General features: G+C 57.0%; 117 protein-coding genes, 1 tRNA gene and 9 pseudogenes (1 of these 127 only partly in view). 57 read left to right on the forward strand and 70 right to left on the reverse strand.

The window, feature by feature from the left end; translation table 11 throughout:
- From ACFQE9_RS15185 to ACFQE9_RS01170, 7 genes and pseudogenes are all read right to left on the reverse strand, one after another.
- Positions 1–123, reverse strand: a pseudogene (locus tag ACFQE9_RS15185) (hypothetical protein); the annotation flags it as partial.
- Positions 124–260: 137 nt separating this feature from the next.
- Positions 261–1946: a DUF8186 domain-containing protein gene (locus ACFQE9_RS01145; protein ID WP_379739233.1), complete on the reverse strand. Its 1686-nt coding sequence runs from the start codon at positions 1944–1946 to the stop codon at positions 261–263.
- A 22-nt stretch (positions 1947–1968) separates the two neighbouring features.
- Entirely contained in the window at positions 1969–2403 is a 435-nt protein-coding gene (locus ACFQE9_RS01150; protein WP_379739236.1) for a hypothetical protein, read from the reverse strand.
- Between the two features lie 455 nt (positions 2404–2858).
- Positions 2859–3041: an exodeoxyribonuclease VII small subunit gene (gene xseB, locus ACFQE9_RS01155; protein ID WP_135822919.1), complete on the reverse strand. Its 183-nt coding sequence runs from the start codon at positions 3039–3041 to the stop codon at positions 2859–2861.
- Positions 3042–3043: 2 nt separating this feature from the next.
- Positions 3044–4096, reverse strand: coding sequence for an exodeoxyribonuclease VII large subunit (gene xseA, locus ACFQE9_RS01160; protein WP_379739239.1), 1053 nt, complete (start codon positions 4094–4096; stop codon positions 3044–3046).
- Between the two features lie 95 nt (positions 4097–4191).
- On the reverse strand, positions 4192–5436 hold the full coding sequence (locus ACFQE9_RS01165; protein ID WP_379739242.1) for an RNA-guided endonuclease InsQ/TnpB family protein: 1245 nt from the start codon (positions 5434–5436) through the stop codon (positions 4192–4194).
- Positions 5437–5643: 207 nt separating this feature from the next.
- Entirely contained in the window at positions 5644–5811 is a 168-nt protein-coding gene (locus ACFQE9_RS01170) for a DNA-binding protein (protein ID WP_004048632.1), read from the reverse strand.
- Between the two features lie 134 nt (positions 5812–5945).
- Here ACFQE9_RS01170 and ACFQE9_RS01175 point away from each other — a divergent pair, with 134 nt between their 5' ends.
- Together ACFQE9_RS01175 and ACFQE9_RS01180 are read left to right on the forward strand one after the other, a co-directional pair.
- Complete coding sequence (locus tag ACFQE9_RS01175) at positions 5946–6242, forward strand: PadR family transcriptional regulator (RefSeq protein WP_006183479.1); 297 nt, start codon at positions 5946–5948, stop codon at positions 6240–6242.
- Positions 6243–6295: 53 nt separating this feature from the next.
- Entirely contained in the window at positions 6296–7183 is an 888-nt protein-coding gene (locus tag ACFQE9_RS01180; protein WP_379739246.1) for a DUF8172 family protein, read from the forward strand.
- Positions 7184–7504: 321 nt separating this feature from the next.
- Here the strand turns inward: ACFQE9_RS01180 and ACFQE9_RS01185 are convergent, their stop codons facing one another.
- The 5 genes from ACFQE9_RS01185 to ACFQE9_RS01205 all read right to left on the reverse strand — a co-directional run bounded on the left by ACFQE9_RS01185 (position 7505) and on the right by ACFQE9_RS01205 (position 11425).
- Entirely contained in the window at positions 7505–9787 is a 2283-nt protein-coding gene (locus ACFQE9_RS01185; protein WP_379739249.1) for a copper-translocating P-type ATPase, read from the reverse strand.
- Between the two features lie 131 nt (positions 9788–9918).
- Complete coding sequence (locus ACFQE9_RS01190) at positions 9919–10116, reverse strand: heavy-metal-associated domain-containing protein (RefSeq protein ID WP_004594582.1); 198 nt, start codon at positions 10114–10116, stop codon at positions 9919–9921.
- A 146-nt stretch (positions 10117–10262) separates the two neighbouring features.
- Positions 10263–10658 carry a hypothetical protein gene (locus tag ACFQE9_RS01195; protein ID WP_004594583.1) on the reverse strand — a complete coding sequence of 132 codons (396 nt, stop codon included), beginning with the start codon at positions 10656–10658 and terminating at the stop codon, positions 10263–10265.
- A 137-nt stretch (positions 10659–10795) separates the two neighbouring features.
- Entirely contained in the window at positions 10796–11071 is a 276-nt protein-coding gene (locus ACFQE9_RS01200; protein ID WP_379739254.1) for a DUF7521 family protein, read from the reverse strand.
- A 3-nt stretch (positions 11072–11074) separates the two neighbouring features.
- The gene (locus ACFQE9_RS01205) at positions 11075–11425 is read right to left on the reverse strand and encodes an ArsR/SmtB family transcription factor (protein ID WP_004594585.1); all 351 of its coding nucleotides are present in this window, start codon (positions 11423–11425) and stop codon (positions 11075–11077) included.
- A gap of 114 nt (positions 11426–11539) precedes the next feature.
- Between ACFQE9_RS01205 and ACFQE9_RS01210 the strand changes: the two genes are divergently transcribed.
- The gene (locus ACFQE9_RS01210) at positions 11540–12100 is read left to right on the forward strand and encodes a DoxX family protein (protein ID WP_004594586.1); all 561 of its coding nucleotides are present in this window, start codon (positions 11540–11542) and stop codon (positions 12098–12100) included.
- A gap of 30 nt (positions 12101–12130) precedes the next feature.
- Positions 12131–12529: an SHOCT domain-containing protein gene (locus tag ACFQE9_RS01215; protein WP_049909614.1), complete on the forward strand. Its 399-nt coding sequence runs from the start codon at positions 12131–12133 to the stop codon at positions 12527–12529.
- A gap of 11 nt (positions 12530–12540) precedes the next feature.
- Here ACFQE9_RS01215 and ACFQE9_RS01220 read toward each other — a convergent pair.
- The 3 genes and pseudogenes from ACFQE9_RS01220 to ACFQE9_RS01230 all read right to left on the reverse strand — a co-directional run.
- Positions 12541–12713 (reverse strand): annotated as a pseudogene (locus tag ACFQE9_RS01220) (universal stress protein); the annotation flags it as partial.
- Between the two features lie 283 nt (positions 12714–12996).
- Positions 12997–13395 (reverse strand): hypothetical protein, encoded by a 399-nt coding sequence (locus ACFQE9_RS01225; RefSeq protein WP_004594588.1) that lies wholly within the window; start codon positions 13393–13395, stop codon positions 12997–12999.
- 188 nt (positions 13396–13583) lie between these two features.
- Positions 13584–14171, reverse strand: coding sequence for a hypothetical protein (locus ACFQE9_RS01230; protein WP_204365967.1), 588 nt, complete (start codon positions 14169–14171; stop codon positions 13584–13586).
- Between the two features lie 218 nt (positions 14172–14389).
- Here ACFQE9_RS01230 and ACFQE9_RS01235 point away from each other — a divergent pair, with 218 nt between their 5' ends.
- Entirely contained in the window at positions 14390–14890 is a 501-nt protein-coding gene (locus tag ACFQE9_RS01235; protein WP_379739260.1) for a CBS domain-containing protein, read from the forward strand.
- Between the two features lie 68 nt (positions 14891–14958).
- On the opposite strand, the gene acnA is transcribed toward ACFQE9_RS01235, so the two are convergent.
- Both acnA and ACFQE9_RS01245 read right to left on the reverse strand, forming a co-directional pair.
- A complete protein-coding gene (gene acnA, locus ACFQE9_RS01240) occupies positions 14959–17742 on the reverse strand; it encodes an aconitate hydratase AcnA (RefSeq protein ID WP_379739263.1) in 2784 nt (927 codons plus the stop codon).
- Between the two features lie 71 nt (positions 17743–17813).
- Positions 17814–18011, reverse strand: a complete 198-nt coding sequence (locus tag ACFQE9_RS01245) for a heavy-metal-associated domain-containing protein (RefSeq protein WP_049938510.1) — start codon at positions 18009–18011, stop codon at positions 17814–17816.
- Positions 18012–18145: 134 nt separating this feature from the next.
- Here ACFQE9_RS01245 and ACFQE9_RS01250 point away from each other — a divergent pair, with 134 nt between their 5' ends.
- The 5 genes from ACFQE9_RS01250 (at position 18146) to ACFQE9_RS01265 (ending at position 23881) form a co-directional block, all read left to right on the forward strand.
- The gene (locus ACFQE9_RS01250; protein ID WP_148416538.1) at positions 18146–18736 is read left to right on the forward strand and encodes an AsnC family transcriptional regulator; all 591 of its coding nucleotides are present in this window, start codon (positions 18146–18148) and stop codon (positions 18734–18736) included.
- A 94-nt stretch (positions 18737–18830) separates the two neighbouring features.
- Positions 18831–21437, forward strand: coding sequence for a heavy metal translocating P-type ATPase (locus tag ACFQE9_RS01255; RefSeq protein WP_004594598.1), 2607 nt, complete (start codon positions 18831–18833; stop codon positions 21435–21437).
- A gap of 17 nt (positions 21438–21454) precedes the next feature.
- Positions 21455–21679: a DUF7123 family protein gene (locus ACFQE9_RS15190; protein ID WP_004594599.1), complete on the forward strand. Its 225-nt coding sequence runs from the start codon at positions 21455–21457 to the stop codon at positions 21677–21679.
- Positions 21676–22677: a DUF63 family protein gene (locus ACFQE9_RS01260; protein WP_004594600.1), complete on the forward strand. Its 1002-nt coding sequence runs from the start codon at positions 21676–21678 to the stop codon at positions 22675–22677. Before ACFQE9_RS15190 ends, ACFQE9_RS01260 begins: the two co-directional genes overlap by 4 nt.
- A gap of 67 nt (positions 22678–22744) precedes the next feature.
- The gene (locus tag ACFQE9_RS01265; protein WP_379739269.1) at positions 22745–23881 is read left to right on the forward strand and encodes an NAD(P)/FAD-dependent oxidoreductase; all 1137 of its coding nucleotides are present in this window, start codon (positions 22745–22747) and stop codon (positions 23879–23881) included.
- Positions 23882–24037: 156 nt separating this feature from the next.
- Here the strand turns inward: ACFQE9_RS01265 and fni are convergent, their stop codons facing one another.
- Entirely contained in the window at positions 24038–25120 is a 1083-nt protein-coding gene (fni, locus tag ACFQE9_RS01270) for a type 2 isopentenyl-diphosphate Delta-isomerase (protein ID WP_049986204.1), read from the reverse strand.
- Positions 25121–25449: 329 nt separating this feature from the next.
- Positions 25450–25746, reverse strand: coding sequence for a hypothetical protein (locus ACFQE9_RS01275; protein ID WP_049986203.1), 297 nt, complete (start codon positions 25744–25746; stop codon positions 25450–25452).
- Between the two features lie 493 nt (positions 25747–26239).
- On the opposite strand from ACFQE9_RS01275, the gene ACFQE9_RS01280 reads away from it, so the two are divergent.
- Both ACFQE9_RS01280 and ACFQE9_RS01285 read left to right on the forward strand, forming a co-directional pair.
- Positions 26240–26773, forward strand: coding sequence for a DoxX family protein (locus tag ACFQE9_RS01280; RefSeq protein ID WP_049986202.1), 534 nt, complete (start codon positions 26240–26242; stop codon positions 26771–26773).
- A gap of 6 nt (positions 26774–26779) precedes the next feature.
- The gene (locus ACFQE9_RS01285; protein WP_004594603.1) at positions 26780–27067 is read left to right on the forward strand and encodes a hypothetical protein; all 288 of its coding nucleotides are present in this window, start codon (positions 26780–26782) and stop codon (positions 27065–27067) included.
- Positions 27068–27311: 244 nt separating this feature from the next.
- Here ACFQE9_RS01285 and ACFQE9_RS01290 read toward each other — a convergent pair whose 3' ends face one another.
- Both ACFQE9_RS01290 and ACFQE9_RS01295 read right to left on the reverse strand, forming a co-directional pair.
- On the reverse strand, positions 27312–27554 hold the full coding sequence (locus ACFQE9_RS01290; RefSeq protein WP_271968267.1) for an SHOCT domain-containing protein: 243 nt from the start codon (positions 27552–27554) through the stop codon (positions 27312–27314).
- Positions 27555–27773: 219 nt separating this feature from the next.
- Positions 27774–27851 (reverse strand): annotated as a pseudogene (locus ACFQE9_RS01295) (plastocyanin/azurin family copper-binding protein); the annotation flags it as partial.
- 174 nt (positions 27852–28025) lie between these two features.
- Here ACFQE9_RS01295 and ACFQE9_RS01300 point away from each other — a divergent pair.
- On the forward strand, positions 28026–29282 hold the full coding sequence (locus ACFQE9_RS01300; RefSeq protein ID WP_123624177.1) for an RNA-guided endonuclease InsQ/TnpB family protein: 1257 nt from the start codon (positions 28026–28028) through the stop codon (positions 29280–29282).
- Positions 29283–29702: 420 nt separating this feature from the next.
- On the opposite strand, the gene ACFQE9_RS01305 is transcribed toward ACFQE9_RS01300, so the two are convergent.
- From ACFQE9_RS01305 to ACFQE9_RS01335, 7 genes are all read right to left on the reverse strand, one after another.
- Complete coding sequence (locus ACFQE9_RS01305) at positions 29703–30056, reverse strand: SHOCT domain-containing protein (RefSeq protein WP_049983674.1); 354 nt, start codon at positions 30054–30056, stop codon at positions 29703–29705.
- Between the two features lie 6 nt (positions 30057–30062).
- Positions 30063–30479 (reverse strand): DUF302 domain-containing protein, encoded by a 417-nt coding sequence (locus ACFQE9_RS01310; protein WP_004048654.1) that lies wholly within the window; start codon positions 30477–30479, stop codon positions 30063–30065.
- 105 nt (positions 30480–30584) lie between these two features.
- Entirely contained in the window at positions 30585–30932 is a 348-nt protein-coding gene (locus ACFQE9_RS01315; RefSeq protein WP_049986201.1) for an SHOCT domain-containing protein, read from the reverse strand.
- Positions 30933–30995: 63 nt separating this feature from the next.
- Positions 30996–31313, reverse strand: coding sequence for a hypothetical protein (locus tag ACFQE9_RS01320; protein ID WP_004048656.1), 318 nt, complete (start codon positions 31311–31313; stop codon positions 30996–30998).
- 272 nt (positions 31314–31585) lie between these two features.
- Complete coding sequence (locus ACFQE9_RS01325; RefSeq protein ID WP_123624180.1) at positions 31586–32290, reverse strand: DUF7546 family protein; 705 nt, start codon at positions 32288–32290, stop codon at positions 31586–31588.
- Positions 32291–32323: 33 nt separating this feature from the next.
- Positions 32324–32905 carry a helix-turn-helix transcriptional regulator gene (locus tag ACFQE9_RS01330; protein ID WP_004048657.1) on the reverse strand — a complete coding sequence of 194 codons (582 nt, stop codon included), beginning with the start codon at positions 32903–32905 and terminating at the stop codon, positions 32324–32326.
- Between the two features lie 125 nt (positions 32906–33030).
- A complete protein-coding gene (locus tag ACFQE9_RS01335; protein ID WP_049986199.1) occupies positions 33031–34419 on the reverse strand; it encodes a permease in 1389 nt (462 codons plus the stop codon).
- A gap of 328 nt (positions 34420–34747) precedes the next feature.
- Between ACFQE9_RS01335 and ACFQE9_RS01340 the strand changes: the two genes are divergently transcribed.
- A complete protein-coding gene (locus ACFQE9_RS01340) occupies positions 34748–36214 on the forward strand; it encodes an amidohydrolase family protein (protein WP_379739280.1) in 1467 nt (488 codons plus the stop codon).
- A 29-nt stretch (positions 36215–36243) separates the two neighbouring features.
- Here the strand turns inward: ACFQE9_RS01340 and ACFQE9_RS01345 are convergent.
- Positions 36244–36597 (reverse strand): annotated as a pseudogene (locus ACFQE9_RS01345) (ArsR family transcriptional regulator); the annotation flags it as partial.
- Between the two features lie 2 nt (positions 36598–36599).
- Between ACFQE9_RS01345 and ACFQE9_RS01350 the strand changes: the two are divergent.
- From ACFQE9_RS01350 to ACFQE9_RS01360, 3 genes and pseudogenes are all read left to right on the forward strand, one after another.
- Positions 36600–37439, forward strand: a pseudogene (locus tag ACFQE9_RS01350) (DNA polymerase domain-containing protein); the annotation flags it as partial.
- A 312-nt stretch (positions 37440–37751) separates the two neighbouring features.
- Entirely contained in the window at positions 37752–38024 is a 273-nt protein-coding gene (locus tag ACFQE9_RS01355; RefSeq protein ID WP_379739283.1) for a helix-turn-helix transcriptional regulator, read from the forward strand.
- Positions 38025–38968: 944 nt separating this feature from the next.
- Positions 38969–40399: an orc1/cdc6 family replication initiation protein gene (locus ACFQE9_RS01360; RefSeq protein ID WP_379739286.1), complete on the forward strand. Its 1431-nt coding sequence runs from the start codon at positions 38969–38971 to the stop codon at positions 40397–40399.
- Between the two features lie 841 nt (positions 40400–41240).
- On the opposite strand, the gene ACFQE9_RS01365 is transcribed toward ACFQE9_RS01360, so the two are convergent.
- Entirely contained in the window at positions 41241–41564 is a 324-nt protein-coding gene (locus ACFQE9_RS01365; protein WP_379739289.1) for a DUF6788 family protein, read from the reverse strand.
- Positions 41565–42504: 940 nt separating this feature from the next.
- A pseudogene (locus ACFQE9_RS01370) lies at positions 42505–43608 on the reverse strand (HAD-IC family P-type ATPase); the annotation flags it as partial.
- Positions 43609–43811: 203 nt separating this feature from the next.
- Between ACFQE9_RS01370 and ACFQE9_RS01375 the strand changes: the two are divergent.
- The 3 genes from ACFQE9_RS01375 (at position 43812) to ACFQE9_RS01385 (ending at position 45174) form a co-directional block, all read left to right on the forward strand.
- A tRNA-Glu gene (locus ACFQE9_RS01375) sits at positions 43812–43886 on the forward strand.
- Positions 43887–44037: 151 nt separating this feature from the next.
- Positions 44038–44760: a hypothetical protein gene (locus ACFQE9_RS01380; RefSeq protein WP_379739292.1), complete on the forward strand. Its 723-nt coding sequence runs from the start codon at positions 44038–44040 to the stop codon at positions 44758–44760.
- Positions 44761–44865: 105 nt separating this feature from the next.
- Positions 44866–45174 (forward strand): DUF5789 family protein, encoded by a 309-nt coding sequence (locus tag ACFQE9_RS01385; protein WP_235167698.1) that lies wholly within the window; start codon positions 44866–44868, stop codon positions 45172–45174.
- Between the two features lie 3 nt (positions 45175–45177).
- Here ACFQE9_RS01385 and ACFQE9_RS01390 read toward each other — a convergent pair whose 3' ends face one another.
- Entirely contained in the window at positions 45178–46050 is an 873-nt protein-coding gene (locus ACFQE9_RS01390; protein ID WP_304449992.1) for a succinate dehydrogenase/fumarate reductase iron-sulfur subunit, read from the reverse strand.
- A gap of 441 nt (positions 46051–46491) precedes the next feature.
- Here ACFQE9_RS01390 and ACFQE9_RS01395 point away from each other — a divergent pair, with 441 nt between their 5' ends.
- Entirely contained in the window at positions 46492–47667 is a 1176-nt protein-coding gene (locus ACFQE9_RS01395) for a tryptophan--tRNA ligase (RefSeq protein ID WP_304449993.1), read from the forward strand.
- A 119-nt stretch (positions 47668–47786) separates the two neighbouring features.
- On the forward strand, positions 47787–48260 hold the full coding sequence (locus ACFQE9_RS01400; protein ID WP_379739295.1) for a redoxin domain-containing protein: 474 nt from the start codon (positions 47787–47789) through the stop codon (positions 48258–48260).
- A gap of 128 nt (positions 48261–48388) precedes the next feature.
- Here ACFQE9_RS01400 and ACFQE9_RS01405 read toward each other — a convergent pair whose 3' ends face one another.
- The gene (locus ACFQE9_RS01405) at positions 48389–48838 is read right to left on the reverse strand and encodes a universal stress protein (protein ID WP_379739298.1); all 450 of its coding nucleotides are present in this window, start codon (positions 48836–48838) and stop codon (positions 48389–48391) included.
- Between the two features lie 72 nt (positions 48839–48910).
- Complete coding sequence (locus ACFQE9_RS01410) at positions 48911–49213, reverse strand: cupin domain-containing protein (protein ID WP_379739301.1); 303 nt, start codon at positions 49211–49213, stop codon at positions 48911–48913.
- A gap of 175 nt (positions 49214–49388) precedes the next feature.
- Here ACFQE9_RS01410 and ACFQE9_RS01415 point away from each other — a divergent pair, with 175 nt between their 5' ends.
- Entirely contained in the window at positions 49389–49679 is a 291-nt protein-coding gene (locus tag ACFQE9_RS01415) for a hypothetical protein (protein ID WP_379739304.1), read from the forward strand.
- A gap of 89 nt (positions 49680–49768) precedes the next feature.
- Here the strand turns inward: ACFQE9_RS01415 and ACFQE9_RS01420 are convergent, their stop codons facing one another.
- Positions 49769–50101, reverse strand: coding sequence for a CGCGG family putative rSAM-modified RiPP protein (locus ACFQE9_RS01420; RefSeq protein WP_006667245.1), 333 nt, complete (start codon positions 50099–50101; stop codon positions 49769–49771).
- A 105-nt stretch (positions 50102–50206) separates the two neighbouring features.
- Here ACFQE9_RS01420 and ACFQE9_RS01425 point away from each other — a divergent pair, with 105 nt between their 5' ends.
- Positions 50207–51307 carry an enolase-like domain-containing protein gene (locus ACFQE9_RS01425; protein WP_379739307.1) on the forward strand — a complete coding sequence of 367 codons (1101 nt, stop codon included), beginning with the start codon at positions 50207–50209 and terminating at the stop codon, positions 51305–51307.
- A gap of 364 nt (positions 51308–51671) precedes the next feature.
- Here the strand turns inward: ACFQE9_RS01425 and ACFQE9_RS01430 are convergent, their stop codons facing one another.
- The 6 genes from ACFQE9_RS01430 to ACFQE9_RS01455 form a co-directional block, all read right to left on the reverse strand.
- Positions 51672–51917 (reverse strand): ferredoxin, encoded by a 246-nt coding sequence (locus tag ACFQE9_RS01430; protein ID WP_006667243.1) that lies wholly within the window; start codon positions 51915–51917, stop codon positions 51672–51674.
- Between the two features lie 165 nt (positions 51918–52082).
- Entirely contained in the window at positions 52083–52319 is a 237-nt protein-coding gene (locus tag ACFQE9_RS01435) for a DUF2249 domain-containing protein (RefSeq protein ID WP_273739192.1), read from the reverse strand.
- Between the two features lie 169 nt (positions 52320–52488).
- On the reverse strand, positions 52489–54279 hold the full coding sequence (locus ACFQE9_RS01440; RefSeq protein WP_379739310.1) for a ribosome biogenesis/translation initiation ATPase RLI: 1791 nt from the start codon (positions 54277–54279) through the stop codon (positions 52489–52491).
- A 98-nt stretch (positions 54280–54377) separates the two neighbouring features.
- Entirely contained in the window at positions 54378–55313 is a 936-nt protein-coding gene (locus ACFQE9_RS01445) for a thiamine pyrophosphate-dependent enzyme (protein ID WP_379739314.1), read from the reverse strand.
- 5 nt (positions 55314–55318) lie between these two features.
- A complete protein-coding gene (locus ACFQE9_RS01450) occupies positions 55319–57238 on the reverse strand; it encodes a 2-oxoacid:acceptor oxidoreductase subunit alpha (protein WP_379739317.1) in 1920 nt (639 codons plus the stop codon).
- Between the two features lie 87 nt (positions 57239–57325).
- On the reverse strand, positions 57326–57616 hold the full coding sequence (locus tag ACFQE9_RS01455; protein WP_006667238.1) for a DUF5789 family protein: 291 nt from the start codon (positions 57614–57616) through the stop codon (positions 57326–57328).
- A gap of 90 nt (positions 57617–57706) precedes the next feature.
- On the opposite strand from ACFQE9_RS01455, the gene ACFQE9_RS01460 reads away from it, so the two are divergent.
- The gene (locus ACFQE9_RS01460; RefSeq protein ID WP_006667237.1) at positions 57707–58171 is read left to right on the forward strand and encodes a NuoI/complex I 23 kDa subunit family protein; all 465 of its coding nucleotides are present in this window, start codon (positions 57707–57709) and stop codon (positions 58169–58171) included.
- Between the two features lie 239 nt (positions 58172–58410).
- On the opposite strand, the gene ACFQE9_RS01465 is transcribed toward ACFQE9_RS01460, so the two are convergent.
- The 3 genes from ACFQE9_RS01465 to ACFQE9_RS01475 form a co-directional block, all read right to left on the reverse strand.
- Positions 58411–59538, reverse strand: a complete 1128-nt coding sequence (locus ACFQE9_RS01465; protein WP_417447969.1) for a DUF2249 domain-containing protein — start codon at positions 59536–59538, stop codon at positions 58411–58413.
- A 152-nt stretch (positions 59539–59690) separates the two neighbouring features.
- Positions 59691–60665 (reverse strand): hypothetical protein, encoded by a 975-nt coding sequence (locus ACFQE9_RS01470; protein ID WP_379739325.1) that lies wholly within the window; start codon positions 60663–60665, stop codon positions 59691–59693.
- Between the two features lie 37 nt (positions 60666–60702).
- Entirely contained in the window at positions 60703–61017 is a 315-nt protein-coding gene (locus ACFQE9_RS01475) for a CGCGG family putative rSAM-modified RiPP protein (RefSeq protein ID WP_273739186.1), read from the reverse strand.
- A gap of 107 nt (positions 61018–61124) precedes the next feature.
- Here ACFQE9_RS01475 and ACFQE9_RS01480 point away from each other — a divergent pair, with 107 nt between their 5' ends.
- From ACFQE9_RS01480 to ACFQE9_RS01490, 3 genes are all read left to right on the forward strand, one after another.
- On the forward strand, positions 61125–61454 hold the full coding sequence (locus ACFQE9_RS01480) for an antibiotic biosynthesis monooxygenase family protein (RefSeq protein WP_273739185.1): 330 nt from the start codon (positions 61125–61127) through the stop codon (positions 61452–61454).
- 392 nt (positions 61455–61846) lie between these two features.
- Positions 61847–62113, forward strand: a complete 267-nt coding sequence (locus tag ACFQE9_RS01485; protein WP_379739330.1) for a hypothetical protein — start codon at positions 61847–61849, stop codon at positions 62111–62113.
- 155 nt (positions 62114–62268) lie between these two features.
- Entirely contained in the window at positions 62269–62484 is a 216-nt protein-coding gene (locus ACFQE9_RS01490; RefSeq protein ID WP_006667231.1) for a heavy-metal-associated domain-containing protein, read from the forward strand.
- Positions 62485–62497: 13 nt separating this feature from the next.
- Here ACFQE9_RS01490 and ACFQE9_RS15195 read toward each other — a convergent pair whose 3' ends face one another.
- Together ACFQE9_RS15195 and ACFQE9_RS01500 are read right to left on the reverse strand one after the other, a co-directional pair.
- Positions 62498–62815 carry a CGCGG family putative rSAM-modified RiPP protein gene (locus ACFQE9_RS15195; protein ID WP_006667230.1) on the reverse strand — a complete coding sequence of 106 codons (318 nt, stop codon included), beginning with the start codon at positions 62813–62815 and terminating at the stop codon, positions 62498–62500.
- Positions 62816–63086: 271 nt separating this feature from the next.
- Positions 63087–63509, reverse strand: coding sequence for a hypothetical protein (locus ACFQE9_RS01500; protein ID WP_379739337.1), 423 nt, complete (start codon positions 63507–63509; stop codon positions 63087–63089).
- Positions 63510–63637: 128 nt separating this feature from the next.
- Here ACFQE9_RS01500 and ACFQE9_RS01505 point away from each other — a divergent pair, with 128 nt between their 5' ends.
- Complete coding sequence (locus ACFQE9_RS01505; protein ID WP_379739340.1) at positions 63638–64018, forward strand: cupin domain-containing protein; 381 nt, start codon at positions 63638–63640, stop codon at positions 64016–64018.
- A 2-nt stretch (positions 64019–64020) separates the two neighbouring features.
- Positions 64021–64326, forward strand: a complete 306-nt coding sequence (locus tag ACFQE9_RS01510; protein WP_304450010.1) for a cupin domain-containing protein — start codon at positions 64021–64023, stop codon at positions 64324–64326.
- A gap of 54 nt (positions 64327–64380) precedes the next feature.
- Here ACFQE9_RS01510 and ACFQE9_RS01515 read toward each other — a convergent pair whose 3' ends face one another.
- The gene (locus tag ACFQE9_RS01515) at positions 64381–64665 is read right to left on the reverse strand and encodes a sulfurtransferase TusA family protein (protein WP_304450011.1); all 285 of its coding nucleotides are present in this window, start codon (positions 64663–64665) and stop codon (positions 64381–64383) included.
- The gene (locus ACFQE9_RS01520; protein ID WP_304450012.1) at positions 64658–65641 is read right to left on the reverse strand and encodes a hypothetical protein; all 984 of its coding nucleotides are present in this window, start codon (positions 65639–65641) and stop codon (positions 64658–64660) included. The genes ACFQE9_RS01515 and ACFQE9_RS01520 overlap by 8 nt, the downstream gene beginning before the upstream one ends.
- Before the next feature lie 190 nt (positions 65642–65831).
- Here ACFQE9_RS01520 and ACFQE9_RS01525 point away from each other — a divergent pair, with 190 nt between their 5' ends.
- Complete coding sequence (locus tag ACFQE9_RS01525; RefSeq protein WP_304450013.1) at positions 65832–66701, forward strand: hypothetical protein; 870 nt, start codon at positions 65832–65834, stop codon at positions 66699–66701.
- Positions 66702–66744: 43 nt separating this feature from the next.
- On the opposite strand, the gene ACFQE9_RS01530 is transcribed toward ACFQE9_RS01525, so the two are convergent.
- Positions 66745–66981, reverse strand: coding sequence for a DUF2249 domain-containing protein (locus tag ACFQE9_RS01530; RefSeq protein WP_304450014.1), 237 nt, complete (start codon positions 66979–66981; stop codon positions 66745–66747).
- 60 nt (positions 66982–67041) lie between these two features.
- Entirely contained in the window at positions 67042–67500 is a 459-nt protein-coding gene (locus ACFQE9_RS01535) for a metal-dependent transcriptional regulator (RefSeq protein WP_379739343.1), read from the reverse strand.
- Between the two features lie 90 nt (positions 67501–67590).
- Here ACFQE9_RS01535 and ACFQE9_RS01540 point away from each other — a divergent pair, with 90 nt between their 5' ends.
- From ACFQE9_RS01540 to ACFQE9_RS01555, 4 genes are all read left to right on the forward strand, one after another.
- Complete coding sequence (locus ACFQE9_RS01540; RefSeq protein WP_304450016.1) at positions 67591–67977, forward strand: DUF488 domain-containing protein; 387 nt, start codon at positions 67591–67593, stop codon at positions 67975–67977.
- A gap of 9 nt (positions 67978–67986) precedes the next feature.
- On the forward strand, positions 67987–68847 hold the full coding sequence (gene ric, locus ACFQE9_RS01545; protein ID WP_379739346.1) for an iron-sulfur cluster repair di-iron protein: 861 nt from the start codon (positions 67987–67989) through the stop codon (positions 68845–68847).
- 240 nt (positions 68848–69087) lie between these two features.
- On the forward strand, positions 69088–70215 hold the full coding sequence (locus ACFQE9_RS01550; protein WP_379739349.1) for a hypothetical protein: 1128 nt from the start codon (positions 69088–69090) through the stop codon (positions 70213–70215).
- Between the two features lie 107 nt (positions 70216–70322).
- The gene (locus ACFQE9_RS01555; RefSeq protein WP_083873416.1) at positions 70323–71105 is read left to right on the forward strand and encodes a class I SAM-dependent methyltransferase; all 783 of its coding nucleotides are present in this window, start codon (positions 70323–70325) and stop codon (positions 71103–71105) included.
- Positions 71106–71326: 221 nt separating this feature from the next.
- Here the strand turns inward: ACFQE9_RS01555 and ACFQE9_RS01560 are convergent, their stop codons facing one another.
- The 4 genes from ACFQE9_RS01560 to ACFQE9_RS01575 form a co-directional block, all read right to left on the reverse strand.
- Positions 71327–72688 carry a heme-copper oxidase family protein gene (locus ACFQE9_RS01560; RefSeq protein WP_006667217.1) on the reverse strand — a complete coding sequence of 454 codons (1362 nt, stop codon included), beginning with the start codon at positions 72686–72688 and terminating at the stop codon, positions 71327–71329.
- A 184-nt stretch (positions 72689–72872) separates the two neighbouring features.
- The gene (locus ACFQE9_RS01565) at positions 72873–73136 is read right to left on the reverse strand and encodes a hypothetical protein (RefSeq protein WP_273739172.1); all 264 of its coding nucleotides are present in this window, start codon (positions 73134–73136) and stop codon (positions 72873–72875) included.
- 93 nt (positions 73137–73229) lie between these two features.
- Complete coding sequence (locus tag ACFQE9_RS01570) at positions 73230–73850, reverse strand: hypothetical protein (protein WP_006667215.1); 621 nt, start codon at positions 73848–73850, stop codon at positions 73230–73232.
- Positions 73851–73991: 141 nt separating this feature from the next.
- Entirely contained in the window at positions 73992–74312 is a 321-nt protein-coding gene (locus ACFQE9_RS01575) for a CGCGG family putative rSAM-modified RiPP protein (RefSeq protein WP_049904002.1), read from the reverse strand.
- Between the two features lie 149 nt (positions 74313–74461).
- Between ACFQE9_RS01575 and ACFQE9_RS01580 the strand changes: the two genes are divergently transcribed.
- The 6 genes from ACFQE9_RS01580 (at position 74462) to ACFQE9_RS01605 (ending at position 78830) form a co-directional block, all read left to right on the forward strand.
- Entirely contained in the window at positions 74462–74722 is a 261-nt protein-coding gene (locus ACFQE9_RS01580; protein WP_006667213.1) for a DUF2249 domain-containing protein, read from the forward strand.
- Positions 74723–74828: 106 nt separating this feature from the next.
- Positions 74829–75488, forward strand: coding sequence for a helix-turn-helix domain-containing protein (locus ACFQE9_RS01585; protein WP_006667212.1), 660 nt, complete (start codon positions 74829–74831; stop codon positions 75486–75488).
- 123 nt (positions 75489–75611) lie between these two features.
- On the forward strand, positions 75612–76085 hold the full coding sequence (locus ACFQE9_RS01590; protein ID WP_006667211.1) for a redoxin domain-containing protein: 474 nt from the start codon (positions 75612–75614) through the stop codon (positions 76083–76085).
- A gap of 290 nt (positions 76086–76375) precedes the next feature.
- Positions 76376–77224: a bile acid:sodium symporter family protein gene (locus ACFQE9_RS01595; protein WP_006667210.1), complete on the forward strand. Its 849-nt coding sequence runs from the start codon at positions 76376–76378 to the stop codon at positions 77222–77224.
- Between the two features lie 92 nt (positions 77225–77316).
- Entirely contained in the window at positions 77317–78174 is an 858-nt protein-coding gene (locus tag ACFQE9_RS01600) for an MBL fold metallo-hydrolase (protein ID WP_006667209.1), read from the forward strand.
- Between the two features lie 263 nt (positions 78175–78437).
- Positions 78438–78830 carry a hypothetical protein gene (locus ACFQE9_RS01605; RefSeq protein WP_006667208.1) on the forward strand — a complete coding sequence of 131 codons (393 nt, stop codon included), beginning with the start codon at positions 78438–78440 and terminating at the stop codon, positions 78828–78830.
- 247 nt (positions 78831–79077) lie between these two features.
- Here the strand turns inward: ACFQE9_RS01605 and ACFQE9_RS01610 are convergent, their stop codons facing one another.
- The 4 genes from ACFQE9_RS01610 to ACFQE9_RS01625 all read right to left on the reverse strand — a co-directional run bounded on the left by ACFQE9_RS01610 (position 79078) and on the right by ACFQE9_RS01625 (position 82624).
- Positions 79078–80136 carry a CNNM domain-containing protein gene (locus tag ACFQE9_RS01610; RefSeq protein ID WP_006667207.1) on the reverse strand — a complete coding sequence of 353 codons (1059 nt, stop codon included), beginning with the start codon at positions 80134–80136 and terminating at the stop codon, positions 79078–79080.
- Positions 80137–80552: 416 nt separating this feature from the next.
- Positions 80553–81008: a ferritin-like domain-containing protein gene (locus ACFQE9_RS01615; RefSeq protein WP_006667206.1), complete on the reverse strand. Its 456-nt coding sequence runs from the start codon at positions 81006–81008 to the stop codon at positions 80553–80555.
- 116 nt (positions 81009–81124) lie between these two features.
- Positions 81125–81448, reverse strand: coding sequence for a quaternary ammonium compound efflux SMR transporter SugE (gene sugE / locus ACFQE9_RS01620; RefSeq protein ID WP_006667205.1), 324 nt, complete (start codon positions 81446–81448; stop codon positions 81125–81127).
- 354 nt (positions 81449–81802) lie between these two features.
- The gene (locus ACFQE9_RS01625; protein WP_379739359.1) at positions 81803–82624 is read right to left on the reverse strand and encodes an IS5 family transposase; all 822 of its coding nucleotides are present in this window, start codon (positions 82622–82624) and stop codon (positions 81803–81805) included.
- A 303-nt stretch (positions 82625–82927) separates the two neighbouring features.
- On the opposite strand from ACFQE9_RS01625, the gene ACFQE9_RS01630 reads away from it, so the two are divergent.
- Positions 82928–85231, forward strand: coding sequence for a nitric-oxide reductase large subunit (locus tag ACFQE9_RS01630; RefSeq protein WP_006667204.1), 2304 nt, complete (start codon positions 82928–82930; stop codon positions 85229–85231).
- Between the two features lie 104 nt (positions 85232–85335).
- Here the strand turns inward: ACFQE9_RS01630 and ACFQE9_RS01635 are convergent, their stop codons facing one another.
- Positions 85336–85860, reverse strand: a complete 525-nt coding sequence (locus tag ACFQE9_RS01635; RefSeq protein ID WP_006667203.1) for a winged helix-turn-helix domain-containing protein — start codon at positions 85858–85860, stop codon at positions 85336–85338.
- Between the two features lie 197 nt (positions 85861–86057).
- On the opposite strand from ACFQE9_RS01635, the gene ACFQE9_RS01640 reads away from it, so the two are divergent.
- Genes ACFQE9_RS01640 through ACFQE9_RS01650 form a run of 3 tightly spaced genes read left to right on the forward strand, consistent with a single transcriptional unit; the run spans position 86058 to position 88863 of the window.
- Complete coding sequence (locus ACFQE9_RS01640; RefSeq protein ID WP_006667201.1) at positions 86058–86273, forward strand: heavy-metal-associated domain-containing protein; 216 nt, start codon at positions 86058–86060, stop codon at positions 86271–86273.
- A 4-nt stretch (positions 86274–86277) separates the two neighbouring features.
- Entirely contained in the window at positions 86278–88197 is a 1920-nt protein-coding gene (locus ACFQE9_RS01645) for a heavy metal translocating P-type ATPase (RefSeq protein ID WP_379739364.1), read from the forward strand.
- Positions 88198–88209: 12 nt separating this feature from the next.
- Positions 88210–88863, forward strand: coding sequence for a hypothetical protein (locus ACFQE9_RS01650; protein ID WP_379739367.1), 654 nt, complete (start codon positions 88210–88212; stop codon positions 88861–88863).
- A gap of 35 nt (positions 88864–88898) precedes the next feature.
- Here ACFQE9_RS01650 and ACFQE9_RS01655 read toward each other — a convergent pair whose 3' ends face one another.
- Genes ACFQE9_RS01655 through ACFQE9_RS01665 form a run of 3 tightly spaced genes read right to left on the reverse strand, consistent with a single transcriptional unit; the run spans position 88899 to position 91177 of the window.
- Positions 88899–90137, reverse strand: coding sequence for a tyrosine-type recombinase/integrase (locus ACFQE9_RS01655; protein WP_379739370.1), 1239 nt, complete (start codon positions 90135–90137; stop codon positions 88899–88901).
- Positions 90134–90592, reverse strand: a complete 459-nt coding sequence (locus ACFQE9_RS01660; protein ID WP_379739373.1) for a hypothetical protein — start codon at positions 90590–90592, stop codon at positions 90134–90136. Before ACFQE9_RS01660 ends, ACFQE9_RS01655 begins: the two co-directional genes overlap by 4 nt.
- 3 nt (positions 90593–90595) lie before the next feature.
- On the reverse strand, positions 90596–91177 hold the full coding sequence (locus ACFQE9_RS01665) for a DUF7342 family protein (protein WP_379739376.1): 582 nt from the start codon (positions 91175–91177) through the stop codon (positions 90596–90598).
- Positions 91178–91599: 422 nt separating this feature from the next.
- Here ACFQE9_RS01665 and ACFQE9_RS01670 point away from each other — a divergent pair, with 422 nt between their 5' ends.
- The 4 genes from ACFQE9_RS01670 (at position 91600) to ACFQE9_RS01685 (ending at position 93911) form a co-directional block, all read left to right on the forward strand.
- Positions 91600–92040, forward strand: a complete 441-nt coding sequence (locus ACFQE9_RS01670; RefSeq protein WP_379739379.1) for a TRAM domain-containing protein — start codon at positions 91600–91602, stop codon at positions 92038–92040.
- Between the two features lie 250 nt (positions 92041–92290).
- The gene (locus ACFQE9_RS01675; protein WP_379739382.1) at positions 92291–93166 is read left to right on the forward strand and encodes a ParA family protein; all 876 of its coding nucleotides are present in this window, start codon (positions 92291–92293) and stop codon (positions 93164–93166) included.
- Complete coding sequence (locus tag ACFQE9_RS01680) at positions 93163–93570, forward strand: DUF7970 domain-containing protein (RefSeq protein WP_379739385.1); 408 nt, start codon at positions 93163–93165, stop codon at positions 93568–93570. The genes ACFQE9_RS01675 and ACFQE9_RS01680 overlap by 4 nt, the downstream gene beginning before the upstream one ends.
- Before the next feature lie 107 nt (positions 93571–93677).
- Entirely contained in the window at positions 93678–93911 is a 234-nt protein-coding gene (locus ACFQE9_RS01685) for a hypothetical protein (protein WP_379739388.1), read from the forward strand.
- A 104-nt stretch (positions 93912–94015) separates the two neighbouring features.
- On the opposite strand, the gene ACFQE9_RS01690 is transcribed toward ACFQE9_RS01685, so the two are convergent.
- A complete protein-coding gene (locus ACFQE9_RS01690; RefSeq protein ID WP_379739391.1) occupies positions 94016–94300 on the reverse strand; it encodes a PadR family transcriptional regulator in 285 nt (94 codons plus the stop codon).
- Positions 94301–94466: 166 nt separating this feature from the next.
- Here ACFQE9_RS01690 and ACFQE9_RS01695 point away from each other — a divergent pair, with 166 nt between their 5' ends.
- The 3 genes and pseudogenes from ACFQE9_RS01695 (at position 94467) to ACFQE9_RS01705 (ending at position 95930) form a co-directional block, all read left to right on the forward strand.
- Positions 94467–95225 carry a transcriptional regulator TbsP domain-containing protein gene (locus ACFQE9_RS01695; protein ID WP_379739394.1) on the forward strand — a complete coding sequence of 253 codons (759 nt, stop codon included), beginning with the start codon at positions 94467–94469 and terminating at the stop codon, positions 95223–95225.
- An 11-nt stretch (positions 95226–95236) separates the two neighbouring features.
- A pseudogene (locus ACFQE9_RS01700) lies at positions 95237–95425 on the forward strand (DoxX family protein); the annotation flags it as partial.
- A gap of 97 nt (positions 95426–95522) precedes the next feature.
- Complete coding sequence (locus ACFQE9_RS01705; RefSeq protein ID WP_379739397.1) at positions 95523–95930, forward strand: hypothetical protein; 408 nt, start codon at positions 95523–95525, stop codon at positions 95928–95930.
- Positions 95931–95957: 27 nt separating this feature from the next.
- Here the strand turns inward: ACFQE9_RS01705 and ACFQE9_RS01710 are convergent, their stop codons facing one another.
- The 5 genes and pseudogenes from ACFQE9_RS01710 to ACFQE9_RS01730 all read right to left on the reverse strand — a co-directional run bounded on the left by ACFQE9_RS01710 (position 95958) and on the right by ACFQE9_RS01730 (position 102039).
- On the reverse strand, positions 95958–98363 hold the full coding sequence (locus ACFQE9_RS01710) for a DEAD/DEAH box helicase (RefSeq protein ID WP_379739400.1): 2406 nt from the start codon (positions 98361–98363) through the stop codon (positions 95958–95960).
- Between the two features lie 2 nt (positions 98364–98365).
- Positions 98366–99457 (reverse strand): ribonuclease H-like domain-containing protein, encoded by a 1092-nt coding sequence (locus ACFQE9_RS01715; RefSeq protein ID WP_379739403.1) that lies wholly within the window; start codon positions 99455–99457, stop codon positions 98366–98368.
- 622 nt (positions 99458–100079) lie between these two features.
- Entirely contained in the window at positions 100080–101249 is a 1170-nt protein-coding gene (locus ACFQE9_RS01720) for a Fic family protein (RefSeq protein WP_379739406.1), read from the reverse strand.
- A 188-nt stretch (positions 101250–101437) separates the two neighbouring features.
- A pseudogene (locus ACFQE9_RS01725) lies at positions 101438–101704 on the reverse strand (ubiquitin family protein); the annotation flags it as partial.
- Positions 101692–102039, reverse strand: coding sequence for a DUF6788 family protein (locus ACFQE9_RS01730; RefSeq protein ID WP_379739409.1), 348 nt, complete (start codon positions 102037–102039; stop codon positions 101692–101694). The pseudogene ACFQE9_RS01725 and the gene ACFQE9_RS01730, both read right to left, overlap by 13 nt.
- Before the next feature lie 842 nt (positions 102040–102881).
- Between ACFQE9_RS01730 and ACFQE9_RS01735 the strand changes: the two genes are divergently transcribed.
- The 5 genes and pseudogenes from ACFQE9_RS01735 (at position 102882) to ACFQE9_RS01755 (ending at position 107295) form a co-directional block, all read left to right on the forward strand.
- Positions 102882–104138 (forward strand): orc1/cdc6 family replication initiation protein, encoded by a 1257-nt coding sequence (locus ACFQE9_RS01735; protein ID WP_379739412.1) that lies wholly within the window; start codon positions 102882–102884, stop codon positions 104136–104138.
- 214 nt (positions 104139–104352) lie between these two features.
- Positions 104353–104567: pseudogene (locus ACFQE9_RS01740) on the forward strand (helix-turn-helix domain-containing protein); the annotation flags it as partial.
- An 80-nt stretch (positions 104568–104647) separates the two neighbouring features.
- Positions 104648–106039: an ATP-binding protein gene (locus ACFQE9_RS01745; RefSeq protein ID WP_379739415.1), complete on the forward strand. Its 1392-nt coding sequence runs from the start codon at positions 104648–104650 to the stop codon at positions 106037–106039.
- A 283-nt stretch (positions 106040–106322) separates the two neighbouring features.
- The gene (locus tag ACFQE9_RS01750) at positions 106323–106847 is read left to right on the forward strand and encodes a hypothetical protein (RefSeq protein ID WP_379739418.1); all 525 of its coding nucleotides are present in this window, start codon (positions 106323–106325) and stop codon (positions 106845–106847) included.
- Positions 106848–107097: 250 nt separating this feature from the next.
- Complete coding sequence (locus ACFQE9_RS01755; protein WP_379739421.1) at positions 107098–107295, forward strand: helix-hairpin-helix domain-containing protein; 198 nt, start codon at positions 107098–107100, stop codon at positions 107293–107295.
- A 71-nt stretch (positions 107296–107366) separates the two neighbouring features.
- On the opposite strand, the gene ACFQE9_RS01760 is transcribed toward ACFQE9_RS01755, so the two are convergent.
- Positions 107367–110213, reverse strand: coding sequence for a UvrD-helicase domain-containing protein (locus ACFQE9_RS01760; RefSeq protein ID WP_379739424.1), 2847 nt, complete (start codon positions 110211–110213; stop codon positions 107367–107369).
- Positions 110210–111285, reverse strand: partial view of a PD-(D/E)XK nuclease family protein gene (locus ACFQE9_RS01765; protein ID WP_379739427.1) — the 3' portion only. 1510 nt of this gene lie beyond the right edge of the window; only the last 1076 of its 2586 coding nucleotides appear in the window; its start codon lies off the right edge, out of view — the gene reads right to left on this strand; it ends in the stop codon at positions 110210–110212. Before ACFQE9_RS01765 ends, ACFQE9_RS01760 begins: the two co-directional genes overlap by 4 nt.

Consider the following 111285-nt stretch of genomic DNA (forward strand, 5'->3'; position numbering starts at 1 on the left):
AGTGCCGAAGAGCTCCACTGAAAGGGTGTCATATCCGGTGTGGACACCCTCCATAAACACGTCCGTCACCCAATCGACGACGTCCTTGGCGCCCTCCAGAACCACGTCGATTAAATCGACCATGTCTCAAGACCTCCAGTTGGTGTAACCGAAGCGTGACGGAGATATCTCTGTGAGACGACGCAGATCGGCTGCGACACGCTACTAGATAACACTGCACAGTCCGTTTCGTCTGCTGATAGTTTTCTACAAGCCATGGATCACCTGTTGTGCAGTCCAAATTGGCTCAATACCCGATGGCCGGCATAGAACATGACGACGAATGGGAGGAGTTGCCACGTGACCTCGATGAGAAACGCCACGACCCCATCAACGGATGCGAGCGGATGAAACCGCAGGGTCGTCGTCTCGCCCACGTATGCGGGATCGTGCGTGAGCCACGACCCAGGGTGATACCGAATCGTGTGGATTCCGGGATCCTCAACAGTTACGACCACCATCCCTGATTCGTTCGTTTTGACTCGGCGATCGCCGACGGCGACATATCCACTTCGATCGGAGCCACGACCAGCACCGGATCGAGACGTCTCGTGAAGCGCGATTGGCGAACCGGATGATTGCTCAGTAAGTTCGATCTGGACCGTCGTCGCCGTCGCATTGTGACGAAGCGTCGTAACGGAGAGATCGCTCTGCCGGAGTTCCCGATCAGTGTCAAATGCACGTCTCGGAACGAGCGTCGATTCGCCACGAACGAGCCCACGGATTTCGATATGGTCCAGGTCGGAACTGGCCGTTCGCGTCGCGATACTCGTCGAATCCGTGTAGACGCCGTCGACGGCATCGACCGTGATGTTGGGACCGATACTGTTCGGAGAGCCTCTATCGATACCCCACGTGTCGATGATCGTCGGTCCATCTCGAACTGGTTCACTCCGTGGGCCGATCGCCGACGGATACGCATGCACGTAGACGGGATGGGCATCCGACGGGACCTCCTCATGCTGTGACGCCGTCGATCGAACAAGCGTATCCCAGTCCGTATCACGAGCAGTATAGTACCGCCAGACGCCACGCACGTGGCCGGCTGTTCCGGAGAAGTGAACGCCGTGCCATGGTTGCGTCTGGGTGATGACGGCGCCGGAATCCCCATTTGGATAGTGCGCAGCTCGAACCGATGGATCGAGCGTGTACACCTCCACATCGAATGAATCAGAAACGTGGACGGTTTCGTAGTGATAGCTGAACTCGTACTCGTGTAAGGAGCCTTCCGTATCGACGACGGTTTTTCGCAACCGTGTGCGAATCTCGGCGTCGACCGTCAGCGTGCTCGGACCACTCCCGTCGAGTTCATACGCGATCGACGGCGTGTGGGTTCCATCGACGGATGCGACAGTTGCGCCGTCTAATTTCACGCTAACTCGCTCGATATCGTGTGACAGAAGCGTCCAGTAAACGAGCGTATCGCCCCACGAACGCGTTCTGGGGACGTCGATCCGATAATCGACAAATCCGCGGAGGGTGCCCGCAGGAGCGATATAGAGGGGCGCTCGTCGTTCTTCCAGGTGACCACGAGTGGACGGATGGACACCAAAGATCGTCGCATGGGCGTCCTTGATGTACGATCCATCCTCTCGGGAGGCCGATGGCGGATAGACTGACAGATCGATATCGCCAGCCTCGAGATCGTCGAAGTCATGTTCACTCCACGTTGCCGCTGTCTGGGGCGGTTGCTTGAACGTGATATCTGTACCACTTGCGAGTTGCGCTACGGAAGTTCCCCCATCTTGATCCTCATCAGAATCTCGCGACCAGAGGGTTGAGACCTCATCCGCAGTCAGTCCATTACGCTCGGACCCAGAGCCGGGAGGTTTCGCAAGCACGACTCCCGAGAGAACAGTCGCAACTACGACGCTCGCCAGAATAATCGAAAGGGTTGACCGGGACATGGTGAACGTGTGTCGTCGCCGGTCACCACGGAACGAGGTTGACGCACTCGGCAAGCGGGAGTCCCATCATCGAACCGGCAACAGTGTAGAGCGGTCCTAACGCCAGGAGAACGATCACGGATTTGATCGCAGATCGCTTGTGACGCTCGAGGCGCTTTTTGTGTTCAGCATCCAACGTGAACATCTCAATGAGCGCGTCTGCCTGCCAGACGATCGCTAAGCCAATGATTCCAAGACCCGTGGTAAGCTGAAAGAACCCCTCAATCATGTCAGGGAGACGTTCAGCGTTGCATACTGCGGTCTCTTGAGCTGCAACCGGTTGGACCGCAACAATACTCAACAGCACACTTACCATGACGATCTGGCGTCCAATGCTAGACCACTGACTAGATTGGTCGCGAGATATCTCCTTCGAGGAGTCTACTTCACCCGTTGTATTATCGTCGTTTTGAGTCATTTTCCTGTGTTTGAATGCTCGAAACGTGAGATCTTGTCACACGAAAATGTGAGCAGTAATGGACCAACCGAACTTCCACATCCCGCTCGGGATCGGTATTCGAGAACGGAGTCGCAACTGCGAGGGGATCGATACCCCATACGTTCACTCACACCACTTAGGAGTGCACGATTAAGCAAGATCATGCGTATCGAGATGGATATATACCGATTCTGTGGATATCCATGAGAGAAACATCGGGAGGGTGGTTATGTATATTCCGAATAAACCCGATATATATTTAGTTATGTTTTTGAAGTAAATTAGTAGTTCTAAAATCAAGTCTGGAAATGCTTTCTCAAAATACAATCGGGGTTTGAATAGAATCAAATTACTTGTTGACCTCGTAGAAAAACTTAACCAACACTGGCGCTTAATGTGCGGAGCTTGTTGGTTAAGAATGAGCGCCAGCTCGCTTACTCGAGCTCCACAACTTCGCCGCTCCCCTCGTCGAGAATCTCTCGAACCTCAGCCAGGAGTTCCTCACCTTCCTCGTGGAGTGCAGTACCTTCATCGAGGTCGCATTCGTCCGCGTCGAGCTGCTCAATAATCTCCTCGACGCGACTCAGTCGATCGTGGATTTCGGAGTCGTTTGCCACGGTTAGATCACCTCCAGCCAAAGCCCGGAGATGACCAACAACAGCAACAGCAGCACAGCGATGGCGACCTTGTAGTAAATCGGTGGGAGGCCCTCGGATGCGGTCGCTTCATCGGCTGCTTCGGCGAGTTCCTGTTCGTGTGCGTGGTCCTGCTGGAAGGTCTCGTACGCGGCGTCGAGCTGTTGCTCCAGCGGCTCGATCTCACTCGCAAGGAACTCTTGGCGGGAGGTCACGATGTACTCGCCGGCGGCGGTCGGCGTGATCGTCGCGACGTCCGCCACCTGATCCGCGATGAGTCGGTCGTCGGTGTGTCCAATCGCGGTTATCACCGGGGTATTCGCGGTGAAGATCGCCTCCGCAACCCGCTCGGTGTTGAAGGCCTGGAGGTTCGAATCGCTCCCACCGCCCCGGCCGACGATGATGGCGTCGACGTCCTCCGAGCGGTCGAGATGGTGAATGCCGTTCGCGATGGACGTCGGCGCGTTCGACCCCTGGACGGTTGCGTCCTTCACCAAGATGTCGACGGTGGGGTCCTGTCCGTGGATCGCGTTCTGGATGTCGTATCGTGCGTCTCCTCGAAGGGACGTGACGACGCCGACCCGCTCCGGGAACGCCGGCGGTTGCTGTTTCTGCTCGTCGTCGAACCAGCCACGCTCTTCGAGTTCGCTTCGCAGTCGCTCGACGGCAGCCGCTTGGTCGCCGTCGCCGACGACGATCACCTCCCACGGTTTGAGGTCGATTTTCCCACCTTCGACCCAATAGACGATATCGCCCTCGAGGATGACCTCGGTCCCGTCCTCGAGGTCGGCGTCCATCTCCCGGTAACGGTTCGCCCAGATCATACAGGGGAGCTCGGCGTCGCCGTCGGTGAGCGTGAAGTAGAGCGCCGTACTGTTCTTGTGGAGGTCAGTGACCTCTCCGATACAGCGGACGCCGTTGAGGGCAGGTGTGTCCTGGACGACCGACGCGATCCGGTCGTTCAGCTGGGACACGCTAAGGACCTCTCTCGAATCGGGTTCGACCGCCTGCCGTTCGGTATCCGGTGCGTCCGCCATCTCCGTTTCCTAACTTGTAAACTGCCCTACCCTACACCCTCGGCGCTCTGCGCCTCGGTCCTTGAGGGTAGGGCTTTGATGTGGACTCCCGGCAATCAATCCCCAGCAACAGGCTGGTGACTCTCGCCGTTCAACGTCCCACCATTTATACGCACGTCTACTGGTGCGTCTCCGCCCCCCGACGTGGGCGAGGAACGGAGTCTGTGTTTCTGCTTTCGGGCATAGCGTAGCCCGATATTCTTCGCTGCATTGTAGTCCGCGTTCACCTGGTAACCGCATTTCTGGCACTCGAAGTGTTCTCCGTGGCGATTCGCTTCGTTCGTGAACCCACAATCCGTCCGAGAACAGCGCTGGGACGTGTAGTTCGACTTGACTTGCTCCACGGAGACGCCTTGTTCTGGTGCCTTGTAGGAGACGTACTCGTACAGGCGTCGGAACGCCCAAACATGGTGCCATTTAGCCTGCGGGAGACGCTCACGGATGTCGGTTAAACCCTCGAACACGATCACGTCGCAGTCGTGTTCGACGGCTTCCGAAACGATCTCATTGGCAACCGTGTGAATGTACTGCTTCCGCCAGGCTTCTTCTCGCTTTCCAAGGCGAAGCAGGGCGTTGTGTGCGGCCTGCGTGCTGCGCCGTTGCATCTCGCCACGTCGCTTCTCGAACTCGCGGCACCAATGGTCGTAGTCGTCGCCCTGCCAGAACGTGCCGGTCGAAGCTACTGCGAGGCTGTTGACGCCGAGGTCGATACCGAGGACTGTTTGGTGCCCGGTATCTGCCGAAACCTCGGACTCGTCGTCATCGTACTTTCGCGTCGTGATGTGGAAATAGAACTCGTCAGTCGTCTTGTCGTATTGCAGTGTGCTCGCCCGGAACTCGTACTCCTCTGAGAGAACGTACTGTTCGTAGGGCGTTGGGCTGTCCGCCGGGAGTTCAAAGTCGCACTCAACACGTCCGTTGACGGTGGAGAGCGAGACTTTGTTCCGGTAGAATGTGGCGCTTCGCTTATCGTAGACTATGCTCCACGAAGTGAACTCCGGTTGGCTCACACGCTTGCCCTGTTTCCATCGTTCGACGCACCCTTTCGTCGCTTGGACGGCGCGTCGGATGGCCTCTTGAACGAGGTTGGCAGTGAGATCAGTTTCTTCCCGCAGCTCCGGGTAGAGTGCGTCTCGCGCAGTTGAGTTCGCAGTGATGCAGCTCATGTAGGAGTCGTCGTCCCAACAGAACTCGGCAGCACGATTCGCACAGTAGAGGAACTGTCGCGCAGATTCGTGGAGGTCGTCGCGCCGCTCATCGGGAACAACGAGTTTGACCGGCGCAGTTCGACGCACCTCCATATTTCAGATTACCACTCGGCGGTTCTTATAATATTGGGAGTCGGGTAGCTACCGTCGTGCGGTTGCGTCGTCCTTTGTCGGTTTCCTCTCCGACCTACTCGTTCGCTACACTCGCTCCTTGAGATCGGAGGCTCCACCTCGAATTATGCTGAACAGGAACCTCAAAAAGCTACGTTCGAGTGCCTGGGCTGGCTGCGTTACGCAGGCCTACAGGTCGCGGGGCTGGACCGTCTTCCGATCGTTGGCCTCAGCACGCTCCGCGGCGTCGTCGAGCAGTTCGGCGACCTCTTCGTTGAGGGCGTCGTAGAAATCTGCCGAGACGTTGTGGTCCGAAAGTGCGTCCTTCACGGCTGCTTTGACGATTAGGTCAGACATTCCATCGCGGAATTCTCCTGTCCACCATATAAAGGTTCGAAGTTCTCACGTAGTCTTCCTGGCCAGTCACGCCGAATTCGCCTCTGAGTACCAGAGAGAACATATGCCACCCCTCAAAAATAGGGAACAGGCAGATGCACGATCTAACTGGGTTCCAGCGGGATATCTTGTACGTAACCACCGGGCTCGAGGAACCACATGGGCTCGCAATCAAGGACGAACTCGACGACTACTACGAGCAGGAGATCAATCATGGCCGCCTCTATCCGAATCTCGACGACCTCGTCAATAAAGGACTGCTGGAGAAGGGTGAACTCGACAAGCGGACGAACGTGTATACGGTCACGCAACGGGGATTACGGGAAATCGAGGCGCGACGTGAGTGGGAAAGTCAGTATTTAGAAGATGTGAACGCACCCACTCCGTCGTAGAATCATTATAAAAGCGGGACTGCTTTACCCACTTCCCACGAATCCACAGTAAGATGGCTCGGCTCGTCTTCTATCACCACCCCCAGGCCGAGAATTTCTCACTCAAATATAGCTCGGCATCGGTGGCAGAGATCCTGTCTCAGCGAGAGCAATCCGACGAGTCGACAAAGCTCATCGGGTATCCCTTTGACACACCGGTCTATGTGCTCTACGAAGGCGAGTCAGAGATCGAATCTGCCCAAGAGGTCGACTTCGATCAGGAATGGCTGAGCGACCGTATTCGTGACCTCCCCCGTGCTGGGCAGGTTGTCGCATTCCGATTAGTAGAGTTGCTCGAAGCCGCGGTCGATGTTCGAGATGAGGATGAGTTCCGGCTCTACAAGGAGTTCGAACCGCAAAAGATCCAGCAGGCACTCGATCACGTCTCCTGGGGAGCACCGCTTCCGACCGTCGCTGGAGAGGTGATGTCGAATTTGATCCTCCGACATTCCCTCCCGAATGCGAATCATCGAACTGGCATCGCGATGCTGCAGTTCTGTATTGAGAGTGTGGACCCGGATTTTGAGATGCCACGAACGCACGTCGACGACGATTCCTGGCGAGAGTGGGTCGATCCCTATATCGTCGATTCCAAGCGGCTCATTACTGTCCGCCGAAACAACCTCCGTTTCAAGCAACTCGAAGAGCTGGACGTCGACCTCGTCGAACGGAAAGATGGGATCCAAATCCGATTAGCCGAGTTCGAGCTGGATATGCACTGGCGAGAAGCCCTCACAGAGTATGCTGGGCAGCACGAATCTCACTGTACGGACTTCGCGCAGGCAGTTCTCGAACGAGCAGGACGGGACGATCTACTTGACCGTCAAGGACCAACGAAACAAGAGTTCATCACGTATCTGGAGAACGGACTGGTCGAACGAGACTTCAGAGAAATGTTTTGATCAGTCGCGAAGCTCGGCGACCGACTGACCAACCTCACGGACGTGTTCACTTCGCTCGAGGTCGAGTTCCTCGGCGAGGTAGTCAACCGTCTCTTCGAGGCTCATATTGGAAAGAAGTCCGTCTAACGGTATAAACCTAGTGCTGGCGCAACAATATAGCCCATCAGAGAAAGCGTCTGTGTATACCAAACTACGTACCCCTCGGGAAAACTGTGGAATCGGTGACCGCATAGCGATACCCACCGAAATTACGCAGTGTCGCCATTTGCTGTCCATCAACCGAACTCAATTGAAAGAAGCTCCGAAGCGATCGGGAGCGGTTCAGTCTGCAGGTTGTGCGTCAGTCGCTGGTGTCCCGCTTGGAAGCTCGGGGATGGACAGGTCCACGCGGCGGAGCAGCTGAGCGTTGATGGCGACGATGACCGTACTCAGAGACATCAGGAGCGCGCCCACGGCGGGAGACAGCAGAATCCCGATCGGTGCCAAGACGCCTGCTGCGAGCGGAATCGCGAACACGTTGTAGCCGGCCGCCCAGACGATGTTCTCCTGCATCTTCCGGTAGCTCGCCTTACTGAGTTTCACGAGCCGAACGACGTCCATCGGGTTGTTCTGGACGAGGATGACGTCGGCCGACTGGACGGCGACGTCGGTGCCGCTCCCGATCGCGATACCGACGTCGGCCCGGGTCAGCGCCGGCGCGTCGTTCACACCGTCGCCGACCATCCCCACGAGCTTCCCCTGGTCTTGGAGTTCCTGGACTTTCTCGTCCTTGTCTTCGGGGAGGACCTCCGCGAACACCGTGTCAATGCCCAGTTCGTCGGCGACGGCGTTGGCGACGTCCTGGGAGTCCCCTGTCAGCATTGCCACCTCGATACCCAGATCGTGGAGGGCGTCGACGACGCGGAAACTCTCCTCGCGGATCACGTCGGCCATCGCGAAGGCGGCAATTAGCTCTCCGTCACGAACGAGATACACCACTGTCTGGGCGTTCTGTCCGGCCTCGTCAGCGAAGCGCTGGAGATGGTCGGGGATCTCGCTATCGAGCTGGGTCAACAGGTTCGGGCCGCCAACGTACACCTCGTTTCCGTCGACGTTCGCGCGAACCCCTCGGCCTTTGATCGCCTCGAAGCCGGACGCATCAGGGGCGCTGAGATCGCGCTCGTCGGCGGCCTCGCGGATCGCTCGGGCGATCATGTGTTCGGAGTCACTCTCGACAGCCGCCGCCAGTGCGAGCGCGTCGTCTTCTTCCACGCCCTCGACGGTCGCCATGTCGACGACGCCGTGTTCGCCTTCGGTGAGCGTCCCCGTCTTGTCGAAGATGATGGCGTCCAGGTTCCGCGCCTCCTCCATCGCGATACGGTCCCGGACCAGCATCCCGTTGCGAGCCGCCAATGACGTGTTGATTGCGACCACTAGGGGGATGGCGAGCCCGAGTGCGTGCGGGCAGGCGATGACGAGCACTGTGACGACGCGCTCGATGACCGTTGCGTCGAATGAGACCGCGAGCGTCCACGCGATTGCTGTCACGACTGCCGCCGCGAGGGCGACGTAGAACAGCCAGCCTGCCGCTCTGTCGGCCAGTACCTGTGTCTTGGATTTGCTCTGCTGGGCTTCCTCGACGAGGCGCATGATTCCCGCGAGCGTCGTCTCCTCGCCCGTCGCACCGACGCGCACGCGGAGGCTGCCGTCGCCGTTGATCGTCCCACCGATGACCTCGTCGCCGGGGTCTTTCGAGACCGGTTTCGATTCGCCCGTGATCATGGACTCGTTGACGTCGGAGTCTCCCTCTTCGACGACGCCGTCAGCAGGGACACTCGCACCCGGCCGGACGAGTACGAGGTCGCCCTCGGAGAGTTCACTCACCGGGACCTCCTCAGTGTCGCCGCCGTCGGTAATCCGCTCGGCGGTGTCCGGCATCAGCTTCGCCAGTTCGTCGACCGCACTCGAGGCCCGTCGCACCGACCGCATCTCGATCCAGTGCCCCAGCAGCATAATGTCGATCAGGGTGACGAGTTCCCAGAAGAACGCCGACTGCGTCGGGAAGACCACGCTCGCGAGGCTGTAGACGAACGCGACGGTGATCGCCATCGAGATGAGCGTCATCATCCCCGGCGACCGATCTTTCAGCTCCGGTACCGCCATCTGGAGGAACGGCATCCCACCGTACGCGAAGACGATGACCGCGAAGACGGGGTTGATCCACTCGCTGCCCGGGAACGCGGGGACGGAGAACCCGAGCCACTCCTGCAGCATTTCGCTGTATAGCAGGACTGGGATCGACAGGAGCGTCGAGACGAAGAAGCGCCGGCGGAACATCTGCTCGTGGCCCTTGTGCATCCCGCCATGCCCCTCACCGTGGCCCTCATGGGAACCGTGGTCGTGTCCTTCGCCCTCGTGTCCAGCGTGCTCGTGCTGCTCGTCGAGCACTGTCTCACTCTCCGCAGCAGGGTGTGCCTCTTCTTCCAGTAGGTCCTGTTCTACCCGCTGCTCGTCCGACTCGGCGTCCGATTCATCCTGCTCGCCGTGTTCGTGCTGGTGACTGCTGTCGTCCTGCTGGTGTTCCCCTCCAGGGAGATTCTCATTTGTATCTTTGTGGTCGTCCATAGCCCATATTCTCTGTAGAGGTGGATCCGCTGGCCCCCTGAATCTTCCCCACTGAACTGTACAGCAGGACCAGCGTAGCGAAGCTTCAAAGACAACGGTTGGCCGTTGTCTCGGAGTGGTCCGCGCGATTCTCAGGCGTAAGCGGTGTACCCGGCGTCTTCGACGGCCTCCACGAGAGCTGTGACATTTGCCTCACCATCGACGCTCGCCTGTTCGCTCTCCCTGTCGACGGTCACGTCAGTCACGCCGGATACCTCTTCGAGGGCCTCTTCGACCGTCTGCTCACAGTGACCGCACGTCATGCCTTCCACGATGATCGTCGTCGTCATACAGGGATACACACGGCCTCCTCTCTTTAGCGGATTTCCCCTTCGATCATACTGATATCGTGGGGCTCAAACTTTAGATTCAAAGCGATACCTGCGGCCGTAACGAACTAGACATCGGATGCGCCAGGTGTCAATAGCGAGAAGGCTCAAGTATCGTTGTGACGCTCCCTGTACGTCTTCGCCGCTAAAAAGACATAGAGTGCGCCGATAGCCCGAATGCCCAAGCGGAATCGCTCGTTCCATTCTATCGACTCTGGACGCTCGTACAGGAACGCGGTGGCAAATCTCTGATACAGGTCGGGAAATAAGAGGACTATCGCGCCGAACACGCCGGTAAGATTCATCAGCAACGCGTATGCTCGCCCGTTAAAGAGTGAAAGCGCAGCTATCAGAACACCCTCCGACCGGACTGCTGGACGTATCCACCCTCTCACTGTTCCCTCGTCTGGATTCGAAATCGCGAGTTTCTCGAAGAGCTCGACGATTTCGTCCGGGAACAGCGCTGAGATAGCGCCGAGGACACCGACGAGTGTTCGAATCATACGATATGGTACGACCGATATGGATATAACTCCCACTGCGACGCTACACTATCGAGAACGAGGGGAGTCCGAACAGTAGCGGCTTCGAACCGGGCACGACGCGCAGAGGCCGCTTGTCGAATGGGCGTCCTGAATCCTTATGGATTCGGGGCATACAGGGCGTAGAGGATAGACAGCATCCCGGCTGCGGTGACGAGTGCTGCGACGAATCCTGCTTCGAAGATCGACACCTGGAGGAGTTCGAAGAGGACGCCTACAAGGAGGCCGCCAAGCCCGACCAATGCGAAGCCGGCGGCGACGTACAGGAGTAACTGCGTGTGATGTCGTTGGTACCCGCGATAGGCCTGATATGCGATGACCAGTGCTAACGCGGTCGTGAACAGTTTGCCGATGACGAATAGCGTGTGGTCCATGATTCAGTCTCCCCGCATTTCCTCGAAGATGGTCGTAATCCGGTCGGCGGGGTCAGGCCGGATGTCGATGTTGACGTCGAAGCCCTCCGCCTGCAGGAGGATTTCGATGCGTTCGAGGCGCGCCTCATACTCGCTGTAGTGTCGTCCCCCGGGGTCGACGTGCGTATACTCCTCGAGGAGGCCCTGCTCGACGAGGCGGGTGACACGGCGTGAGACGGTCGGGCGTGACATGTCACATTCCTCGCTGAGTTCCTTCGCAGACAGTCGGTCGGTCTTCGTCGCCACGAGGATGTCGCGAGCGTACTCGTCGTTGAGTGTAGCGAAGATTTCCGACGGGTCGGACTCCTCGGTCACACGTCTCTACTCGCGACAGGAGCGTAATATAGCCCGCCGATTTTCTGACTCAGAACGCCGGCTCGCTACTATATCGTCTCTGCCTCCGTACTGATAGTTGAAGGTGCAATAACTATGTCCACACTTGACTCCGGCATGAACCAGCTCGAGAGCAGAGTCGGCGGCCTGACCGTCGGCGGGAAAGTTCACAGTCTCAGTGCGTGGTTCGTGCTCGCGCTCCGTCTCATGATGGGGTACGCGTTCGCGTACTCTGGGTTCACGAAGATCACCGGCGAGTTCGGCGCTGGCGGCTACCTGTCGAACGTCGCGGCGACCAACGGGAACCCGCTCGCGGGCCTGTTCGCGTGGATGGGCTCGACGCCGTGGTTCGTCGAATTCGCCAACGTCGCTGTCCCGTGGGGCGAGCTGTTCATCGGACTGGGCCTGCTCGTCGGCGCGTTCGTCCGCCTCGCGGCGTTCTTCGGCGCGCTCATGATGCTCATGTTCTACTTCGGCAACTGGGACATGGGCCACGGGTTCATCAACGGGGACTTCGCGTACATGCTCGTGTTCCTCGCGGTCGCCGCGTTCGCCGCGGGCCGCATCCTCGGGCTCGACCAGTACATCGAACAGTACGAGATCGGTGGAGAAGCGCTCGTCGAGCGCTACCCCGCCCTCGAATACATCCTCGGCTAACCACGCCGAACTCTCTTCAGGAGTACAATAATGCAAAATCCAATTCAATCACGCGGGATTCGTTCTCTGGGACTCATCGTCATCGGAGCACTGACGCTAGCCGTCATCATTGGAATGACCCTGACGCATGCTGCTGTTCCAGATACAGTTATGTGGGACTGGCATGACGGGATGTGGAATGATGGTCACATGGCCGGGTGGGGAATATGGAGCTGGGGGATAATGTTGATCGGTTTGCTGTGGATGGCACTTCTAATCGCCCTCCCCGTCTACATCGTCTACTGGCTGACAACGCGGTCGTCATCGGACGGCCCCACCGAGGATAGCGCACTCGCTGTCCTCCAGGAACGGTACGCTCGTGGCGAAATCGACGACGAGGAGTTCGAACGCCGGCGTGCTCGACTCACGCCTGACGGCGGCCGTTACTGACTGTTCTTCCGCTACTCGTCGACTTCCGTCTTCACGACGGTTGCTGGGCGGGTCGTCAATCGCAGGACGCGGTCGGTTACGCTTCTAAGCAAAGCCCGGTATTCTTCCGGTCGGTGTTTCGTCCGAGCACAAGTAGATCCATATCTTCGGCGTCAGCATACTGTACAATCACCTCTGCCAGTCGGCTGGCCTCTGCTACCGCGATTGCGTGAGATTCAGCCTCCTCAAAAGCAACGCCCCGTCAGTTGAGAGCAAAATCTTGTCGTACATCCTCTTTCCCCGGAGAAACTAACTCATAATAACCATCGCTCTTGGATAGTGGCGTAGCTGGTAACACCTTTTGTAACTTCACAAAGTTTGGAGATTATCGTCTCTCAGGGTTGAAGAGTCGAGGGTTTGGCTCTGTTTAAATCCTTCTCTTCAGACTCATACTCGTCCGAAACAGCTGGTCGCTGAAAAGTGCAAACCTAACATTGCTGCATGGATTTCGGCCAGTACTCTACACTTCCATTGTTGAGTAACGAGAATCGAACTCCGACGCAGTTCTCGTCGCCGTCAACGAACTCGGCTATATCGACCTCACGGGTTTCGCCATCCATCATGGTCCGGACGACGTAGTGACCTGGCTCATCGACAGGGTCCTCCACGTTGATGTTTGCAGTATCCGACGTCGCTCCCAACTGGTACGTTTCGGAAAACACCGACTTACCGTCCTCTTCGACGACCACGTCAACTTCGTACTCTTCCTCACGGTCGTTCTGTAACCAAATCCATGCGAGCTGTGGTTGTGGCCGGTTCTCGCCAATTTCGAGACAGCCGCCGAACAGCGAAGTCACACCGAGTAAGAGAAGGGCACGCCGCTTCATGTGGGTGCTATCCCGGTTGGAGTGTCATAGTGATTCGGATACTCAACCGGCTATACACCTATGTATACTACCTATCCTGAACGATTTGCGGGTGATGATTGTAGATCTGAACGACCGAGTCAGCGGTAAGACCGCGTCTGCAATCCGAGTGGTGGTAACTGATTCTCGATCAGTGGAGGGCCGGTCCGTCACTTATCACTGAGATGTGGATACACTAACTGGAGTTCGCCATCCAGCGTGTAGTCACTACTGAGAGTGCCGCCACCCGAGAGTTCGATGGTTGTGTGGATATTGAGGCGTGTAGCCGTTTCTGACCCCGGAATTACGATGAGATTGAGTGTGCTGATGGTTTCGTCTGCGAGGTCGTCTAAATCGGTGATCTCGATGATCGTTCCGAGCGCTTGATCAGGCGTATAGAGTGCTACCGATGGTGGTGGAGAGCTATCCCCTTCCACTGGCGAGACGACGGCGACCTCTGCGGGGGATTCCATTGCTGTTTCGGGCATCCAAACTCTCAGTTTGATCGATTCCACGTTCGTCCCGCCCCGGTGCCATATCTCGGTCGATAGATCGATACGTCCGGATGTCACGCTTCCATCGACACTTAAGTGACCGACCTCCTCGTCGTTCTCTGTGAAAATGAGAGCCTTCCTCCCGCTAGATTCCGTATTTACAGTCGGTTCAGAGAGTGTTTTGCTACCCGAAATTGTACTACATCCTGCTGTTGCGGCGACGCCAGCAGCACATACAGATGCAAGGTACGTCCGTCGGTTCACGTGGGGAAAGAGGTTTCCAGTTCATAATGTCGTGAGGAACGCTCAAACCCGTATTTGGGTCTCGATCGCTCTCACATCTGGATCGATACCTGCATTACCTGTACTGATCGATTGAGGGTACAAAACTATCAAATACTGAGGATTTCAACAGAGCCGGGGATTTCTATGACGACCAGCTGATGCTAAGCTATTTCCTGTTATGAATCGTACTGATTAGCATGGGTACCAGACCAACTGACCTCCGGATGGACATTGGGCGGATTGCTGACGAGTCGGTCGCCCGTGTCACGCCTGACGCCACGGTTGCAGAGATCGCTCACACGATGATCTCCCAATCGCGGTGTGCCAGGTACGTGGTGGTGGCAGAATCCGATCAGATCTCTGGTATCATCACCGATCGAGACCTGATTGCTAACCTGCTCACCGAGGAAAGCGAGTTAAGTGTGCTCACAGCCGAGACGAGTGGAGATGACGTACGAGCTGCTGACGTGATGACGCGTGACCCACTTACTGTGCCAGCAGATGCTGAGATTCCAAAAGTCCTGAGACAAATGAACGAAGCGGGTGCTCGACACGTCCCGGTTGTTGAAGACGGGAGCGTTATCGGGATGATCACTCTGGACGATTTAATTACGCATGTTGCTGGTGAGAGCGCACACGTTTCAGCTCAGATGGATAACGTAGCGGGCATCATCCGAACAGAGTCTACGCACGATTGAAACGCTAATTTGGACTCAAAGTTATTCGTGTTGCTTGTGCTTCCAGAAATAGAGTCAGTGGAGAGAGATTATCGCGTGAGGAGCCGTCTAAGGACGTAGTGGAGGATGCCGCCGTGTTCGATATAGGTCACGGCGGCCGGCGTGCCGACCTGTGCTGTGACCGGGAACTCGACAGTCGATCCGTCCGCACGCTCGGCGATAACGGTCAGTTCGTCCATCACGTCGAGCCCGTCATCGAGGCCCTGGATCGTGAAGGTCTCCGACCCATCCAGACCAAGAGATTCCCACGAGTCGTCATCATCGAACTGCAGGGGGAGCACACCCATGCCGACGAGGTTGTCGCGGTAGATGCGCTCGTAACTCTCGGCGATGGTTGCGCGAACACCGAGTAGGTCCGTTCCTTTCGCCGCCCAGTCCCGGCTAGACCCAGTTCCGAACTCTTCGCCCGCCATCACGACGAGCGGGACTCCCTCCTCGCGGTAGCGCTGGCTGGCTTCGAACACGGTCGTCTGCTCGTCGGTTGGGTGGTGGATCGTATAGCCACCCTCGACATCGTCGAGCATCTCGTTCTCGATGCGGACGTTGGCGAACGTTCCCCGCATCATCACCTCGTGGTTGCCCCGGCGCGCGCCGTATGTGTTGAACTCGTGCGGCTCGACGCCGTGATCGAGCAGCCACTGGCCGGCAGGGAGGTCAGATCCGAAGGGGCCAGCAGGGCTGATGTGGTCGGTCGTAACGGTGTCCCCGAGCGTCAGCAGACAGCGTGCCTCCTCGATATCGGCGACGCCGGGTTTCTCTACCGGGAAGTCCTGGAAGAACGGCGGTTCTCGTATGTATGTCGAGTCGTCGTCCCACTCGTAGACGTCACCAGTGGGCGCGTCGAGAGCAGCCCACCGCTCGTCACCCTCGAACACAGAGGCATACTTCTCCTCGAACATCTCAGGAGAGACGTTCTCGTGGATTGCTGCCTGCACGTCCGCTGCGTCGGGCCAGATGTCCGCCAGATACACCGATTCCCCCTCCTCGTCGGTGCCTAGCGGCTCGTTCTCGAGATCGACGTCCATCCGCCCTGCGAGGCCGTAGGCGACGACGAGCGGCGGGCTCGCGAGGTAGTTCGCGCGGATCTTCGGGTGAATACGCGCCTCGAAGTTCCGATTCCCGGAGAGGACGCTCGTCGTCCAGAGGTCGTGGTCGTCGATCGCTTGATCGATGGGATCAGGAAGTGGTCCGGCGTTCCCGATACAAGTGGTACAGCCGTAGCCGACGACCGCGTACCCGAGCTCTTCGAGATACGGAAGCAGGCCCGATTCCTCGAGGTACTGCGTGACGACACGACTGCCGGGTGCGAGACTCGTCTTGACGTACGGCGGGACATCTAAACCTTTCTCGACGGCGTTCTGGGCAAGCAGACCAGCAGCGATCATCACCGACGGGTTCGAAGTGTTCGTACAGCTCGTGATGGCGCTGACGAGGACGTCTCCGTGTCCAATTTCCACTGTCTCACCGTCGAGGTCGACCTCGACGCGTTTGGTTAACGGGTGCAGTTCCGATTCGGGTTCGACCTGAACACCGCCGTCGGTCTCCGCACCAGCTGCACCACCTTCGCCGAGCCACCGCTGTAGGGCGTCTTCGTCGACATCATCGAGGTCGTCTTCGAACTCCCCGTGGAGAAGTCCCCGGAAGCTCTGTTTCACGTCCCCCATCGGAATCCGGTCCTGTGGCCGCTTGTGTCCGGCGAGACTCGGCTCAACAGTCGAAAGATCGAACTCGACGACCTCGGTGTATTCCGGTTCCTGTTCTCCGAATAGCCCTTGCGCTTCGAGGTACTCGCGAACAAGGTCGATGTGGGCGGGGTCACGCCCGGTGAGTTCGAGATACTCGAGCGTCTGCTCGTCGACCGGGAACATACTGATCGTCGAGCCCTGTTCGGGCGCCATATTGGCGATCGTGGCCCGGTCGGGGACTGTGAGATTCTCCACACCAGGACCGAAGAACTCGACGAACCGGTCGACGACGCCGACCTCGCGGAGCCGTTCGGTGATGTGGAGCACGAGATCCGTCGCCGTCGCGCCCTCGGGTAATTCGCCTTCGAGGCGGACGCCGACGACCTCGGGAAGTTTCATCGTGACCGGCTGACCAAGCATTGCCGCTTCCGCTTCAATGCCGCCGACGCCCCAGCCGACCACACCGATGCCACCGATCATTGGGGTGTGGCTGTCCGTGCCGACGAGTGTGTCCGGCAGGAGCCATTTCTCACCGTCTCGCTCGCGGGCGTGGACGATCCGGCCCAGATGCTCGAGATTCACCTGGTGCACGATGCCGGTCCCCGGCGGGACGACGTTGAAGTTCTCGAAGGCGTTCTGCGCCCACTTGATCGCGCGATACCGTTCGGCGTTGCGCTCGTACTCCAGTTCGACGTTCTTCTCGTAGGCGTCCTCGGAGTCGAAGTAGTCGACTTGGACGCTGTGGTCGATTACGAGATCAATAGGGATCTCTGGTTCGACCAGGGTCGGGTCCCGATCTTTGCGGTCGACTTCGGATCGAAGGGCCGCCAGGTCGACAACTGCGGGCACGCCAGTGAGATCCTGTAGGACGACTCGTGATGGAGAGAACGGAACCTCTGCGTCCGGTACGTCTGGCTTCCAGCCAGCAGCATTCTTGACATCCGCTGCAGTAACAGTTTCGCCGTCGGCGTTCCGGAGCACCGACTCAAGCAGAATACGGATGCTCACAGGGAGCGTGTCGAGGTCACAGAGCCCCTGCTCTTCGAGTGCTCGAAGATCGGCCATCTTGTACGTCGTCCCGTCGACGTCGAGCTCGCGGACGGCATCGAACGGAAGTGTATCAGTCATAGTATCTACACCTGGGATTGGCAGTCGTATCAATCCCTCTCCGAATCCGATTCGACGAGAATCGGGATTTGTTACGCAGAGGCATCGTATCCAGCGTCTTCGACCACAGTCACAAGCTCATCCCGTTCAGCGGACCCCTCGACCGTCGCGGATTCTGAGTCACGATCCGCAGTAGCGGACGTAACCCCCTCAACTTCTTCGAGTGCCTCTTCGACGGTCTGCTCGCAATGTTCACAGGTCATTCCTTCGACGGTGATTGTCTGAGTCATATCCATTCGTAGATAGGGGCGAGTATTCTATGTGGTTTTCTGCTTAGAATCCAATGTTGTCGCAGCCCTAGATCACCGATTTCGAAGGTGTGTTGTGGGCAACAATAATGTATCCTGCGAGACGAAGCGGTCGTATGCGCAATTTGGATGAAACCGACTTAGAAATCCTCTCGTTACTCGCTGATGACGCCCGCCGCCCGTTCAGCGATATTGGCGAGGAGGTCGACTTGTCGGGGCCAGCCGTTTCTGACCGGGTAAAGCGATTACAGGAAGCTGGCATCATTAACAACTTCACGATTGACGTCAACCGGGCTCATCTCCGAGCTGGTGTACCGGTATTTATTCAGGCCGAAATCGGCTCAGCGTCGTTGGAGGCCGCCCGCGAGCGGGCTCGAGAGTCAGATGGCGTTGAACACGTCTTCACGACCTCCGAAGGAGATCTTTGGTTCTATGCCCGTGTTGAAGCCCAGAACGTACGTCAGTGGGTAGATGGACTCTTTAACGAGATCGATGTAGCAGATTACACCGTCACACTAATTGACGAGCTTGAATGGACGCCGTCCGTTGATGGCGTCGAATTTGCACTCACCTGTGATGAATGTAACAATACCGTTGATAATCAAGGTGAAACGACGAGAATCGACGGAGAGATCTATCACTTCTGTTGTCCGTCCTGTCTCACACGGTTCGACGATCGGTATCAGCGACTCGAAGAGGGAGCGTAACGCCGTCTTTGGAATCCAAATTTTCCTGCAGTCGAAACCCCGCCTCTCGAAGCAGTAAATCGCCTAAACCTAGACCCCGTATAGTAGAACAAGCATGACAAGCCAAACAATCCATCTTGATATCACGGGAATGTCCTGCGCCAACTGTTCGGCGACGATCCAGGACACTCTCGAATCGCTCGACGGGGTATCGGAGGCGGATGCGAACTTCGCCACCGACGAGGGTTCCGTCACCTACGACCCTGAAGAGGTATCGCTCAAAGAAATCTACGACGCGATCGACGAGGCCGGGTACGGCGCAGTCTCTGAGACGGTAACGATTGCCATCTCCGATATGACCTGTGCCAACTGCGCCGAGACCAACCAAACCGCTCTTGAAAATATTCCGGGCGTCGTTAATGCGGAGGTCAATTACGCAACCGACGAAGCACAGGTCACCTACAATCCTGCGGAAGTATCTATTGGTGCGCTGTACGATGCTATCGAGGAGGCTGGCTACTCGCCCGTCCGCGAAGATGGTGCCGACGAAGAGTCGGGCCAGGACGCACGAGATGCCGCCCGTCAAGCCGAAACTCGGAAACAACTCAGGTTGACCCTCTTTGGGGCAGTGTTATCGGCACCGTTGCTCTTCTTCCTCATCGACAATTATCTGCTCGGTGGCGCGATCGTCCCTGAAGCCGTCTTCGGTGTGGAACTTGGCTGGGTTGAGTTCCTCCTCGCCACGCCGGTACAGGCGATCCTCGGCTGGCCGTTCTATAAGAACTCGTACAAGGCGATCGTGAAGAACGGCCGCGCCAATATGGACGTGCTGATTGCGATCGGTTCAACAACGGCCTATCTATACTCTGTGGCAGTCCTTGCTGAACTCATTGCAGGTGGACTTTATTTCGACACGGCAGCCCTCATCCTCGTGTTCATCACGTTGGGTAACTATCTCGAAGCTCGGTCGAAGGGCCAAGCGGGTGAGGCCCTCCGAAAGCTCCTCGAAATGGAAGCCGAAACGGCGACCATTGTCCGCGAGGACGGCAGTGAAGAAGAAGTTCCACTCGAAGAGGTCACAACTGGTGACCGGATGAAAATTCGTCCAGGTGAGAAGATTCCCACAGACGGTGTCGTTGTCGACGGTCAGTCTGCCGTCGACGAGTCAATGGTCACTGGCGAATCTGTGCCTGTCGAGAAAGAGGAGGGCGATGAGGTCGTCGGCTCGACGATTAACGAGAACGGCGTCCTTGTCGTGGAGGCGACGAAGGTTGGAGAAGACACGGCCCTCCAACAGATCGTCCAGACAGTCAAGGAGGCCCAGTCGCGCCAGCCCGACATCCAGAATCTCGCCGACCGCATCTCCGCGTACTTCGTGCCTGCGGTCATCGCGAACGCCCTTCTCTGGGGTGTCGTCTGGTTCCTGTTCCCCGAGGCTCTCGCTGGCTTCGTCGACTGGCTCCCGCTGTGGGGTCAGGTTGCTGGCGGCCCGGCCCCGGTCGGTGGGACCGTTTCAGTCTTCGAGTTCGCGATAATTGTCTTCGCGTCCTCGATCCTCATCGCCTGTCCCTGTGCGCTGGGGCTGGCGACGCCCGCAGCGACGATGGTCGGGACGACGATTGGTGCCCAGAACGGCGTCCTGTTCAAGGGCGGTGACATCCTCGAACGCGCAAAAGACGTCGACACGGTCGTCTTCGACAAGACGGGCACCCTCACGGAGGGTGAAATGGAACTCACCGACGTGGTCGTCTTTGATAGCGATGGAAATGTGGTGACTGACGGTGGCGAGCCGACCCCAGATGGTGGACAGCTCAGCACCCGTGAGCGCCTCTCAGAGGATGATGTGCTTCGACTGGCGGCGATAGCTGAAAGCGGCAGCGAACACCCGCTCGCCCGTGCAATCGTCGAAGGGGCCGAAGAACGCGGCCTGGACGTGACTGAGCCTGACGACTTCGAGAACGTTCCGGGCCACGGGATCAAAGCAGTCATTGGTGACAGCGAGGTGCTGGTCGGCAACCGCAAGCTGCTGCGGGACAACGGGATCGACCCCTCTCCCGCTGAGGAGACGATGGAACGCCTCGAGAACGAGGGGAAGACGGCGATGCTGGTCGCCTACGAGGGGGAGCTCGTGGGTGTGGTCGCCGACGCCGACACAGTGAAGGAAAGCTCCAAGCAGGCTGTCACAGCACTCCAAGAGCGGGGAGTTGACGTGATGATGATTACGGGCGACAACGAGCGAACTGCCCGTGCGGTCGCTAAACAGGTGGGTATCGACCCGAAGAACGTCCGCGCAGGAGTCCTTCCTGAGGACAAGTCCAACGCGGTCGACAGTATTCAAGACGAGGGCCGGCAGGCGATGATGGTCGGTGACGGCGTCAACGACGCTCCGGCACTCGCGGTCGCACACGTCGGGACAGCAATCGGCTCCGGCACCGACGTCGCCATCGAAGCTGCAGACGTCACGCTGATGCGAGACGACCCGCTCGACGTGGTAAAGGCGATCCGAATCTCAGACGCGACACTCCAGAAGATCAAACAGAACCTCGTGTGGGCGCTCGGTTACAACACGGCGATGATTCCGTTAGCGTCGCTCGGCCTCCTCCAGCCCGTGCTCGCTGCAGCAGCAATGGCGTTCTCGTCGGTGTCGGTGCTGACGAACAGTCTCCTGTTCCGGCGGTACACCCCCGATCACGACTACAAGCTCTTCGGATTTCTTCGCTAACCGTCACCTCTAGATCAATGTCGAATATTTCCCGGCACACGGTTCGAAGGTACCTCGTCGAGACAGCCAGTAGCGAACCGACATACCTCCGGGCTCGCGAGATTGCCAGCGACCTCGACGGATCTCCCAAGGCAGTCGCGCAGTATCTCAGCCAGCTCCAGGACGAACTCACAATCGTTTCACTCGAACAGTGGGGGCGCTCGAAAAGCACGACGTGGCGATTGGAGGTGAACGGGTCGTGAGTACTGTCACCCGCCGCGTCGAGACTGTCCTTCCGGAGACCGGCTCACGCGAGTGGTGGGCGCTGTACCTGCTGGCCCCGCTCGTCCTCCTCGGTGGGGGCATCCTCGTGTTTCCGACGTTGGTCTACGACCGGTTCATCTGGCAGTATCTCTGGGGACCAGTCGTCGCCGATGCGGCCGGTCAGCCAGTCACGCACGAGGGGGTTCGTGCTGTCCAGGGCTACAACGCGGTGAACACGGTAATCTACCTCGCGGCAGTCGTATACAGCCTCCCCGGACTACGTGCGTATCTCGACCAACTCGACGTCACGTTCGACGCACGACTGGCCTACGGGTTCGCTCCGATCATCATCGCAGGTGGGGCGATGCGCGCCCTCGAGGATCTCGGGCTGCTCGGGGACTACGCGGTGTGGTTCATCACGCCATCGATTTACATCGTCGTCACCGCTGTCACCATCCTCGCGCTCGGTGTCGGTGCACTCTTGCGTGACCAAAATATCGGATCTATCCCGCTAACAGTCGGGCTCGTCGGGTCGGTGTGGGCTGTCGGGGCCGTCTGGTGGGCTGTTTGGCACGGCCTCTCGACATCGACCCCACTCCGCCTATGGGTTCCTGTCGCGACGACGGGGATAGCGCTCGGCGTAACCGCACTCTACTACTGGGGCGCGAGTTTCGTCAATATCACACACCTTCGACACCCGCTAATTCTGCTGGCCGTTTTCGGCCAGTTGTGGGACGCTGCGCAGAATCTCATCGGTGTGACGTTCCTCGGCTACTCCCCAAAGCTGGTCGTGACGAATCTCGTGTACCAGGCGACTGGATTCTCCGGATCGACGTTCGTGCTGAAACTCGTCGTGACTGTCGGCATCGTGTGGTATCTCGCCGATGCGAAAGAGGAGATGAATCACACGTGGTGGTGGCTTATGACGTTCTTCATCGGAGCGATCGGACTCCCGATGGGCGTTCGTGGGTCACTTCGGATGCTGTTGGGAGCTTAACGATGGCCTCAAAGATTGGCAAAAACCGATGACACGAACGTCCAAAATTGCGGTAATAGGTGGAGGGATGGCCGGGCTTGCAGCAGCTGCTGGATTCGACGACGCTGGATTCGTCGTCGAACTATATGAGCGGCAGTCCTACGATAGCAAACGCGTTAATTGCGGAGAAGCGATGACAGCGGTATCGAAGATCCCACTCGAGCCGACTGTAGAGAACGGCTTTCTCAATCCGCTGCCAGCGATGGAAGTGGAGGTGTATGACGGAATCGACGCCGATCGCCACCGCACTGGAGCCGGCACCTTTCCTGCTGCGGATACATATATAACGGACCGAAATGTCGTTGAGCAGTCCTGGGCAGAACAACTCTCAGAGAAGGGTGTTGACATCCACGAAAACCAGTCTATCACACGGACAGATTTCCACGAGTTCACCGATGAGTATGATCTCGTCGTTGATGCAACCGGTCAGCCATCACTCTCTAGTAAAGCGCTCGGAACAACCAACGAGTATTCAGGATATATGGTAGCGCTTAACAGTGATGTCGAAGGGGACTTCACCGAGTTGTACCCGAACAGCCGGATAATTCTGGAGAACTATACAGGGTACTCGTGGGCATTCCCGAAGACATCGCAACGAGCCAACGTTGGTATCGGCTGGACGGTCAGTGACCGGCCTAATGATTATATGAAGGCATTGAGGGAAGCCTGTGAGCGGAATGGGTGGCCAGTCCCGTCGCAGGAACGGACGAACGTCGCAATCATTCCCGAGGGACCAAGCCTTGATCCCGACAGAACCCATCTACCGGAGCATTCAGTCGTACGAGTGGGTGATGCTGCAGGTATAGCAAACCGACTCACCGGAAAGGGGATCTCACAGGCCGTTGAATCGGGATTCTTGGCCGCAGAGCTGGCTAACAGAAGCCAATTACGCAATTATCCTGATAGATTATATCAGAGGATGAAAACGGAGTACATTTTCGCCACAGTTGTGAGATACTTTCTTGAAACTCGTAATCCCAAGGTTCTGGGAGCAGCAATTCGTGCCGCTGCCGGGATCGATATTGAAGACGTTGACCGGTCTCCGAGTGCAGTTCTACTGCGTCTCCTCCGCCACCCTGTTTTATTTGCCCGTATTTTCTCGAGACGACGAGTTTTAAACCGTGTCTATGGAGGAATGACTAACCAGTGGGAGTTAATTGATTGATATCCACTCGAGTTAAATTCTCGGCTCTGTTGAAATCCTTAGAGGATGATAGCTTCGGTGCCCGCTGCGGTCAGTACAGGTTGGACAGATATCGGAGTCGGCTCTCTCTTTCCCGATGTTGTTCTATCTATCCTGCTGAGACTGGAGAATTCGGTATTACTCGCTACTGGTTCGTTGTTCCACGTACTCGCGCGTCTCTCCGTGCAACACGTATTCCACCTGCTGAAGCTCGTCGATCGACCCCGAGCCGGTGACGAACATCGCTGTCCGCAGCTCGGCGATCAGGTCCTTGACTCGTTCGATGACAGCGTCTGGCCCGTCTGTAGCTGGTTTCAGGAACGGTTTCGCCAACCCGCCGGCGTGGGCACCCAGGGCAATCGCTTTTGCCACGTCCAATCCCGTTCGTACACCACCACTCGCAATTACGCAGTCGTGTTCGGCAACACACTCGATCGTGCTTGCAGCGGTTGGGATGCCCCATTCTCGGAACAGGGTGCCGATTCGTTGCTGTCGCGGCGCGTTCGCGGCTGCTGCGCGATAGGCCTCGATCCCGGACCAAGTCGTCCCACCTTTTCCAGCGACGTCAATCGCGTCAACGCCTGCCGCAGTCAGCTCTCGGGCAGTCTCCCCGGAAATTCCGTTGCCCGTTTCCTTGACGATAATCGGCACCGAGAGTGCCTCGGACACTCGTTCAACCGCAGCTACACAGTTCCGCCCATCGACATCGCCTTCAGGTTGAGTGGCTTCCTGGAGGAAGTTCAGGTGGACCGCGAGCGCGTCGGCGTTAATCATCTTGACTGCCTGCTCGACCATCTCGATGTCGTACTCTCGAAGCTGTGCAGCGCCGAGGTTCCCGTAGATGAACGCATCGGGTGCAGCATCGCGGACGACCGTGTACGATTCAAGGACGCGTTCGTCGTCGAGTTCGAGGCCTGCTCGCTGGCTACCGAGACCCATGGCGATACCGGTCTCGCTGGCGGCCCGGGCCAGCGCCCGATTAATCTCCGTCGTGTTCTGGTGCCCGCCAGTCATGCTCTCGATGAAGATTGGGGCAGATAGGTCGTGACCCAGAAAGTCGATGGAGGGGTCGATCGCGTCGTAATCGAGTTCCGGAAGCGCGTTATGGATGAGTCGGACGTCGTCAAAGCCCGTCCCTGTCGTTTCGACGTCCCGCTCCTGAACGATTTGAAGGTGGTCGTCTTTTCGGTCTTCAGTCTCCGAGGAGTCCTGCGCCGTCATTAGTCGAGTTTGTACAAGAGATGGGAAAACAATACTGTTGTATCGACTCGCCCCCATTCTAACTATTCTTGAAATGATAATATCCTGGGGTCGCTCTGTGTCTGTATCCAGCATTGCGCTGCTATACGACATAAATGACAGAGGTACCAGTGATAAGTTCGCAGGCCTCCTGAGCAGGCAATTCACCATTAACAGCTCTGAGATCAACCTCCTTGTGAACGGTTCTATGACATCTTCGGTGGAGAGTACCACTGCGAATTGTCCCTACCATGGTCAATAAGCTCGTCGGGAAAGATCAGTAGAGAGAACAACAAGACCGACGGTTCTCTTCAGATAATTAATTCGAGATCGAGAAAGGGAGTAGCGACGATGCACAGCAATACGAGGATCGCCGCGGAACGGAGTACGCCTACCGCCTGTAGCTGGGTCTCTGGGAGGGACTCGGCGATTCCGGACAGCGCAGTTCCGACGACCATAAATAGTAACCACCGGGTTTCGCCAGCGTCGCCGACGCTCCAAGCGTACACGAACATGCACAAGAAGGTAAGCGACACGCCGAACTGAAAGAGTGCCATACGACGGCCTTGTGGCTCGTTGAACAGCACCTCGCTGATATAGGGGACCATAAGCGACGCGTTCCTGTTTCCGGTACAAAATAATGCCGCAACGCGATCCCAGTAGAACATCCTCTCCCGTGCTACACGATTCCTCTGCGGGAGACGGTAGGTGACATACTGCGAAATGCGTACGTGTAGTGAGGCCGCGATTCACGCTACAATGTATCTGGAGAAGAGGATTTCAACAGAGCCAAATTCTCAGAATCTGTTAGCTACTGAGAGGATCGGTAAGTACAAAGGATTAGATCAGTAGATGAATTCAGTCCCTCAAACAGAATTTTCCGAAATCCAGAAATCGGTGGGCTCAGCTTCATCGGTGCTCCTGCTTACATGCCCCAGCACACAATCAGTGCGTTGAGGGTGACCGAATTCCTTCTTGAGGATCATCCAACTCACCTCTGACACCCGCGTTCCTGCAATGAGCCCCGACTCTTAGAGATCACGAACCACCACCAATCTTTTTACCACTTCTGATAAACTCAGTCGTGAGGTGAAGTATGCCATGTCAACACAATCCATTCGAACGAGATTTCTCGGAACTGAGACGTCGTTCTCGGTCTCAGGAGCCTGGTTGTCGTATTGGATCCTGCTGCTTCGGCTGACCGCCGGGTGGTGGATGCTCCACGCCGGCCTTGACAAGATCTGGGCGTGGCCCTTCGACGCCAGCTGGTTCGTCGGCGGAGCCGCTCAGGGCACGATTCTCGCCCCCTTCGTCACGCCGTTCAGCGACGGCATCCTGTTGGCGTTCGTCAACGTGGCGGTACCGCTTGGGCAAACCGCCATCGGTTTCGGGCTGATACTCGGTGTCCTCACGAGGACCGCCGCCTTCTTTGGTGCCTTCATGATGCTGTTCTTCTACTTCATCAACGGCTACGGTGGCGGCTGGGCCAACGGTATGGTCACGGGTGAACTACTTGGGATCATGGTCTTCGGAACCATTGTGGCACTCGGAGCGGGCGGCGTCCTGGCAGTCGATAACCGCCTGCGTGAGATGGAACTGTTCGAGAACACGCGATTACGGAAACTCCTCGGGTGACTACCAATGAGTGACTTATCAACGGCAGACCAAATCGCCATGTACGTCGGCGGTGGCTTGGTTGTCTTGGGCGTCGTCGTGATCGGCCTGCTCGACATGCTACTGGGAGCCGGGCACCCAGTCGATAGCGAGGGAGCAATCGAACACGCTGCAGTGGTCCCCATCGACATTAGGGCGGGCATCATCCTGCTCGGCTTGGTGATTTGGGGACTCGTCGCCGTTTACAAGTTTGCCGCAGGGTCGGCACCGTCGGGATCGACTACGGGCCAAACCCCATCCGGCATGGACGACTAGTTCAACAACTCAGTCTACGGCTCTCTCGTTGGTGTGGGCTACTGGATATCTTCTCCTCGTAGCCGTGCTCGCAATTGGTGTTTACTACCGAGCCACACAGGCGAGTTGATCACAAGAGAAATCAGTCATAAATGGAACAAAACAAGTCACGGGATCGTTCTGAAATCAAAGGTATCGGTGAGGGCGGTATTCTCTAATCCCCGAATCACTTGACCCCGGTGAGTTCACCCTCTCACGGTGGCAATCAGTTGGAGATGTCCTCATCAGTAGCATCTAATCGCTCACGGCGACGTCTATACTCCTCCTCGTCAATTTCGCCCCTGGCATAGCGGTTCTGGAGCGTTTTTCTGGCTGAGTCGTCGGTAGTCGATTGAGGAGATTTTTGGTTTCCAAGCCAGTAGAGCCCGCCACCGAGAACGCCCAGCATTCCGAGTACGCCACCAACAGCTGGTAGCCCTCCAACTCCACCTCCGTTGCGGCCACTCATCATTCCAGAACCACCTCGTCCCATCATTCCACCACCAGTATTCCCGCTTCCATCGCTGCTTGAGCCGTAGGCGACTGTACCCTGGTCAACAATCGCCTCACTCGATGGGACCTCTCCATCCGGGATTGAATCCTCCTCTGCCGGTCCGCCAGGACTGCCAACTACGATCCGTCCGACCATCCCAATCGACTTGTGCGGGATGCAGTAGTAATCATACGTCCCTGGCGTTTCGAACGTATATTCGAAGCTCCCGTCTGAGATCGTCCCACTATCGAAGGCGGAAGCGCCCTCCGGAATACGATCTGCGTACGCCGTAGCGGAATGTGCCCCCGCTGCGAGTTCAACTGAAGCGGTAGCGCGGAGTCCCCTTCCTCAAGGAGCGACCGAAGGGAGCGAGTAGGGAGGGGAGGAGCGCGTTCGTATCTGTCACAAACACCAGCTTATAAATAGCCACTCATACACATTGAAACTGTGGCAGACGACTACGTGCGTCGGACGGCAATCACTCGTCTCTCGGTAGACGCTGAGCAACGCGAGTTGCTTGAGGAAACCATCTCCGAGTGGAAGCGTGGGTGCCAACTCGCCACGGACATGGCGTGGGGGAAGTGTAACGCCAAGAGCGACGTACAACCCCTCGCCTACGACGACGTGCGCGAGGAAACCGACCTCGGTAGTCAGCACGCGATTCTCGCCACCCACCAAGCCGCCCAAGCCATCACTGGCTGTCTCGAACGCCGCTCGAACGGCAAGCAGGTCAGCAAGCCCACGTTCACCGCACCCACGGTAACGTACGACACTCGAACGATGACGCTGTTCGATGACGATACAGTGTCACTCTCCACGACGGAGAGTCGCGTCCGATGTGAACTTGCCCTCCCTGAAGCCGAGGATGGCTACCAACGGCAGTACCTCGACGCCGACCACTGGAGCGTCACGGAAAGCACACTCACCGCTCGTGACGGCGACTACTTTTTGCACATCGGCTTCCGCCGACCCAAGACCGACACTGAGCGAGACACCGCCGAGGACGGAACGGTTCTCGGGGTCGACCTCGGTATTGAAAACCTCGCCGTCACCAGCACAGCACGATTCATCAATGGGCGCGAACTCTCACACAACCTCCGCGAGTTCGAGAAAGTCCGTGCGGGACTCCAACAGACAGGCACGCGAAGCGCCCACAGAACGCTCGAACAATCAAGTGGACGCGAACTACGATACGTTCGTGACGTGGTTCACCAAGCGTCGAACGCGATTGTGGATGAAGCACTTCGATACGAGTGCGACGTGATCGCGTTCGAGGACTTGACCGACATCCGCGACCGAACGGATGCGTCGTGGGGGCACAAGTGGGCGTTCCGAACGCTGTACGAGCAAGTGGAGTACAAAGCCGAAGCAGTCGGCATCTCTGTGAAGCAAGTGGGGTCGGCGTACACGTCGCAACGGTGCGCCGAGTGTGGATTCACGGCAGACGAGAATCGCCAAACTCGCACGGACTTCCGGTGTGTGAAGTGCGAATCGGAAGCGAATGCGGATTACAATGCGGCGAAGAACATCGGGATGCGGTATGTCCGTCGAGGCCAACAGTCGCCTCGGCGGACGGGCGACAGTCAACTCGCCCTAAAGTCTGGAACGGTGACGCCAAGTGGCGGATTCACCGCCCACCCGGACGGGTTTGAGGCTGAGTTCACGGACAAGCCCCTCCCTCAACGAGCGAACCCGTCAGGGTGAGCGAAGTAGGGTGGGGTTGTTGACATTGAACGGTTGTCCCGGGATCAACACGTAGGCCGATTGGGTCGAAGTAATTGTTTCCCATCTCCACGATGGGCGTCTCCTGTGCGTTCGCTGACTGAGCAAAGCCGGTGCTGGCGACTGCGCTGGCACCGACAATGCCTAAGAATTGACGTCGGCTGTGATGTGTCATGTTGTCTGGATCATTCTTCGGTGGGTAGCTACGCGCGATACTGGTGCGAAGACTTCGGACGTGACTCACTCCGAACTTGTCGTTTGTTCCCATTACTACTCATAACCATATGCTGAATCGAGCACACCATTTCGATGTAACGGAACGATGCTGCCGAACGGTTGGTTTCGATACCCTCGAGTCGATCCGCAGGTGTTCAAACGGGTGAAACGCGGTTTGGGTAGTGGTCACTCTGATTGTTCGAGCTTTTCTCGTCGGGCTTCGAACTCTTCGTCCGTGAGATCGCCACGAGCGTACGCCAGACGTAACTCTTCCATCGCGGGATTATGAGACGTCTGTGTCTCGCTCATCCGCCGGAAGATGAGATATCCACCGCCCAGAAGCGCAAGGAGGAAGATGACCGGGACGAGCATCCCGATGAGGGGCCACCAACCACCTGTGGTACCGTACTGGCCCATCATTCCTCCGTATCCCATCATCCCACCGAACCCCATACCCATTGTGAGCAAGGGAAGGAGGATGAACGCTCCGAGGACGATGAGCAGTATCGTCGTCGTATCCAGTTGATCCGATGATGCCATCAGAGATCAGGCCTCCGATGCGGATCCGAACTCGTCAGTTACGGCTGCCAGTACGCGGTCGAATCGTTCGCTGACCTCGGTCGCGACGGAGTCAAGCGCGTCGTTATCAGCGATCCCGACTAACTGTTCCGGGTCGACCGCACTCACCACGATGACGCCGTCATCGTTCTCGTAGACGATGACGTTACAGGGCAAGAGCGCACCGAGTTCAGTTTCTACACTCAACCCTTCGTATGCCAGCGGAGGATTGCACGCACCGAGGATGCGATACTGGCGGAACTCCTCACCGAGTTTCTCCTTGAGCGTCGCCTGAATGTCGATGTCACAGAGAACACCGAATCCCTCGTCTTTGAGCGCGGCATTCGTTGCGTCGACGACATCGTCGAACTCTCCATCAATCTTGGTTTGTATTGTGTAACTCATGTAATACTGTATCCTGTTTACGCACTTAAGCGTTCGGTCCCGTCGCCCCAACTGGCAGACGAGAATTTTTTCTCGACGATGCTCCTTCTATTTCGGTCATGGGCACTACTCGAGTTGCTTTCGTCGACGTTCGAACTCTTCATCGGAGAGTTCACCGCGAGCGTAACGCTCACGAAGAACCGAAAGCGGCCGACTATCACTCCTCTCAGAATCTCTGTTGAGGAGTGAGTAGACGAGATAGAGCGGGACGACGATTAGGAGCCCCATCCAAAGGAAGCTCCAGAGGCCCATTCCACCGCTGAAGACCCCCCAACCGCCGCTACCCATCATACCGCCGCCGTAGCCTCCACCACCGTGAGCCGCTGCGGTGCCCGTTGCTACAATCAACAGCGGAACCGCTAGTATTGCGATTCGACGAGTCGTCCGCCCGAGAGTGTTGGTGTAGTGTGTCATTGTGATCGTTGAGTCAGTAAGTCGAATATCTATCGTGTCAGACGAGGATCCGAACAGGGATCGTTAGCAGCCGTACCCCTGTCCGTTCATCCCCGTCGCGGTGTGATTGTCGTCCGCCATATCTTGGGCCATCTCGTCGACGGTCACGCCCATGTGCGCTTCCATCTCGTCAACGGCATTCGGGCCCATGTAGTCGGTCATGTGACCTTCCATCCAGGCCGCCCAGTCTGCTGCACTACCATCGGCTGGCGTCCCTTCAGCTGCCGTCTCGTTCCCCTGGATCGGTTCGTCACCGTGTGCGCTAACTACCGGGGCGGCAAACGCGAGTCCGACAATCGCGAGCACCACGAGCAGCCATCGTCCGAGGTTTCGGTTGGTCATTGTTTTTCGCCTCAAGTAGTCATACGGTGGGTTCGGAGTTATCTTCGTGGGAGTGAACTCAAACAGGAGAGCGTTCAAGAACGTCTATAACGCCATCTAAACGTTTTCTACTGACGGGATCGTTCATACCTGCCGAATTCGAAAGGATCAGAGGAATGGTGAGAGCAAAGGGGATCCGTCGAGACTGTTCACCTCATTGCGGCGATCCAGACAATAACCACGGTTCAGGCGGCGAGGGAGGCTCGGGTATTGCTGACCACGAACGAGATGGATCAGTTCCCTCGGAACTGGTGATACTGCCTCGTGAGTGCCTGACGATGGTAGAGGATTCCAATTGTCATGAGGAACAGAACGGTCGCAATTTCGTAGCCATACGCACCAAGCAATAACATCGTTGAAGAACCACTCAGTCCGCCTGCAAGTAGTACGGCAAACAACGGGCTAACGCAGGCAGGGCACGCCACAATCCCGACTATTCCTCCGACTGCCGACTGCGAGAAATCAAGCAATGCATCATAGACGAGATACGCCAGCGCGAACAGGCCAACCGCTTGGTAAGGAATGAGCGAGACCGTGATCAGGTCACCTGTATAGACGAAGACCGGACTCCATCCCAAAGATCGACCCCACGTTATTCCGAAGCCGCTTGGTCCAGTGAGTTGCCCGAAATGAGAGGTGCTCGGTCCAAGTAATCCTGAAAAATAAAACATCACGATGAGATATAGAGCAACGACAAGTGCGGCACCAATACGATACACTCGACGTTTCGTTACAGGTCGAGTGTGCCAGATCACCCAGACTGAGGCGGTGAACCAAATAAATGGAAGGACGAAATGGGTCCACCGGCTCCCCATATCTCCTGTGAAATATGCGTACACCAACCCGGCGATCAACTGTGCGGCGAGGAGGAGATTGAGCCACGTGCTTGACTTGAGAACCCGGCTAATGCGATCAGTTTCGAGTGTTGCTTGTGACATGATGGGTAGTGTTAGTATGAATTTCTACGTCTGTTAGTTCTGCAGGTCATCACTCGGATACACGCGGTAGGTTCGACCCTGTCGTTCCCGATACAGCAGCCCGCGCTCCTCGAGTGAACTCACGGTCTGGCTCACTTTACTCTTTGAGAACTCAGATCGATCCCGAAGTTCGATCTGCGTGATTCCAGGCGAGTTCAGGACGGGTTCAAGGACGCGTCGTTCATCATCCGGTAAGAGATCGAGAACGCGCGCTTGCGGATCCGATTCAGGATTGATAGGCGTCGCCGGCGAGGCGTCATCGTCTATCGATGTAGGCGTTGCCTCCGATACCTGATCGGGGTCGATGTGATCCGCTGAGTCGGTTGTCGAATCGATGAGATTCCCTCGAACCACGTAATAGATGCCACCGATACTGCCTGCGACCAGAAGGGTTCCAACCACGTACCAGAGAGGATCTGGACCGTGAATCGCCCCCATAGACGAGTCCATCATCGGCCCCATCGACTGCTCGATAGCGCGACGCTGTTGATAGGCCCGCCAACTGAGTAGTCCGCCAGCCAAGAGGACGAACCCAAGGAGCACACCAACGACGGTATCCGCTGGACGTTGGTTCATATGACATCCCCTTGTTTCGATATCTGACTGCTCATACAATCAATTTTGGCGCGACAGGTGTGACAATTGCGGATTGAAGGTGCGATGATGAAGTGCTTCACAGCGGATGAACCACAGTACATCTATCAGTGATCGTGATCGTGGTTTGTTATCTGCGGGCTTTGATCAGCAAATTCCGTGGGCTCTTCCTCGAATGCCCGCTTACAGGTCTTCGAGCAAAAATAGTACGTCATCCCATCATTGGACGCACTCGGCCCCTCATCGTCGGTCCGCATGCCACACACCGGATCACGATACTGACCTGGTGCGCCGATTCCACGTCGGTAGACATACAGGAGGAACCCGGAGAGCGCGAAGGCGATAATATTGAGGTAGAACGTGTAGTTGAGCTCGAAGTACGTCTGTTCGGTCGCCGTCTCGCCACCGGCCAGATCTGGTACGATGCCGAGGGCGTCGAACAGCAACTCCATGAGGAAGCCAGTGAACGCCATCGTCACGAAGAAGACGCCAAGGATGTACAGCATGATCTTCCAGCCGTAGTACTTCCGGTAGACGTTCAGCACGGGCACGGTGATGAGGTCGGCGTAGACGAACGCGATGATCCCGGCGAAGCTGACGCCACCGCCCCACAGCGCGACGGCGAACGGGACGTTGCCCATACTGCCGACGAAACTGAGGACGGCGATGATGACGCCCATGACGGCGTTCTCGGCAGTCACGAGCAGGCCGTCGCCCTGAATGAACAGCGTGTTCCACACCCACTGCGGGACGAAGACGATGACGAACCCAGAAATAAGGAAGCCGGCGACGATGTCTTTCCAGATCATCGACCACTCCTTGCGGTACTGATTCCCGACCTTGTACCAGCCACCCCACGACAGCAACTCGTCACGCCACCCGCCGCTACTCGACGTCTCCTGGCGATAGGTCTCCATACAGCCCTCCGAGCAGAATTTGAGCGTCTCACCGCCGTCGGTCGTGAGCGTGTACTCGTCTTTCCCCTCCATCCCGCAGGTGGGATCTTCCGTGACGCCCGCCTGGCGGTCGCGCTCGTTGAGCTTCTCGCGGACTTCGTTAAACAGGTTTTCGGGAAGCGTGAGGTGGACGATGGCGGCCATGACGGCGATGAGAATCAGGCCGCCGAGCAGTTCCGCGACGAGGAACTCCCAGCCAAGCAGGATGAGAATCATCAGCCCTAGTTCGACGATGAGGTTCGTCGACGCGAACATGAACGCGAGGAAGTTCACCGCGTGCGCCCCCTTCTTGAACAGGCCCTTCCCGATGGCGACGGCGCCGAAACTACAGCCACTGCTTGCTGCTCCGAACACAGTCGCCTTGGTAAGTCCAGTTAGATCGCCCTCACCCAGCACCTGTGCCATCCGCTCCTTCGAGACGTAGACCTGGACGAGACTCGTAATCGTGAGGCCCATGATGATCGCCCACGCCGCCGTCCAGAGAAATCCGACACCGATACGAAGGGATTCAAGAACTCCGTCGATTATCGTCGCCTGCATAGGTGTATCATTGTAGGGATCATCTATTGCGGTTTTGGTTAGAATATACTGCCTATGAGGGTATCAGTACTATGGCATCGTAACCGTCGGCCATAGATGATCTATCGTGAAGAGGGGAAAACATTGCAAACCTCCACAAGCTCCACGGAATCCGACTTCAGATTCAAAAGGGGAATCTGATTAAATCACGCCGACGTATTAGAGGCTAATGGGACCAGTAGAGACCGATGATATCCCAAATGAGGGGAACACCACCTGGAAGAACAGCCTTCGCCGGCCTGCTCGGTTGTCCAGTACGGTAACTGTCACATCCACTTCCTAATTTACGATGGCTGTCGATCTGGCAATCCATGATGCACTCGTTCTCACAGCCGACGAGCGGAACCGCCTGTACGAGCGCGGCACAGTATGCATCACCGATGGCTGTATCGAAGAAGTCCGACCATCACGTGCAGGAGACGGAGAATTAGAAGCATCCACCGTTATCGACGGGAACGGGAAACTGGTGATGCCGGGGTTGGTGAACGCCCACACGCACCTGGAGATGACACCGCTCATCGGTGCGTTTAGCGAACTCGAGCTGACGGAGATGCTCGGGAGTGGGACGGCCTTGTTTAACAGACTAGGGAACGGCGAATTCGAGTACCTCGTCGAGGCAGGCGTCGAGCTCGCAGCGCTCAATTTCCTCCTGGGCGGTGTCACGACCGTGAACTCCATGGACGCACGGCCTGCCGCAGGTGCGGAGACGTTCGGGGAAGCAGGGCTCCGCGGATTTTTCGGCCCGGCGATCTCGGACCTCTTCTGGGACCAACCAGTCGATCAGCAGTTCGCCCGTGCTCGCGAGTTCGTCGAAACGTACCACGACACGTACGACGGCCGAATCAGGGCGACGATCTGCCCGCACGACGACTGGTCGTGTACCCGGCAGCTGTGGGAACGGACCGCATCCCTCGCCGCAGAGTATCCGGACCTGCTCGTCCACACGCACTTGCTCGAACTCGAGGAGAGTAACACGATGGCACGAGCGAACGGTGGCGAGGACTCGGTAGGATTGCTCGACGACGTTGGACTCCTGGACGACCGACTGGTCGCTGCTCACTTCCGCCTCGGCGACGAAGAGGACATCCAGCGAACCGCCGAGGCGGACGCGGCTGTTGCGCACTGCCCGTCCGTCTTCTGTTACTGGAATCCGGACGGGGAGACGCAGTGGACGCCCGTTCCCGAGCTTCGAGCCGCCGGCGTCGACGTCGGAGTAGGGATTGACGACCACTACTGGCACGACTCGTACAGCATGTTCGGTGAAGCGCGGCAAGCTCGGCTGGCGGCAAATCTCAAGCGTTCAGCCGGGCAGTTCGACTCGATGGAACTGATACGAATGCCCACTATCGAGGGCGCACGCGCGCTGGGGATGGGCGACGAGATCGGCAGTATCGAAGCGGGAAAGCGCGCGGATATTATCCTCCTCGACGTCGACAAACCGAAGTTCACGCCACTGACCAACGTTCCCGCACACGTCGTGAACAACGCGGTCCCGGCCGACGTCGAGACAGTGATCGTTGACGGCGACGTCGTCCTCCGGAATGGTGTGCCCGAGACAATGGACTCGGACGACGTGCGACAGCGAGTAAATCAGGCTGTCGAACGCTTCATGGACGAGACAGGCTGGGAGTTAGACATTGGTGGTAGTGAACCGCCGACCAGCATCGAGACTGTACGGGACCTCCCAAAGCGTGGCCCTGCGCGACTCCTGACTCGCCTCGCGATGCAATCCGCGCGTGATCGGTTCTCCTTCTAAGACCCTGCCAGCGTAGGGGTGGTTCCCCCTCAGGAATTTCTGTGGGCGCGAACGAACGCACGTCGCAGGACGGTCAGAAGAACGTACGTCTCGTACTTCTGGGTCTGGCAGTGCTCGCAGGGCTGCATATCCTCGACGATCTCCTCAATAGCGTCGTCGTACTCGTCGGTGAGCGTAGTGAGCGCGTCCGTGATCTGGGGCTGGGCAGCGTCGATCATCTCCTCGACGGCGGCGTCGGCCGAATCTGGTAGTGAGTACGAGAGGACGATCGTGTTCGCGTGGTAGTACTTCGTCGTCCCACCACGCCCCTCCTCGAAGCGAACGACGTCGACGAGGCCCGCATCCCGGAGCTCGTTGATGTGATGGCGGACCGTGTTCTCCGTCCAGTAACGCGAAGTTCGGCCGCATCGAGTGCCACGAGGCGATCAACGCGTTCGCTCGCGAGATCCTGCTGGCGGCGAAACAACGGCTGGAAGCCGGCGGCTGGCGCGTCGTCCACGGCATCGTCGACTCCATCTGGGTGACGCCGGACCCCGACGTCGACGACGAGGACCGCGAAGACCTCGAAACGCTCGCGACGGCAATCACCGAGCGCGTTGAGATTCGGCTCGAACACGAAGCCCACTACGACTGGGTGGCGTTCGTCCCACAACGCGAGAGTGACGCCGGCGCACTGACGAAGTACTTCGGGAAGGTCGCCGGCGACGACAACTTCAAAATCAGAGGCATCGAAGCCCGGCAGCGCTCAACCCCGCCGTTCATCGAGGCCGTCCAGTTGGACTGTCTCGACCGGCTCGATGCCACGCGGTCACCGGACGCGGTGCTCGGACGGCTCGAACGCGCAATCGACGACCTGCAGGCGGGCAACGTAGCAGTAGAGCGGCTCGTCGAGCGGAACCGTGTCTCCAAGCCGCTGGACGGCTACGCACAGAACACCCAGAACGTGGCCGCCTTGAAGCGAGCCCGCCAGCAGGATCTGGCAGTCCACCCGGGCCAGGATATCGAGTACGTGGTCGTCGACGACGAGAAAGCCTCGCGAGACCGGGTCGCCCTCGCCCACGAAGCGATCGAGACCTACGACGCCGCGTACTACGAGACGCAGCTGGTCAGAGCGGTCGAGAGCGTGCTGTTGCCGCTGGGCTGGGACCGAACGGCGATTCAGCGGGAACTCGCGGCAACCCGAGAACCCCCCTTGTCCGCCTTCAGCGAAGCCGGTGACGAGTAACCGACATCATCGACCGGCCGGCGGCCTGTTGGTGAATCGGGACGGCTACGTGAGCCACATACGCCTCGACAAGCATACTCGATACGAATACAACCCGTCGGGAGTTGAGACGGGACCCAACAGAACGCAGTGGTTCATGAACGGAACTCGAGGTGCGGACGGGTTACTGGAATCGGGGAGAACAGTCACCGGCAACGGGTTTGCGTGCTTCCAGATACGGAATTTGGAATGCTTCGGAACGGGTGGACGACGGCTGTGCGGGTCCAGCGGGAAAGAATAACGAGGAGGTAGTTCAATAACCCTACACGCAATATGTACGACCTCACAGGATTCCAGCGCGACCTCCTCTACGGTGTCGCCGGACTGGAGGCACCACATGGGCTGGCCATCAAAGACGAACTGGAGGAGTACTACGAATCGGAGATCCATCACGGGCGCCTCTACCCGAACCTCGATACCCTTGTTGACAAAGGCCTTCTCGACAAGGGAGAACGCGACCAGCGAACGAACGTCTATACAGTGACTCGGCGGGGCGCACGGGAAATTTCGGCCCGGCGTGAATGGGAGAATCAGTACATCGATTGAGCGGCAGAGCTCCCAGCGCGTCGAGCCCGGGAGAGTAGACACGGGATGGGGTACCTGCAGGCTGGTTACACCTCGGTACTACCGGCTCCATCACGAACCCACCGTGGGATCCGACTGCGAGGCCGGGAAAACGTGGATCGTCTTCCGCGACGGCCGTGACAACAGTTTAACCAACACGGCTTCGATGACGGGATGGTGTTGGTTAACTGGGCTGGAGAGACCCCTCTATCGATGTGTTCCACGTGAGAGGTCCTCACGAATAGATTGACTGAACGGATCTTCAGAGGAGTGGTGCTCAGGGAGGACGGCAGAAGCGGAAACACACACCCCTCTATCGATGTGTTCAGAATACAGCCGGACGACCGAACGACCGAGCAACGGACGGATATCGGTGGTGGCGAGGGTGATCTGGGCCGTATGCGCCGTGCCGGAGCCGCTGCGGGATACGTTCACCAACACAAACTGAACGGGGAATACGTCGGATAGCCGAGGACAGATACCACCGGTTGCAGGACACTTCGAACACTTCGATAGAGGTGTGTGTGTGTGTTTGTTCTAGAAAGCTAGAAGAGAAGAAGAAGAGAAGAAGAGAAAACACCGGCTTTTCGGAGTGTAGCACTTCTTGGAACTGTCTTGTTGGCTGCTGTTTCATGGAGTATCAGGGCGAAGGAACCGATTTCCATTGAGTTTGAATTTGGCGGAACTGCTCAACGATGCTCTCACGTTGTACGCCTCGAACACATCGATAGAGGGGTGTGTCTGTTGGTATCGGGATCGTGGGAGTCGGTCCGAGGGGTCTCCGAACACATCGTCAGGCGCGTCAGGAAATCAGTGCCAGACAGAATCGTACTGGTGCAATCGCCGGGAATGCACCACTCACTCTCCGATTTACACTTCGATAGGGGTGGGGAAGGTTTTTACTTCTCCTCTGTATGGGGTCGTACATGGGCACTGACGACTCCGAGGGGTCCCCACCCGATCCGGAGTCTCGAGACGACGCTACGCAAACGGATTTCTCCACAGGGTCTCCTGCGGCCGACCAAGCGTCCGACACAGCCACCGATGCGGATAACGAGACCGACTCCCAGTCGATCGAGGACATGCTCCTCGAGTTTGACGAGCAAGACGGCCTCATCCACGATCGCTCCCTGCTCGACCCCAACTACGTCGTCGAAGAAGACCGCATTGTCGGGCGGGACGAACAACTCCAGGAAGTCACCAAGATGCTGCGCGTCGCACTCGGCGACAACCGGCCACCGAACCTCTTCCTCTATGGCCCGTCCGGCACGGGGAAGTCACTCATCACGAAAGCCGTCTGCAAGAATATTAGTCGCATCTGCAAGTCCCGAAACATCCGATTCGGGACGATCGAAGTCAACTGCCAGGACCTGGATACGCTCGGCGTCGCGGTCTACGAGCTCGCCCAACAAGCTGCAGACGAGGCCGGCGTGGACGTCGAAGTCCCGAAACACGGCGTAGCGACGAAAGAGAAATGGGACGAACTCTACCGCATCGTCAACGAGCACTTCGACTCCGTCGTGTTCGTCCTCGACGAACTGGACATGCTCGTCGGCCGCCGGGACAAGCAAGATCCCGCGTTCTCCCGGCTGCTGTACCAGCTGTCACGCGCCGGCGCCGACGACGACCTCACCGCGTACATCTCCGTGGTCGCCATCTCGAACGACACGAAGATGATGGAATCCGTCGGCAGTCGCGCACTTAGTTCGTTCACGCCCGAAGACGTCCATTTCGACGACTACGACGCGAACCAGTTGCAGGCGATTCTCCGCCGCCGCCAGGATGCGTTCCACGACGGCGTCGTCGAGGAGGAAGTGATCCCGCTGGCAGCGGCCTTCGCCGCCCAAACCCACGGTGACGCACGGAAAGCGATTGACTTGATGCGTGTTGCCGGTGAGCTCGCCGAGCGGGACGGCGACGAGCGGGTGCGCGAAGAACACGTGCGGCAAGCGCAGGACAAAGTCGAGAAAAATCGCGTCCTCGAGGTCGTCCGCGGCATCAGCACCCAAAAGAAACTCTGCTTGTATGCCACGGCGGCCGTCGCCGCGGAGACGGCCAACGGGACTGCTCGCAGTACGACCGGCTACCGAGTGTATCAGTACCTGACCGACTCGATCAATTCGGACCAGTACCAACAGGAGTCGTACGTGAACAAAATGAAGGAACTGACGACGTACTCCCTCGTGGACTTCGAGCGTCGGAGCCACGGCCCCAGCTCCGGCATGTTCCTCGAGTTCCAGTTCGGCGAACGACCGGAAACCATCTTGGAAACGCTGCGTGAGGACTCTCGCCTCGAGATGGTTTCCGATAACGAGGTCCAGTCGGTCGTCAAATCACAGGTCCGGAACGAAACCTGACCCCGCTGCCCGCCGGTGCACATCGGACCCGTCTGGAGACACCCCTCTATCGATGTGTGTCTGCGAACGGCCCACACGGCCTCCAGACGGAGTAATCCGCAGCTCTCGGCGCACGGCCGCCGCCCAACCGACGACCAACCATCACACACCTCTATCGATATGTAATTCACCGATAGAGTCGCTTTACCCGTCGAAATAAGGATAATCCGCTGCGATCACATTCAATCGATACCGTGGTATTGTTCCGGTATTTCCCCGAGGAGCTGGCTCACTGGAATCTCTGTGCCGGGACTCACGGCACACACCTCTATCGATGTGTTCACCGATACAGATTCGAGGGATCCCACCCCGCTATCGATGTGTTCGGCGCCTCGGCCGTTCCCCCGCCGCGCACAGATCGCCATGCCCGTCTGGCAATACTCTCGCGTGCTGTTCACCGAAGGAATGCCTCACCGAAGGAATGCCGAATGAGAACGGGGGTGTTCCACCAACCGGGTATCCGACCCCAATCAAACACTGATCGAGAACGGTGACGCGAAGAGCTTCAGCGAGCACCACGTCGATGCTTGGTGATCGTGGGCGCGTACCTCGGTGGGCTTGATTCCGTTCGGTCTGGGTTTGGTTGGGGGCGGGCAGCTACCGGGTGCATCAATTAGGTCCGGCTATCGTCATCGGGAGGTCATCTGTACTTTGGGCAGCCAGCTGGATGTCGAGGCCGAACTCTCGATCCGGCAGAACCATGGGCGGGTGATTCGATGGCGGCGTCGACTCCCTCGACCATCGACTGAGACTGGGTGGCGAACCGTCGGAAACGTGGATGGGTGGCTTCCCTCTTCGAGTGTTACTCGTCCGGGTTGACCGGGCCTTTGTACTGAGAGCGAATCTTCTCCCCATCTCGCCACTGCCAGTAGTAGTAGCGGTTGTTGTTGATCTCCTTGATCGTAATCGTCGCTTTGGGAGGGACGTCGTCCGGGAGGTCGTCGGGCCGGTCCTCCACGTCTTCCTGGTCTACTGACTCCTCGAGACGCGCCTCACGGTCCTTGTGTTCGGCGAGCGCTTCGGCGTACGTTGCAACGTCTCGGAGCTGGTCCGAGGTCGCCTCGTTGAGCGTGGTGACGAGTTCCGTCGGAAGGTTCGCCGGTGGGGTCGGGGGTTCGTCGGACATGGGCTCCTCTCGAATTAACCAACACGAGCACATCTCCATAATATTGTTGGTTAAGACGATGGGGCAGTTCTCGTGCCTGCTGACCGCAGCCCTTCTCGAAACCTCTCCGTGAACACCCGGTGGCCATGACACACCCGTCTCTGGCTTCGTGACCGTTTTACGCAAATCCATCAAGAATCGTCGGACGCACAAATCTGAAAATGAAACTCAACGGCCATTGGAGTCCTTGGGCTTGACCGCTTCGCCGCAGCCAACGTCCATGCAATTACCACACGTGATACAAAACCCGCATTGTTGGCACACGAGGTGATCGGATCTGTCCCCGTACCGGTCATCCATCGTCTCCGGCATCTGGTGGTTCCTTCCATCCTTCGTGTTGAATCAGCATTATCTGTCCTTTCCCCGTCTACACAATGCGCCTACTTCAACATGTAAAACTGAATACCGTGATTGCTATCGCAGCGCTTCAACGCGTCGCGATCGTCGAGTCGGATATCCATTGAACACAATGCTACTGTCGACTCCCTATGCACCCCACAAATCGGCTGTGCGACCGAGGTGAGTGAAGTTCGTGGGTGGCGCCCGCTGTATCCCCTGAGTACGAAACAATCGATTCGGCGGGTAGCACACCGAATTACAGTGCAATTACCGTTCGTCCTGCACGGACATTCACGGCCCCGACGCAGACCGTCCTCAAGCGGGTCGACCTCTCGGAGGTAGTTACGGAGGTACGAGGACGACGTGAGTTGTTAGACTCCGTGATTGTCCAGTAGCTGATCGAGGGGGAGTGCGTGAAGAAGTTCCTTGACAGCCTCGTTGTCCGGTGCAACTGGGCCGAAGCCCCCCTTTTGGGCGTCGTACTCCGGCCGACATTCCGCGCATAGTGGAACCCGGGGGCTGCCGACAAAGGTGGCTTCGAGCTGATCGCGGAGGTAGGCTTCCCGAGGGCGTGTGGGCAGGCGATGACGAGTACCGTGACGACACGTTCGATCACGGTCGCATCGAACGAGACTGCGACTGTCCACGCGAGTGCCGTCACGACTGCCGTCCCGAGCGCGACGTAAAACAGCCACCCCGCCGCTCTGTCAGCCAACACCTGAGTCTTGGATTTGCTCTGCTGGGCTTCCTCGACCAGTCGCATGATGCCCGCGAGCGTGGTTTCCTCGCCGGTCGCACCGACGCGCACGCGGAGACTGCCGTCGCCGTTGATGGTACCGCCGATGACCTCGTCGCCAGGTTCTTTCGAAACCGGTTTCGACTCACCCGTGATCATCGATTCCTCGACGTCCGAATCGCCCTTCTCGACGACGCCGTCGGCGGGGACGCTCGCGCCCGGCCGGACGAGCACCAGGTCGCCCTCGGAGAGTTCGTCCACGGGGACGTCTTCGGTATTACCGTCGTCGGTGATTCGTTCGGCGGTATCGGGCATTAGTCTCGCCAACTCGTCGACGGCGCTCGATGCACGCCGAACCGACCGCATCTCGATCCAGTGCCCAAGCAGCATGATGTCGATGAGTGTGACGAGTTCCCAGAAGAACGCAGACTCCGTCGGGAAGACTACACTCGCGAGGCTGTAGACAAACGCGACAGTAATCCCCATCGAGATGAGCGTCATCATCCCCGGCGCTCGGTCTTTCAGTTCCGGCACCGCCATCTGGAGGAACGGGATTCCACCGTACGCGAAGACGACGACGGAGAACACCGGGGCTATCCACTCGCTACCCGAAAACGTTGGGACGGAGAAGCCAAGCCACTCCTGCAGTGTTTCGCTATAGAGAAGCACGGGAATCGAGAGGATCGTCGAGACGAAGAAGCGTCGGCGGAACATCTGTTCGTGGCCCTCGTGCATCCCGCCATGGCCGTCATGACCACTCCCGTGATCGCCGTGTTCCTCCTCTTCGTGGTGGTGTTGCGGACCTGCCTCGTCTTCGAGTAGCGCTTGTTCTGACCCTGCCCCGATGTGAGAGCTATCGTGTTTGCCTTGGTCCTCTCGATGACGATGATGGTCCGAATCGCCGTCCGAATTGCTTGGCTGTTCGTCCATTATCGACAATTTGCGTCTGTATACGCTTCAACAGGGTGGTCGATCTGTATCTCATTTCGAATCATTTCGCGTCTCGAGATGCTCCGAACCTACAGAAGGACAGTGCAAGCTCACAAACCATTGATTTATCTGTAGAGGACAGACACCCACCTCCGGCGTGTCCGGTGGATAGGTTTAACAGAATCCGGCATCGAGGTAAGCCTGCTCCGTTGGTGTAGCTCGGCCAATCATCTCGGCATCTCACGTCGAGGACCGAGGTTCAAATCCTCGACGGAGCATCAAACTCAGAGCAAGGAGGTTGAGGAAGTTCCATTCTGTGTGGACAAGGCCGTCTGGGTTCAACCACGAACGCCTCCTGTGAACCTCGCTACTTGACTGCACAGAGTAATGTGCCTATAGACAGAATCCTGTGTCAGGGATACAGTCGATATGAGATGGCAAATTAAGGAGATTGAATGGGAAGCTGTCGCGGGCATCCTAGCGGCTGTTCTCGCGCTTGTACTCCATTTCTTGCACATCGTAGACGAATCCGTGCTGCTTCAGATTACGCTCGTTCTTATGGCGTTCTTGTTCATCAGCCATCTTCGACGCGAATCAGAAACAGAGAACCTCTCTGAGTCCGTCGCTCACACCGAACGCACTGTCGAAGAAATCCGAGCCGGTATGGATACTCCCGACCTCGAACTCATCGGTCCAGCACAACTCAGACCGCGGAGTACCCAGTTCGGTCAGGGGGCCCGTGGTGAAATGATCTGGTTCAATGTCTGTCTGCTCATGTTCATTCCCCAGGATTTGTTCGACGCGTTGCTTCGGCCACCGATTGAAAATCCAGATGTTTCCTCAATTCAGTTCGTCCTCGACGAGAGTGAACGAGAGCGCTGGAAGACACAGGTCAAACCGAAAGTACAGGAGTGTACAGGCGCCGAGACGGTACGGGAACCTGTCTGGCGCGACCTCGATGAAAACGTCTCGTTCATTCTTCGCGGGACTGAAAACGAGCAGACGGACGCGCTGTTGAGTTTCTGGGGCGAACCGTTTATGGCCCGGACGACACAGGACGTCCCCCGCTATATCATCCACGTCGCACGGGATTCTGAACTAATCCCCCAGCTGCAGGATATCGAGCGCGAACACCGCTTGAGAACGAATTGAGGAGCACACTTTTCCCGTGAGCGCCCGAAACACTCCTTGAAGGAGTTCTGACCGACCCCATTCACCATTCGACCGGTGGATACCCCCGATAACACATCAACTACAATGAGACCCCCACGCTTACGCGGCTATCTGAACGAGGAATTCGAGTTTCCGGTTGACCGAGCGGGGGTCATCGAACGTGCCGGAGACGTAACGGTTGATGCTCCCGACGACGATGACTCGGAGTCTATTAGTGCGATGCTGGAACGGGACAACGACAACCCGTACGAAACTCTTGAAGACCTCTTCGCGTCGATCTATGGTAGTCTCGACGATAGTTACATCGGACGAAAGTACTACGACGATCGTGGCAGCAACGTCGAAGAGGTGACTGGGGACTACCCGCGCGACGAACGGAACGTCTCCTTCTGACGGCTACCAGAATTTCAGGTTCTGTTTGACGGATTCGCGTTTCATCTCCTGGATCTCCTCGGTGATTGGGATATCCTTCGGGCAGACGGTCGTACACGAGAACTGCGTATGACACTGCCAGACCCCATGTTCTTTGTCGAGTAGTTCCAGTCGACGTTCCTGTGCAGCCTCCCCTTCGCGTTCATCCATGTAGAACCGGTATCCCTTGACGATGGCTGCAGGACCGATGTACTCGTCGTCGAACTGTGAGGGATTACACGACGACGTACAACAGCCACATTGGATGCAACGCGAGGCCATCTTGATCTTCTCACGATTCTGGGGGGATTGGCGCTGTTCTTCGAGTTCCCCATCAGGAAGCTCGTCAGGCTGGAAATATGGTTCGACGGATTCCATCCGTTCGAAGAAGTGATCCATATCCACTACCAGGTCCTTGATCACTGGTTCATGCGGGAGCGGCTCAACACGGACTGGATCGTTGAGATCGGAAATTTGCGTTTGGCAGCCGAGTCGCTGGCTGCCGTTGATGAATAGGCCGTCACTTCCACACACCGCCATTTGGCACGAGTGACGGAATGTGAGACTCGAGTCGAAGTGGTCACGAGCGTAGATGAGTGCATCCAAGACAGTCATCCCCTTTTCGTAGGGAACGTGGAAGTCATCGAATCGGGGTTCTTGCTTGGCTTCGACTTCAGGATCGTACCGGAAGACCTTCAGGAGCGTTGTCTCCTCATCGGCGGAAGACTGTGCTTCAGCGGCCGCTTGTGCCTCCTGCTCTTTTGCTCGTTCCTGTTTCTTATCGAGACGCTGCTGCTGTGGTGTAGAGTCAGTGTCGGATTTCTCTTTTGCCTCTGAGGGTGTTTGCTGGGAGCTCATATTTGTGGGTATAGTACTGAAATTCGCTCAGGAGGGTAGCGGAGTTCCATGTGAGAAGGTAACGGGGAGACCACCGAAATAGCTGTCCCCGAAGACGCACACGAAACTGCCTCATAGACCAATCATATGCATCGGAACCCGGAACGCCAAATCTCTGCTGAGTCGCCGAGTTTATCAGAAATCGAAGGAACAGCACGCCGGCACTTCGTATTCCTGGGGTTGAGAAAAGCAGCAACACATATACCCGCTCCATACCTTTCACTAGACGTAGTGTCCACTTTCCGTGAAACGGACGTACGGCGCTGGCGGTAGTTAGGGTCCGGAAGTGGACAGTATCGCGGAGTACGGTCAGTCGGTTTCACCCGACTGACCCAACCACGATGCTCACTCGCATTCTCGATTGTATCGCCGTCATCATGACCTCCAAACGCACGCCCACAAATGACAGCAGAAAACGAGTTCACCGTCACGCCCTACAGCGTCGACGGAGAGATCGACTACGAGAAACTCCTCGAACAGTTCGGGGCTGACCCGCTCTCGGACGACCAGATCACAGCCTTCCCCGACCCACCCCATCCGCTTGTTCATCGAAGGGTGTTCTACGCAGAACGTGACATAGACAGGTTCCTCTCCGCTGTTAACGCAGGGCAACCACACTCTATTGTTACGGGTCGTGGCCCATCAGGGCCGATGCATATCGGTCACGTCCTCCCGTTCTACTTCGCCAAGTACCTACAAGAGCAGACAAACGCTCTCGTCTACATTCCAGTGTCCGACGACGAGAAATACTTCCTCAAAGAGATGTCTCTCGAAGTAATCGGCGCTCACACTCGTGAGAACTTACTCGATCTGCTCGCAGTAGGATTTGATCCAGATAGGACGCGTATCATCGTGGATACAGCGGATGGAGACGTGGTGTATCCCCTCGCAACCGCATTTGCAAAAGCGGTGACCCAATCGACTATCGAGGCAACGTACGGAGAACCTGCGAATATTGGTCTGTCATTCTATCCCGCAGTGCAGGCGACACACCTCCTCTTGCCGCAACTCATCGAGGGCCGTCATCCGACGCTCGTCCCGATCGCAATCGATCAAGACCCCCATATCCGCATCTGTCGGGACATTGCGGACAAACAGCGATACGACGTCGATAAACCGAGCGCGTTGCTCTCGAAATTCCTTCCGAGCCTCGCAGGGCCAGGCAAGATGAGCTCTTCGGACGACGCGCCCAGTATTCTCCTCTCCGACGACAGAGAGGCCGTGTTCGAGAAGATTCGGGCCCACGCGTATTCCGGTGGTCAATCGACCATTGACGAGCACAGAGACCTGGGTGGAGATCCCGAGAGAGACACGTCGTTCCAGTTTCTTTCGTATTTCTTCGAAGCGGACGACGAACGGCTGGAACGACTTGCCCAGGAATATCGTGATGGATCGCTGTTGAGTGGTGAACTCAAAGATATCGCGGCAGAGAACATAGCTGATTTTCTCGAACGTCACCAAGAACGACGAAGGCAGTTGGGGTCACTCGTGGATGAGTTACCAGCGTACAGATTGACCGATGCTGAGCGAAAGCGGGCTCGCCAACGAGTCGGATTTCTAGATGAGGAGCTGTTTTAGAAAGGCTGTATCATTGCTCTTATGGCGCACAATCTGGGGTTTGGATATGGGTTCGGTTTGATTTCTTGAAACCGTTCGGCCAAGGGTTTAGGGCGCTTCCGCATTTAAATAGATCTGCTATGGTTTCAACAGGAGATACTGCGCCGAATTTCACAGCGACGTACCGAGGAAGCGAACACGAGACGTTCGAACTTGTCGAGCATCTTGGAGAGGGTCCTACCGTATTAGCGTTCTTCCCCGGGGCGTTTACACCTCCGTGTTCGAACGAGATGGTAGCCCTCCAAGAGCGTCTCGATGAGCTTCAAGATGCGGGAGGGACACTCTTCGGCATCAGCGCCGATTCATCATTCTCCCTCGGTGCGTTCGCAGACGAGTACGATCTCGAGTTCGACCTCGTCAGTGATATGGGCGGCGAAGCGATTCCGGGATACGACCTCTCTATCGACATCCCGGACTTAGGCCTGTACGGTGTCGCCAACCGGGCTGTGATCGTCCTTGACGAAGATCGGACTGTGACCTACAGGTGGGTAGCTGAAGATCCGACGAACGAACCAGACTACGATGAACTCATCGAGGCCGTCGAGGCAGTCTGACAAACAGCGGCTCCGTCAGTTTGAACGACACGCTTTGAGTTGAGTAATCACTGTGAGTAGAATGTTTCTATGATATCCTCTCAAGACTCAGGAATTGTGATTATATCAAATTACACATAGTAATTCGGTTATTCGTCGACTTCCGTTTTCACGACGACTGTCGGTCGGGTGGTTAGCCGAAGCACGCGTTCGGTTACACTTCCGAGTAGCGCGCGGTATTCCGCTGGCCGGTGTTTCGTCCCGAGGACGACCATATCGATATCCTGTCGATCCCCATACTCGAGTATCGTTTCGACGGGATGTCCGTGTTTTACTGCCGCGATCATCTCGACCTCACTGTCTTCCGCACTACTCCGGACCTCCTCGATTGCCTCCTGTCCGCGTTCTTCGAGTCCATGTTCGGGTCCCTCTGCCTCATCGACGTACTCATCTCCACTGTATGCCGTGTAGATGCTCTCGTCGACGACGAAGAGCGCATGAAGGGTAGCATCGTGCATCTCGGCGAGTTCGATCGCATGGGATTCCGCGTTCTTCGATGCAATCGTACCATCCGTGGCGAGTAGGATCTGGTCGTACATAGAGCAACGTTCGTTCAGCTAGCCGATAAGGATGGTCATCGCAACGAGTCGACGAATTGGACCGAAACGCTGTTAATCACTCTTTTTGGCGAGAACGATCAATGCAGTACTATCGGTCTGTGCTGCTGGCGCTACTTCACGCATCCCGTCGAACTGGACGATATCTCCTGACTGTATGATATGAGACTCCCCATCGAGTTGCAGATCGATCTCACCTGAGATTAAATAGAGAATAACCTGCCTTTCAGGATGACTGTGTGCACCAACGCTTTCACCTTCGTCCAGGGATAATCGGATTGTTTTCGGTTCTTCGGTTGGGAACACGGCAGCGTGCGGTACACCTTCACAGTCCTCAATTGATTTCACCGGTGCCATGAATCCATTATGGGACTGAACAGCCCTATGTGCATCGAACTATGGCTCTATTACTTGCTGTGACAGCCACCGCCCAGCAGGAATATTGGCTTTTCTCGGGCTCAAAAGTGGGATTCGCCCCTATGCTTTTTCGCCTTCCACGAGTAGTTTCGAATACGCACCGGACAGCAATACTATGACAAACGGAAAATCTAACATAGTTGTCACATTCAATCCGCAAGAATGGGTCGACGGACCGTACCATCTAGACGATGGGGCAGACAAACAACTGAATCCCGCCGAAAACCGGGATTCAGTAACGTTCGAAGTGCCGTGGGAAGACGGAACCGATGAAGAGGGAACGATATTCCCAGACGAGTCGTACGAAGCAAATCAGTTGCAATCTCACCCTGCGGCTCCAGAGTGGGTCCAAAACTGGGAGGGGCCATACTACGTCCGGACAGAATTAGCTGAAGACGAGTGGTAGCTGGCTGACAGCTCAGTCCACGTGCTGTGCGTGTAATCGGTCGAGAGGAGCTTTTCCCAATCCTGAGGGTAGTCTCTGATTCGCGCCGATCAGTTAACGTGAACGCGGACGACATGACCACCGCAGCCGCACTGCTCGATATATTCCCACTCGACGTCCTCATCTCCAAACCGATCATCAAGCGCATCGTAGAGGAACCCCTCGGGATGGCCGTGTGCCTTGTGCGTGACGAGATTCACGTGGTGACCGCTGGTCGTGTGCTCGACCGCCTCGATTCCGTGACGCTTGAGTAGCGAGAGGTCGTCTTCGTACTGTGGCTTCTCGAGGTTGGCGGACCAGGAATTATCGTGGTTTCGGTCGGTGACAGGTTCAGTCTCACCGTGTGCGTGGTCGTCGCCGTGATCGTGGGAGTGACTTGCCATCCTCTGATATTGGTCTGCTATTCGGATAAGGGGTTTGGTGGTGTCTCTCCCCTTTTGGGTGGAAAGTCGTCTGGGGTATTTCAGCACAGAGCCCGCACTGAACGTATGGACGACCACAAACCCGGAGGGGATTGGGAGTACGCGATACACAGTGGCCTCCCCGACTTCTATAGAGATATCAAATCGGTACCGGTCACGGTCGAAGCGGTTTCGTTCGAGGAAAAGCGTATCGAGACGGAACACCGGACGTTCGAACGAACCATCATTCGTGTTCGCGGCGAAGGCGTAACTGGATGCGGAGAAGACGTCACCCGCTCCAGGGAGGCACACAATCGACTTCGCGAGGACGGACTAGCGCTCCCGACCGGTGACTGGACGGTCGGAACGTTTTCGGACGCTCTCGATGCCGATTCGAATATCTTGACACAGACTGCGTCCAGAGACGCTCCCGAGTATTTGCGTTGGGCGATCGAGAGTGCAGTTCTAGATCTGGCACTCAAACAGTCGGGGCGATCGCTGGCATCGGTACTGGACCGTACGTACGAGCCGATGGCATTCGTCGTCAGTCTACAGCTCGGGGATTCACCACACATCCGTCCCGTGAACCGGTTCCTCGACGCGGATTCGAGTATCGAGTTCAAGATCGATGTCCCCGACACGCCGAGCGACGAGTTACTCTCGGCCCTCTCGGATACTGGTGCGGTTCGAATTCTGGATTTGAAAGCACAGTACGGTTCGGATGTCGGGGCTCCCACTGATCCGGACCTCTACCGGCAGTTGTTCGAGACGTTCCCGGATGCACTCATCGAAGACCCGGCCGTCACGGATACGACACGACCTGTGCTCGACGAATATGCTGACCGAATCTCCTGGGACGCCCCGATAACGGGTGTCGAAAGCACCCAGGAACTACCTTGGGTACCAGCTGCTCTCAACATCAAGCCGTGTCGGTCTGGGACGCTCGAATCACTCTGTCGTATTCTCGAATATGGCTTGCAACACGATGTCGAACTCTATGGAGGTGGAATGTTCGAACTCGACGCTGGCCGAGCGCACTCACAGGCGCTCGCCTCGCTGTTCTATCCAAACAGTCCAAACGACCTTGCACCACCTGCGTATCACACCTACCGAGACGACAAATCCTATCCCTCGAGTCCGCTGGAGCCACCGGCCAAACCGGCCGGAATCGGGTGGGATATCAGATAACCACAACACTCCGTTCCAAGGGAACTATATTGGAACAGAAGCATTCTTAGTCGCTACAGGCCGCACTCCGCGCTAATCGCGTTCGGACGCTGATTCCTCATCGTTTGTTCGATCACGACGATCACGCACACAACGTACGGTTGGACAGCGAGCTCTACGGGCTGCGCTGAATGGACGGAGTGCCTTCTCGACCATCAAACGTCGATACGGGTCCGCTGTCACGCTACGCGCTTGGTACCGCGAATATTCGTGAACTAGTGCTCACTGCCGCGGTCTACAACCTCGAACGATCCATTAAACAGAGACTGCTATACCGGATTCAACAAGGCACAGGAGTCGAAATACTGCGGATTTGATTGTCTCATCAGGGTACTAGTTGGTTGCCCTCCTCATCATAGACGGTAATTGCATCAACGGGGCACACGCGACCAGCCATCTCGGCATCAAATTCTGCTCCGTCTGGAACATCTCGAATGTATAATCCTGGTTCCCTCTCGTCACTTCCAACAAGTGTGGCTTTGCCAGCATCACGATCTTCGATGAATTTCTCCCATTCATGGACGCAGTTGAATATCCCGGTGCACGTGTCTCGATCAAATTCAACATACATGATTATTCACGCCTCGTGTCAAATTGTAACCAGTGGATTTCATTAGTAAGTTCAAAGGGCGCTCCGTTAGGTGAATATCTCGTACACCGAGGGTCGTTACCTCGGGTATTCATCTCGCGGGATCACCAAGCCGTGATAGAAGTGTCATTCACAACTCATCGCTCTTCACCTTTCAGTAACCGTCACTCGCCACTCGTCGTCTGTTGCTTGAGATGTTTCATGAGTGTATCCATGTTCTTCAAGGACGGGATAGAGTGGTTCCGGTTCGTGGTCGGCGATTAGTACAAGCATTTCATCATCGGGAAGAACGTCAAGCGCTGTCAGTATCTCATCGAAGGGATTTCCAGTAGTTTCACGGCAATCAAATTCGTGGATTCTGTCGTCATCGGTGTCGGCCCCCATATTCTCTGATTCGTGTTGTAGTGGGATAATCATTCTGCCGATGATGCTCGCGTTGTCCGAATATCACCAATCAGAGATCCATACAAATGTGTTCGCGGGATTGCGTATATGAGAAGAGTGCCAGCAGGGCACCTCCAATTCTGACGGCCGCTCCCATTCGAGTGGATAATCAGTCCTGATAAAAGTATTCGCCGCTCGATTTTTGTTGTCGGTCGAGTTGACTGCCCGGCTTATTCACTCGAGGCCTGCCGGTTCGTCCGTCCCGGCGAAACGTGATTTCGAGGGCAGATAGAAACGCGTTCATGCCGTCCCGCATTGATTGCGGAGATTCTGCATAGCCACTCTGGCTCGGATCACCCTCGAAAACGATCAACCGATCGGCAACTCGATCGATGACGAAGAGGTCGTGATCCACGACGAGCACGGGTCGATTCGTTCGTTTGCTGAATTGGTGAATCCGATCAGCGAGTACCACTCGACGGTCCACATCGAGGAACGCTGAGGGTTCGTCCAAGAGATAGAGATCTGCATCACGAGCGAGACATAGTGCAATCCCGACACGCTGTAACTCCCCGCCCGAAAGCGAGTCAAGTGAGCGAGTATACAACGATTCGAGGTCGAATGGATTCTGAATTCGTGTTTTGAATGATTGGGCGTGAATATCGGTGACTGATGCAAAGCGTTCACGGACTGCAACGTCGCTATCCGGCGTGATATACTGAGGTTTGTACGATACGAGGACATCTTCCGGAACCCGGCCACTATCGGGAGTTACACTCCCAGCGAGCATTTTCACGAACGTCGTTTTACCCAGCGCGTTCTCTCCGACGATACCCACCGATTCCCCGGCGTGAATCTGACCTGGTTCGACGACGAGCGAAAAGTCCGCGAACGATTTCTCAAGCTGCGGATATACAAGGGCCGGTTCGTTGTTTCCGCTGTCGCGAGAGCCAGCCGACGGGAAGTCGATTGAGTGACGCCGAATTTGGACGTTTTCTTCCGATAATTTTCCCTCCAAAAACTGGTTGATGCCCGTCCGTACTGCCGACCGCTGGGCAACGACGCCGAATCCCCCCGGTTCACCGTACAAGACGTGGATTGCGTCAGAGAGTAGGTCGAGCGTCGCAAGGTCGTGTTCTACGACAACAGCCGCGGCATCGGTTTCCTGCACGTGACTGCGGATCGTCCGTGCTACTGACAACCGCTGTTTGATGTCCAGAAACGACGATGGTTCGTCGAACAGATAGAGATCTGCCGCCCTCGAGAGAGTCACCCCGATAGCAACCCGCTGTCGTTCACCTCCGGACAGATCAGACAGTGACCGATCGAGGATCGAGCGGAGACCGAGTGCATTGACGAATCGATCCGGATCGTCAGAACGGGAAGCGAGCAGTTCGCGTACCGTTTCAGCGTCGGTCTCGTGGAGGGAGTCGACCCGTTGGTCCTTGTAGGCGGTGTCGACCGATTCGTCTCGGAGTCGTTCGAGATGAGTCTGCAGGGTCGTCCCCCGAAACGATTCGATCGCCCGGTTCCAGTCTGGCCCTTCACCGCCCCCGCCAAAATTTGGTACTTGGCTACCAGACAAAATGTCCAACGCAGTACTTTTCCCGATGCCATTGCGGCCGAGAAGGCCGATTACAGAACCATCGTCCGGGATGGGGAGATTGTACAACCGGAATCCGTTCTCACCATACTGGTGGACGAGTTGTCCGGTTTCCGCCGGAAGTGGAATAATTTGGATCGCGTCGTTGGGGATCTTCTTTTCGATGAGTTTGTGCTCGGCCAGGACGTTAGCGTCGTCGATGTGGAGTTCACCATGCTCAGTGACGTGGAACCCCTCGTGTCCGGACCGATTCAGCGGATCATATTTGACCGCGATATTTCGTACTTCGTCGGTGACCTCATCCTGATCGATGATTGCGACGTATTCTTGCTTCCGTCCGCTTTGAGGCTCTGTCATGGATTACTTAAACCATCAGTCCGAGTATTCATAGGTGACTGTTGTGGGAGAATATCCCAGTAAATCGAGCCGTATGTGGTGAATTTGGGGTTGCTCGATCACCGATGCCGATTGAGCAGGTCAGACGACGGCTTCCACTCGGCGTCTTCGTCAAAGTACTGTTCGACAATCGGTTTGTCGGGCATCTGGCCTGTTTGGCGCTTCTCTTCGCTGTAGGACGGTCGCCCCTCTTCCACGAAGAACCGGCCAGTCAGAATTTCTCCCTCGTGGAGGCGCGTATCGGTTTTCCGCATCATTTGCGCCGCTTCGTCACGGTCGTGGACGTCGAACTCGAAATCTTCGGAGTCCTGAACGTCGATGTAGGGCACGTATTGCTTGGCGTCCTTGTTCCATGTCGGACACTGAGTGAGAAAATCGACGTGGGCGAATCCGTCGTGGTCCATCGCTTCGACGAGTATTTCCGTCGCCTGCCGGGGATTAACCGCTGCAGTCCGTGCAATATATGTTGCACCCGCATTAAGGCCCCACTCCAGTGGCCGGATCGGGTTCTTCGCCGAACCGGATGGTTGCGTCTTGGATTTGTGTCCCTTCGGACTTGTCGGCGACGTCTGTCCTTTGGTCAACCCGAAAATCTCGTTGTTGAACACGATATAGGTCATATCGTGGTTCTCACGGGCTGTGTGAGTGAAGTGGTTACCCCCAATGCCGTATCCGTCGCCATCGCCACCTGCGGCAACGACCTCCAGATCGGGATTCGCGAGCGTTGCCGCCCGCGCGACCGGGAGCGACCGACCGTGGATCGAGTGGAACCCGTAACTCTCGAAATACGACGAGAGTTTGCCCGAGCATCCGATTCCCGTGACGAGCAACACTTCGTCGGGGTTCTTGCCACGTTCCACCATCGCTTGCTTTAATGTCTTCAGGACGGCGAAGTCCCCACAGCCGGGACACCACGTCGCCCGTGGTTCGACGCCGGGGGTGAACGCGTCTGTATCTACCTCTTGATCTGCATCGATTGCGTTGAATGCACTCATTGTGGTTACCTCGAGTTGGTTGCTTTCGTTGGTTCGAGACGCGTCGTCGGTGGCGCCACATTCGGATCGTCGGTAATGACGGCACGAACACCATCGACAACCTCGGCGGGTTCGAAGGGATTACCGTCGTACTTGAGCAGACTGGATAACCGATCGCCGTACGCCCCCAGTTCGCGCTGTACCAATCCCCGGAATTGACCGCCGGAGTTCATTTCGACCACGACAGCTTCCTCGACGCTCTCGAGGAAGTCAGCGACCTCAGACTCCGGGAACGGCATCATTTCGCTTACGCCTAGTGCCGAAACGAAGTTATCAGTCTCGTTGAGTCGGTCGACCGCTTCGAAGACAGTACTCTGTTGACTTCCCCACACCAGGATTCCGTAGCGGGCATCTTCAGCCCCGTATCGGGTCTGGTGAGTTCCCGTCTCGTCAAGTGTCTCGCGAATTGTTTCCTGTTTTGCCCTCCGTCGGTCGACCTGTCGACGGCGATTTTCGGGATCTTCGCTGATGTGGCCCGCAGGGTTGTGCTCGTTTCCGGTCGTCAGGAATCGGCCACCTTTCTGGCCGGGAAGTGTTCGCGGTACGACGCCATCGTCAGCGTCGTACTGGAAGCGGAGATACGATCCGGACGCGTGGTGTGCGGCGTCTTCGATTTCTTCCTCCGTGAGAACTGTGCCTGGATCCGGGTCGGGAGCTGATTCCGTGAAGACGCTGTCCGGGACTGTCCGATACTCCCCCGAGAGCTTCTGGTCGATGACGACGATCGCAGGGAGCTGGTACTCGTAGGCCAGTTCAAACGCTCGACGCGTCTGTTCGTAACACTCCTCGATTGTTCCCGGTGCGAAGACGATTCGGTTGGAATCGCCCTGGCTGGAGTACAGAACGTGGTCGAGGTCGCCCTGTTCTGGCTTGGTCGGCATTCCGGTCGATGGGCCGCCCCGCATGGCCTCGACGAAGACGACCGGTGTCTCAGTCATTTCGGCCGTTCCGAGTAACTCGGACATGAGTGCGAACCCACCCCCTGAGGAGCCGGACATCGCCTTTACACCTGCGTGGGACGCACCGATCGCCATCCCGGCAGCGGCAATCTCGTCTTCGACCTGTTCGGAAACACCACCGTACTCGGGGAGATGCTGGGACAGAATCGTGAACACTTCCGTCCACGGCGTCATGGGATAGCCAGAGATGAATCGGCAGCCGGCATCGAGCGCACCGTACGCGACGCCGTGCGATCCGGAGAGGAGGACCGGAACCTCCTCGTGCGTTCCCTCCGGAAGGACGACGTCGTGGTCGATTTCGTGTTCATCCCGCACTTGATCGTACGCTGCTTGAAGGATCGTCAGATTCGCCTCGAGTGCATCGCCGCCCATCGAATCTGACATCAACGCTTCGATGGGATCGAGATCCAGCGATATGAGCGCCGCCGTTGCACCGACGCCCGCCGTGTTGCGCATCACCTCACGACCGTGTTCTGTCGCGATGTCCCGAAGGTCGAGCGGATAGACGTGCCAATCGTGTTCTGCAGCGAGAGCTTCGAGTGACGTCTCAAGCACGCTATCGACGTCGTCGATGTCGATCAGCCCTTCGTCGTAGACGATGATGCCCCCATCACGGAGGTCATCGAGGTTTTCTACGAGGGGCTTGACTTCCTCGTTTCCGTAGTAGGCCTCCTCGTCCGGGCTCCGTGCAAACGAGTCGCCCAGCGCCAGGAGAAAGTTGTATCCGTCTCCTCTGGATCGTACTGGCGTCGCCTTCGATCGAATCTCAGCGTACGTGTGGCCACCACGTATCCGTGATGGATAGTGACGATGGGTGAATACGTGGAGGCCCGACCGCATCAGTACTTTCGCGAAGTTCTGACTCGTCGAGTCGATGCCGTCCCCGGACCCTCCTGCGAGTCGCCAAATGAGTTCGTTTTCTGTCATGGTATCTGGTGTCTCATCGTATTCGGGATACGTGGCGGAGTTGTAAGTAGTATCACGGGAATATACTCGCCTCGCTTATACGAGACATCAGAACGAATAGGTCCGGTCTCGTTGGTCGAAATCCCAGACACCTCCCCGGTCATCGTAGAACTTGCGTCCGACGAACGACTCGTCTAGATTCCCGAGGATAGTCTGATACACGTCGTCGACGGACCCGTAGCTTCGTTCGTTGGTGGTCTCCAGCACAGTCCCTACCGTTGTGGGTTCTCCAGTGGGGGGCCTCAGTTCTGCCTCACCGAGTTCGTCGAGGAGGGCATCGTGTGTAATTGGAAAATCGACCTTTTGCTCACACAGCTGTTGGATTTCAATTGGTCCCATATTCAATTGTCGTCCGCCACTCCGATAAACATTGGCACATGTTGGCACCCCCCAACAATTATGATTGACGCTATCGACTATCTATCTGTAATGATCGGGATTCTCAAATCGATGGCGGTGACGATGAAACATGCCTTAGACGGGAAAACGTTCACCGTCGAGTATCCCGAGCAGGCACCTGAAGTCAGTCCTCGGTTCCGGGGAATTCACAAATTTAGTCAAGAACGATGTATCTGGTGTCGGCAATGTGAAAACGTCTGTCCAAACAATACGATTCAGATTGTGATGGACGAACAGCGCAACGGTGAACAATATAATCTGCATGTCGGGCAATGCATCTACTGTCGACTTTGCGAAGAGGTATGTCCAACTGATGCGATCATTCTCACTCAGCAATTTGAATTTACAGGTGATACAAAACACGATTTAGTCTATAACAAGGAGCAGCTGAAAAATGTCCCATGGTATAAAGATTTGCCAGACCCATTAGCATCGAGAGAACCCGACCGTGGGGCCTGGATTGGCGAAGGTGACGGAGAAATTGATTATCAGTAATGGCTTCAGTGAATTCATAGGAGCGATGAGTTTAACTCGTATGGAGTCAGGACACGATACAAAATCAGTAGCCGGACTCCTTCAACGTAGAGTCCTCGGCGGAAGCTCATCTCGTTGTAGCCATTGCCGGTAGCGAGGTTGGGCTAACTGTCCGTATGCCGCAGGCGATCTACGGACCGATCTTCGTACCCCCCAACGCAGGCTAATACCGCCTGCAACCCAGCCATCGGTGACGCCGTTCAGAATGGCGTTCCCTCTTCTGCGGGATCCGACGACGCCTCCTGATCTTTGGGTTCGACCTTGCCGACGAGCACCCGGAACTCCCCGGGTTCCTTCTGACGGTACTGCCAGTGGAATTCTGGCCCTTCCTCGGCGCTGAACTGGTGGTAGAGCGGCTTTGGATCGTGGTCGTTGACGAGGACGAACGCTTCGCCTCGTTCGAGGTCGTCGTACGCCTGGAAGATCAGCTCGTGGCGACGAGCGGGCGGATACTCCCTGACGTCGAGTTCCTGGCTGACTTCGACGTCGAGGTCCTCGTCGGTCCTGGACGCTGCTTCTCCGTCTCCATCGAGCTCTCCGCCGGCGTGATTAGTATGTCCATCGTGATGGGCACCCTCACCGGCACAGGAGTTCGCTTCGGCGTCTTCATCGTCGACGTCCGCACGCTTCGTGATCCGGACGGCGACGCGTCCCGGCTCCTGCTCGACAATCTGCCACTCGAAGGCGTCGCCATATCGCTGCTGGAACTCCTGTTTCAGCGGCCGGGGTTCGTGGGGAGCAACGATCTCCATCGCTTCGCCTTCGGGGATCATTCCGTATCGGTGGTGAATCGACGGGTGTCGCTCGGGTTTGGGAATCTGACGGACGTCGTACCGGGTGATGATGTCATCGTCCGGTGCAGTGGACTCTTCGGTCTTTTCGATAGCAACACGCCACTCACGTCCCCCTTCGTCGAGATACTCCCACTCGAAGGTCTCACCGCGCGTCGATCGGAGCTCGTGGTAGAGCGGCTTCGGGTCGTGGTCGTTGACCAGTACGAACCCCTCCCCAGGGGCGAGTTCGTCGAATCCCTCGAGCAGCACCTCGTGGCGGCGCTGTGGCGGCATGACTCGGACGTCGAAGTCCGGGAGCGCGGCGGCAAGGTCGCCTTCCACTGCAATCGCCATCCGAACCTCGTCTGCATCCCTCGTTACGTCCCACGAGAACTGGACATTACGTTCGATTTGGTACCGTAGCAACGTGAAACCGGGCACTTGATCTGCAATCAGATGAAGGGTGTCTCCCGCTTCGACATCGTCGAACAGCTCGTAGAGGCGATCCCGAACGTCCTCACGAGACGCATCCGTCAGGTCAATCTCCGTACGCATACTGTCGACTTTAGTGCCGGGGTGGATAGGCACTGGGGCGAACACTTCCGCCGACACCCCAAAGTGGCCACCTCACAGTTCGTTCCCCGATTCCAGATCAATAGTCTGACGACTCGCCACGGAAACTCTTTATTGAATGACCCGGCGCGTCCTCAACGGATACTCTCGCGAAATACATAGAGATCGAGTGGCGACCCTGCCCAATCGGAGGGACCGGACTGCGGAGACCTATTGCCCTCGCTTTCGATGTGAGATGGATCTAAATCCGCGGTCTTGATTCGTGGTGTGTCACCTGGCCAATCGTCCGGAACGACTCCCACGAGATCTATTCCATCCATCCCAGCCACATGGCGAGCGGATTTAAGGTGGTCATTGGCGAGCACCCAACTGCCCGCTTGCAGGTTCCTCTCTACGATTGCCTCCTCGACGAGCCCCGCATTTCGAAGGATAATCACGTCGGCGCCGCCATCCACAGAATATGCCGTAGCATCGGCCAAGCGGGCCGCGTACCCCGCTGCCGCCAGGTCGTCCATCGCCGCCACGTCGACGTCGACATACGTAACCTCGGCTTCGGGAAACGCGACCGATGGGCTCACGTCGTGACCCGATCCAGGGTGGTACACGACATCGGCGTCGATACCGAACCGGTTGGCGACGGCTCCATACTGGGCAATCCTGTCTGCGAAGGTGACTGGCGACGACCCGGCGTTCATCGACAGCCGGCGGGCGAGACACAGCTCGGCTGGCAGTAGGTAGTCGCGTTCACCCGTCTCAGGGTGGGAGCCATACCCGGCTGTATGAACCGCCAGTGTCGCCTTCCGTACCGGTTCGGTTGCGGCGACGACTTCGGACCAGTCAGAATCTGTTTGATCTCGGGCTCGCTGAATGTACCTCGTCACCGCGTCGCTGGCTGCGTGATAGCGTTCAAGGACATCGTTTGTGATCGCGACGCCTGACTCCTGAGTTACTTCCTGCATCGTCACGTCCGGTTCTGCCGGTGTAGCGTGGTCGTCGTTCGCGAGTGGCTCGTTTGCGTCCTGCCAGCCACTGAGGAACGACTCATACTCTGCAAGTGCCTTCCGCAATCGCTCGGCAGCGAGCCGAAGGTCACTAACGGTAGTCGTCATCTTTCGAACGTCAGGTCACGGTTGACCGTTCGCACACTCATACCTCGACACGGACGATATGACCGCCACAGTTGCATTGACAGACGTACTCCCAGTGGACCGCGTCACCGAACGTTTCCTCGAGTGGTTCGTAGAGATACGCTGATGGATGCCCGTGTGCCTCGTGAGTGACGAGTTGGACGAGAGACCCCCCGACGGTATTCTCGACCGCTGTGATCGCCTCCTCGACCAGTAGCTCTCGGTCAGCCGCGTGTTCGGGTCGTTCAAGGTCTGCTGCCCACGCGCTCCTGTGGACGTGATCGGTGACCGGTTCGGTCCCGTGATTCTCGTGATCGCTGACGGTGTCGGCCATTCTCGAAGCTACTACGGCTATGACTATAAACTCACGAACGAACGTACTCGGCACGAACATATCCGAGCGAGAATTTAGGAGACGGCGAGACTAACGGTCTCCCAGGAATGATCGTCGTTTCTAACCGGGTTACCATTCCGGATGAACGGGTAGAAACATTCGAAGAGCGCCTTCGAACGAGTTACGGGATTGAGGACAGGCCGGGGTTCCGCGGGATGACAGTCCTCGCACCCGTCGACGCGGAGGGCCACATCACCATGACGTTCTGGGAGACGAGAGAAGACTACGAAGCGTGGCGAGAAAGTACCGCCTTCGAATCAGCACACCAGGAAGCGTCCGCGGAACGTGCCTTCAAGACCGGGAATACCGTCGAGGTTCACGAGGTCGCCGTCGATCGATCGACGACAGAATCACCAGTACACGTCAGTGAGGGGTGACAGTTCCGTGTTACCCACCGTAGAGCGCGTACCCAAACGGTCGTTAGTCGGCAGGGTTCGCCAGTGTGGACGCGTTCCCACCCAATGATCGCTACAATACCGCGTCGGATCGATTCGACGACATCATCCGACCTATGGACGTGATGAGACGGGGGTGGACGTTCGGAGTCGGGTTCGCAATCCTCGGTGCACTCACCGTCATCGCCGTCCAAGGAATCGATTCAGTACTACTCGGCGCCATCGTGGGATTTTTTGTCGGGAAGGCGATTCAAAGTCTCTTCCTGACGGTCAGGGGCCCCCGGACCCAATGACAGAGTTCGATCGGTCGGAGCTACGGGATAGACTCGTTATTGCCTCAGACAAGATCCAGAGCAGCAGTAATTTGGGGACGATTGACCATCGATAACTTGAGTGAAATGGGAGATACAGAAGACGTAGAGCAGTATTCGTATCTGATCCGAACGAGACCGGGTCGGGACGAGTACGTTGTTGCCACAATTCGGAAGTACTACGAAGAGTTACTAATCGACGTCGAGAAATGCTCACATGGAGGTGAGGACGGTCTCATCATCACGGCTGTTACTGAAATCCCAATCGAGGCGATCGAGCGCATTGGGGAGGTCGAGACAGTAGATCAGCTGCCTGCCGGAACCCAGTAACCGCCCGATCTATCTGACTGTGCGACAGGCCATAGACCCGCAGTGGGCGCTGAATGCTCTCCGATAAACTAAGTGGATCTCTACGACGGTCACTGCTACTCGGAACAAATTCGTGTGAATCGTTACCACCATTCGACGGTGACTATTAAAACGATATGGACTCAATTGCCACCGTATCGGTCACCGATACTGTCTTCGAGTGCGACAACTGTGAGAACACGATCATCACCGTCTTGGAAGGAACCCCTGGGGTCGATGGAGTGACCATTGAGACGGATAATCGGGCCTTGGCGATCGAGTACGATCCCGAGACTACTAACGACGAAGAGTTACACGAAATCGTCGAGACGTGGGGATACGCACCCGAGTGATTTCGCCCTTCCGCTATTCGGATCCCGAAATCCGACGCATGACGGTAATGACGTAGCCGCCACAAGTACACCGGCGATGTCCGGTTACGGCGACGTCGGGAACTTTTGATCGCAAGGGATCGAGGAGGTAGTCCATGGGATCGCCGTGACACTCGTGGGTCACGAGGTCAACAGGGATGCCGGGGCGAGTCTCTTCGATAGCATCGATGGCCTCCGCGACGACAAGACGGCTATCATTCGCGTGTCGATCAGACTCGAGATCGGCAGCCCACGGTCGATCGTGTTCGCGGATGGTAACCGGTTCGCGCCCGTCTTCTGGGTCTACCGACATCAGTATGACCTCACCCCTGGATGGGATGGAAGCGCGGTCAACTCGGCTGGAATCGCTCGAGACATCCACATAGTCGTCGATAGCACCGAAACCTCGTGACGGTTGGTTCGAACATATACGCTGGGCTCACGGATTTCATTACTCGAGATGTCTCAATCACTGTGTTCCGTACCTTGATGAACGGTGACATGCCCAATACAACAGCCTCGTTTCGCCGCGAGTCGGGAGGTTCGATGACCAGTACATCGATCGATAACGAGGTCGGCGTCGCTCAAACGATGTGAAGCTCGTAGCCGTCGTCGACGAGTCCCGCAACGTCCGGGGCGTGTTCGGTCCCTTGGATCTCGAAACCTTCGGCCTCGACGGCGTCAGCGACCCCTTTGAACGTCGCACAGTGATCGCAGACGCCAGCAATCAGCCCCAGTTCCTTGGCGTCCTCGTATGCTCGAACCGCCGGTTCCGGATGATCCTCGATTCCGTCGAACCAATAGGTCGCCGCGCCGTCGAAGTACACGGCAACCTGGTGACCCGCCTCGTCGAGCTGACGTGCGTAGGTAAGCGGATTGGCGAATTTCCCCGGCGTCTCCGGTGAGGAAAGGAGCAGGAAGGCGTGTTTTGCCATAGACGCATCAACGTTGAATGGCCAATTCCGTGGGTATGGAGGCGAACATATCCAGTCGATCGCTGCCTCCACGAGTCGCCGGTCGGAAACATTCGGACCAAAGCTCTTCCTCTGTACACGCCAACCACCAGTCGTATGCGCGATACAGTCTCATCTCGCTCGACAGAGAGACGAACAGAGAGGCCGCCGAGGTGGTCGCTGTGACCGCGACGAACTTCGACGCCGAACGGGCCTACGACGACCGGAAGTTCAACGCCGTGGAGGTCTTCAAAAGCGAGCGAATGAAGGTTGTCTGTGGGTACTTCGAGCCCGGTCAGTTCATCCCCGTTCACGCTCCATCGAGCGACGTCGCGATTCACGTTCACTCGGGGACCGGACGCGTCCGTGACGGCGAGGACGAACACGCCATCGAACCCGGCGACGTGGTCGTCGTCGAAGCCGATACCGACCGGGGGATCAAGGCTGACGAGGATAGTCGGCTCGAAGCATTCTTGGTTTCTGCCCCGCCGCCGACGGACGCCGAACACGACCCCGTTCGCGAGGGGATCAAACAAGGAGAATTCGACCCAAGGAGTGCGTGACAATGGTTAAGATCGAATCCATCGGGGATCTGGACGGAGCGCCCCACGCAAACGTCTTTCCCGACGCCGAACCGAAGACGATCAGATTGACGCTGGATGCGGGCGAAGCGGTAGCGGCCCACGACCACCCGGACCGCGAGATTGTCCTCTATCTGATCGAGGGAGCGATCGAACTCACCCTCGACGACGAGGAGTACGACCTGAATGCGGGCGACATCGTTCGTTTTGACGGGCGCCGGGAAGTCTCTCCACGGGCAATCGAACCGAGCGTCGCACTGATCGTCCTCGCTGAACGGTCGAGCGACTGATCGCGATCGTTGATTTCGACCGCTTCGACGTATCAGCCCGGCTGGAGGAGCCGGTCAGTTCTCGTGGATGCGAAGGTACGTAGTGTACTCGGTTCTGAGCAGTCCGGTTCGATCTTTCGTGATTGCAATCAATTCGTGGGGCGTCTGTTCAGCCAGCTGTGGATACTCCGTTCGAGCACGTTTGTCAGTGCTCTTCACGACGAGGACCGATCCGTCGTCGAGGTCTTCGAGCGCTTTTTGAACGCGTACGATACCACTCGCGCAACCGCGACCCCGATTGTCTACGACCATGTCGGGAGCGATGTCCGGGTCCGTCGTAGTATCCGTGACTTCAGTCATCGGTAGACACGACGCTGTCAGTCTCCACCCGCGACGCTCCGATCTCCTCGAGGTCACAAACACCCTCGATGGGTGAACAGGCCCGCCACAGGGGGCACAGTTTGAAGATGATGACGAGTACTCCGATGAATCCGGCCTTCGCGAGAATCGCGAGGCCGATCGTCGACGTAACGTACACCGAGACGTTCAGGCCGATAGCGTCGACTGCCTGATACGCTCCGGTAAGGAAGATCGTCGGAATGACGAAGCGGACGGCCCACCGGAAGCGTTCCAGTTGCTCGGCGGCCGCGGCCACGACGTCGACCCGCGGGCGCTCCTGTCCCGACGGGACCGCCACGAAAATGTTCCAGACAGCGCCACCGATCCAGACGGCAAAGGCGAGCAGATGGAGCATCCGAACCACAGTACCAGCCGGTTCGAGACCACGCATCGCGACTTCGGCAATAGCCGTCGCGAGCAGTGTGAGCAGACCGAACGTCAGCGCGAGTAGCCCCGCTCGACTTCTGAACTGGGATTCGACTGTCCGATCCGCGAGGATAGTCCAGGCGACGATTCCAACCGTAGTCAAGCCGAGCATGGCGAGGGAAGCAACTTCGACGGTCGTTCCAAATCGGCCGACGTACCGCCAGAGTACGACGCTCCCCGCGAGAACTGTGACGATCACCGCAAGGCTGGCGATACGATCGAACCGCTCGTACATCGCTGCACAGTAATCGCGAGCACCAGTCCCGAGGTCCGCCGGACGAACGAACAGATGCTTCCAGAGCAGTCCGCCCACGAGCGTCCCCAGTGCGACGAGAAACGCCCACGTCGCGACTGCAGAGGCGATGCCACTGTCGCCGGCCAACGTGGTAGAGACCCAGCTGCCGAGCAAGGACGCAGCTACGATGATCGTGAGTGCGACCTTCGGAAGGAGGTACCGGTCAAAGAGTGCCTCCGTGGTGGGACTAGACGCGGATTGAGTGGGGTTTGACATCGTGGGGCCGCCTCGTGTTTGACATTAGGCCTGTCAAAACTAAACCTGCGTCCGGATATATTCGATACGGGCCCAGCACAACACCGCAAGACCGAATTCGCACGAGTTGATGACTGAAAATCCGTCATGTTCCCACTAGGCGAATACATCCGTGACGAAGTTTTCCTGTACGGAGTGTGAAGCCGCATATATGAAGGGAGAGGCTGGAACGTCGACGACTTCGATCAGCTGGCGGCGTCATCCGGATGTCGACGATCGGAAACCGGTCGTTCGAACGGTTCCTTATGCCGAGTTCGTACTCGAGCACCCTGACTTGGATCCGACGACACTTAATACAGAATTCTTCCCCGACGCCGTTCCGTATACCGATGGTTCGAGAGAGCGAGTCTTCTATTGGCGGTCTGCCCTCCGTGATTCGTCGCCGCCAGCTACCGACTGGTCGTTCGTGTACGCGACCACTCACGATCTCGTCGGTTGTTCCGAAACCGCTGTCGGAATTCGAGGCCTTACGACGGAACTAGCGACTGGCGTCGCGATCGTGGTCGACGGGACAGCGGGTGGCGATGCGAGTATGGCACACGTTCGAGATTACGAAGCTCCCAATCTCCGTATCGTCGACGTGACTCCCGACTCGATCCGTCTCGCGGTGGACGGTGACGACGTTGAAGTGGCAGTAGGTGGCCGACAGCGGATCGAACTGTCACCACACATCGTGGAGCGGATCAGCGATGACGAACCCGAGGAGATCACACCCGAACTGTCGGTTCGCTATCCTGGCCGCCGCGAGATACACCATCCAGTTTCGAACGCTTCCGACCGGTTGTTCCCCTCGTTCGACCTCGACCTCGCGTCGCTGTCGAATCCACTCGCCGTCCCCCTCCAGAATGGAGAGCTCGATCACGCCGCTCTCGCCACCGATCTGGGCGTCAGTCTCGAAGAGCGTCCGTATCCCGAGCGGGTCCTCTGGCAGGCGTTTGCGTATACGGCCTTCGACCCACGTCGAGAGTCAGTCCCGGATATTGGACGAACGGATGACCACCTCGTTGTTACCCCCCGTTGAGCGACGCGATAGAACCGTATGCAGCAAGAGTCTGGTCGTTCCCTCAAGCGTGTTCAATACGGACATGCCACTGGCCCGGACCACGCTGCTCAGTTTCGTACTCGAACCCGCGCTCAGTCAGGACCTCATACAGCGGTTCGGGTTCGAAACTGTTGACGAGCAACAGCGTCTCTCCCTCGGGAAGTTCGCCAAGTGCGGTCATAATCGGATCGAACGGTTGACCGTCTATCTTTCGGACATCGAGTACTTCGTCTGCATCTGTGTCTAGGTCGGCACTCATGGAACCAAATTGATGACGGGTCGTCCAATACACGACCCCGATTATGTTCGAACGAACCCGCTATGCGATGCGACACCCATCGTAGTCCTGTCTCGTCTGTCGGCAGCGTTCGATGCAGGGATGGTCGACCAGATCACGCAATCGCTTGATAGCCTCAGGAGGAAGCGTATAGCCGATTTCGTAGGACTGCTCATCGTCGAGATCCGCGGAGAGTTCCGCCTCGAAAAAATTCTCGACGACGCAGAGTCGCCAGGCGAGTTCACGAGCGACCTCGCTGCCTTTATCGGTCAGCTTCACGCCAGTGTATTTCTTCACTGTCACCAGCCCTGCGTCCTCTAGCTTCGAACCCATTTCCGTGACGCTCGCTCCGCTAACGTCCAGACGGGCCGCAATCTCACCAGGCGCCACTCGGTCGGTGTCCTCGGATAGCCAATCAATTGCCAACAGATACTGCCCCGTACGCCGACCGACGCTCGCCCCGACAAGTCCGGTGGCTGTCGAGGTGATTTCGGTTGCCATACGTTTCCGTCGACTCTCCGACGATGAAGTCTCTCTCCCGAATTCGTTCACGTGACGTCGCGCCATTTCCCTGAAGACGTCCGAATAGACGTGACCATCAAGTCCCAGGCCGATGAGGAGCTTTCTATGAAGATCATTACGAAACGGATCTACGACGACCCTGACAACGATACAACGCGGGTGCTCGTTGACCGGCTTTGGCCTCGGGGAGTTTCGAAGGAGGAGGCGCAACTCGATGCGTGGATCAAGGAGGTTGCGCCGTCCGACGGGCTCCGGACGTGGTACGACCACGACCCAGACCGATGGACGGAGTTCAAAGAGCGGTACGTCTCGGAACTCGAACAGAAGGACGACGCCGTCGAACGTGTTCTCGACGTCGCCAAGGACGATCAGCTGACGTTGCTGTACGCCGCTACTGACCGGGATCACAATAACGCCGTCGTCCTGCGTGAGTATCTTGAATCACGCGTAGATTGATCGAGGGGGATGCGCACGAATTCGAGGAGCAATATCGCCGACCCCGTATTCATGGACTTCCTACGACCGCTGGTGGCTCGTAGTCCGGCAATGTTCGGCTTCACCCTCAAGAACCTACGGACGCGATCATCACGTAGATCCGAGATGTCCAACGCGACCATTGATCCACAGCGACCGATAGGGGAACTCGCCCGTGAGGTACCATCCTACACCCGTGTTTTCGAGGCAGCGGGTATCGACTACTGCTGTGGTGGGGATGCCTCCCTTGCGATGGCGTGTAATCAGGCCGGGGTCAATCTGGACGATGTCCGCGAAGAACTCGCCGACGTCCAGACAGACGACGCTCAAGCGATTGACTGGGACGACCTCGCGGAACTGATCGACGACGTCGTCGAAACCCACCACCAGTACCTGCGTGAGGAACTGCCGGCACTGGAGGGGCTCGTCAGAAAGGTCGCTCGCGTCCACGGAGAGAACCATCCCGAACTGGAGGCGCTCCAAGCAGCATATCTCGACCTCGCGCCAGCGATGAAGGAACACATTCGGGAGGAAGAAGAGGAAGTTTTCCCGATCATCGAGAAGCTCGACCGTGGGGATTCGCTCTCCGATGCGGAACGCCGACGACTTCGGGAGGTAATCGAGGAGATGGAGGCGGACCACGAGGAAACGGCAGAACTGCTGGATCTCATCGCGGAATTAACGGACGGGTACACCGTCCCGGCCGACGCGTGTCCGAGTTACGAGAGCATGGTCGAGCGTCTCGATGCCCTCGAGCGAGACACACACGAACACGTCCACAAGGAGAACAACGTCCTCTTCGTTGAAGCGGAGACGAAACTATCGGACGGTGTAGAATCTCGAAATTCCTGATCGTCATCTCTCCTGGATGGATCTATTCGGATTCCGTACCGAGATGGATCGGACACGGGTTGCTATGGCTCCTGACTCTGCCGGAAGTGTCCCGTCTCGAACGAGGGCGACGCAGAGCAGTAGCACCGGCGGGCCGGCGCAATTAGCTTATTGTGATCGGCCTCGTCGGCAACGCTCGTGAACCGAGCTGGTGGCGTCAGTCGCTGGACGCATGCGTTTGCCGTCGCCAGCGCTCTCGGGATGGTCGGCCTCCAGACGACGTATCTGCTCGATTGGCCAATTCGATCGATCGGGTTGTTTGGGCTGCTGGGGGCCGTCCTGCCGATGACCTTCGGTATGGCGTACCTGTTGCTCCCGGCGTACGTCGGAACGACCCTCGCAACACCCCGGCTTCCCGGCGTCCACCTCGTCATCTCGTACGCCGGCGCTGCCGTACTCGTGGCCGGACAGCTGACGACCCTTCCCCGACCACTCGTCACAGCTGGTGCTAGCCTCTGGAGTCTCGGTGTCGCTTGTTTCCTGGCCGCACTGGGTGCGACAATCGTTCCTGTCCTTCGGGCGGATCCGAGCGTGGTGATCCGCAGCAGGGACCGCCCGCAACGTTCGACGCGTGCCGCCACCGCGACAGTCCCGTTCGCGATTCTATACCTAGCTATCGGTACCATCGCACTCCTCGCGAGGGCGTCAAGCATTCCGGTGATTCCCGCCACATCTATTCCCGGCGTCGTGCACTTCTACGCTGTTGGCTTCGCGGCACTGTTGATCATCAGCCTGGGCACGCGACTCCTCGTCGGTTTCTTCCACGTCGTCCCGCCACGGCCACTCACGTGGGGTGCCCTCGGTGGAGGTGTCGTCGCTCCCGCCCTCATCGCCGGTAGCTTCTGGAGGGGGCCACTGTTCCAGGTGGGTGCCGTCGTTCTATCGTTCAGCGTGATATGCTATCTCGGGATGGTGGCTATCGTCGCAGTTCGGACTGACCGCCGACGCGTTGGTCTCCTCGGCGTCCTGGCAGGCGCTTTCGCAGGGGCTGGGGGTGTATTCGTCGCCGCGACGGTTGCAATCAGTGGGGAGGACGCCTGGCTGCTCGAAGCACACGTCCCACTCGTACTCGACGGGTTTCTCCTGTTGACGATCATCGGCTATGCATACGAGTTCTTCCCGATCGGAACGGGCCAGTTCACTGGTGCGAGCGACCGTATCGGTCTCGCGACACTCGTCACACTCGGGTTCGGAGTCGTACTGCGAGCGGTAGAACCACTACTCGGCGCACCGGTGGTAGGAGACGTCGGTGCCACGCTCGGTATCGTGGGCACGAGTATCTACGCTTACGTACTGACGAGACGACTCGTTGGTATCCACGCCGGCTGAGCGGGAGTGACCGGTTTCCTCAACCGTCCATATAAGTCTGACAACTACTACTGTACAGGTTATTATAGCGTCCCAACTATCTCTGGAACCAGTGACGGTGAATCAGAATGCCTAACCCATCCGAGCATAAGCGTACTGTTCGTCGTGCGTTCACGAAACAGGCTGCTGCATACGCGGAGAACGCGTCGGTAACTGATCCAGAGTGGATTGCCCGATTAGTCGAAGCAACTGGAGTTGACTCGAGTGATCGCGTGCTCGAAGTTGCCACCGGTCCCGGCCACGTAGCATTCAGCTTCGGTGATCACTGTGCAGAGGTGGTTGGATTAGATCTAACAAAAGCCCCACTCGAGATCGCTCAAGAGAAGAAGCGAGATAGCGAAACAGAGAACGTCGCCTTCATCAGGGGTGATGCTGAGGCTATTCCGTGTCCTGCTAACTCGTTTGACGTTGTTGTTTGCCGTTTGGCGCTCCATCACGTCGAGCATCCCGACTATGTCGTTCAGGAGATGGCTCGTGTCTGTCGACCGAATGGAACTCTCGCCGTCGGAGATCTGGTTGTCAGCGAACATTCGGACCGGGCTGAATACCACAATACATTCGAGCGTCTCCGCGATCCCTCACACGTCCGGGCCCTTTCGATTAGTGAATTGATACACGTATTTACTGAACAGAGAATAGAAATAGATCATCTACGGACGGACTCAGTGGTACAAAACGTCGAGAGCTGGTTATCCAACGCACAGACGCCCGAACCGCGGGCTACGGAAGCCAGAGAAATGATTCGGAAGGATGCCGAGGAAGACCTAAGTGGGACTCAACCATTCTGGCACGACGACGAACTTTATTTCAGACAGCTAAACGGTATCGTCGCAGGCCACCTGTTGGAGTGAAGTCAATCACAAAAAAAAGCCTCGTTGAGATTACTGGTAAGTGGTCCACATCCAAGATATTCAGTATAAGTGACGGACGAACTACATGAACCTTGCCTCTGAATGAAGCGGGATGTTAGCTCTGATGAGCGGTACAATTTGCTGTACACTTTCGAGTACTCCCGGGCAAGTACGAGTCTCGGTCGAGTGCATCGATGTAGTCCGAGGAATCTTCGTGCCACTCACCGTGGGTCCTCCGACGTGGTGTCGGTCGACGAGCCCCGTGACACGTCAGGAACGAGTACACCCACGAGCCCGTTCGGACTGTGGGTTCGAATCACGGAACCCATGTTCCAGCTGAACACAAGAATGCCAGCAACGATCAAGAGACCGCCAACCCCTGCGAGGAGTGACGAGAGAGTCGTCCAATCCGCGACAATGAGCGCGAGGCCGCCGATCGTGAACAGACCGAGGTCGAGGGCTGCCAGCCTGTCGTCGTAGAGGTCGTCGATCATCGGCACGGCCTCGTAGCCGAGGCGATCGCTGTAGTGGTGCACCCAGACGATGAAGGGAACGATATGGTAGATCGTTCCGAGGACGACGAAGCCGATTACGCCGAGTCCGAGCAGGTGTGTGGCTCCCGGGGCGCCGAATCGGGTTGTCGGCGCGACCGGATCGACGATCCATACCGGAACAGTCGCGAGGACCCACGCAGCCATCGCCGCTGCCGCGACAGTGTACCGTGAGAGCATCGGCGTCCACGGGACCTGGGTTTCGTAGAGACGACGGGCAAGGACGACGCTCATACACCCGATTCCACCGAGAATCAGGAGCGCCCCCACGCGGGCGAGCGCAACGTGACCGACCAGCCGACCGGTCGCCAGAGCGACCACGCCGATCGGGTAGAATACCTCCTCGAAGCCCTGGAGGTACGTGTCGATTCCGTGGAGGTCAGTCTGGGTGAACATCGTTCCCAACTGATAGAGCGCACCGAGGACCGTCGTCAGAACGGCGCCGTAAATAGCAAGCGTGGCGTGGGCCGAGACGACATCGACGCGTGAAAGTCCAACTGGGACGAACAGCGGTCGAACGAAATCGACCGCAAGTGCCACGCCGAGAAGCGTGAGCGCCACGAAGAACGCGAGTGCGAACGCAAAGTGTCGTTCGGTCACGTCGTACCGACCGTCGATGGTGACCAGCGTCCGGGCGATGTTGTAGACGAACACCCAGAAACCGATGGCCATCAAGGTACCGAAGACCGGCGTGAGCCGAAGCCAGCCGCCGGTCAGTGCGACCGCAAAACCAACCAGTCCGATACCGACAATCCACAGTTGGACGGTCGCGAGCCGGCGACTGTGGAGCGTGACGCCGGACCAAACGGGCACGAACTGGGTCATCGCACCCATAATCGTGATACAGACCCACCCCGCCAGCAGCAGGTGAATGTGAGCGAGCGGGAGGAGCCCCGATCCTATTCCGAAGGCGTTTGCTAGGCCGGCAACTCCCCCGAGAAACAAGAACCCGATAGCCACGACGAAGTGTCGTAACGGGACGGTCATCGGGGGCTGCTTCTCCGTCTCCAGGTTCCCAGGAACGACACTCATCGTCTACGCTTTCGTGATGGACCTGTGAGTCGATGCCTCCGAATATATTCAGTCACAGCTGCGTATCGGCGGTCGTACGGACCAACGCCATCCGTCGCTTCGCTAGCGGCGAGCATCCTACTGGTCGTCGCCTGCTATCGCTGTATACGTCGCCGTTGCGTTCGAGAGATGGTGTCGCATTCGATCACTCCCTCATATACTCGCGTGCGATCGTCTCGGCCTCCGAGAGATCCTCGGTAATACCGAGTTGCCGGTTGTCAGTACCCTGGACCCGAACCAGAAACCGCCAGCCTTCGAACGAATTGGGTTCTTGGATGTCGTTGATGTAGATGGTCCGATCGCCGTCCGAATACGCGATCCGAGTGTAGTCGCGCTCGATGAACGAATCACGATACTGCTGTTTGTGTCGAAGTTGCCATCCTTTGGGGAGCGTTTTCGTCACTGCCATGTTGAATCATTGGTTGGGTGGGGAGGTCAGTGTCGATGCGAAAATGTTCATGCTACTGCCCCCGATGTGGGTACCGTTACCCCCGCCTTCGTCTCAGAACGGTGCCTGAGGACCGCGGCTGGTCCCCTCCTCCTTCATCGCGCGCTCCATCGGGTTTGAGCCGACTTCACGGGCTTCGGTCGGTTCGGCTTCGGGGTCGCCCTCCTCAAGGAACGTCGTTTCGAGTTCTGCGAGTTGTTCGTTGATCGCTTCGCTCTGGTGGTGCATCGGCGCCGCCCGGACGCGAACGAGGTCGTACTCGTGACGATCAGACAGGCCGTTCCAGGCCCTGAACGATCCGATTGTCAGCGTGTGCGTCTGCGGACAAAATGGCGTCGTGGGGGTGAATTCAGCCCGCAAGACGCTATCGATGTCGTCGGCGTCGATGGCGTCGTCAACATCGGGTGATTCCACCGCATACCGATACCCTGCGCCGGGATGGCGCGTATCGAGGTTCAACCGTGCGAGGTTATAGTTGAACGTCATGTCGTATACCTTCCGCTCCTCAAAGAGTTCACGCGTCAATCTGTGGAAGATGACGTGGTCCAACCCAGCCAGGATATTGTGTTCGTCGAGAAACGGCCCTGGCATCGGGACGTTATCGGAGACGAACTCATCGTAGGGATCGAAGAGCTCGTCGTCCTCGCCGCCGAACGGAGATGGGAACCCAGGCATAGGTAATCGTACGGTCCCGGGGAGCGTGGTTGGTTCTCCGAATATATTCAAGCGAGTATGGATTCGGACAGGAAATGGGGAGTCACTTAGTCTTCGTTTCCAGAGAAATTGAGCCGGTCGAAAGATCCCTGCTGACGACCGCTACGAAACGTGAACTCTGACGACGTGTCCCCCGCAACCACACTGTTCTATGTATTCCCACTCCACGTCGTCACCACCTTCGCTCTCTAATACGTCGTAGAGGTAGCCCTCTGGATGACCGTGGTTGGCGTGTGTGACGAGGTTCACGTGGTTGCCGGGGGCGGTGTGTTCGATCGCCGAAAGGGCCTGGTCGACCACCAGTTGCCTATCGTCGGCGTGTTCCGGTTTCTCGAGGTTCGCTGACCACGAGTTGTCGTGAATTCGGTCAGTGACGGGCTGTGCGTCGTGGTCGTGGTCGTGGTCGTCGTGGGTACTAGACATAGTTTCCATTCCGATATACGGGGGCAAATGCGATAAATACCAGGCCGATTCCCACGTATCAATACCAGGACGTGATCTTCCCTCGTCCATCGGACCTCCTGAATAGATTCGGGTTAAGGTGTTTGCCTATCTCGCCCTGACGAGCAGTTATGCCAGAGATTGCTTCGTACGTGGAGGAAGTCGGAGCACCAACTGACCGACCGACTGAAACCATCGATGCCAGAGAGCTACCGCCGCCACAACCACTGAAGAACACGCTCGAACGGCTTGCTGACCTCGACGACGAGGTGGTACTCGTCCAGCGGAACGACCGCGCACCCCAGCACCTCTATCCGCAACTGGACGACCGGGGCTACACGTACGAGACGATCGAAGGCGACGAGCAGGTCGTCACCGTTATCTGGCGATAGTAGCGTTTGTTCAGAGGAATCTCCTCGGGATCGATTTTGGTCGCACAGTCACTCGCACATGTTCGGAGATGCTTTTAATAGCTAACCGATTTTAGGTTTACCTAAAATGGTGTGTGCTTCACTGACCCTGACGATCCCGAAGCGAACTTGGATTGGTACCGTCTCACGAAACCATCCTTCAGCAGAATTTCGTGTTCGATCTGCTCAGTCTGCCGACGCCGTCGGCGTTGGATTCGTCGAGCTACTGGCAGAGAAGCCAACGGAGATTATCGAATCGATCCGGTCGTTCGACCCTGTACACACTGTGGAGGTGTTCCACCAAGAGCCGAATCGAGCTCTCCTCCAGATCGAGGCGGACAAACCGATTCTCTTGGACGTTCTCGACAAAGCGGGCGTCCCAGTGGAGATGCCCTTCGAAATCCAGAACGGCCAGGTCGAATGGAAACTGACCACGACGCGAAACAGGTTATCGACGCTTGGGTCGGCGCTGGATGAGTCGGAGGTCGGATACGTCGTCGAGCACATCCACGCCAAGCCTGAGTTCGATCGAATCCTGACCAACAAGCAGCAACGACTGATCGAAGCTGCCTTGAGACGGGGATACTACGACTCCCCACGACAGTGTACGCAGGAGGACCTCGCAGCGTCACTGGACATGGCGAAGTCGACGTGTTCAGAGATTCTGCACCGCGCCGAGGAACGAATTGTCAAGTCGTTCGAGCGCGGAACCGAATCAGACCGTACTGCGCCCCGACAGACCGCCTAACGGCCACCTCACAGACATCTGCTTTTCTGACCCGTGCTGGCAGCAGATGTACTCCTCGTGAGGAACTCACACAGAGTATGTTCGGGCCGGCATTTTTCACCCGACGGCTCGAAGTGAATCTCGATGGTTTCCCAAGGAGACACTGCACCGACGTTCACTGCAACGCTCGGCACGAGCGACCACGAACCGTTCAACTTCGAAGATCACATCGGTACTGATCCAGTCGTTCTCGCCTTCTTCCCTGGGGCGTTCACACCTCCGTGTACGAACGAGATGGTCGCGCTCCAGGAGCGAATCGATGAGTTCGGGGAGGGTGGCGCAACTGTCTTCGGCGTGAGCGCCGACTCCCCGTTCTCTCAGGGTGCGTTCCGCGAGGAACACGGGATCGAATTCGACCTCGTCAGCGACATGGCCGGCGACGCCATCCGGGCATACGATCTCGAAATCAACATCGAGCCGCTCGGGCTCTACGACGTCGCAAATCGGGCGGTGTTCGTCGTCGACGAGGACAGGACGATTACCTACGATTGGGTTGCCGACGATCCGACGAACGAACCCGACTACGACGAACTGACCGAGGCTGTAAGAGCCGCGTAGTGTTCGGATGAATCTGGACAAATTCTGATTTCCACTCACGGTTACAGTCCTCAGAAATGGACTCACAAATTCTCGAGTACCTATGTCTGATCAAGGTCACCGAGTAGGTCGTTCATATGCTAGACGCCGACTGCAATCCGGACGGGCGAATTCGAAAATCGATGGTTTCCTATTCGGCAAATAAGGTATCCCAGCAGATATGAGTGAACGCGTAGACCATCGATAAAAAGCGGTGAAATCGATATACAGGCCACTTTTCTCTCCAAATCGAGAAACGAGTTCATAGACAAATGGGACCGATAACAGTCACCGCAGTCATCGATTTTGTGACAGTCGTCTTCGTGCTCGCGACGATGCTTTCGATGGGGCTTGCGTTGACGACCGACGAGATCCTCATATCACTCGGACAACGGTGGCTGCTGGCGAAATCACTGCTCGTGAATCTCGTCCTCGTTCCGCTGCTGGCGTTCGCATTCGTCCTTGCTGTTCCGATGGAGACCGGTCACGTCGTCGGACTCCTGTTGATCGCCATGGCCCCGGGAGCACCCTTTGGTCCGAAACTAGCCGAGATCTCGAACAGCGACGTCGCGTTCGCGAGCGGGCTGATGGCTGCTCTGGGTGTCGTCTCCGTCGCGACGATACCGATTACGGTGGCACTCCTCATGCCCGGCGATGTCTCAGCTGACCCGCTCGGAATCGCCCGAATCGTTGTCGTGACGCAGCTGATCCCTCTGATCGGTGGCCTCGGCGTCAAGGCGCGCTTTCAGTCAATTGCAACGCGATTGCATCCACCGATCCAGGGACTCTCAACCGTCTTGCTCGTTCTCCTGATTATCCTCTTGACGCTCGTCTATGCCGGCGAAATGCGCCAACTCGTCGGTACCGGGACACTGTTCATCTCGGTCGCTGTCGTCGGCGCTGCGTTACTCCTCGGATACGCCCTCGGTGGACCAGGTAAAGGCACGCGGGAAGTCCTCGCCACGACGACTGCCGCGCGAAACGTTGCCATCGCGTTGCTCATCGCCACGACGAGTTTCCGCGACCCAGGCGTGCTCACCATCATCGTTGCGTTCGGACTCCTCAGTCTCGTCATCTCGGGCCCAGTTGCGAGTTTCTGGGGCCGACCCGGCGAAGCGTGACCCACTACAGCAGTGGTACCTATCCGTCGAAGGAACCCTGTGATCCAAGCGACGGTGCGAACGTACAAACGGCTTTGTCCCGTAGAAAAACTATGGAAATCACCCTCGTCGGTACGGGAAGTCCCATCCCAATTCCCGAGCGTGGTGGCACGAGCATCGTCGTTGACATCGCAGACGAACGCGTTCTGATTGACTGTGGGCCAAACACCGTCTACGGCCTCATGGATGCGCGAATTCCATTTGGAGAGATCGAGACGATGTTCTTCACCCACCATCACCTGGACCACAACGCGTCGTTCTTCCACTTCGCGTTCACGAGTTGGACCGAGGGTGGCCGCGAATCGCTCACCGTGTACGGACCCGACGGCACCGACCGGCTCGTCGACGCGCTGTACGACGTCTACGCGGAAGACATCGAGTACCGCAAGGACATCTATCCGACTGACGGCATCTCGAACATCGAAACCGAACTTGTGACAGAGGAGTTCAGTCAAGAAATGAACGGCTGGAAGGTCGACGCACTCCCGGTCGAACATTCCATCGAGACGTACGCATTCCGCTTCGAGGAACACGAAACCGGTTCGTCGTTCGTCTTCTCCGGCGACACGCGGAAGATCCCGTCGCTCGCAGAGTTCGCTTCTGATGCAGACGTCCTCGTGCAGGACTGTAACACTGCCCCGGTCGACAAGGACCGTGTGCCGGACGAGGACGACCAGTTCGTCTGGCAACGGTATGCCGAGGGAGAACGAGACCTGGACCAGTCGACACTGACGGCCAATCACTGTGATGCCACAGACGCGGGAGAACTCGCCCAGGACGCTGGCGTCCAGACGCTCGTTCTCACGCACATCATGCCGTACCGTGATCTCGAATCGATGCGGCGAGATGCCGAGGCAGTATTCGACGGCGACGTGATCGTGGCTGAGGATGGGTTTACCCTCTCTCCATAGCGATCGATTCTTTGGATCAAACACGTATCGGGTAGCACGGTCCTCAGAAAACAGCAGAATGTTGATTTTCCAGTGCTACGGCCGTATAGTGGAATACGGTGAAGGTCTGTCTTCCTATACCATGGTGAGATACCCGGTTCCGACGTTCGGAGGGATGGCTTTTTCGAGATGCCATTGCGTGTGTCCCTCACGAGTTGGATCGAATCATCTAACGGTTAACTCAGTATAGAAACGCATACACCTGCTTCACACGGATATCGTATATGGTGAGTTCAAGCCCGTCCACGTTCGTGCTCGGAATCGCGCTCGGAGTCGTACTCGTCATCGTAGGGATCGGCGCATACGTGCTCTCGGACTTCGCGAGTATCACAGCGCTCATTCCAACCTTCTTCGGAGTTCTTGTCGCTATCCTGGGGGTGGTGGGACACCAGAACCCGGAACGGCAACGGCTTGCTGCCTATGGAATCGGCCTCCTGGCAGTGGTCGGGGCTCTCGGATCGACGCGCGGCATCCCCGATGTGATTTCGTTGCTAACGGGTGAACCGGTCGAATCGACTATCGCCACGGTCTCGCAGGGTTTGATGATCGGTATCTGTCTCGTCCTGTTCGTGGCAATGGTACAGTTCGTCCGCGAAACACGCACGGCGAACTCATGAACGATCTGTAGCAGCAGCCACGGTTTTAGGTGGACTCGTCTTCGGGTTCAGAACGACTAGTCCCGTTCACAGGCCGAATACAGGTACGACTTCCAGAAATCGTATTCTCTCGCTGGCCCGTATGCTCTATACACGTAGTATCCGGCACGATTCGACAGATATCGACCCATTCAGACGAATACTCCCACCAGGGGCCGGACATTCGCCGAATCATCTGCCACTTTCCCGTCGAGCCTGTCAGAGGTTTCTACTCTAAATATTCGTCATCGAGCGGGTCTTCCAACTGTCCCATTACGGCTTCGAGCGTGTCCGTGGCAGTGAGTAATCCGACCACCTCACCATCGCTGACAACGAGTGCCAACTCCTGTCCCTGTGCCTGGAACTGATCGAAGGCGTCGCTCACAGTCGTATCCGCTGACAGCGTCATTGGCGGGGCTGCAACCTCCTCGAACGTCACTGCGCCCTCCTGGAGGTCGTCGAAGTTGTTGATGATCGACGGGGCGTAGACGATACCGTGGAAGTCAGTCAACTCCTCGCCCACGAGCGGGAATCGAGTATGTGGTGTGTGTTGGATGCGATCGAAGTTTTCCTCGATGGATACTGTCGTAGAGAGTGCGACGATGTCCTCGGTCGAGACCATAATTTCCTCGACTGAGATCTCGTCGATGTCGAGCGCATTGAGAACCTCGTCACGGCGTTCTTCCGGAACCTCGATTTCTTCGAGCATATCACCGAGTCGGCTTCGGAGTTGTGCCCTGGTCTCCAGGACTTCTTCCTCGGTTTCGAGCCACGCACCGGTCATTTCGACACCGAACAGCCGGAGCGTGCCTTTCGCAACCCAGTCACCGAACTTGATGAGGGGTGAAATCAGCCACGCGAACCAGTACAGCGGTCGAGCCCCGTACCGAGCGACCTGCTTCGACCGCTCGACGCCGAGGTAGGTCGGCGTCTGCTCGCCGTGAGTCAGGTGGACCATGTTGATGAGGAAAAAGCCCAGCAGCGAACCAGCACCGACGGATGCCAGGAACGTGTCCTGAAAGAGTGGCTCGAAGAGCGCAGCTAAGCCGGGTTCAGCGACGATCCCCAGCGCGATACTAGTTCCGGAAATCCAGATCTGGCAGGTGGTGAGGTACAATTCGAGGTCGTTGGTCATCTCCCACGCGCGTCGCAGACCAGGTGTATCGAACTCCGATTTGGGGTACTGCCTGACTCGTGTCAACGCGAATTCGATGGCGACGAAATACGCGTTGATCAGGATCAAGAACAGTCCCGCACCGATGCGGAGGCTGATCTCAAGAGGGGTCATCGAGCGTTGGTACCGACTCTCATTGCAAATAGGTGGTGGAAACAAAGGAATCCCAGGAGCCGACCGAACTCCGCCTGACGTCTGTGACGTCCCCGTGTAAATGGAATTAGGTGATTGACCGATTCCGACCACATTGTGGTAGGGAACTGCATGTGGTTAGGGGACCGGAGGTCGATACCTCCCTTCGCCAGCGTATTCGTCGACTCTGAGAATGCAGGAGATGATCCTATCGGGGACTGGCCACGTCAGGAAATAAAATTTATTTTTGAAATGGGGATTTTTATTTCATATATTGTAAGGTATCTCTTTTGTAGAAGGGGCTCAGTTACGAGATGAGAGGGAATAAATAGGGCCTAGACGGCCGATTTCGACCTTTGACAGCGCTGCAAAGACCGACGAGGGTAGTCGTTACCACTTCAGTCCTGTTTGTATTCGCGTCTGAAGCCGCGGAACTCCGTACGGTGGGCCTCTTCGTCGCTCAGAATTGTGACTGCGAGATCTTCGGTGACTGGGTCATCGGCATCAGTCGCGGCTGTAATGAGGTCGCGATACATCTGGATGGCGTCTTCTTCGGCGTCTAAGACTCCGTCGATGACCGACACGACGTCGGTACTGTCCTCCGGCGGCTGAAGACTCTCCTGACGAGCTTCGAAATCAGCTGACGCGGGCGGGCGCTCGTCGAGTTGCTTGAGCCGATTGCCCAACAATTGGGCGTGATTAAGTTCCTCCTGAACATCGGCTTCGAGACTCTGTTTTACCTCTTCGGCACTGACTCCGTCGAGGACAATGGAGTTCGTCAAGTAGTTCATCACGGTCTCGATCTCGTCACTATATGCCCGCTGGAGGAGCTCGGTTACTCGTTCACTTGTCATACAACGAAAATACGCTCCCTATCCGTTTATGGCTGTGGGTGGTCAAGTCCAAGAGGAGATTTGAAGACTGACTACAATACGTGTAGATTCAGGTGTGAGTGGTGATAATTAGCTGTTTAGTGCCCGCCCGAGACAGCGTGTAGACCAACGATCCCGACGACAATCACACCGATGAATAAGATGCGGGCTAGAGCGGCGGGTTCATCAAAGAGAACGATTCCAAGCGTGGCTGTCCCGACAGCACCAATACCTGTCCAGACAGCATATGCTGTCCCGATTGGGAGATCTTTGACGGCTTGTGCCAACAGTACCATACTGATGACGAGGGCGACAATAGTGCCGACCGTTGGCACTGGTTTCGTGAGTCCGTCCGAATATTCAAGCCCGATTGCCCAGCCGATTTCGAACAGGCCTGCGAGTATGAGAATATACCACGACATTACAGCTTCGCCTACCTATCCAATCAGTCTATAGCTTCTGCTATCCATCAGACAAGACAGATTTAGCCGGCTCTGTTGAAATCCTCTTCTTTAGAGAATTGTTTACGTGAATCTACTGAACACTACACGTGCGTACTGAACAACGATATAACGGGATTTTTATCGGCAGAATGTAATTCATCAGTATGGTTGTCAGCTTAGCCGCCTATGTTCACGCTTCTGCCACCACGTCTGAACACAAGTTTCAACCGTGGTTTGCTTTCCTTCTATTTGTTGCTGATGTATTCATTGCAGGCGCTATCGGCCCATCTACACCTCTTGGGTGAACGTTATCTAAATGCCCTGTACTGGTCGTTAGATTGCTTGGTCAAGATTGTGGACGATACACGCAAGAGCGAGTTCACGGAACTGCTTCCACCAGCGTCGTGACCGGACGAACGCGCCGTACTTCCGCTTGAGTGTTGAGTTGACTGTCTCTGATTGACTCCGTTGGCCGTAGAGATTGGCGTCTAAGCGTGCATTCCATGCCTTGTGAAGCGATGTGAACTCACGATGCTTGATTAGTGGACGAATCTCGTGTTGACGGGCAAGCCGTCTGACTTTCTGGTCGTCGTAGCCTTTGTCCCCGAGCAGGATGTCGATAGTCTCGGGGTTGCGTTTGATCAACGACGGAGCGATCTGGCTATCGTGTTTTCGTGTCGTCGTCACGTGTAAATCAAGGACTGCATTCACTTTGGAATCGACCAGCAGTGTTACTTTGAGTTGCTGAATCGTGAGTTTAGCCCGTTTCGTGTAGTGTTTTGAGGCGTGACTGCGGTCGAATCCCGAAGCATCAATCCCCGCAACGCCATTGGTCGGGGGCAGTGAAACAGAGAGATTGAGCAGCACTCGCCAGACAGCCATATCGAGCCTATCGAACGCTTTACACAGTGTTGATGGGGCAGGCAGTTCAGTGAGATTGATCGCGTTCCGAATACGGGGCATTTCGATGAGTTCGTCGAGGAGTGTTCGATACGTTGTGTCCTTTCGAACTTTGAGACAGAGAAGAACGATGTGCTGATGGAGCGTGTAGCGTTGCTTCGAGAACTTCGAGGAGTATCGAGCTACAGCACGTTGCGCTAACTGAAATGCTTCCTCGACAAATCGGAGCAACCGTGACTTTGGGAGGGGCTGCATCTACTCAAACTACCGGCTGAACCTGTAACTCACTAAGGATTTCAACAGAGCCATTTAGCCATATCTATCCGTTTTACCGATGGTGCGACGCTCGGTTTTAATCTCATCTGAACCCGGATGTCCTACTTTACCGAATCCAACAGAGACAGTATTGGCTTATTAGAAGCGGGTTTATGGCTGGGCCTGACGTAGCAGTGAGCGTTCATACTTTTTACAGGGCTCGTCAGGGGGTAGTAATATCCGGTGAACTAGAATATTCGCTACCCCCGCAGTTTCAAGTCCCCATAATGTATTGGCATTTCTATGCAGATCACGAGACAAACTATCGCAAAAGCCCTAATCACGGTTTTTGTATTTAATCTGATCGTGATGGGCGGGGGTGCGATTTATTCCGCACAAGAAGTCCCTCCAATACCTCAGGAGGTAGTCGGTCCTGATGGCGAAACCGTCGCCACGCAATCTCAGGTTCAGGCCGGGAAAATCGCGTTTCAGAAGAACAGTCTGATGAACCACGGGTCAATCCTCGGCAATGGCGCATATTATGGGGTCGACTACACCGCCGACACGCTCGACCTGAAAGTCGAGTACATGCGGGACTACTACGCACAGGACCGGTACGATACAGCGTATTCGGGCCTAGAATCGGCTGAGCAGGGGAGTGTCGACCGCCTCGTCCAGGACGACCTCGACGAACAGTTCACCGAAGGCGCAGAGACAATTGAATACTCCGAAGCGGAGATGTACGCCCACGAGCAGGTCCGCGACGAGTACGTCCAACGATACCACGAGGGCGCACTCGACCGCGGCGTCGCCGCCGGCTTCATCGGTTCCGAAGAAGAAGCGAGTCAGTTCGCCGACTTCGCGCTCTGGACTGCGTGGATATCCCACACCGACCGACCGGGTGGCGACACGAGCTTCACGAACGAATGGCCGTACAACCCCGCCGCCGGTAACACACCGACTGGTGCGACGATGATATGGAGCGTCATCAGTATGGTCCTGCTCGTCGGTGCCGTCGGCCTCGGCGTCTTCCTCTACAAATCCGTCGAACTCCCAGAACCGAAAATCAAGGGCATCGAAATCCCACCGCCAGACGAAATCAATCTAACTCCTAGTCAACGCGCAGCAACCCGCTTCATCCCGCTCGCGGGGTTACTATTCACCTTACAGGTCTTCTTGGGCGGACTTCTCGCACACTACTACATCGAGCGACACGCGTTCTTCGGGATCGAGGAAGTGTTTGGTATCCATATCGTCGAGGTATTCCCGTTCGCGCTCGCCAAGACGTTCCACCTTGACCTTGGGATCCTCTGGATTGCGGCGCTGTGGCTCGGCGCGGGACTGTTCCTCCCGCCCCTTCTCACTAACCACGAACCCAAGCGACAACGAACCTTCATCCACGTCCTGCTCGGAGCGCTCATCGTCGTTGCAGTCGGGGGTCTCGCCGGCGTCTGGCTCGGGTCCCATGGCTACATCGACGGCGAACTCTGGTGGATCATCGGGAACGAAGGGCTCGAGTACCTCGAAGTGGGCCGGCTCTGGCAGGTCGGCCTGCTCGTCGGATTCGTGCTGTGGACTGGCCTCGTGTACCGCGGGTTCAAACCGATGCTCGAACGCGAATCGCGGTTCGGGCTCGCCCACATGATCATCTACGCCGGTGGGTCCATCGGCCTCCTCTTCACCGCAGGGATGTTCTATACGCCGGAGACGAACATCGTGATGACGGAGTTCTGGCGCTGGTGGGTGGTTCACATGTGGGTCGAGGGCGCCTTCGAGTTCTTCATCGTCGCCGTCATCGGACTCACGCTCGTCTCAATGGGGCTACTCAGGAAGCGCTCGGCCGAGAAAGCCGTCGCGTTCCAGGCCCTGTTCGTGATGGGATCGGGCGTCATCGGCGCATCCCATCACTACTGGTGGATCGGCCAACCCGATATGTGGCTCCCGTTGGGAACGATCTTCTCGACGCTGGAACTCATTCCCCTCATCCTCATCCTGTTCGAGGCGATGGGGCAGTACCGGGCGCTCGCGACGAGCGACGAATCGTTCCCGTACACGCTCCCGTTCATGTTCATCATCGCGAGCGGGTTCTGGAACTTCGTCGGCGCCGGCGTGCTCGGGTTCTTCATCAACCTCCCCATCGTCAACTACTACGAGCACGGGACGTATCTTACCGTTGGACACGCGCACGCCGCGATGTTCGGCGCGTTCGGCCTCCTTGCACTGGGGATGGCTACGTACATGCTCCGCATTTCGACGATTCCCTCTCAGTGGACGGAGCGTCGACTTCGCTGGTCGTTCTGGCTCTGGAACGTTGGCCTCGCGGTCATGGTGTTCGTCTCGGTGCTCCCAGTCGGGTTCCTCCAGCTCGAGACGGCGTTCACGCAGACCTATGGTGCCGCTCGGAGTCTCGCCTTCTACAACAGCGAGATCATCCAACTCCTGTTCTGGGCGCGTCTCCCGGGTGACACTCTCATCATCATCGGGACGCTCGTGTTCGCCTACGACATGGTGAAAAAGCGGTTCACGCTGCGGGACGTCTCGGACCCGGCGGAGTCCCTAGAGGAGGGGACGATTCCCAATCGGGTGATGGCGGAGGACGACGACTAGCGGCCGTCCACAGCGTCAATTCCAGTACGCTAATCTTCCGTACGAAATCATCTCTCCGAAGACCGAGATAGCGGATATCGCCGCCGTGGTGGTCCCGTCTTCGCTTACGATTCCCGCTGAGCGCGGACGAACGCTCGCCGCAGGACGGTCAGCAGGACGTACGTCTCGTACTTCTGGTTCCGACAGTGATCGCACGGTTGCATCTCCCTCGTTATCTCCTTGATAGACTCCTCGTACTCCCCCGTAAGCTGGTTCAGCGCCTCTGTAATCTCTGGCTGGATAGCGTCGGTCATCTCCTCGACGGCGGCATCAGCGGTGTCGGGCAGGGAGTACGAGAGGACGATCGTGTTCGCGTGGTAGTACTTCGTCGTGCCGCCACGTCCCTCCTCGAAGCGGACGACGTCCACTAGCCCTGAATCACGGAGTTCGTTTATGTGGTGTCGAACGGTGTTTTCGGTCCGCTCGATCCCTCGGTCGGTGAGTCGGTCGTGAACCTCGCCTGCCGTCCGTGCCTCGTCGGCCAGTATGTCGAGGATCATCGCTCGCATTGGTTCGTCGATGGCGTCCGAGACGCGAGTATCCCTGATCGCGATGTCGTCGAGATAGTGGTCGGCACCGGAACTGCTCATAATGGGACTGCGAGACACGTGCGGGAAAAGGTAGCGGCGAACACTGCTGTCGAGCGCTTCGACCGGACGACTGGCCTGCGATCGGATCGAGTCGAAGCCCTAGACGACCGATTGGACTGTTCCAACGACCTATATCCCTATTCAAACATATCATTTAAAAAATATATATGGCGGTCCGGGTGCTACGTAGAACTGTGATGAACGAAACGACCCAACTCCGTGTGATGGACTTCGACTGCCCGACATGCGCGAGCACCGTTGAACGCGCCCTCTCGAACGTCGACGGCGTCCAGAATGTGAAAGTCCACTACACGACCGGCCGAGTCGAGATCGAGTACGACGACGACGTCGCTGACCCCGACGCCTTCGCACAAGCCATCGAAAACCAGGGCTACACGCCCCAGCCCGCCTAGATCAATGAACGCACAACCGATCACACAGTACTACCGGAAGAACCGGAAAGCCATCGTCACGGCGTCCAGCGGCCTGCTCTACGGTGGCGGCTGGAGCCTCGGCCACTTCACCGGCTTCGATACAGCGAGTGCCGGTATTCTCATCCTCGCGGCGATCATCGGCGGCTACGACATCGCCAAAACCGCCTACTACGAGGTCACCAACCGAACGCTCGGCATCAAGACGCTCGTGACCTTGGCGGCCATTGGTGCCATCGTCATCGGCGAATATTGGGAGGCCGCCGCCGTCGTCTTCCTGTTCAGCCTCGGCAGCTACCTAGAAGGCCGGACGATGCGGAAGACCCGGACGGCCCTCCAAGAACTTCTGGAGATGACGCCCGACACGGCGACCGTCCGTCGCGACGGAGACCTCCAAGAAGTACCTGCCCGCGACGTCGAGGAGGGTGAAGTTGTCCTCGTGAAGCCGGGCGGGAAGATCCCGGTCGACGGGAGCGTCGTCGACGGCGAGAGTGCCGTCAATCAGGCCCCGGTCACCGGCGAGAGCGCGCCCGTTCACAAGGCCGACGGTGACGAAGTCTACGCGGGGACGGTCAACCAGGAAGGCGCACTGGAGGTCCGGACGACGGGTGCGGGCTCGGATACGACGCTCGAGCGCATCATCCGCCGCGTCGAGGAGGCCCAGGAGGCCCAGTCGCCCACGGAGAGTCTCATCGACCGGTTCGCGAAGTACTACACCCCAGCCGTCATCGTGCTCGCAATCGGCGCGTACGCAGTCACGCAGAACGCGATCCTATCGCTCACCTTGCTGGTCATCGGCTGTCCCGGTGCGCTGGTCATCGGACCGCCGGTCAGCATCGTCTCGGCCATCGGGAACGCCGCCCGGTCGGGCGTCCTGATGAAGGGTGGCGAACACCTCGAACGTGCCGGCAAGATCGACCTCGTTGCCTTCGACAAGACCGGCACCCTCACGAAAGGTGAGACCACCGTCGCCGACGTCGAGGGGTTCGGCGTCGACGACGACGAGGTAATCTCGCTCGCGGCGACTGCCGAGAAGAAAAGCGAACACCACCTCGCCGACGCCATCGTCGACGCAGCACGCGATCGTCCGACCGCCGCAACCGATGGCGGAACTGCGATCGCCCATTCCGATGCCGCGAGCGCCGAACACCGGTCGGTTCCGGATCCGGATGACTTCGACGTGGTCGCCGGCAAGGGTGTCGTCGCCCATACGGACGGCCACGAGGTCGTCGTTGGGAACCGGGCGCTGCTCGACGACCGCAGCATCGACATCCCGGATCACATCGCCGAGTACGTCCGTGGCCGCGAGGAACGCGGTGAGACGGTCGTCCACGTCGTGCGAGACGGCAGCATCATCGGCGTGATCGCGATGCGCGACGAACTTCGAGAGGCCGCTCCTGGCGTCGTAGCGGCGCTTCAAGATGCCGGCATCGAGACGGTGATGCTCACCGGCGACAACGAGCGGACGGCAAGTGCCGTCGCAGGGGAGGTGGGCATCGACGAGTACCGCGCCGAACTCCTTCCCGAGGACAAACAGACCGTCATCGAAGAATACCAGGCCGACGGCCACGTCGTTGCGATGGTCGGCGATGGCATCAACGACGCGCCGTCGCTGGCGACCGCCGACGTCGGTATCGCGATGGGCGCTGCCGGCACGGACACCGCCATCGAGACGGCGGACATGGCGCTGATGGCCGACGACCTCGAACGCATCCCGTACGCGGTCGCACTCAGTAAGGCGACGCGCTGGAACGTCCTCGAGAACGTCGGGCTCGCGGTGCTGACCGTGACCGTCCTGCTCGCTGGCGTGCTCACCAGTTACGTCACGCTCGCCGCCGGGATGCTCGTCCACGAAGCCAGCGTTCTCCTCGTCATCCTCAACGGGATGCGACTGCTCCGACACTAATCACCACAACCAATGACAACAAATTCACCTGCGACTGACGCGACGCACACTAGCACCGACTGGCAGGTCGACTACGACGCCGACCCGATCGAAATCCGCGACCCCGTCGCGGAGGCCCTCGGCGTCCTCACATCAGGCGATCCGTTCGTCGTCACCTACACGGACGCGGTGAAAGAGGCCGGTCACTCCTGTCCGACTGCCTCGGGCGCCTACCGGATCGTCCAGCTCGGGCTCGATGCCCTGTATCCCGACGACTATCCAATCCGAAGCGAAATCGAAGTCCAGGTAGCCGGCCCGCGAGACGATGCTGCGTACGGCGTGATGGGGCGCATCATTTCGTACGTGACTGGCGCGACCGAGGACGACGGATTCAGCGGGCTCGCCGGTGGTCATGGGGGGCGCCGTGACCTCCTGCACTTCGACGCATTCGATCCAGACACGGCGGCGCCGACGTTCCGGTTCCGGCGAACCGATACGAACGAGACCGTCGAAGTGACCTACCATGTTGGCGACGTTCCTGACGGGGGACCCGCAATCGGGAATCTCCAGGAAATACTGGATGGGTCAGCAAGCGATCAACAGCGGGAGGCGTTCGCTGACGCCTGGCACCACCGGGTACAGGTCGTCCACAACGACGACTCGCTGTTCACCGTCGAAGTGGTGTGACCACGTCGGTCCACCCCCACACTCGAAAAAAAAAATTACTCCGGTATACTATCGATCTCCTCGAGCGCCTCAGTAGCGACATCACCGAGTTCTCCGGCCTCGATATGTGAATACCGCTCTCTCACCATCTCCTCTGAATTGTCGAGATACCGGGCGGCAACCGTGTATCCGAATGCTCGAACGAGAACTTCACCCATTCCACGCCGGCCGCCGTGTGGAGCAAGGTAATCGTGTTTCGGATGGTCGATGTCTATCTCTGCAGCTTCTGAGAGCCGTTGGAGAATCGATCGTGTGCCGTCCGTCGTAATCGAGGGCGGCCGAATATCCTCATCGAGCGCCAGGAGGAGGTCGCGAGCGTACTCCTCACGGCGTTCGGCGATTGCCTCCGTATGTTCCCCTCGGTCGGCGAGCTCATCCTGGACGAGTCCTGCGAGCGTCCGCTGGTCGAATGTCGGGAACACCGGCCACCGCTCAGTTGGCGGATCCATGAGTTTGCGATAGCTCTGAAGAGGTGAGATCACCGGGTCAGGGAGGCTGGCGGCGTCCCACTGCTGTTTCTTCCGGTAGACGTCCATACTCCCGTCGTCGAGCGAGAGATCCTCCCAGCGGACCCCGCGCCGGCGTGGATCGTTCGGGTCACGGAGGAGTTCACCGACGCGGACGGCTGTGTACGCGAGGACGAACACCAGAGCCCGGTCACGAGCCGCCTTCAGCGCCGCGTAGCGCAGTCGCTGTTTGTCGAGGGGGTCAGTATCCTCCGGGAGTGTCGTGTACGCCTCGACGGCGTCGCGGGCCCGTTCGTCGACGTGGCGGGTGAGGGCGTGGCGCTGCTCGGACGTCCAGGCCTGCTGGTCGCCGGGCTTGCGGCCGTCGTCCTCCGGCAGCGGCGCCATCGCACTCGCCCGCTGCGCGTAATGCGCTTCGAGATACCCCTCGTTGACGCACCAGCCACACCACGCAGAGATATAGCGGTAATAGGTTTGTACCGTGTTCTGTTTGAGTCCCCGATCTCCACCGAGATGCCGGGCGTACTCCCGGAAGACGCGTTCGTCGAGGTCCTCGAAGGTCGGCACTCGGTCGACGTCGTCGGGGACGATCCCGGTCCAGTCGTCGGCGCCGCGGTCGCCGGCGGCCCACTCGGCGAACCGCTCGAGCTCGCGTGCAGCGTTACGTCGATAGTTCCCGCCGTCACCACCGCGGCCTTTCCCCTTGTCCTGGAGGTAGCGTTCGAAGGAACTCGCGAGTGACTGATCGGCGTGTTCTCGGGGTGTCATGGTTCCTCGTTCGCGTACTGGTAAGTCGGACGAACATCCTCGAGGAGTGCTTCGACGATTTCCCAGAGGATCAGGGAAGGAGTCCGGTGTTCAAATGTGATTCCCCAGCGGTCCTCCTTATCGGCAGCTGAGTACTGGAAATGCGCCTGTCCGAGATCGGGATGGTCTTCGTCCTGGTGCCAGCCGGCGTGAAAGCCCGTGTTCGGGTCGGTGTAGTTGATACGGAACCAATCGTGTGAGTCCTGTCGATACCACTTGACGGTCAGTTCCGGCGAATCAGGGCCCGTTGGGGGATCAAGGCGGGCTGGATCAAAAACCGCCCGCAGCTGCTTGGCCTCGATATCGTCAGGTACGAACTCGACCGCCGAAATCTGTGGCACACGGTCAAGGACGTCTCGCTTCAGTTGGGCGTAGAGGTTCGCGTTCGGATCACCACCTGGATGCGGGACCGACATCCGTTAGCTGCTGGCCTCAGCAGGCTCTGTCGTCGGTGCGAGAAAATCCCATTCGCGGATGGCGAAGCCGACGATCTGGATACGCCGTTGAAGGTGCTCCCACTCGCGGGCGATCTCACGGCGCCGATCTTCCTCATCAGCGTCCAGGGCCTCGTCAGCGAGCGTCCCGCGAAGCTGGTTCGGTGACTCGACGCCGAATTCGTCCTCCCAGTCGCGGATCTGGGTCTTCATATCCGCGAGCCGGTCCGTAAGCTCCTCGACAGTGTGTCCGCTGTCTCGAAGACGCATCGCCTCCTGCATCGCTTGGCGGCGATAATCAGGGTAATACGTCGTGTGAGTACCGCTTTCGTCACGGTGGAGGACGCCGTCGTCGACGAGTCGCTCGAGGACGCGCTTAGTTGGTTCGTGTGACCAGCCCGCTTCGGAGGCGATCCAGTTGGCTGTCTGTGGCTCCGACAGCTGCCGAGCAACCATCCGCACGCGGTCTTCACCCGTGGTCTGGCGTTCCATCAGGCCCTCGGAGTTCGATTCGTCTTTGGTCATACAACACCCTTCGGACTGTGTCTTAATATAGATTGAGGTCATTAGTCCTATATCGAGTTTCCCTTTTCGCCATCGCCTCGACTCAGCTGAGGAGCCCCAGAGCTATCTCGAACCTCGTTCTTGGCGGCGCTACCCCGGGGGAAGCACCGTTCTGAGCCGGTTGCAGCATTCGTGCTTCACCGACGGCGTCGGGGTACTTCAAAGTGGTCGTGATTATTGGGGTAATCATAACCAATAGGTGAGAAAGCTATATCTACCGAATTACGCTGTTTGAAGCGTCGTACTTGCGATATTCTACGGATTGTCAAGATATAAACTATATATCGCGATACCAAATGCTTCCAATTCATCTCCCGTCGGCCTGATGTTGTTGGCACACTCAAAACACGGAAGAGACCAGCTACAACGGTGTTCTAACCCTTCGCAAACCAAATTTCCTTTATGCAGGCCTGTGTAGACCCTGTATGACTGAGATTGCGGATTCACTGCGTTTGCTTTACGAGACAACACTCGATGAAAACGAGGACAAATATGAACTCACACTGCCGAAAGAACTCGTTGAGGGTACCTCTCTCACCACCGAAAGCCCATATCGTGTTGCTCTACTAGAATCGCCGACTCAAACGGGACAGAAATCAGAGTCGTCCGGATCAACACACCGAGTGACCGAGGCCACCGATGAGGAACAAATCGAAACGCCGGACCCACCAGTGAAGGTTGGTGATGTTCGATCGGTCACCATTGATACACTCGGCGATCAGGGAGATGGACTGGCGAAAGTCGAACGTGGGTTCATTGTGATCGTTCCAGGCACGCAGCCGGGGGATCGAGTCGACGTCGAGATTACCAAGGTGAAAGACACAGTAGCCTTCGCCGATCCGGTTGGCAAAGCCGAAGTACGCTAGCGAAACGGGCTGTCCCCCGCTCCGTCTGTGCATTCACACGAATATTCAACGAATACAACCCATTATGTGCGTACAGTACTTTCAGCCAGGATTGAGCCCCATCCATGATGTTCACTACATCAAATAAATACACAATTTTGTTGTGTTCATTATTGATGTTCATTAGTTGTGTTCATTAACACATGTAATATAGTTCAGTCATGAATGAATAAACCGAACTTTCAAGATGAGTGGTGTCCATGGCGTGAGTATGTTAGCGTACTCGACGTACAGTGAGGCAGGCGGGGTTGGGAAAACCACCACAGCTGCGAATTTGGCTGTTGCTCATGCACGGGCCGGACTCAAACCCCTCGTTGTCCCGTTGGATCCCCAAGATGGCGATCTCTCGCGATTATTTGGCGTGGACACCGACCGCACCGAATCGGTCGACAATCTCGTCCGGCACATGATCCGGCGACCACAGGGCGACTTCGACGACCTCGTTCGAACAGTAGAGGGAGTGGATATCGTTCCGGAACACAACATGCTTTCAGATCTCGCAGAGTATCTCCAGCGGGAGAAAGACCAGGCAGAAGCAATGGGCGAAGCGTTCGGGATGCACGCCCAGTTACTCCGTGTACTTCAAAACGCCGGCGTCCCGGACGAGTATGACGTCCTCATCTGTGATCCACCTGCAACGGAAGGCCCCCACCTCTACAACGCGATCCACGCGACGCGATCGCTGGTCATCCCCGTCGAACCCAGCGCGAAAGGCCGAGCTGCGGTCCAAGGTCTCGAGTCGCTCGTGGCCGGTCTCGAAGACCAACTGAACGTCGAAGTCGGCGTCCTCGCCGCAGTCCCGATGGGATTCAAGAATACGCGGGACCAGCAGACGATCCTCGACGAGATCGACTACCCAATTCCCGAAGTGATCGGGGAGCGGGCATCCCTAATGGAGGGATGTTGGATGAAGCAATGTTCCGCCTACACCTACGTCCGAGACCACCGTGATCGACAGCGCGACTACGAGATCGAGACACTCGCGCAGTTCGATCGAATCGCCCGCCACCTGGAAGACCAAGTAGGCCTGGAAGCACCAAACCCACCTGAACCCGGAGACCTCAACCACGAGGTGCTCTCCGTATGACGGGGATGAAGACCGGAGCTGGCGAAAACCCGTTCGCCGGTGATGATGACACCGAATCAGAGGTTGATGTAAAGGAGGAGAAAGCCGAGCAAGAACCCGAAGTCGATCGGCCAGTTGATGACAGCCGAAGCCACCAAGCCAGCACAGGGCGGCAATCGATGCAGATCCCGTACAAATTTCGACGGGATGGCGTACAGGACGGCCGTGACCGCGTTCCGTTGTTCATCCAGGAGGACACGAAAAGTGCGGAACGAGAGGCCCAACGAGAGCTCGAAGACCGGTTCGACGACGACGTCTCGCTTACGGACCTACGCGAAGCCGTAATGAAAGCGGGGCTCCAACACCTCGACGAAGTCGAGGCCAATCTGGAGGAGTGGGGATACGGGATGACGTTCGATGACTAGATACGAATAACCGTCAATGAGTCAATAACGGGGTACCAATGGAAGACAATGGTAGTGGACGACCCACAAAACGTTGCACGCTACCACGAGAGACGGATCTTCACACGGTGCTGGACAAGACAGCAATCGAGTATCTCGACGTCGACAACCACCGAACGGTGGTAATCTACCAGAGTTCGATTTTGGTCATCGAAAACGTCAACGAAGATTCGGGACAAGTGGAAGGGTTCGACGTCGAATTTTGGAAAGAGCCTCCAGACGATCACGCACGTACTCCGGAGGAATTTCTCACGTCCTTTATCGAAGCGATTGGTGCAAACGTTCAGACGGACGCTAAGTGAGATACGACTGGCCTACGGGAACCGATCCGGTTCCGGCAAAGCGTGTCGTAGAAACAGGAAGCCCCGTCCTCAACGAGGCCGCCAGGCCGAACAGGGCGGGTAGCTCACTCAGTAGCGACGTCGACGTATTGAGCCTGCCACTCATCACGTGCCTCGATTTCTCGCTGTCCACGTCGAGTTAGGGTGTAGTAGTTCGTTCGGCGATCGAGTTCACCTTTCTCGACAAGCCCCTTCTCAACAAGCGTATCGAGATTCGGGTACAAACGCCCGTGATGGATCTCTTTCTCGTAGTAGTCTTCGAGCTCGTCCTTAATCGCAAGCCCGTGAGGGTCATCCAGGCCTGCAATAACGTACAACAAGTCACGTTGGAAACCGGTCAAATCGTACATACACATAATGGCGTATTTCATTTCATAAAATTATCGAAGCGAAGGTGGATCAAGATCGACGTAAAGGGGAATGCTGAAAGGCCAGTACGGCAATCCACATATCGGCGTACCACATTATCCACAAATCACAAGACGGTTATTGGTTTACCGTCGAAAATTTGTAATAATGACTACATTCGGTGTTCTAAACCTCAGTACAGAACTACAATCGCCGCTACTCGTCGATCCACCGTCAAGGATTATTGTCCACGTTGTCAACGAGGTCGATTTGGATGAAGGACCAGTCGAAATACTTGCGACCGAAGATGCGTTGAATACCGCATTCGAAGATTTTGCGGTTGCGTCGAGAGCGGGAGATCTTGTCGATGATGAGGCGCTTACCATCCATCTCCTTGAATCACCTACGGAGAACACGCTCCTTGTAAGTGAAGAAGCAGTAAGTTCGCTACTCGATATCGATGGAGAAGTACGAGGGATCACAACGCGAGAAAACGATCTAGTCGAACATGTGAATACCCAATATCGTCATCGGTTTGAGAGTGCAGAGAGTTACAGATTCGAAACACCATCACGAAGGACTGTACAAAGAACATTACAGGAAAATCTTGGTAGGGACCTCATGGAGGACTTTATTACTACCATTGAAAACCTCGAAGAGGTGCGTGACGACGTCGACGTCGTAACGGTAGCGCTCCTAATTGCAGCCAAACATGACAAACAGTTCTACCAAATCTCGAAGTGGGGTGAACAAGTAGGGGTTGGATCCAAATCAACGTTCTCTCGAAGGAAAATGGCGTTAGAAGAGGAAGGCGCGCTATCCACCGAAAAAGTCAAAATAAATACTGGTCGGCCACGCTTGCGATTGAAAATCGCTGATGAGAACGCTGTGAAATCAATCCTCAAGAACTCGGGGTCGAGAACCTAGTAATCATTAGTCGATTACCCAAGCTGTCGGCTGGCAGCGTCGCGACCTTCTTCGTCGGCGTCACTCCCGCCATGCACGACTTCTGGGTGGTTGATGAGGAATCACGGGACGAAGAGATGACCTCGTTCCTCCAGAACCTCGCCCTGCTCGGCGCCGCGCTGGCGTTCTTGAATCAGGCGCGGCAGGGCTCGTCCGAATAGATACCCCGAACGTTCGATCGACTCACTACCGAAAACCACAGTGTGAGTGGCTACCGGCGGCATATTCAATTATGAGTAGGACTAACACGGTGGTGAGATGGCGGAATCCCGCCGCGCGGGTGACGAACGGGTCAACGTTTTCGTCGTCGACGACGTTCATCTCTTCAAGCATTTCTTCGAGGACGAGGCGGTCTTCGATCGACTCAAGCGGTACTACAACAACCACCAGTATCGGTTCGAAGTTCCTGCGAACGAGTATGACGAACTCAGGGAATTTCTCGAGGATCACGGATATGGACTCGTCGGCGTCGACGTGATCGAGGAGTTCGTTGTGGTAGTGAAGAAATATACCGACCACCCGGACAATATCTTCAAAGAATCCGTCGTCCAGCGGACGGTTAATGGCTACAACTGTTTTCTAATGACCGATCAGTCGGCTGTCGAAAACGCAGTCCAACAAGGGGCCATTCGCCTAAGGCAAACAGATCTAGCGAACCCGTTTTGAAGGAACACTATCGTGCCAGACGACTGTCTAGAGCTGGTTGATCAGATTGTCCAGTACAAGCAGTGTGGCGTCAGTATGGAGGAACCGGTTCTGGTTCCCACATTGAGAGTCCATTATACAAGCGGGACAACCACTCGTTCCGTTACAGTTACACTGACTAACTCGCTCGTGAGTCCGTTCAGCGATCGTCGCTGTTTGCTCAAAGATTCGTTTGCTAAAGCCGAGCCCTCCTTCGACGGCGTCGTGGATAAACCACGTTGGAACGCCCGTCTCCGGGTGTGCGATAGTACTCAAGCCGCCAAGATCGGATTTGTCCATCCGTAGTTCGAGAGGTGTGAGCTTGATCATTCCGTGTTCGGCGCCGTGGAGGCCACCACCAAAGACCTCCATTATGTCGCCGTCCGTCAGCGTCGAAGAATCTTCACCCGTTATTTCGCGAAGGACGTCATCCTGTAGCGACGGTGGAGTTTCGATCCACATCAACTGTGTATTGAGTTCGATCGGCGGAAGGCCCGTAGGTCGTAACGGTTGGGTCGCTGAGCCAGAATTGATGTCCTTCCGACGAAAATGGGTATAATGGATTTCGACGGTACCCGTTCCCCAAGAGAGCTGGTATCCGTTCCCGAGATCTCGGGTTGCCTCGGGATCGATATCACGGACGGTCTTTTCGGAGATCGTCTCGGTATACTCGTTTGTCCGAACCTTTTCGACGGTGATGTAGGGGTTTGGAACGTCTTCGACGAAGTCAACGACCTCGTACTGGATCCCGTTGTGGAGAAAGAGCGCGCCTTCGTGATGGTCTCGATATGCTCGTTCACGGTCGATCGGCTCCATATCGATGTCCCGATCCTGACAGCGGACGTCAAACTGGATATCTGAGGACGTATACATCGAAATGTCGGACTGCGGTCGCGGAGAGCCGGTATAGCGAACGCTTCGCGACAGATCACCCGCGAGTTTCCCGGCATCGATCCACATCTCGACAGCACGATCGAGGCGATCTCCATCGAACCACTCCCGATCGGCGACCGTCAGCGGGTGTTCTTGTGCAGCGCACAGGATATGCTGTGCGTAGACAGGGTTGTTCTCGAGCCCGATGACGGCATCCTCGATCGCATCGCCGAGAACGTACGTAGGATCATCGAGAATGTACTGGTCGATCGCGTCTGCCCGAGCAACGAACACCGAGAGGGCATCAGAATCGCCACGGCCGGATCGTCCGATCTGCTGCCAGAACGACTGTCGAGTACCCGGATATCCCGTGAGTATCGTTGCATCCATCGAACCGATGTCGATCCCAAGCTCGAGGGCGTTCGTCGACGTGACGCCGTCAAGTTGCTCGCTCTTGAACTGGTATTCGGTTCCACGACGTGTCTCCTTACCCAGACCGGCGTGGTACGGTTCGACGCTTAGATAGCCGGATTTTGGGTGAGAACTCGCCGCGTTACCGGCGTATTTCGCTCCGAGCTCCGCGTTCTTCCGACTCCGAGTGAACATCAGCGTCTGGATGCCGTTGAGTCCAAGATGCGCAAGAACGGAACTCGCTTCGCGAACAGGATTCGTTTGCGCCTGTTGAAACTCCTCGAAGTCGGCATCAGGACCCAACATCCCGTCGTCGACGGGTGGCTTCCAGAACGCGATGTCACGCTTGCCTTGAGGCGAGCCGTCTTCATCAACGACGGTAAACGATTTTCCGGTCAGTCGCCGCGAGTGTTCAGAGGGATTCCCGATCGTTGCGGAGGTACAGACGATCTGCGGGTCACTGTCGTAGTGTTCCAGGATCCGTCGTAATCGGCGGATCGTCCACGCAACGTGCATCCCGTGGACGCCCGTGTACGTGTGGGATTCGTCGATCGCGAGAAGGTCACAGTTTGCCCAGAATGTGTGCCATCGCGTGTGGTGTGCCAAGTAGACGTTGACCCCGACGAAGTTCGTGATGATAACGTCGGCCGTTTCCCGAATCTGCTTTCGGCGATCCTGGGGAGTATCGCCGTCGTATACTCGAACGGAAATGTTCAATCCCAGCGTGCTGAAGAACTCGTTGAGTTCCTGTTCCTGATCTCGAGATAACGCCTTCGTCGGGTAGACGAGAAGTGCCGTCGAATCCGGATCCTCGAGATAGTTTCGAGCAATTTGAAGGGCATAGACGTAGGTTTTTCCCGATGACGTCGAGGTTGCGACACAGACGTCATCACCATCTGCTAAATGACGGAGGGCAGATTCCTGGTGGGTGTAGAGATCCCCCACAGACTCACTGACCGAAGCAGCGAGCCCAGCATCGAGTACTTCGTGCGGATCAACGTATGCACCGGCTTGTGCAGAAACGGATTCGGCGTGTTGTAACTGACCGTCGTACTGGGGAAACGTTCGTTCGAGTCCTCGAGCAGTAATTGGGGCGTACTCCGGTGGGTCTGGGTCTGGATCTGAGCTCATGGTTACCAATCAGTGAGACGTTGCTGTGTGGTTGTTTCCGTGGTATCGCGAGATGGTTCGTTGGTCGATACGATACGGTTACTCTTTGCGAGTGACTCATAGATCACAGCGAGCCCTCGGACGTCGTCTTCACAGTAGGACTTAAACCGATCCCAATCAGGCTCCGTCGACGGGGATCGATCCGCCATCCATTGTTGATACGTTCGGGCAACTGCAGCTCCAGTCAATCCGGTCTCGTCACGTTCGTACCCGAGAGCGGCGGCGACGTCTTCGAGTTTATTCGTGCGGCCAGGAAGGATCGCGTTCTGGTTCTCAACGGCCCACTGGTAGGGATCGAAGCGATAGGTACTGTTCCAGTCGTCCTCGTAGTGTGGACAATACTCGATGATGTGGTCGTGGATAACGCTGAAGTCGAACTTCCAGCCACGATACGCCACGAGAGGACGATGGCTCGCGTTTGCCGTGTACCACGCCAGGAAGTCCTCGAGAGCCTGTCCTGGTTCGTCGGGGTTCATCTGAATGAATGACAGGTATCGGCCGTCCGCAGCTGTGCCATCCAGGACACCGATAAGCCACGTGATCGTCGGAGAGAGTCCATCCGTTTCGATGTCGATGTACACAGGATCTCCGTTCGGAAGCGGGTCGTCGGACTTGCGTACGATCTCGTCGTGAGCGATCGCCGTTGCGCTTTGTTGGATTCGGTCAGCGATCGTCTTCCCGAGTCCGGGAAACTCAGACAGTGAGCTCGAAGACGTATTGGCGATATCTTCGCGACTCGTGAAACCTGCTTCTCGGAGCTGTTGTGCGCGTTTGCCTCCGACCTGATCCAACGCTCGAAGTCCTAGTTGCGATCGGTTCACTGAACGCGTGAGCACACGTCCATCTTCTCGACAGTCAAGAGCGACGAGAGGAGTGCCCGCATATCCCGAATCGAACCCCCCACCAATGACGGTGAGGCCGTCCCACTCACGGCGATAGTCGGCTGGAAGGGACGCCGAGATGTGGACATAATCTCCCTCGAGCTGGCTCGTTTGAAGGGATGAGAGGTACGCTTCGCGACCGACGAGTGTGGTCGAGAGTGATGTCGCGTCCACATCCAGCTCGAGGAGTCCACTAAGGACGAACGATGGCTGATCGACGTCGAGGTCCCGGTGTTCACATTCACGAAGTTCGCGAAGGGACTGTTCGGTCGGTGCAAGGACGACCTGAACGCCATCGATACGACGTGGACCACTCGCTGGTGCGTTACTCGCAGGATGGTACAGGAGGGTTTCCGAACCAAGACGTCGGCGAAGACGACTTGCAGCACGCGGTGCCGGAGCATCTCCCGTTAAGAGGACGATCGACGGATCGTAGTAGGTGAGCCAGTCGTCCAGCAGTGATGACTCAGCCCGCTCGACGAACTGTGGAGATGCACACGCGATACGAGTAGTAGCAGGCGTCGACATTTCTGGAGAGAGAGTGTGTGTTCATCGGTACGGCGGCCACCGTCTTGAGTGTCTGGTTCCGTGAGCTGGTTTGAGTCGCCGTAGCCACAAAGAGACGACGTACCTCCGCTGTTTCCGATGGAGTGGTTTCCGGAGTGAACCGCCTCGGGGTCAATTGGTTCGAGAGAGCGAAGCTCTCTCGTCATCACGGAAATGGAAGATTTCCGAACGACCCCGAGGCACTCGGCCTGTTCCGCCTGTAGATATCGTGTGGAGGGATGACTGCTTCCTAGTATGTCTGGGGAGGTTTTTCGAGAATCTCGAAGATTTCGGTTGCTCGATACTCCTTGTTGCGTTCTCTTCCGGTGGTTTCCTCGAGCACGTCGTCATCGATCAGACTGTCGATCGCTCGATACGCAGTGGGGCCCGTCACGTCCAGCAGTTCCTGAACGAGTGCGGCTGTGACGTAGGGTTGTTCGAAAAGCGAGCACGCTAATCTGGCGTCAGCGCGTGCGTATCCACCATAGGTCTCCTCATACCGGGACTGAAGATTGCGTAGTTCACGTGATCGACGTAACGACTCCTCCGCTTGGTGGCGAATTCCCGTCACGAAAAACTCGATCCACGCTTCCCATTCGCCCTCGTATCTGACCGCCTCCAGTCGCTCGACGTAGGTATCCTTGAACCGGTTGAAGTACTCGCTCAGGTAGAGATTTGGTTGCTCGAGGTATCCGCCGGCGTACAACTGGAGTGTGATCAACAAGCGGCCGAGACGGCCATTGCCGTCTCCATATGGATGAATCGTCTCGAATTGGTAGTGCGTCAGTGCGATGTCGATGAGTGGGTGATAGGTCCCGCCGGTTCGGATGTACGTCAGCAACGCGTCCATATGGCCCTCCACCGTTCCAGGGACTGGCGGGACGAACTCACCGAGGTGATTTGGATGCCGTTTGAACTCCCCGATCGTTTCGGTCTCGCGTCTGTCCGCAGGGACGTTCGTGAGGAGCGTTTCGTGGAGTGAGTGAAGCAGCTCGAGCGAGATGTGCTCGCCGACGCCGATCCGTTCGATCCCCGCTTCGAGTGCATCCTCATAGTTGAGGACCTCTTGAACGTCCTTCGTGTCAGTGAGCTCCGTACCGTGTTGCCCTGTGGATGATGCACCAGACCGAGTCTCGTAACTATAGAGGGCGTTATAGTCGATATCGGCACCCTCGATTTCGGACGACTCCATCGCCTCCTTCCGCAGCAACGAGGTGTATAATACGGGCGCGAAATCCACCGTCAAGGAGAATCCACCGAGCTTCCCGAGCCAAAACGTTGCCTCGGACAACGTCTCATAGAACGCGGCGTCGAACGTGAGATCAGTTTTTGGAGGGAGTGGCTCCGGCTTGTAATACGGATTCGCACCATATGGGACGTGTTTCCCGGGAGCCGAATCAGGTAAATCCTCACCCACCATTGTTGTCTAGTGGATTTATTCCCTCCAGCCAATTAAAATTGAGGTATTGAATATACCTAATGGGTGAAGAGTCGCGTACTAGTATTATTCATACCCCTATTTTTTAATCAGTATATCAAAGACGGGTTTCAAACAGTGGGCGTGATCTATCGGCGCTGAACTTGCACCGTCGCCTGTTGGTACTATCCTCATCGGTGAGATGAAGCAGCGGAGCCAGCGGCCATTCTCCGTGCACGCTCGTGGAGGCGGCGCTCCTCAAACGCGGTGGCCTAATCACCGAGTTCCACGTACACGTCGTCGATTTGTTCTGAATCAAACTCGAGGACGTCCACGTCCGCCGGTGGGCCAGCGCCATATTCATCGCGATACACTTCAATTCGATCAGTGAGTTCCGATACGTGATCCTGTAACTCGTCGAGGGTGTTTTCCTGTGCGAGTGTATTCACTCGACGCCATCAGAAACCGGGCCGTGGTATTCCCACTCGAGACTGTCACCTCGTCGACGAACTGTGTACTTGTAGGGACCGTGGAGCTCCCCCTGTTGGCATTTGCAGCTATCTTTTCCGCAGGTTACCTTCTTGATCACGACTGTCCCATCACTCGATTCCTCAACGGCCTCGATCGATTCATCGTCGTCGACGTCGATATCGGTGGCGTCGACGTCTTGGCGGTATGCGAGAAGATCGTCGATCCACGCTTGGAGCTCGTGTAGGGTCTGACCGTCCTGTTTGGGAATACCCTCAGCGAAATACTTCGGAAGCGAATCAGGAGCAGGTGGTTGGTTCGGCATTATCTTACCAAACACTAGACGGACATAGACCATAAAAGTTTGGTAAGATTCGAGCCGCTGCCTCCCCCCGTCGTTTCCGAAGCAATCCCGGTCAATATCGGTACTGTAACCGATATACCGGCGATCAGAATGCTACGGACATAGTGGATAAACGCAAGCAATCTACACACCGCTATTTCCGAAGCTAACCCGCAAGAGACGAGTCCCACTCCACCATTTCCGGAGCTTCGTATGAGCTGCACGAACACGATCGGATGAGATGCCAACGAACGCGTTGAATCTCAATAAAAATCGAGAGAATTGGAGGAATACACGCTGGAGAGATCGAGTGTTATTGGACCGAGGAGACGTTCCATTCGCAGTTAATCGAATCAATGTGGACTAATCATATCCACGTTTTGGACGGACAACCCTCCACCATTTCCTAAGCTTTCTCCATACGGTAAAGACAAAGACCCTCACTCCACTGTTTCCTAAGCTATCGTTGAGGGAAAGAGGGAGAGGACGAAGGAATCAGCAAGCCTCGCCGGATCACTCACGTACCTTCTCAAACAAAAGAAAATAAAATAGATATATTGTATTAGTATCACTTTCTTATTATGGTACTGCGGAAACTGTTCCTAGTATAGTGTCTTAATTCTTTCCCATATATTCGTTCGTTCTTATTGTGGTGACACGTGGTTTAGTCATTGCTTCGGAAACAGTGGAGTGAGTGTGTTATAAAAAGGAGCCGAGCTTCGGAACCGTTGGTGGTGTGTATATTTATAAACTCCCGAGCTTAGGACGCTTCGGAAACTAAGGAAGCAGTGGTTTTATTATCTCCTGGTGTGAGGCCGTTTTCCATGGGGATGTTTCAGCGAGATCGTCAAGTGTTTGCGGATGCTGAACCCCTCGACGATTCCTACGAACCTGAGGACATCCGTGAACGTGATGACGAGCTCGAGAAGTACCAACGCGCCCTCCAACCAATCATCGACAACCGCCCGACGTCGAACATTTTTCTGTACGGTAAGACGGGGACGGGAAAGACCGTCGCGACGAAGTTTATGCTGTCACACTTGGAGAATGACGCCGTTGAGTACGACGACGTCGATCTCTCGACCGTCTGGATCAGTTGTGAGAACCTTTCGTCGTCGTATCAGGTCGCCGTCGCCCTCGTCAATGAATTGCGTGAGAGTAAGGAGAAGGATCGAATCAGCACTACTGGCTATTCACAACAACGCGTATTCGATATTCTGTACGAGGAACTCGACGAATTCGGTGGTACCGTCGTGATCGTCCTCGACGAGATCGACAATATCGGTCACTCCGACGATATCCTCTACGGACTTCCACGAGCGCGATCGAACGGCTACGTCGACGATGTCCGACCGGTGATCGTCGGTATTAGCAACGACTTCCAGTTCCGGGAAAACCTATCACCGAAGGTGAAGGACACGTTGGCGGAAAAGGAGATCCTCTTTCCGCCGTATGACGCGAATCAACTTCGATCGATCCTTGAACCGCGTGCGGAGAAAGCGTTCCGTGATGATGTCCTTAATGAGGGAGTCGTCCCGTTGTGTGCGGCGATCGCCGCCCAGGACACAGGGTCGGCTCGGCAGGCAATTCGACTCCTTCGCGAAGCCGGCGAGCTCGCTCAAGCAACCGATTCCGAGAATGTGACCGTCGATCTGGTCCATGACGCACAAAACGAGCTCGAAAAGAATCAACTCTATGAGGGAATGCAGGAACTCACGACTCAGGGGCATGCCGTTCTTTGCGCGCTCGCCTACCACCAAGCGACGGGTGAGGTTCCCGTTCGCTCTCGAGATCTCTATCAGCGATACGTGAAAATTTGCGATCGACTCGACGCCGATAGCGTGAGTGAACGCCGTGTTCGGGATCACCTCTCCGATATGAACATGCTCGGTCTCATCAGCGTCTATGAACGGAACGAGGGGCTCTCTGCCGGCCGATACCACGAGTACGAACTCGACGTCCCGCTGAAGGCCGTTCTCGAGGTACTCCTCTCGACGAATCGGTTCGAAGATCTCGCGACCATCATCCAATCGACGGCCGACGATAACAACCTCTTACAGTCCGATATCTCCGACTATTGAGCCTTCTCTGGGTTTCGATGCCCCGCTTTAGATTTTGAATGAGGTCGATTTTTCAGGCTCGAAAAGCTCCGGAAACGGTGGAGGGGGTTCGGTCGACCCTGATAGCTTCGGAAATAGTGGGGTAGGGTCGGTTTTGAAACTCTGAGCAAACTGGGGTAGATTATCCAGTTCGTATAATATTTTTGACTATTCCCGGATTATTGGTCACCTCCAGATGTACGAGGTGCTCGACGACACGGCGGCACAGACTATCCTCGCCATCGAGAGTGGCGACTCTATCCGCCGTATCCCCAACACCTCCACACACCGTATGAGACGGTGAGACAGGCCGTCAACCGCCTCGAAGACGCAGGCTATGTCCCCAATGACGACGGCCTCACTGTCGTCGACGAGCACGTACGCGACGCAGCCCACGAGTTCGTCACTGCCCATTATAATATTCTCAAATATGATAGTCTAGAATATGATTATTCAGAATATTTTTATTCTAGAGTCACTAACTCGTCGCCATGGTAGATTTCGTGAATCGGTCGGAGGAACTGGATCGATTCGACGATCTCTTCGACTCGGGGAGCGCAGACCTCGCGGTCGTGTACGGGCGGCGACGGCTGGGGAAAACGAGACTCGTAAAGAAGGCGCTTGAGAGACAGGAGAACGCCGCATTCTATCAGGCCCGACAGAAGACGCGGGAGCTCCAACTGGAACAGTTCATCGAGGCCGCAGCCGAGACGTTTCCCGGCATTGAGGACATTCGACCTGACTGGGAGCGACTGTTCAGGTATCTGGCCGACCAAAATGCGATCGTCGTCCTCGACGAATTCCCATACCTGATCGAACAGGACGAGAGTCTCCCGTCAGTGTTACAGGCGTTGTTCGACCACGAGTTCGACGAGTCGGAGACGACCTTCGTTCTGGTCGGATCGTCGATCAGCATGATGGAGGAGGCAACGCTGCTCGGGGATAGTCCACTATATGGGCGATCGTCCCTCACACTCGACATCCGTGAACTCTCGTTTGACGCCGCGACGGAGTTTCTACCGGACGATACGACGGCAGACGAGGCCGTTCGCGCGTGGAGTGTGTTCGGTGGAGTTCCCTACTACCTCGAGGAACTCGAGGCCGACCGATCACTTGGCGAGAATATCCAGCAGACGGTGCTGACTCGTCACGGATCACTCCGTAATGAGCCGGAGTATGTACTCCGCATGGAGCTGACAGAACCGACTCGCTACTTCTCGATCCTCGAAGCGATCGCCGGCGGGGCGACCGGCCGCAACGAGATCGCTGGCGTGACCGGTATCGACTACAACCAGCTATCGATGTATTTAGACCGTCTCTCGCGGCTTCGGCTCATCGAACGACACGTACCAGTGACTGAGAAACCCGAACGATCCAAGCGAAGTCAGTACCGGCTTCGGGATCGGCTGTTTCGGTTCTGGTTTCGGTTTCTGTACGGGAGTTCGGACCGCTATGACCAGTTCGGTGAGGAGGCCTACGATCGACTCGTCGAACCGGAAATAGCTGACTTCGTCGCTCCCGCGTTCGAGCAACTGTGTTGTGAGGCCCTATGGACACTGTACGATGAGACGCCGATCGTCGATGTTGGACAGTGGTGGTATCAGGACCACGAGATCGACGTCGTTGGACTCACCGACGAGGAAACGCTCGTCGTCGGCGAGTGCAAGTATCAGGAATCGCCACTCGACTACAGCGCACTAGGCTCACTGGAGACGCATGTCGAGGAACTCCGGTGGCAGCCGTCAGGCGGTGGCACGCGAACCGTCGAATACGCGTTGTTCTCCCGGAGCGGGTTTACGAATAGCGTCCGCGAAGCCGCTGCCGGGCGTGACGATGTACGTCTCTATACGATCGACGACGTCGTCGCCGCGCTCAGTAGGTAGTGCACCTGTAGCACCCGATGTTCCGGAAGGCCTCGGTGCGAGCGCGACTATGCGGTCGGGGACGGACTCAGGACGAGTCGTCTTACCAAACATTGGCATTAGTGATCGTGAATTGTTTGGTAAGGTCCCCGGTATCCATTCGTTTGTGTGAGCGGTCCGTGCCTGGCCATCAACATAACTCGATCCGATCGAGCAAAGCTTCGGAACCGACGGAGTGGTACATCCAGATAGACGTCGACGCCAGGTGAATTCTTAACTTGGAGTATACCGCTTCGAGAAGCATATGTCAGCTATTCAGACGCACGAACTTTATGGACTGAAGATTGGGGCTGAACCCAGAGACAAACCGTCGCCAGTATTGTGGACGGACTCGCAGCCGACTGTCGAGGTCACCTTTTCAAATAACTCCGATGTGCAGTGGCGAGAAGATACGGCAGTTCACTTTTGGATCGAGATCGACGACGACGTGGTCTGGTCGCAGAACGTGGAAATGGGCATGGAGCTTGCGCCTGGCGAAACGACCACCGTGACCGTTGAAACCGGGCCGTTGACCTATGAAGGCCACGCAGTCCTCGGATTCTCTATTTCATCCGGTATTAATATAAATAGCGAGCCGCGATCACTCGAACCAGGTGATTCTACATACACACTACACCCTACAAGCGCGTTCAGCGTTTGGGATCGCTCGCACTATGTATCGACGGTGAAACGTCCGAAGCAGTTTCAGAAAGGGATCATCTTCACGTCAATCGTGCTGATCCTCTTCGCAGGCGTCCAGCTGTGGTTCGCGTATTTCATGTCGGGATGACGGACGCATTCACTTTGAACGAGGAGTCGGAGCACATTTTGCAAACGAGATATTTCTTTTCAGCACTCACCGAGAGAATGAGCCTAAAGACCCTGCGGGCGGACTGACAACCGAGAGTGATACCAGTTCAAGGAAATGTAGCCGTGAGGGATACCACGCATGTATCGGTCACGAGCAACCCCATATTACAGCAGAGACACATAGGTACTTGAACGAATACTTATTTTTGAGGGTGTGTTGAGATTCTCTTATGAGAAAAGATGGCACAACGACGCAATTTGAGAATGTTAGTTACACCCGTGCAGTTGCACTTCAAGAGGTGGGAATCTGGTGGGTAGAAGACGTATATGAAGCGGATTTAGAGGATTTGATGGCTGCAGAAGGAGTTGGAGAAAAGACAGCTAAGAAAATGAAAGCACAGGCTGATCGCGCATTTAGAGATAATTGACTGGGTTGTCTCTCTATGATTCGTCCTAGTTGGTCTTGTTGAGTCCCTGTTTCCCTCTTGGTTTTTCAAAATCACCCGCCGTGTGATCGCACCATCTCCCGAATCTCCGTTTTACTGAGGGGATTAATCTCGCGACGGTCGCCATCGTCAGTGTAGAAAACTTCCGCAGTGACCGTTCGATCCGGATACTGGTCGGCGACGACGTGGTAGTAGATACTGAGCTGTTTCTCGTATTCGTCTTCCGCGTCGGTCGTGAGATCCGTTTTGTAGTCGATGATCTCGACGGACTCGGTCGTCACATGCAGCAAGTCGATGATCCCGCCGATCGTCACCGTTTCGTCGTCGATGGGAAGCGGGAGGAACGCGTCGATCTCGGGTATCGTTTCACCGTCGAGTGAGTCGATCAATGCCTTCACGTGCTCCTTGTCAGTATTATCGGCTTCGACTGTCTCACCGAGAACATATCGTTCTGCGAATTCGTGGACTTCCGACCCGTAGTCCATCCCCCGACCACCGGTGTTCCCCTCGAAGACGTCGTCATCGATGAAGGTATGTGGCGAGTAGTGTGCTGGCCCATCCGGCACCGGAACGTCGATCCTGTACGGCGAGTGGTCGTCGTCTTCCGGATCGAACGCAGACAGATCGGGTTCGACGTCCTCGGCAGTAACGGGAAGCCCCTCGAGGAACGAATTCGGATCGGCGCCGCCGGTCAAGACAAGGTGGCTCTCAGCGCGCGTCACCGCCACGTAGAGGAGTCGTCGTTCCTCGTCGTAGTTCTGGGGGAGACAGCGGTTGAGCACGTCTGTCCTCCAGTTGTCGTAGACGTGCGGGACGCCGTGTGCGTCATCCGAGTACACCTTTCGCTGTCGGAGGCCGATCGGATCGGAGTACGCGATATCGTTCCCACCGCCGCCGGAAGACGGGAACTTGTTCGCGTTCATGTTCGCGAGAATGACGATCGGGTATTCGAGCCCCTTCGTCGCGTGGATCGTCTGGACGGTCACCGCGTTCGTCCCCGCTCCGGCGTCGACGTCATGTGTGCTGCCGTCCGCGATGGCCTCCTCGATGAACCGGATCAGCTCTCCCCGGGTGAACGTCGTCATTCCGTGAACCGATTGGACGGTGTCGAGAACGACGTCTGCGGTCGGACCGCTTCGCCCGTATCGATCGAACACGCGCCGGGCCACACCCCCGAACGTCTCCAGCTCACGGAGATCCTCTCGGAAGGTGACCATCGGCTCGGGATACGCCTCGCGGTCGATGATCGCGTTTGCCTCGTCGATCGTGTAGCCAGCCTCCTCGAGGACGAGTGCCCAGCCCCGGTCGGCGTCACGTTCGAGGATGCGCAGCCACGCTAACAGCAGCTTTGCAGGGTCGGTCCGGAAGACCTCGATCCCACCCTCGTAGGCCATCGGGAGCCCGTATTTGCTCGCCGTATCGAGCAGGTCTCGGCCGAAATCACGGGTCCGCGTTAAAACCGCGATGTCACCGTACTCCGGTGCCCGGTACTGTCCATCATCGCCCTCGACGGCGTAGGCGTCGTTGTCGACGATCGTGTCGATCTTCGCGAGGATCGCCTCGTGTTCATCCTCGCTCGTGAGCGCCTCGATGTGGCTGTGGTCTCGGTCCGTGTTGGCGTTGAGTGGGGTGATCTGTTCGGAGATCGTCTCCACATCAAGTGACTCGCTCTTCGTTGCAGGCGTCGTCAGCGCGTGTGTCGAGAAGTCCAGAATGGACTGCGTCGACCGGTAGTTCCGCGTCAATTGCTTGCCGTCGACCGGGGTCGTGGGGAAGGTAACTCGATCCGCATCCCGGTTCAACTCCTGGGCAAATCGTTGGAGCCGATCGTCGAACTCGCGGATGTTGTCGACGTCGGCGTACTGGAAGCTGTAGATGCTCTGTTTCCAGTCACCGACCACACAGACGTTGTTCGTACCGGCCAGAAGGAGTGTGAGCTTGAACTGGATCGCACTAGAGTCCTGGAATTCGTCGACCATCACGTATTCGTAGTCCAGACGCTCCCGGAGGTCGTGATCTTCACACAGGAGCACGAACGCGAACAGCTGCAGGAATCCGAAGTTCAGGTAGTTACGCCGGAGCGCGAACTCAAGGTAGGAATGATAGACGTCGTGAACGAACTGTTTGAGTGCTGTTCGGTCGTCCTCGAAAACTTGGTGGGCGACGTCTGCCGGGATCTGCTTGCCGTCTCCACGAATCTCCCATTTTTCAGGAGCCTCCGGAAGGTAGGTCTTGTCCGTGCCGTAGCGGTAGAGCTTCGAACGGAGCTTCGATTGCTTGCTCCCATCGTTCCGAGGTTCGTTTCGCTCGGCAAACAGCGTCTCGAACGCCTCGAAGTCCCCATCCAGGTGTGACTCACCGTCGCGGTACCAGCCAGTTGCTTCGGGGAACACGCCCTTTGCGGCGAGTTCCTTGATCAAATCGAGCAGCTCCGTCGCCTCCGAAAGTGCCGTGAAGAACTCGTCATACTCCGGGTGGTTGTCGGTGAACTGGCCGATGAACTCGCGAAACAGCGCCTGTTCGATGATGTCGTCTTCGATGATGCGCGTGGATCCGGTGATCGTCTCGTCGATCCCGAGATACGTCGGCGCGTTATGCCCGTGCTCGTCGAGGATATCGTGGGCCAGCGAGTGGAACGTCTGGATCGGCGCGTTCGCGAGCTCGCGCATTCCGTACTCGCTGTGGCGAACGATCCGTTCGCGCATCTCCTCGGCCGCATTGTTCGTGAACGTTACCAACAGGACGTCCGACGGGTCGATCCCGTGTTGGTCGACGATGTTCGCGTACCGCCGGGTAACGGTGAAGGTCTTCCCGGTGCCGGCACCCGCGTCGACGAGGTACAGTCCGTCGATCGCCTCGATGAGGTCGCGTTGCTCCGGGTTCGGCTCGACGCCGCTCATTGCTCACCCTCCAAGAGCAGGTCTCGGTTATCTACACGACGGTAGTTCGGCTCGCCGGCGAGCCCCTCGATGGGGAACTCTTCGTCGCCGACACGGCGCCGGTTGAGCTCTGTCAGGCGTTCGTCGACGAACTCCTCGAATGCGTCTAGATCACTTTTGAAGAACGCTTCCTCTTGCAGCCCGGCGATCTTTCGCATGACCTGCTTGCTCCCCGTCTTCACGTACTGGAACTCGCCAATCTCCGATTCGAGCCGCGAAATCATTGTCTCTCCGAACTCCGATTCGATCAGTTCGTCACTGTCCGTCGTCTCGACGAGTGGTGCGGCGTCGAAGAGGGCGGCGTACGTTTGATAGTCGATCTTCGAGAGGATCTTCTGGCACTTTTGTGCTCCCTCTTCGCGGAGATATTCGAAGAACTCCGCACGTTGAACGTGCGCTGTGGGTGATTCGGGGTAGTATGTCACCGTGGTAAGCGCGTCGTCAAGGTCTGCATCGCCGGCGATCACGTCGTCGACGAGTTCGGTGACGTAGAAGAACGTAAACGATAGCCGTTCATCCGGCGTTTGTGACCGCCAGTAGGTGAGATAGAATAGCGCTTGGAAGTCTGGTTTGTCCGTCGGCGCCGCGAGTGCGGCGTTTTTGACGATCGAGGTGGCGCTGTTCTCGCTGCCGCTCTTGTAGTCGAGGAGTGCCGTCGGCGACTCTACGAGATCGATCATTCCGTTGATGCTCAGTTCCTCGTCGGTGAACCGGCGTTCGGTCACGGGAGAATCGACGTCTCGCCCGAAGTGGGTGGCGATGGTGTTGTCGCCCCCGCTTGACGGTGTGAGAAACGCCCCATCTGTCGGGGGGTTGGTATCGAGATACGAGACGATCGTTTCGAGGCTCGCACGGTATTTGGTGCGGCGAGTCCGTTCGTCGACGGAGCGAACCAGCGGGCGGACCTTGTCGAGCATTAGATCGACGATTTCCGTGAGTGTCTCCTCGTCAACGACGTCCGGATGGTTCACGTAGAACTCCGCGAAGTCGTGAAGCAAGCTTCCCTCCGTGAGATACGCCTTCTCCGGCCCGT

The sequence above is a fragment of the Halopenitus salinus genome (genome assembly GCF_042662125.1).
Lineage (GTDB): Archaea > Halobacteriota > Halobacteria > Halobacteriales > Haloferacaceae > Halopenitus > Halopenitus salinus.

Bases quoted from the DNA above. Each gene is read 5' to 3' on its own strand.
- ACFQE9_RS01145 (WP_379739233.1), bottom strand. From the start codon at position 1,946: ATGTCCCGGTCAACCCTTTCGATTATTCTGGCGAGCGTCGTAGTTGCG.
- ACFQE9_RS01150 (WP_379739236.1), bottom strand. From the start codon at position 2,403: ATGACTCAAAACGACGATAATACAACGGGTGAAGTAGACTCCTCGAAG.
- xseA (WP_379739239.1), bottom strand. From the start codon at position 4,096: ATGGCGGACGCACCGGATACCGAACGGCAGGCGGTCGAACCCGATTCG.
- ACFQE9_RS01165 (WP_379739242.1), bottom strand. From the start codon at position 5,436: ATGGAGGTGCGTCGAACTGCGCCGGTCAAACTCGTTGTTCCCGATGAG.
- ACFQE9_RS01170 (WP_004048632.1), bottom strand. From the start codon at position 5,811: ATGTCTGACCTAATCGTCAAAGCAGCCGTGAAGGACGCACTTTCGGAC.
- ACFQE9_RS01175 (WP_006183479.1), top strand. From the start codon at position 5,946: ATGCACGATCTAACTGGGTTCCAGCGGGATATCTTGTACGTAACCACC.
- ACFQE9_RS01180 (WP_379739246.1), top strand. From the start codon at position 6,296: ATGGCTCGGCTCGTCTTCTATCACCACCCCCAGGCCGAGAATTTCTCA.
- ACFQE9_RS01185 (WP_379739249.1), bottom strand. From the start codon at position 9,787: ATGGACGACCACAAAGATACAAATGAGAATCTCCCTGGAGGGGAACAC.
- ACFQE9_RS01190 (WP_004594582.1), bottom strand. From the start codon at position 10,116: ATGACGACGACGATCATCGTGGAAGGCATGACGTGCGGTCACTGTGAG.
- ACFQE9_RS01195 (WP_004594583.1), bottom strand. From the start codon at position 10,658: ATGATTCGAACACTCGTCGGTGTCCTCGGCGCTATCTCAGCGCTGTTC.
- ACFQE9_RS01200 (WP_379739254.1), bottom strand. From the start codon at position 11,071: ATGGACCACACGCTATTCGTCATCGGCAAACTGTTCACGACCGCGTTA.
- ACFQE9_RS01210 (WP_004594586.1), top strand. From the start codon at position 11,540: ATGTCCACACTTGACTCCGGCATGAACCAGCTCGAGAGCAGAGTCGGC.
- ACFQE9_RS01215 (WP_049909614.1), top strand. From the start codon at position 12,131: ATGCAAAATCCAATTCAATCACGCGGGATTCGTTCTCTGGGACTCATC.
- ACFQE9_RS01225 (WP_004594588.1), bottom strand. From the start codon at position 13,395: ATGAAGCGGCGTGCCCTTCTCTTACTCGGTGTGACTTCGCTGTTCGGC.
- ACFQE9_RS01235 (WP_379739260.1), top strand. From the start codon at position 14,390: ATGGGTACCAGACCAACTGACCTCCGGATGGACATTGGGCGGATTGCT.
- acnA (WP_379739263.1), bottom strand. From the start codon at position 17,742: ATGACTGATACACTTCCGTTCGATGCCGTCCGCGAGCTCGACGTCGAC.
- ACFQE9_RS01245 (WP_049938510.1), bottom strand. From the start codon at position 18,011: ATGACTCAGACAATCACCGTCGAAGGAATGACCTGTGAACATTGCGAG.
- ACFQE9_RS01250 (WP_148416538.1), top strand. From the start codon at position 18,146: ATGCGCAATTTGGATGAAACCGACTTAGAAATCCTCTCGTTACTCGCT.
- ACFQE9_RS01255 (WP_004594598.1), top strand. From the start codon at position 18,831: ATGACAAGCCAAACAATCCATCTTGATATCACGGGAATGTCCTGCGCC.
- ACFQE9_RS15190 (WP_004594599.1), top strand. From the start codon at position 21,455: ATGTCGAATATTTCCCGGCACACGGTTCGAAGGTACCTCGTCGAGACA.
- ACFQE9_RS01265 (WP_379739269.1), top strand. From the start codon at position 22,745: ATGGCCGGGCTTGCAGCAGCTGCTGGATTCGACGACGCTGGATTCGTC.
- fni (WP_049986204.1), bottom strand. From the start codon at position 25,120: ATGACGGCGCAGGACTCCTCGGAGACTGAAGACCGAAAAGACGACCAC.
- ACFQE9_RS01275 (WP_049986203.1), bottom strand. From the start codon at position 25,746: ATGGTCCCCTATATCAGCGAGGTGCTGTTCAACGAGCCACAAGGCCGT.
- ACFQE9_RS01280 (WP_049986202.1), top strand. From the start codon at position 26,240: ATGTCAACACAATCCATTCGAACGAGATTTCTCGGAACTGAGACGTCG.
- ACFQE9_RS01285 (WP_004594603.1), top strand. From the start codon at position 26,780: ATGAGTGACTTATCAACGGCAGACCAAATCGCCATGTACGTCGGCGGT.
- ACFQE9_RS01290 (WP_271968267.1), bottom strand. From the start codon at position 27,554: ATGAGTGGCCGCAACGGAGGTGGAGTTGGAGGGCTACCAGCTGTTGGT.
- ACFQE9_RS01305 (WP_049983674.1), bottom strand. From the start codon at position 30,056: ATGGCATCATCGGATCAACTGGATACGACGACGATACTGCTCATCGTC.
- ACFQE9_RS01310 (WP_004048654.1), bottom strand. From the start codon at position 30,479: ATGAGTTACACAATACAAACCAAGATTGATGGAGAGTTCGACGATGTC.
- ACFQE9_RS01315 (WP_049986201.1), bottom strand. From the start codon at position 30,932: ATGACACACTACACCAACACTCTCGGGCGGACGACTCGTCGAATCGCA.
- ACFQE9_RS01320 (WP_004048656.1), bottom strand. From the start codon at position 31,313: ATGACCAACCGAAACCTCGGACGATGGCTGCTCGTGGTGCTCGCGATT.
- ACFQE9_RS01325 (WP_123624180.1), bottom strand. From the start codon at position 32,290: ATGTCACAAGCAACACTCGAAACTGATCGCATTAGCCGGGTTCTCAAG.
- ACFQE9_RS01330 (WP_004048657.1), bottom strand. From the start codon at position 32,905: ATGAACCAACGTCCAGCGGATACCGTCGTTGGTGTGCTCCTTGGGTTC.
- ACFQE9_RS01335 (WP_049986199.1), bottom strand. From the start codon at position 34,419: ATGCAGGCGACGATAATCGACGGAGTTCTTGAATCCCTTCGTATCGGT.
- ACFQE9_RS01340 (WP_379739280.1), top strand. From the start codon at position 34,748: ATGGCTGTCGATCTGGCAATCCATGATGCACTCGTTCTCACAGCCGAC.
- ACFQE9_RS01355 (WP_379739283.1), top strand. From the start codon at position 37,752: ATGTACGACCTCACAGGATTCCAGCGCGACCTCCTCTACGGTGTCGCC.
- ACFQE9_RS01360 (WP_379739286.1), top strand. From the start codon at position 38,969: ATGGGCACTGACGACTCCGAGGGGTCCCCACCCGATCCGGAGTCTCGA.
- ACFQE9_RS01365 (WP_379739289.1), bottom strand. From the start codon at position 41,564: ATGTCCGACGAACCCCCGACCCCACCGGCGAACCTTCCGACGGAACTC.
- ACFQE9_RS01380 (WP_379739292.1), top strand. From the start codon at position 44,038: ATGAGATGGCAAATTAAGGAGATTGAATGGGAAGCTGTCGCGGGCATC.
- ACFQE9_RS01385 (WP_235167698.1), top strand. From the start codon at position 44,866: ATGAGACCCCCACGCTTACGCGGCTATCTGAACGAGGAATTCGAGTTT.
- ACFQE9_RS01390 (WP_304449992.1), bottom strand. From the start codon at position 46,050: ATGAGCTCCCAGCAAACACCCTCAGAGGCAAAAGAGAAATCCGACACT.
- ACFQE9_RS01395 (WP_304449993.1), top strand. From the start codon at position 46,492: ATGACAGCAGAAAACGAGTTCACCGTCACGCCCTACAGCGTCGACGGA.
- ACFQE9_RS01400 (WP_379739295.1), top strand. From the start codon at position 47,787: ATGGTTTCAACAGGAGATACTGCGCCGAATTTCACAGCGACGTACCGA.
- ACFQE9_RS01405 (WP_379739298.1), bottom strand. From the start codon at position 48,838: ATGTACGACCAGATCCTACTCGCCACGGATGGTACGATTGCATCGAAG.
- ACFQE9_RS01410 (WP_379739301.1), bottom strand. From the start codon at position 49,213: ATGGCACCGGTGAAATCAATTGAGGACTGTGAAGGTGTACCGCACGCT.
- ACFQE9_RS01415 (WP_379739304.1), top strand. From the start codon at position 49,389: ATGACAAACGGAAAATCTAACATAGTTGTCACATTCAATCCGCAAGAA.
- ACFQE9_RS01420 (WP_006667245.1), bottom strand. From the start codon at position 50,101: ATGGCAAGTCACTCCCACGATCACGGCGACGACCACGCACACGGTGAG.
- ACFQE9_RS01425 (WP_379739307.1), top strand. From the start codon at position 50,207: ATGGACGACCACAAACCCGGAGGGGATTGGGAGTACGCGATACACAGT.
- ACFQE9_RS01430 (WP_006667243.1), bottom strand. From the start codon at position 51,917: ATGTATGTTGAATTTGATCGAGACACGTGCACCGGGATATTCAACTGC.
- ACFQE9_RS01435 (WP_273739192.1), bottom strand. From the start codon at position 52,319: ATGGGGGCCGACACCGATGACGACAGAATCCACGAATTTGATTGCCGT.
- ACFQE9_RS01440 (WP_379739310.1), bottom strand. From the start codon at position 54,279: ATGACAGAGCCTCAAAGCGGACGGAAGCAAGAATACGTCGCAATCATC.
- ACFQE9_RS01445 (WP_379739314.1), bottom strand. From the start codon at position 55,313: ATGAGTGCATTCAACGCAATCGATGCAGATCAAGAGGTAGATACAGAC.
- ACFQE9_RS01450 (WP_379739317.1), bottom strand. From the start codon at position 57,238: ATGACAGAAAACGAACTCATTTGGCGACTCGCAGGAGGGTCCGGGGAC.
- ACFQE9_RS01455 (WP_006667238.1), bottom strand. From the start codon at position 57,616: ATGGGACCAATTGAAATCCAACAGCTGTGTGAGCAAAAGGTCGATTTT.
- ACFQE9_RS01460 (WP_006667237.1), top strand. From the start codon at position 57,707: ATGATCGGGATTCTCAAATCGATGGCGGTGACGATGAAACATGCCTTA.
- ACFQE9_RS01465 (WP_417447969.1), bottom strand. From the start codon at position 59,538: ATGCGTACGGAGATTGACCTGACGGATGCGTCTCGTGAGGACGTTCGG.
- ACFQE9_RS01470 (WP_379739325.1), bottom strand. From the start codon at position 60,665: ATGACGACTACCGTTAGTGACCTTCGGCTCGCTGCCGAGCGATTGCGG.
- ACFQE9_RS01475 (WP_273739186.1), bottom strand. From the start codon at position 61,017: ATGGCCGACACCGTCAGCGATCACGAGAATCACGGGACCGAACCGGTC.
- ACFQE9_RS01480 (WP_273739185.1), top strand. From the start codon at position 61,125: ATGATCGTCGTTTCTAACCGGGTTACCATTCCGGATGAACGGGTAGAA.
- ACFQE9_RS01490 (WP_006667231.1), top strand. From the start codon at position 62,269: ATGGACTCAATTGCCACCGTATCGGTCACCGATACTGTCTTCGAGTGC.
- ACFQE9_RS15195 (WP_006667230.1), bottom strand. From the start codon at position 62,815: ATGTCGGTAGACCCAGAAGACGGGCGCGAACCGGTTACCATCCGCGAA.
- ACFQE9_RS01510 (WP_304450010.1), top strand. From the start codon at position 64,021: ATGGTTAAGATCGAATCCATCGGGGATCTGGACGGAGCGCCCCACGCA.
- ACFQE9_RS01515 (WP_304450011.1), bottom strand. From the start codon at position 64,665: ATGACTGAAGTCACGGATACTACGACGGACCCGGACATCGCTCCCGAC.
- ACFQE9_RS01520 (WP_304450012.1), bottom strand. From the start codon at position 65,641: ATGTCAAACCCCACTCAATCCGCGTCTAGTCCCACCACGGAGGCACTC.
- ACFQE9_RS01525 (WP_304450013.1), top strand. From the start codon at position 65,832: ATGAAGGGAGAGGCTGGAACGTCGACGACTTCGATCAGCTGGCGGCGT.
- ACFQE9_RS01530 (WP_304450014.1), bottom strand. From the start codon at position 66,981: ATGAGTGCCGACCTAGACACAGATGCAGACGAAGTACTCGATGTCCGA.
- ACFQE9_RS01535 (WP_379739343.1), bottom strand. From the start codon at position 67,500: ATGGCAACCGAAATCACCTCGACAGCCACCGGACTTGTCGGGGCGAGC.
- ric (WP_379739346.1), top strand. From the start codon at position 67,987: ATGCGCACGAATTCGAGGAGCAATATCGCCGACCCCGTATTCATGGAC.
- ACFQE9_RS01550 (WP_379739349.1), top strand. From the start codon at position 69,088: ATGGTCGGCCTCCAGACGACGTATCTGCTCGATTGGCCAATTCGATCG.
- ACFQE9_RS01555 (WP_083873416.1), top strand. From the start codon at position 70,323: ATGCCTAACCCATCCGAGCATAAGCGTACTGTTCGTCGTGCGTTCACG.
- ACFQE9_RS01560 (WP_006667217.1), bottom strand. From the start codon at position 72,688: ATGAGTGTCGTTCCTGGGAACCTGGAGACGGAGAAGCAGCCCCCGATG.
- ACFQE9_RS01565 (WP_273739172.1), bottom strand. From the start codon at position 73,136: ATGGCAGTGACGAAAACGCTCCCCAAAGGATGGCAACTTCGACACAAA.
- ACFQE9_RS01570 (WP_006667215.1), bottom strand. From the start codon at position 73,850: ATGCCTGGGTTCCCATCTCCGTTCGGCGGCGAGGACGACGAGCTCTTC.
- ACFQE9_RS01575 (WP_049904002.1), bottom strand. From the start codon at position 74,312: ATGTCTAGTACCCACGACGACCACGACCACGACCACGACGCACAGCCC.
- ACFQE9_RS01580 (WP_006667213.1), top strand. From the start codon at position 74,462: ATGCCAGAGATTGCTTCGTACGTGGAGGAAGTCGGAGCACCAACTGAC.
- ACFQE9_RS01585 (WP_006667212.1), top strand. From the start codon at position 74,829: ATGGTGTGTGCTTCACTGACCCTGACGATCCCGAAGCGAACTTGGATT.
- ACFQE9_RS01590 (WP_006667211.1), top strand. From the start codon at position 75,612: ATGGTTTCCCAAGGAGACACTGCACCGACGTTCACTGCAACGCTCGGC.
- ACFQE9_RS01595 (WP_006667210.1), top strand. From the start codon at position 76,376: ATGGGACCGATAACAGTCACCGCAGTCATCGATTTTGTGACAGTCGTC.
- ACFQE9_RS01600 (WP_006667209.1), top strand. From the start codon at position 77,317: ATGGAAATCACCCTCGTCGGTACGGGAAGTCCCATCCCAATTCCCGAG.
- ACFQE9_RS01605 (WP_006667208.1), top strand. From the start codon at position 78,438: ATGGTGAGTTCAAGCCCGTCCACGTTCGTGCTCGGAATCGCGCTCGGA.
- ACFQE9_RS01610 (WP_006667207.1), bottom strand. From the start codon at position 80,136: ATGACCCCTCTTGAGATCAGCCTCCGCATCGGTGCGGGACTGTTCTTG.
- ACFQE9_RS01615 (WP_006667206.1), bottom strand. From the start codon at position 81,008: ATGACAAGTGAACGAGTAACCGAGCTCCTCCAGCGGGCATATAGTGAC.
- sugE (WP_006667205.1), bottom strand. From the start codon at position 81,448: ATGTCGTGGTATATTCTCATACTCGCAGGCCTGTTCGAAATCGGCTGG.
- ACFQE9_RS01625 (WP_379739359.1), bottom strand. From the start codon at position 82,624: ATGCAGCCCCTCCCAAAGTCACGGTTGCTCCGATTTGTCGAGGAAGCA.
- ACFQE9_RS01630 (WP_006667204.1), top strand. From the start codon at position 82,928: ATGCAGATCACGAGACAAACTATCGCAAAAGCCCTAATCACGGTTTTT.
- ACFQE9_RS01635 (WP_006667203.1), bottom strand. From the start codon at position 85,860: ATGAGCAGTTCCGGTGCCGACCACTATCTCGACGACATCGCGATCAGG.
- ACFQE9_RS01640 (WP_006667201.1), top strand. From the start codon at position 86,058: ATGAACGAAACGACCCAACTCCGTGTGATGGACTTCGACTGCCCGACA.
- ACFQE9_RS01645 (WP_379739364.1), top strand. From the start codon at position 86,278: ATGAACGCACAACCGATCACACAGTACTACCGGAAGAACCGGAAAGCC.
- ACFQE9_RS01650 (WP_379739367.1), top strand. From the start codon at position 88,210: ATGACAACAAATTCACCTGCGACTGACGCGACGCACACTAGCACCGAC.
- ACFQE9_RS01655 (WP_379739370.1), bottom strand. From the start codon at position 90,137: ATGACACCCCGAGAACACGCCGATCAGTCACTCGCGAGTTCCTTCGAA.
- ACFQE9_RS01660 (WP_379739373.1), bottom strand. From the start codon at position 90,592: ATGTCGGTCCCGCATCCAGGTGGTGATCCGAACGCGAACCTCTACGCC.
- ACFQE9_RS01665 (WP_379739376.1), bottom strand. From the start codon at position 91,177: ATGACCTCAATCTATATTAAGACACAGTCCGAAGGGTGTTGTATGACC.
- ACFQE9_RS01670 (WP_379739379.1), top strand. From the start codon at position 91,600: ATGACTGAGATTGCGGATTCACTGCGTTTGCTTTACGAGACAACACTC.
- ACFQE9_RS01675 (WP_379739382.1), top strand. From the start codon at position 92,291: ATGTTAGCGTACTCGACGTACAGTGAGGCAGGCGGGGTTGGGAAAACC.
- ACFQE9_RS01680 (WP_379739385.1), top strand. From the start codon at position 93,163: ATGACGGGGATGAAGACCGGAGCTGGCGAAAACCCGTTCGCCGGTGAT.
- ACFQE9_RS01690 (WP_379739391.1), bottom strand. From the start codon at position 94,300: ATGTACGATTTGACCGGTTTCCAACGTGACTTGTTGTACGTTATTGCA.
- ACFQE9_RS01695 (WP_379739394.1), top strand. From the start codon at position 94,467: ATGACTACATTCGGTGTTCTAAACCTCAGTACAGAACTACAATCGCCG.
- ACFQE9_RS01705 (WP_379739397.1), top strand. From the start codon at position 95,523: ATGGCGGAATCCCGCCGCGCGGGTGACGAACGGGTCAACGTTTTCGTC.
- ACFQE9_RS01710 (WP_379739400.1), bottom strand. From the start codon at position 98,363: ATGAGCTCAGATCCAGACCCAGACCCACCGGAGTACGCCCCAATTACT.
- ACFQE9_RS01720 (WP_379739406.1), bottom strand. From the start codon at position 101,249: ATGGTGGGTGAGGATTTACCTGATTCGGCTCCCGGGAAACACGTCCCA.
- ACFQE9_RS01730 (WP_379739409.1), bottom strand. From the start codon at position 102,039: ATGCCGAACCAACCACCTGCTCCTGATTCGCTTCCGAAGTATTTCGCT.
- ACFQE9_RS01735 (WP_379739412.1), top strand. From the start codon at position 102,882: ATGGGGATGTTTCAGCGAGATCGTCAAGTGTTTGCGGATGCTGAACCC.
- ACFQE9_RS01745 (WP_379739415.1), top strand. From the start codon at position 104,648: ATGGTAGATTTCGTGAATCGGTCGGAGGAACTGGATCGATTCGACGAT.
- ACFQE9_RS01750 (WP_379739418.1), top strand. From the start codon at position 106,323: ATGTCAGCTATTCAGACGCACGAACTTTATGGACTGAAGATTGGGGCT.
- ACFQE9_RS01755 (WP_379739421.1), top strand. From the start codon at position 107,098: ATGAGAAAAGATGGCACAACGACGCAATTTGAGAATGTTAGTTACACC.
- ACFQE9_RS01760 (WP_379739424.1), bottom strand. From the start codon at position 110,213: ATGAGCGGCGTCGAGCCGAACCCGGAGCAACGCGACCTCATCGAGGCG.